The organism is Sphingomonas crocodyli, assembly GCF_004005865.1.
GTDB lineage: Bacteria > Pseudomonadota > Alphaproteobacteria > Sphingomonadales > Sphingomonadaceae > Rhizorhabdus > Rhizorhabdus crocodyli.
Genome location: NZ_SACN01000001.1, coordinates 501155 through 613845, shown reverse-complemented (window position 1 = coordinate 613845; position 112691 = coordinate 501155). Strand labels below are relative to the sequence as shown.

Below are 112691 nucleotides of genomic sequence, written 5' to 3'. Positions count from 1 at the left end.
AGCGGCGACGCTCGATATCGAAATCGATCAAGTAGGCCGACTGCGCGGGCAAGCACCTATCAAGCCGCTCCCCGTCGCGACCGAGGTGAAGGCCGGATGATCGCCACCCAAGCAGATGTCCTGATCATCGGTGGTGGCCTGATGGGGTCCGCTACTGCCTTCTTCCTTCGGCAGCGCGGCCTCTCGGTTATCGTTCTCGAACGGGGCCTGGTCGGCCAGCAGGCAAGCGGGGTCAATTTCGGAAATGTTCGGCGCCAGGGCCGGTTTCTTCCCCAATTGCCACTTGCGCATCGCTCTCGCGCCCTTTGGGGTCGGTTGCCTGAATTGATCGGTGAGGATGTCGAGTTCATCGTCACCGGTCACTTATGCCTCGGATATCGCGATGAAGATGGTGAGGCGCTCGAGGCATATCGAAGTGCGGCGCGCGATTATGATCTCGACCTCGAATTGCTGGGCCCCAACGCGCTACGCGAGCGCTTCCCCTATCTGAGCCGAGAAGCAATTATCGGTTCGATGTCGCCGGACGACGGCCACGCCAATCCACGCTTGGCGGCACCCGCTTTTGCGCGGGCCGCGATACGCGCTGGAGCAACCGTGGTTGAAAATTGCGAAGCGCTGACGATCGAAAAGGTCGGCGAGGACTTCGTGGTTCAAACCGCCGCCGGCATTTATCGGGCACCAATCCTTCAGATTTCAGCGGGCGCTTGGGGCGCGCAGATTGCCGAACGTTTTGGCGAACTCGTTCCGCTGAAGGCCTTTGGCCCTCAAATGGCGGTCACCGAGCCGGTCCGCTATGCGTTTAAACCTGTGCTCAGTGTCACGACCCGCGACCCGTTGGAGGGTATCTATTTCCGCCAGATCCCGCGCGGCAATGTGATTTTCGGTGGCTGCCTTCGCGAAAGCGCTGACATCGACACCGCCCGCGCCCAGGTAAATCCCGACAATACATTGCATCAGGTCGGACAATTGCGCCGGATTGTACCCGCCTTAGCTTCACTGCGCGTGATCCGAGTGTGGAGCGGTGTTGAGGGGTATCTCGACGACAATATCCCGGTGATGGGGGTAAGTTCCGCGGTCCCAGGGCTCTATTATGCGTTCGGATTTTGCGGGCATGGGTTCCAGTTAGGGCCTGGTGTCGGCGATGTGATGGCTGAGCTAATTGCGACGGGCCAGACCAGTACGCCCATCGCCCCCTTCGCAATCTCTCGATTTGCACGTCCCTCGCCGTCCGAAGAGACATTGCGGGTCGATGAGGCTTTCACCGAGCAGTAGTCATTAGCTAGCGCGTTCGCCGTGAGTGGCGGCTATCCGATCGTCACAGACTGACAGAGGCGGATCGAGAACGCGCATGTTGGGACCTCGTATTGCTCACACGCGTTGAAGCCACGCGCCCCGTCCGGCGCGGGAGAGATGCTATGAAAAACTTGCTCGGCGCAGCTGCCATCATGATCATTTTGGCGGGGTCACCCGCGGCTGCACAAACCGCAGCTGCGAGCAAATCAACGTCGAAGGTGACGACCAACAATGGCAAGGTCGTCAGTTCAACATCGACCACGCAAAAAGCAGCCTGCCGCAACGACAAAGGCCAGTTCATCAAATGTGCGCAGGTGACCACCACCAGCGCGATGGCGAAGGTCAGCAAAGACGCCAACGGCAAGTGCCGCTACTCGACAGGCCCAAAGAAGGGGCAATTCACCAAGTGCCCCTGATTTCGATCACCGGTCGGGGTCCTTTGATCCCGGCCGGTGAACGCCACACATCGAGGTCCGCGCTCAATTCAGCCTTTGCTCGGCTCTAACGTAGGAAGCGTGGTTGCCTCGCGTTAAAGACCAGCGGTCAAGCCAAGCGCATAATAGTCTTTCCCGGCATTGCCCTTCACGCGGATCGACGGGGCAAGGTTTATCGAAACCGTCCCGTACGGAACAACCTTGCTGGTGCTGAAGCGCGCGCCGCCGCCAACGGCGCCGAATGCGGGAATGTTGATCCCCGCTTCAAGGCGCGCATAAGGCTTGATCGCGGTGTTGTCGCACTTCTCTTTCTTTGCGAATTGACCGTTTGTGGAGTCACGGCAGACCGTGTTCCCGTTGGTGAATGTCTGCTCGTAATAGCGGTCATTGTCGCCTTGGTAGATGAAGGCGCCAACGGTCGGAGCGAGGTAAAAGCGCGAAACGCCGACGCGATACGTCACGCCAACTTCGGCACCCCAAACATCATTATAGCGAGCTCCGCCCGCTTCGAGGCCTAGGTCGGCAGCGTGCGCCGGAACAGCCGAGCACATGGCCGCAACTGCGGCTCCCATAACCATTAAACGCTTCATCAGATCCCCTTTACGCGCACCCCCGCGCGCGAAGCGGATAGAATCGGAGATTGATCACGGGTCAAGCCAAGTCTCAGAGGTGGCACCATTTTGGTGGCATTCTGATCGCTCTAAACACGGAGCCCAAAGATGTGGGTGGGTTTCTACCAAGCTCCACGCAAGCCTTCGATGGCGACAAGTATGACCAGTTGCACAGCGTTGGATGGCTGAGAGTGCGACTCACCGCAGTTGAAAGAGGAGTTTTCCCCGCACCACTGACTATCTGCGGCGAGCCACGCCCTGTGTATAGCTCAATGCGCAAATTTTGCAAAATGGGTCAGAATTATAAGCCGCGCATCTCTCCGAACTAGAATGCAGGTCCTTCGGCGAGACAATATGCTCGACCGGTAAACTTAGGGCCGCCTTCCACGAACCTTTCCCCGCAATGGTCGGAGAGCGTGGATGAAGATGGACCTGTATCAACGGATCACAGCGGACATTATCGCTGCGATTGAAGCGGGTGTGGGGACGTGCCGAATGCCTTGGCATTTGGGCGCCGGCATTGGAGCGCCCGCCAATGCGCTGACCAACCGGTCCTATCGCGGGATCAACACCTTGCTGCTGTGGGCCGAAGCCAGCCGTCGGGGTTTCACGTCGGGGCGCTGGGCGACCTATCGCCAATGGGCAGCGCTGGGCGCGCAGGTGCGCAAGGGCGAGCGCGCGACCAGTGTCGTGCTGTGGAAGCCCATCGATGCGAGGGAGACCGAAGACCAGGATGGAGAGGGCGAGAAGCAGCGCCTGCTGGCGCGTGCCTTCCACGTCTTCAATGCTGATCAGGTCGATGGCTACGCATCGCCTGATAGTGGGCTCTCATCCTCGGCTCGGATTGAGGCGGCTGAGACCTTCTTCCGTGCCCAACCTGCCGATATCTGGGAAGGCGGGGACGTCGCCTTCTACGATCCGCGCGCTGACCTCATCTCGATGCCATCCTTCGGGGCCTTCCGATCGGCTGAAGCCTATTATGCGGTGCTCTCCCACGAGCTGGTCCATTGGTCAGGCGCAAAGGCGCGGCTCGATCGGGATCTGACGGGGCGCTTTGGTTCTGAAGCTTATGCGATGGAAGAGCTGGTCGCCGAACTCGGTGCAGCCTTCACGGTCGGGCACCTCCAGCTTGGCTGTGAGCCGCGCACGGACCATGCGCCTTATGTCGCGTCCTGGCTCAGGATCCTGGCCGATGATCCGCGCGCAATCCTGACGGCGGCGAGCAAGGCGCAGGCGGCTGCTGACTATCTGATCGGGCTTGCCAGCGAGGGGTCTGGAGCTTGTGAAGGGGCAGTGCCCCAGAGGCTCGCAGCATGAGCGAGAGCCTCACCAAATATCGGCTGTCCAAGTCGAAGATCGCAGCCTTCGAACATTGTCCGCGGCGTCTATGGCTTCAGGTGCACCGCCGCCATGTCGGACAATTCGACCCTGAGACGCTCGCCCGCTTCCAGTTCGGGCATGAGGTCGGTCACAAGGCGCTCCTAGCGCATCCTGACGGGATCATGGTCGATGCTGTGCCCGATATGCAGGCAGCGATTGATCGGACGGCGCAGTTGCTCGCAATGGCGCAGCCCAAGCCAATCTTCGAGGCGACGTTCCTCCACGATAATGTGCTGTGCCGTGTCGACATCCTCGACCCCGATGGTGAAGGCGGCTGGCGTGCGATTGAGGTCAAGGCATCACCTCGCGTCAAACCCTATCAACTGGCTGACATCGCGACCCAGGTTTGGATCATGCGGAGCTGTGGCGTCACCATCTCACAGGCGGTCATCCGTCACCTTGAGAGCGCGCCCGACTGGCGGTGGCCCGACATCGCTGCGGTTCGCTTCCAGGATGCCGACGTAACGCGCTCGATGCGGCGGCAATTAGCGCGGCGTCCCAATGTGGCTACCGATGCCAGCGTTTCAATCCGCGGGGCGGAGGTGTTTCGCGACACAGGCGAGCATTGCCACAAGCCCTTCGCGTGCGAGTTCAGGCGATATTGTGCGCTCGCGCAGACGGCGCCGCTGCTAGCGAGAATCGCCTAGCGCCTCAGCCCACCCAATATGCCGCACAAGCGCCCATGCTTTTTTGGTGCCGTGATCGTTCGCGGACATCCGCGGAAAGCCAATTTCAAAATGGGCATCAAAATGGGCATAGCGCCCATATTTTTGTCTAAAACATTGCTTTATAAGGATTTTTGGCGGAGCGGGAGGGATTCGAACCCTCGATACGCTTTTGACGTATACTCACTTTCCAGGCGAGCGCCTTCGACCACTCGGCCACCGCTCCGCATTGCTCTGGAACGCGCGCTCCTATCGCCTCGGGGCCGCTTCCGCAAGGCGCGGCGGCGTGCCATGATCGGGGGATGACGATCGCGCCCCGCCACATCCTGTCCGCTTTGCCCCTGCTGTTCGCGGCGACGGCCTTCGCCCAGACGGCGCCGGCCAAGCCGAAGACGTCGGCGGAGATACTGGCGGCCGCCCCCGCTTCGGCATGGAAGGCGGTGCCCGACGAGGATCTGCTGCTGCTCGATCTCGACAGCGGCGCGCGCGTCGTGATCGCGCTCGCGCCCGATTTCGCACCGGTCCATGTCGCCAATATCCGCGCGCTGACCCGCGCCGGATGGTTTGCGGGGATCACCGTCAACCGCGTGCAGGACAATTATGTCGTCCAATGGGGCGACGCGACCGAGACAAAGCCGCTGCCCGCCGGGATGGTCACCCCGACACCCGCCGAATATGAGCGATCGCTGGCGGGCCTGACGCTGCGCCCGCTGGGCTATCGCGATGCCTATGCCGAAACGACCGGCCATGTCGGCGGCTGGCCGGTGGCGAGCGACGGCAAGGCAGCGTGGCTGACGCATTGTTACGGCATGGTCGGCGTCGGCCGCGGCATGGCGCCCGATACCGGGAGCGGCGCCGAACTCTACACCGTCACGGGCCATGCGCCGCGCCATCTGGAGCGCAATATCGCCGCGGTCGGCCGCGTGCTCGACGGGATCGAGGCGCTGACGGCCTTGCCGCGCGGGACCGAGGCGCTGGGCTTCTACAAGGAAGGCGCCCCCCGCCCCGCGATCGTGCGCGCGACGATCGCCGCCGATCTGCCCGCCGCGCAGCGCCCGCATTATCAGTTGTTCGACAGCGCCAGCCCGGCCTTCGGCGAATGGGTGACGGCGCGCGCGAACCGCAAGGACGATTTCTTCATCCGGCCCGCCGGCGCGGTCGATATCTGCAACGCGATGCCGCCAGTCCGGAAAATGCCTGCTTAAAGCTGCGGCACGTTGACCCAGAGCAGTTCGAACCGCTGATCGTCACGCTTGGCGATTTCGTCGAACTGGTCCCCGCCCACCGTCTGCGAGAGCACGCTTTCGACCGTGCCCGGCGCGATCGGCTTGTCCGATTCGACGAGGACGAGGCCCGACCAGCCCGAATGATCGGCGTTGAGCGGCACGGTGCGATTGCCGTCGGCGGTGGCGGCGCCCGCATTCACTGCGGCTTCGTCGCCCAGCTGCCCGGCGCTGCCGTCGGGCGAGATGCCGTAGATCTGGAAATGCGGCTTCAGGCGCTTCACCTCGACCGCCAATGACGCGCTGGTTCCCGCATCGGTGCGCTGCCATCCGCCGGCCACCGAAAGGCGCGGAATGCCCTGATAGCGGTAGGCCTTGATCTTCTCGATCCAGCCGCATTGCTGCGGGACGAGGGGGGCGACCCCGCTGGTTTCGATGCGCTGGATCTTCACGCCCTTGGCCGCCGCATCGTCGATGATCTGGCGCGCGAGCGCATCGGGCGCCGAGCGCGAGGCGCCGGCCAGCGCGAAGACCTGTTCGCCGTCCAGCGTCGAATGTTCGGCGACGCGCAGCCACGAACAGGGGATGCGATCGATCTCGGCCGCGATGAAGGCGTCGGGATCGGTGCTGTGCCGCTGCCAGGCGAACAGCCCGCCGGCGATCGCGACGATCGCGACGCCCGCCGCGATCGCGGCACGGATCGAATTACGGCGCGCGCGCTTCGACATGCCCAGCCGCCCGGTGCGCACCGCCTCCGCCGACAGGCTGTACACATGGACGGGCTGCGCGATGTTCTTCAGCCGCACTTCGCCATCGTCGTGGAAACGCACCTTGATCGAGCGCAGATCGTCGCGCGCGCGGCCGGAGATGCAGATGCCGCCGGCTTCGGCCTGCGCCTCCAGCCGGGCGGCGATATTGACGCCGTCGCCGAACACATCACCATCGCTGTCGATGATGATGTCGCCGACATTGATGCCCATGCGCAGCTGGATATGGCGATCGGCGGGCAGGCCGACATTGCCGCCATCGGCGCGCTGCTGGATCTCCACCGCACAGCGGAAGGCGTCGACCACGCTCTGAAACTCGGCCAGCACGCCGTCGCCCGTCGTCTTGACGACGCGGCCGCGATATTCGGCGACCTTCGGACGGACCAGCCCGTCAAAGTAGAGTTTCACCCTGGCGAGCGTCCCCTCCTCGTCCAGGCCCATCAGCCGGCTGTAGCCGACGACATCCGCCGCGAGAATCGCCGCGAGCTTGCGATCAACCGTAGTCATCTTCTTCCCCCGAAGGCGCCCAGTTTATGAGTAATGGGGCCGTCACGAAAAGCGTTAAGTTGATCGCCTGTCCCGATTTCGTCCCCTATTCGCGGGATGCATCGCCGTTCGACGAAAAATAGGGCGGATTTGGCCGCCTTTCGTCGCGCGGGCCGTTGCGCATCCTTGTTCGCTTGCGCACAATGAATTCAGGGCCGGAGACGGGCAGGGATCGCCGGCGGGGACGATCATGGGCAAGACGCACTATATCGTGGCAGGGCTTGGCGACGCCGACATGGTCTGGCTGTTGTCGATGGGCAAGTTGCGCACCTTGAAATCGGGCGAGCGGCTGGTGAAGGCCGGCACCGCGCTGGAGGATCTGTTCTTCGTGACGCGCGGCACCCTGTCGGTCGTGCAGGCGGATGGGACGCCGGTCGTCACCCTGGGCGAAGGCGCGGTGATCGGCGAAATGTCCTTCGTCGAGCGGCAGCCGCCCTCGACATCGGTGGTGGCGGTCGATCGGGTCGAGTTGCTCGCGATCCCGCGTGCCGCGATCCTCGAACGTTTCGAGCGGGAGCCGGAATTCGCCGCGCGCTTCTATCGTGCGCTGGCGGTGTTCCTGTCGGAGCGGTTGAGGGAAACGACCGCAGCCATGCGCGCGGCCGGACAGCATCCTGAAAATCTGGCGATGACGCCGGGCGGGGGCGATCGGTTCGGCCGCTTCGTCCGCATGCTCAAGGGCAGCGGCGCGCCGGCCTGACGCAGATACGGTGAAGGCCGCCGCCCCTTCCGGAGGACGACGGCCTTCTCCCCAGTACGCCACCCGGGGACCGTTAAACTTTAAACCTTAGCAGTTGCGATCGATCGCGCGGCCGGCGAGGGCGCCGACACCTGCGCCGACGATAGCGCCGGTGGTGCCGTCTCGATCGTTGTAGCGGCCATTGCCGATCTCGTTGCCGAGCAGACCGCCGGCGATCGCACCGATGATCGTGCCGCCGGTGCCCTTGTCGCGGCAGCGGCCACGGCCACCATAATAACGGCGATCATTGTAGCCCCGGCCATAATAGCCACGGTCATAGCCACGGCCACCATAATAGCGGCGATCATAATCGCGATAATGACGGACCTGCTCGTAACCGCCACGGCCATAATAAGGCTGGGCTTCGGCGACGACCGGGGCAACCGCGGTCAGCGCGACGGCGGAAGCGGCGAGGCCAGTCAGGAACTTACGCAACATAACCTTTCTCCTTCACTCGAGCGGGGAACGCCTTGGGGCTCTGCCCCGCTCTCCTCGCGGACTCGACGGCCTCATCGGCCTTTTCGATGAGACCCTTATTCCATGATTCGCGTGACCCCATGCTGAACGCGCTCGTTGGCCGGCGTTCAGCTTCGCGGACGCTTTCGGCCATCGCGACAAGCGGCTAGAAAGCCGCCATGCAAAGGGCTGCCCTCGCTGCGATCGCATGGCTTTTGACGGGTACGGCGTCGCTGCCCGATCCCACGATCGATCATGTGACGGCCGAAGCCGTGCCGCTCGATCCCAATGATCCCGCGCATGTTCAGGTGGGGTCGCTGCGCTATCTTTCGGGCTGGGTGCTCAACAGCCGCAATCCGCGCTTCGGCGGCTATTCGGCGCTCCACGTCAAAGGCAATGTCTTCGCGGCGCTCGCGGATACCGGGGAGTATCTGGGCTTCCACATGGCGGCGCTGGGCGCGATCGAGGATGTGCGCTTCGGCCGCCTGCCCGATTATCCGGGGCGCACCGGCGCGAAATCGGATCGCGATTCCGAATCGCTCGCGGTCGATCCCGCCACCGGGCGCATGTGGGTCGGCTTCGAACAATATAACGCCATTTACCGCTTCGCGCCGGGCTTCGCCAAAGCCGAGGCATCGGCCCGCCCCGCCGCAATGGCCGAATGGCCGTCGAACGAGGGGCCGGAAAGCCTGGCGCGCCTGAGCGACGGGCGCTTCATCACGATTCAGGAAGGCAAGCAGGACGCGCCAGAGCCGCATCCGGCGCTTTTATTCCCCAAGGATCCGACCGCCCCCGATTCGGCGCCGATCGCGTTCAGCTATCGCCCGCCCGAAAATTATGCGCCCACCGACGCCGCACAGCTGCCCGACGGTCGCCTGGTCGTCCTCAACCGGCATTTCCGCCTGTCGGACGGCATGTGGGCGGCGGTCACTGTGTTCGATCCGAAGGATATCAAGCCGGGCCAGACCGTCCCCAGCACGCTGCTAGCCGAGATTCGCCCGCCGCTGACCATCGACAATATGGAAGGCCTGTCTGTCACGCAGGAAGGCGGCCGCACGATTCTCTGGCTGATCTCGGACGACAATCAGAACGGGATTCAAAAGACGCTGCTGATGAAGTTCGCGCTCGAAGAGAAGTGATTCGGTTTGCTTGATCCGCTCACGCGGATGGTGCGGCACCGGGCCCCGCGGCCCCCCCCCCCCCGCCGCAGGTTCAGCTACGCTGAACCTGCCCAAAACAAACACGAAAAGGCCGGGCCACCCCATTGGGGCGACCCGGCCTTTTCATAAGCGGGCTTCGCAGAAAGCTTAGGCGGCTGCCTGAAGCTTCTTGGAGACTTCGCGCTTCAGACGACGTGCGCGCAGCGACAGGTCGGTGTCCGAAGTCTTGAGCAGCCAGTTGTCGAGGCCGCCGACATGCTCGACCGAACGCAGGCCGTGGGTCGAAACCTTCAGGCGGAAGCCCTTGCCCAGCGCGTCCGAAAGCAGCGTCACGTTCTGCAGGTTCGGCAGAAAGGTCCGCTTGGTCTTATTGTTGGCGTGGGAGACATTGTGTCCCACCTGACGGCCCTTGCCCGTAAGCTCGCAAATGCGCGACATTGTTCTTCGTCCCGAATGATCTGGTTAGCCCGGAAAGTGGCGGCGGATAATGGCCGCGCAGAGATTCGTCAACCCACGGCAAGGCGGGTCGATGAAACCGAACCGGCAATGACTCGTTCTTCCCGCCAGCTTCACTTTGGCAGCGAAGGAAACATCGTCATGGCTACCCGTGAACATTATAATGAATATCCGGCCCGGTCCAGCGGTGCGCGCGTCGGCCTGATCGTCGCCGTCATCGCCGTGCTGGCGGTGATCGCGGCCTTCGCCTTCGGCCTGGTCGACATCAACCAGACCAAGCAGGGCAGCATGCCCGAAGTCAGCGTCTCGGGCGGTCAGGCCCCGGCGTTCGACGTCGATACGGCCAAGGTTTCGGTCGGCACCAAGAATAGCGACGTCACGGTTCCGAAGATCGACGTCACCACGAAGGAAGAAACCGTCAAGGTTCCGACCGTCGACGTTCAGAAGGCCAATTAATCCGTGGCGCGGCAGTTCGATGTCGACGGCGGTCAGATTGGAAGTAATCGGGCCTCGCCGGGGATCGTCACGCTGATCGCGGCGATCCTGCTGCCGCCGCTCGGCATCTTCCTCGATCGCGGGATCACCCCGGCCTTCTGGCTGGGCGTGGTCCTGACGATCGTGGGATGGCTGCCGGGGGCGCTGTTTGCGGTGCTCCTGCTGCTCATCCCCGAACGAATTCCGATTCGCTAGAAATCTGCGGGTGGGGTAGGCGGCAGCGATGCCGTTTCCCCTGCCCGCCCCCATGCGCATGGCACTCGACCTCGCCGCCGAAGCTGCGAGCAAGGGTGAAGTGCCGGTCGGCGCGGTCATCATGCGCGACGATGTCGTGGTCGCCACTGCCGCCAACGCGATGCGCGCGGGCCTCGATCCCACCGCCCATGCCGAAATGGTCGCGATCCGCCGCGCCGCAGAGGTGCTGGGCGCCGAACGGCTGGGCGATTGCGACCTGTGGGTCACGCTGGAGCCGTGCGCGATGTGCGCGGGCGCCATCGCCCATGCCCGCATCGCCCGTGTCTATTTCGCGGCCGAAGACCCCAAGGGCGGCGCCGTCGTTCACGGCCCCCGCCTGTTCGGCCAGCCGACCTGCCATCACCATCCTGAAGTCTATGGCGGCATCGGCGAGGCAGAGGCGGCGGCCCAGTTGCGCGCTTTCTTTGCGGCACGACGCGACTGATCATTGCCGAAACGTCCGTTTCGCGGCATTAGGCATGCAGCGCCATGCCGCAAACACCCTCCCCCTCGCCATTTCCCTGGCTCGATCTCGCCATCATCATCGCGTTGATCGCCCTCAATGGCGTCTTCGCCATGTCCGAACTCGCCATCGTTTCGTCGCGCAAGCCGCGGCTGGAGGCGATGGCGCGCGCCGGCCGCACCGGCGCACGGCGCGCGGTCGAACTGGCGGCGGATCCGGGCAAATTCCTGTCGACCGTCCAGATCGGCATCACCCTGATCGGCATCCTTTCGGGCGCCTATTCGGGTGCCAGCCTGGGGCAGCCGATCGCGGAGCGGCTGGTCCTGATCGGCGTGCCGCCCTCGGTCGCGCCCGAATGGGGCTTTGGCCTGGTGATCGCGCTGACCACCTATCTGACGCTGATCATCGGCGAACTGGCGCCCAAACAATTCGCGCTGCGATCGCCTGAATTCATCGCGTCGACCGTCGCTTTGCCGATGTGGGGCCTGTCGCGTCTCTGCGCGCCTCTGGTCTGGCTGCTCGATCAATCGAGCGCGCTGGTGTTCAAGCTGCTCCGCCTCGATCGCGAATCCGCGAACCATGTCACGGCCGAGGAACTCCATCTGATCGTCGCCGAAGCATCGAGCGCGGGCGTGATCGAGGAGAATGAGCGCGCGATCATCTCGGGCGTCGTCCGCCTCGCCGATCGCCCGGTGCGCGAGGTGATGACGCCGCGCACCGCAGTCGAATGGATCGACATCAACGCCGACGAGGCGACGATCCGCGCGACGATCACCGATATGCCGCACAGCCGGATGCCGGTGGCCGAAGGATCGGTCGACGAGATTATCGGCGTCGTCCACTCGCGCGATCTTGTCCGCGCGCTGCTGGCGGGCGAACCGCTCGATCTGCGCGCCTTGCTGCGCAAGGCGATTTTCCTGCCCGATCATATGGACGCGATGGACGCGCTGAAGGCGCTGCGCGAGGCCGAAACCCCGGTTGCCTTCATCCACGACGAATATGGCCATTTCGAAGGGCTGGTGGTCCCCGCCAACCTGCTGGCCGCAATCGCGGGCGGGTTCGCCTCCGATCAGGACGAGGATACCGATCCGCCGCTGGTCGAGCGGCCCGACGGCGGCTGGCTCGTCTCCGGATCCTATGCCGCCGACAGCCTGGCCGACCGGCTCGGCCTCGAACTGCCCGAGGATCGCGACTTCGCGACCGTTGCCGGCTTCGCCCTGTGGCGGCTCAAGCACTTGCCGTCCACGGGCGAACGCTTCGATTATAAGGGCTGGCGATTCGAGATCGTCGACATGGACGGCCGTCGCATCGACAAACTGATCGCCAGCCCGACAGAAGATTGACCCGATCGATCGATTGCGCAGGTCATTGCAGGCACATTTCGTGTGTTTGACGATCGTTAATCAGTAATCGGCCCGGAAATGGGCTTTTTTGTCGGCATTTTGGTGCGCACTTGTCGCTTTTCGGATTGCCCCGCCTGAAAAGCCCGCGCACAAGGGGCGCCTTGCGCTGCCCACTGGCGCAAACCCTTCAAGAGTAAAAGCAGGAGCTGACATGAACACTGCCGACATCGCAGGCGCCGTCGCCGCGGACCAGGGCATCGAAAAGGCCGCCGCCAAGCGCGTGATCGACGCCGCCCTCAAGATCATCACCGACGCAGCGGTGAAGGGTGATGAAGTGTCGCTCCCCGGCTTCGGCAAGTTCAAGGTTACCGCCCGTCCGGCGCGCGAAGGCCGCAACCCGGCCACCGGCGCGACCCTGACCATCCCGGCGTCGAAGAAGGTCGGTTTCACCCCGGCCAAGGCGCTCAAGGATGCCGTCAACGGCTAATCCTTTCCCTTAGGGGCAAAGCATCGCGGGGGGCGGGAAACGGGTTGCCGTTTCCCGCCCCTTTCGTTTTGATGCGCCCCGAACGGCTTGGGAGAGCGTGAATGGCGGGCAAGGCTTATGTCGGGATCGGCGGCTGGACCTATGAGCCGTGGCGCGACAATTTCTATCCCAAGGGGCTGGCGCAGGCGCGTGAGCTGGAATTCGCGTCGCGCGCAGTGACCGCGATCGAGATCAACGGCACCTATTATGGCAGCCAGAAGCCCGAAAGCTTCGCCAAATGGGCCGAAACGGTGCCCGATGGCTTCATCTTCTCGGTCAAGGCGTCGCGCTTCGCCACCAACCGCAAGAAGCTGGGCGAGGGCGCGGAATCGGTCGCCAAATTCCTCAACCAGGGCATCACCCGCCTCGGCGATCGGCTCGGCCCGATTCTGTGGCAGTTCATGGCCACCAAGCAGTTCGACGCGGAGGATTTCGAAGCCTTCCTCAAGCTGCTTCCGCCCGAGCTGGACGGGCTGCGGCTCCGCCACGCGCTGGAGGTGCGGCACGAAAGCTTCGTCTGTCCGGAGTTCGTCGATCTCGCGCGGCGCTACGGCGCGGCGATCGTTTTCGCCGATCATGCCAAATATCCGATGGTCGCCGATCTGACCGCCGACTTCGTCTATGCGCGACTTCAGGACGCCGCCCCCGACGTGCCCACCGGCTACGACTCCGCCGCGCTCGATCGCTGGGCGGGCGTCGTGAAGGGCTGGCAGGCGGGCGAAGACCCCGCCGATCTGCCCCATGCGGCCCCCAAACCCGCCGAAAAGCGTGATCGCGACGTTTTTTTATTCATGATCAATGGCGCCAAGGAGCGCGCGCCTGCTGCAGCGAAAGCATTGATCGAACGTCTTTAAGTCGTTTCTGCGTTGCACCTGCGATGCTGCAACGCGCAATCGAATCAAACAGTTACGTCATTGTTTCGTCGTCGAGGTGATTCTATATCCCGCGTGCCGGCCGCCCCCAAATGACCGGCATGAACGTAAGGCCCAACCCAAACAAAGGGGCCGCGTTTGCAGGAGACTATTATGACCAAGACCATGTTTGCGTCGGCGCTGCTCGGCGCCGCTTTGCTTTCTACTTCCGCCTTCGCCGCCGAAAGCCAGATCGAGGTGGCCGGTTCGACCGGTGCCGCGCTCGTCCAGAGCAGCGAAGTCCGCACCAACGATCTCAACCTCGCCAACCGCGCCGATCAGACTGAGCTGCGCGCGCGTGTGAACCAGGCCGTCGCCAGCGCCTGCACCTTCAGCAACGGCGCGGTCGACACCGCCTGCGCCGGTGACGCCAAGGCCGCCGCCAGCGTCAAGACCGAAGCGATGATCGCCGCCGCCAACAGCGGCACGTCGGTCGCCCGCGGCGCCAACTAAGCTGCCTTTTGCCGGCGGATGGTCCTCCATCCGCCGGAATCGGCCTCAGCCCAATGCGGGCCGCAATTCATCCTTGAAGAAACGAATGAAGCCTTCCTGATCCGGCCCCGGCGACGTCAGCACGACATGATCGTAATTGGCCGCCGTATATTTGCGCACCTGATCGACATGCGGCCCGACATCCGGCCCCGCCGATAGCGAATCCGCCAGATCCTCTGGCCGGATATATTGCGTCGCCGCCTCGAACCCTTCGACGGTCGGCAATTCGCTGTTCACTGCCCAGCCGAGGCCCGAGAAGCGGAATCGCTCATGCGCGATTTCCAGCCCCTTCTCTTTGGTGGGCGCCCAGGCAAGCAAAGCCTCCGAATAAGCCGGCCCCTTCTTCGCCGATTGCGAACGGAAGCCGTCGACCAGTTCGGCGTTCGGCTCGGTCGTCATGATGCCGTCCGCCTTGTCGGCGGCGAGCGCCACCGAATGATCGCCGCTGACCCCGACGACGATCGGGATCGGTTTGGCCGGCACTTCGAATATCTGCGCATGGTCGATATCGTAATAACTGCCGGTCCAGCTACGCGCCCCGCCGTCCCAGAGCAGGCGGAAGATGTCGATCGCCTCGCCCAGCATCGCATGCCGCTCGATCGTCGCGGGCCAGTGTGCGCCGACGACATGTTCGTTGAGCCGCTCGCCCGCGCCGATCGCCAGCGTGAACCGGTCGTCGCTCATCACCGCGATCGTGGCGGCCGCCTGGGCGATGATCGCGGGATGGTAGCGGATGATCGGGCAGGTCAGCCCGGTCGCGATCCCGATCTTCGACGTCGCATGCGCGATCGCGCCGAGCACGCTCCATGCGAACGGGGAATGCCCCTGCGAGAACAGCCAGGGATGGAAGTGATCGGAGATCGACACGAAGTCGAACCCCGCCTCCTCCGCCAGCACGGCGTTGCGCACCAGCTCCTTCGGCCCATGCTCCTCGGTCATGAGCTTATATCCGTATTTCGTCATGGCTCGCCTCCTGATCGGGAAGCGGACTCAATGCGTTACGGGGTGGTTCGATCCGCCCCCGCGGGGCGTCGTGCGGTGATCAGGTGTCGAACAGCGCCGCGAGCTGTTCGACCATCGTGCCGCCCAATTGTTCGACATCCATGATCGTCACCGCCTTTTGATAATAGCGGGTCACGTCGTGGCCGATGCCGATCGCGACCAGTTCGACCGGCGACTTGTTCTCGATCCAGCCGATCACCTGGCGCAGGTGCCGCTCCAGATAGGAGCCGTTGTTCACCGACAGCGTCGAATCGTCGACCGGCGCACCGTCCGAGATCACCATCAGGATCTTGCGCTCCTCACGCCGCCCGATCAGCCGGTTGTGCGCCCACATCAGCGCCTCGCCGTCGATATTCTCCTTGAGCAGCCCTTCGCGCATCATCAGGCCCAGTGACTTGCGCGCACGCCGCCACGGCTCATCGGCCTTCTTGTAGAGGATGTGGCGCAGGTCGTTGAGGCGCCCCGGTGCGGGCGGACGCCCGGCCGCCAGCCACGCCTCGCGCGATTGCCCGCCCTTCCACGCGCGCGTCGTGAAGCCGAGGATCTCGGTCTTCACCGCGCAGCGTTCCAGCGTGCGCGCCATGATGTCGGCGCAGATCGCCGCAATCGAAATCGGCCGCCCGCGCATCGATCCCGAATTGTCGATCAGCAGGGTGACGACGGTGTCGCGGAAATCGGTGTCGCGCTCGATCTTGTAGCTGAGCGAATGGGTCGAGTTGATCACGACGCGCGCCAGCCGCGCGGCATCGAGCAGCCCTTCCTCCTGATCGAAATCCCAGCTGCGATTCTGCTGCGCCATCAGCCGGCGCTGGAGCCGGTTGGCGAGCTTCGTCACCGCGCCCTGCAGATGGACGAGCTGCTGGTCGAGGTAGGCGCGCAGGCGCGTCAGCTCCTCCTCGTCGCACAATTCGGTCGCCGCAATCTCCTCGTCGAAGCGCGTCGTATAGGGGTGATAGTCGAAGCCAGGGAAAAGGTCGGCCGGCGGACGGTTCGGGCGGACGGGCATCATGCCCTCCTCGCCATCATCCCCCATCTCGCCTTCCATCTCGGACATGTCGTCCTCGTCCATCTGGCGCTGCTCGCCTTCCTCCTCGCCCTGTTCGGACTTGTCGGAGCGCATCTCCATCTGGGAGTCGGACGATCCGCCCTCTTCGTCGCCTTCTTCCTGCTGCTCCTCGCCGTCCTGTTCCTGCTCCTCCTCACCCTGATCCTGATCGAACGGCTCGTTTTCAGGCAGGATCTCGCCTTCGATCAGGTCGAGATCTTCCAACAGCCGCCCCACCAGCTTGGCGAAGGCGCGCTGATCGTCGATCGCGAGGCTCAGCGCGTCGAGATCGGCGCCGCCCTTCTCCTCGATCCATTCGCGCACCATCGACAGGCCGTTTTCGGCGATCGCGGGCGGCGCCTCGCCGGTCAGCCGTTCGCGCACCAGCAGGCCGACGGCGGTCGACAGCGGCACTTCCTCGCGGCTGCGCGCGCGCACCAACGGATCGGACTTGATCCGGACGTCGAGCGCCGCGCCCAGATTGGCGCGCATCCCCACCATCGCCTTGGCGCCGATCGCCTCGACCCGCGCATTTTCGACCGCGTCATAGACGGCGCGCGCCACCGGCTCGGACGGTGCGCCCTTTTCGTGCAGCCCGGCGTCGTGGTGCCGCATCTTCAGCGCGAAGCCATCGGCAAAGCCGCGCGCCTCGGCCACCTGCTGCGCGGGCAGGTTGCGCGGCGGCATCGGCACGCGGATCTGCTTGTACGAAGCCGATGGCGCTTCGGCGGTAAAGCTCAGCTCCAGCTCGGGCTCGCGCGCCACGGCGCGCGCCGTGCCGCCCAGCACCTCGCGAAACGCCTCGATCGGGGAACGTTCGGCCATCAGTCGACCAGCAGTGCGATCAGGCGTTCGCGTTCCGACGGCCCGACGCCGATCACATCGGCCAGATAGGCGTCGACGCCCCCATGCTGCGCATCGAGATGATCATAGGCCGACGCCAGATAATCGGCATCGGCAGCCATCACCGGGGCGAGCATCGCGCGATCGAACTCGGCCATCCGCTTCACCGAAGCCGCGCCACCGTCGAACAGCCGCTGGAAATCGGCATGGGTGTTGGTGTCGAGATAATCCTCCAGGATCGTCTCGCGCGGCACGCCCAGCGCGTGGAGGATCAGCATCGCGCCGAAGCCGGTCCGGTCCTTGCCCGCCGAACAGTTGAACAGCAGAGGCGCCTCGCCCGCCAGCAGCCGGGCGAACATGTGGCGATAGGACGGGGCATGATCCTGCGGGATATCGCGATACAGGTTGATCATCGCCTGCCGCATCCCTTCGGCGCCGCCCTTCCCCTGCTTGAGCAGTTCGGAGAGCACGCCCGAAGCCTCGGCATAATCGCGCGCGAAATAGTGGATGCCGGCCGGCTCGCACCAGCGCGTCGGCTCGCGATCACGCTCGCCGGGGCGGCGCAGGTCGCACACGGTGCGGATACCCAGCGACACCAGATGCGCCTCGTCTTCCGACGTCAGCAAAGTCATCGTGCCCGATCGGAACAGCATGCCGCGCTTCACCCGGCGGCCGTCTGCGGTAGCATAGCCCCCCATGTCGCGCAGGTTGAACCCGCCCGTGAGCGGCAACAGGCGCGGCGCTTCGGCGACTTCAGACATGGGCAACCCCTCTAAGGCGTCAGGCTTTCCCGACGACGCTTTCCGGCAGATCCTTGCCGAACACGCGCTGATAATATTCGGAGACGAGCGCGCGCTCGCTCTCGTCGCACTTGTTCAGGAACGAGAGGCGGAAGGCGAAGCCGACATCGTTGAAGATGAGCGTGTTCTGCGCCCAGCTGATCACGGTGCGCGGGCTCATCACGGTCGAGATATCGCCGGCCATGAAGCCCTGGCGGGTCAGGTCGGCCACCTTGACCATGTTCTCGACCACCTTCTTGCCGTCCGGCTTGTCATATTCGCCCGATTTGGCGAGCACGATCTGCGCCTCGGTCGCCGCCGGCAGATAGTTGAGCGTGACGACGATGTTCCAGCGGTCCATCTGGCCCTGGTTGATCTGCTGCGTGCCGTGATAGAGGCCGGTCGTGTCGCCCAGGCCCACCGTATTGGCGGTCGCGAACAGGCGGAACCACGGGTTCGGCCGGATCACGCGATTCTGATCGAGCAGGGTCAGCTTACCCTCGGTTTCCAGCACGCGCTGGATCACAAACATCACGTCGGGGCGGCCCGCATCATATTCGTCGAACACGATCGCGGTCGGCGTCTGCAGCGCCCACGGGAGCAGACCCTCGCGGAACTCCGTCACCTGCTGCCCGTCCTTCAGGACGATCGCATCGCGACCGACCAGATCGATACGGCTGATATGCGCGTCCAGGTTGATGCGCACGCACGGCCATTTCAGGCGGGCGGCAACCTGCTCGATATGGCTCGACTTACCGGTGCCGTGATAGCCCTGGATCATCACGCGGCGGTTGAACGCGAAGCCTGCGGCGATCGCCAGCGTCGTATCCGGATCGAACACATAGGCGGGGTCGAGATCGGGCACGCGCTCATCGGCTTCGGAGAAGGCGGGCACCTCCATATCCGAATCGATCCCGAACAATTCGCGCACCTTGACCATCTTGTCGGGCGCCTCGAGCACCGTGGTGGTGCGGCTGTCGGGCTGGGTGTTCGGCAAGTCGGTCATCATGCTGCTCATGCGAAGGCGGGACGGGCTTTCAACTGCGTATAAGCGGAAATCACGTCCTGCAAAGCTTTCTCATGACTGCGATCGCCGCCATTCCGATCCGGATGAAAGCGGCGAACGAGTTCGGCGTAGCGGCTGCGCAGCGCGCGGCGATCGGCATCCTTGTCGAGGCCGAGCACCTTGAGCGCCTTGCGATCGCCCTCGCTCAGCTCGCGCCCGTCCTTCCGCTCGCGTTCGGCCGCGCGGGCGAATTTGGCGCCGATCGCGTCGAGCGGATCGATGAAATCGGCCCAGCGCGGCGTTTCCCCCGCGCGCGGCGAAAAGGCGCGCGTCTCGCGCTCCCACCCCGCATAGGGGGTCTGCTGCTGCTCGATCTGTTCGGGGCTCATGCCGGAAAAGAAGTTGTAGCCCGCGTTGAACGCGCGGACATGATCGAGGCACAGATAGCGATATTCGCCCGGCCCGTCGAAGCCGCCGCGCGATCCGCCGACGGCAGGCGCGCGAAACTCGCCCGGCTGTTCGCAGCCCGGCTCCGCGCACAGGCGGCTCGTTCCTTCGATTCGTCCGTGGAAGCGCGGCCCCGCGCGGCGCTTCACCCCTTCGTCGTCCAATCTCGCCTCTCTTCGCGGAAACGGCCTATATAGGGAGGATGACCCAGAATCCCACCGGCCCCGTCGCCACCGAAATCACGCGCCGCCTCACCGCGGCGCTCGCCCCGTCGCATCTGAACGTGATCGACGACAGCGATCATCATCGCGGCCATGCCGGCCATGATGCGCGCGGCGAAAGCCACTTCACCGTAGAGATCGTCGCCGACAGCTTCGCCGGCCAGAACCGCGTCGCCCGCCAGCGCGCCGTCAACGCGGCACTCGGCGATCTGATGAAGGAGCGTATCCACGCGCTTTCCATCAAGGCGCGCGCACCCGGCGAAATCTGAATCCCGCCGGAACCCTAAGCCATTCACGTCGTTTGAATTCCCGAACATCATTTCGGGAGACGCATGATGCTGAAATGGGCACTCATCTTTCTCGTCGTCGGGCTTGTGCTGGGTGCGCTGGGCTTCGGCGGCGTTGGCGGCGCGTTCGTCGGCCTCGCCAAGATTCTGTTCTTCATCGCGGTTGCGCTGTTCATCATCTTCGCGCTCCTCGCCTTGTTCGCGGGCAAGAAGATCAGCCAGTCGCTATAGCCCGATAAAGTTCTCGAGCATGAGCCGCGACGCCCCCGTGCGCCGCGGCTCTTTTGTGTCTAGGATAGGCCGATGAAGTTCGCCCCGCTCCTCGCCGCTTTCGCGGCCGCCGCCCTCACCGTTCCGGCCCAGGCAGTCCTGGTCGACGGTTACAGCGCGCAGCTCGCCAAGCTGCCCGAAATCCGCAAGCAGGCCGTCATCCGCCGCGCGATCCTCGACAACGAAGGCGCGTGCCAGAAGGTGACGATCGTCAAGCTGCAGGGCCGCTGGAAGAACCTGACCATGTGGTCGGCGCGCTGCACCAAAGGCGGCGACTATGGCGTCTTCATCGGCCCCGACGGCAGCGCCCAGGCGCGCTCCTGCGCCGACATCGCCAAGCTGAAGACCCTGCCCGCCTGCCAGCTGCCCAAGCCCTGACCTTTAATCCTCCCCCGGAGGGGGAGGGGGACCGCGAAGCGGTGGAGGGGTAGCTCTCCACAAGGTCATCGCTGCCGGCTAATACCCCTCCGTCAGTCCTACGGACTGCCACCTCCCCCGCCGGGGGAGGACCGACAAGATCAGTGGCTCAGCCCCATCGCCAGCAGCATCAGCACGAACAGGAAGGCTGATGTGTAGGCGAAGAAAATGAGGAAGGCGGTGCGCCAGATCGCGCCGCCCCGGCTGAGGCCGTACGCCCCCTTCAACTGCCGATACATGTGCCACGGCGGGAAGAAGACGAGCACCCAGCCGACCAGCGCCTGCCAGATCCCCGTCGCCGACCACAGGCTGAGCGCCACGACCATCAGCGTCATCGCCGACAGCGAATAGGTCGCGAAGATCGCGTGATCGTACAGCCCCACGTCGCGGCGGAAGGCGAACAGCAGCCAGATGAACGGGATCGAGATCGGGATCAGCGCCCAGCTATATTTATACGCGCTCGACTGGAGCTTGTAGAAGGTGAGGTCCGGGTTCTGCGTGGCATGTTCGACCGCGCGATCGATCCAGCCGAAACCGGTTTCCAGCTCGACCTTGTTGACCTTCATCGTGCCGCCGCTGAACACCGCCTGGGTCGATTGGGCGAGACGGATCGTGTTGAGCGTCTTTTCGGTCGCGACGATCTCGATATCGAGTTCCTTCGCCTCGCGCATATCGCCCTTCAGCGTCGCGCGCTTCTCCTTCAGGCCGACCAGCTTGGCCTCCTCCTTGCCCAGCGCATCGTCGGTCTTGCGCGCCTGTTCGTTCGCGACGGCGCGATTTTCGGCATTGCTCGATCCGGTCGGCCCACCGACCAGCGAAAAGGTCGCGACCATCAGGAAGACCGAGAACAGGAACAATGCCATCGGCGAGACGAACTTGACCCGTTCGCCGTCGATATAGCGGCGCGTCAGCTCGCCCGGCCGGGTGAACAGCATCGGCAGCGTGTGCCAGGTGCGCCCTTCGAAGTGGAACACGCCGTGCGCGATATCGTGGAACAGCGCGTGCGCGGTCTTGTGGATATGGCCCGATTGCCCGCACTGGTGGCAATGCGGCCCGACCAGATCGGTGCCGCAGTTCAGACACGCGCCGTCATGGTCGCCGTGGCCATGATCGCCGCCGTCGATCGCCCGCTTCGCAAGCGCCCCCGTCGCCATGTCGGCGACCGCTTCGAATTCCCCCGTCATGCGCCAAAGCTAGCATTGCCGAAGATCAAGCGCGAGTGGGGTTGGGCGGCCTTCGCGCCCATGATAGACGCGCCCGCATGACGGAAGCAGCCACCCTCGCCCGGCCCATCGACGCCGCCGATCTGATCGCCGACATGGGCGCCCGCGCCCGCGTGGCCAGCGGGCTGCTTTCGCGTACCCCAACCGCCGCGAAGGCCGAGGCTTTGCGTAAGGCCGCCGCCGCGATCCGCGATGCCGCACCGGCGATTCTGGCCGCCAACGCCGCCGATGTCGCGCAGGCGCAGGCCAATGGCCTGTCGTCCGCGATGATCGATCGGCTGACGCTCAATCCCGATCGGATCGAGGGCATGGCCGCCGGCCTCGAAGCCGTCGCCGGGCTCGACGATCCCGTCGGCCGGATCATCGACGAGGCCGAGCGCCCCAACGGCCTGATCCTGCAGCGCGTGCGCGTGCCGCTGGGCGTGATCGGCATCATCTACGAAAGCCGCCCGAACGTGACCGCCGATGCCGGCGCGCTGTCGCTGATGTCGGGCAATGCCTGCATCCTGCGCGGCGGATCCGAAGCGGCATCGAGCAACCGGGCGATCCACGCGGCGATGGTCGCGGGCGTGAGCGCGGCAGGCCTTCCCGCCGACACGATCCAGCTCGTCCCCACCACCGATCGCGCCGCCGTGGGCGCGATGCTGACGGCCGAAGGGCTGATCGACATCATCGTGCCGCGCGGGGGCAAGAGCCTGGTCGCGCGTGTGCAGGCCGAAGCCCGCGTGCCCGTGCTCGCCCATCTCGACGGCATCGTGCACCTCTATGTCGATCGCGCGGCCGATCCGGCCAAGGCGCTCCCCCTCGTCGTCAACGCCAAGATGCGGCGGACGGGTGTGTGCGGCGCCACCGAGACGCTTTTGATAGATCGTTCCTATCAGGAACCCCGCCCGATCATCGATGCGCTGATCAAGGCCGGGTGCGAGGTGCGCGGCGATGCCGCCGCCAAGGCGATCAGCCCGCTGGTGATGACGGCGGACGCCGCCGACTGGGATACCGAATATCTCGATTCGATCGTGTCGGTCGCGATCGTCGACGGGATCGACGGCGCGCTCGCGCACATCGCGGCTCACAGTTCGCATCATACCGACGCGATCCTGACCGAGGATCAGGCGACCGCCGATCGCTTCCTGGCCGAAGTCGACAGCGCGATCGTGATGCACAATGCCTCGACCCAGTTCGCCGATGGCGGCGAGTTCGGGCTGGGCGCGGAAATCGGCATCTCCACCGGCCGCCTCCACGCGCGCGGCCCCGTCGCGCTCGAAGGGCTCACCACCTACAAATGGCTGGTGCGCGGCAGCGGGCAGGTGCGGCCGTAATTCATCCTCCCCCGCCAGGGGGAGGTGTCAGCTTTAGCTGACGGAGGGGGAGGACGGCGGCCAACTCGTTGGATTCGCATCCTCCCCCTCCGTCGCCTTTGGCGCCACCTCCCCTTGGCGGGGGAGGATCAATTGTTCGGCTTCGGCCCCCGCCCCGCCGGGTCGGATCCGTGAATCGGCACGCCGACCTCGCGCAGGAACACCGCGGTCACGCCGTAACCCGCCTCTTCGGGCAGGATCGAATACATGCCGTCCTCGCGATCCTCGATCGTGGGCATCACGCGGACATGCGGGCGCGCCTCGGCCGCCGCAATCGCGCTGTCCGCGTCGGCGCTGTAGCTGAGCAGGCGCAGGTTGAGCCGGGTCGGCAGCATGAAGGAGATATCGGCCTCCGCGCGCGCCACCGCGTCGCCGACCGGCAGCCATTCGATCGCCACCGCCTCACGCCCGTCGCACGCCGCATCCTGTCCATCGGGAGCGCGGACGATGAAGAAATGCGTGTCGAACCGCTTCAGCCCGCGCTCGGGCGTCACCCAATGCGCGAAGCGCACGACGCGATCGAGCGCGAGCTTGCCCCCGCTCGCGCGCACGGCATCCTCGAACGACAGATCCGGCCCGCACGGCCCCAGCTGCTCCCCGACGATCAGCAGCCCGGTTTCCTCATAAGTCTCACGCAGCGCCGCGATCCTGAGCGCGCGTTCCTGCACGTCCAGATCGTCCGCCCCGCTGACCAGCGGCAGCCAGTCGTCATGATGATCCTCGGGATCGGCCAGCCCGCCCGGAAAGACCAGGGCATTGTTGAACACATTGCCCTTGCGCCGCCGCACCATCAGCACTTCGAACGGATCGTCGCGGACGATCAGGACGGTCGCGCTCAGCTTCGCCGGAACCGGGACATAGGGCTCGCCCATCAGACGTCGGCGCCCTGCAGCAGGCGCGGCAGCTTGCCCGTTTCGCCCCGCGCCTCGGCCATGAAGCGCGCCTTCAGCGGCGGAATGCGCTGGACGGCGCCCAGCCCGATCCGCCGCACGGTGCGCGCGGCGCGGCCGGGAATGCCGAACAGCCGGGTCAGCCCGTCGGTCGACGCCGCGACCATGAAGCTGTCAAGGCTGCGCCAGCGCTGATAGCGCGCAAGCAACTGCGCATCGCCCGGATCGAGGCCCAGCCGCATTCCTTCGACCAGAACCTCGGTCAGCGCCGCGACGTCGCGATAGCCCAGGTTCACGCCCTGCCCCGCAATCGGATGGATGCCGTGCGCGGCGTCCCCCACCAGCGCCAACCGCGTATCGGTGATCCGCGCGGCATGATGGAAACCCAGCGGATAGGCGGAGCGCGGCGAGATCATCTCGGTCTTGCCGAAGATACCGCCCATGCGCTTGTCCGCTTCGGCCAGATAAGCGCGATCGGACAGGCCGAGCATCGCGGGCGCATCCTTTTCCGCGACAGTCCAGACCAGAGCGGTGCGATGCCGCCCCTGTTCGTCGTCCACCAGCGGCAACAAGGCGAACGGGCCGCTCGAATAGAAGATTTCCCACGCGACATTGTCGTGCGGCTTTTGGTGCGCGAGCGACGCGATCATCGCGACGTGATTGTAGCTCCACCGCGCGACCGTAATCCCCGCCGCATCGCGCGTCGGCGACTTGCGCCCCTCCGCCCCAATCAGCAGCGAACCGGCCAGCACGCGCCCGTCGTCCAGCGTCACGCGCACCCCGTCCAGATCGCGCTCGCTGTCCACCGGGCGACGCTGCATGAACAGGGTCAGGCCGTCGACGCCCTGCGCGGTTTCGAACAAAGCGCGGCGAATATCGCGATTTTCGAACATATAGCCCAGCGCGCCATCGGCGGCGTCGGGCTCGAACATCAGGGCTTCGGGGCTGAGGCCATCCTGCACGCGTATCGTGTCGATCGGGCAGCCCTTGCCGGCCAGCCGATCGGCAACCCCGATCGCCTGCAGCATCCGCCACGGCGCGCTCGCCACCGCCGACGCCCGCCCGTCAAACCCCGCCGCGAGCGTCGCCGCCGGATCCGCCGGATCGACCACGGCCACCTTTACCCCGTGCCGCGCCAGCGCGATGCCGAGCGTCAGCCCGACCAGACCACCGCCAAGGATGATGACGTCATGCCGTTCCATGTCGACTCCCGTAAGCCCGGCGCGAGCGGGCGGCAACCTACCAAACACCCCTCCCTTGCACGGAGGGGAGGTTCAGGCTTTGATGCCGGTCATGCACCTGATCTTCCTCCACGGCCCCGCCGCTTCGGGCAAGCTGACGATCGCGCGCGAACTGGCGGCGATCAGCGGCTATGCGCTGTTCCATAACCATCTGATCGTCGATGCGGTGGGTGCGCTGTTCCCATTCGGCAGCCCGAATTTCGTGGCTCTGCGCGAACGCTTCTGGATGGACAGCTTTGCCGGTGCGATCGCGGAGGATCGCTCCTTCATCTTCACCTTCGCCCCCGAAGCCAGCGTCGCGCCCGATTTCCCCGACCGCGTTCGCGCGATGGTCGAGGCCGCCGGCGGGCGGATCGACTTCGTCGCGCTGACGATCAGCCGCGACGAGCAGGAACGCCGCATCGACGCCGCGAGCCGGGCCGAGTTCGGCAAGCTCCGCTCGCTCGACCTTCTGCGGCACCTGCGCGACCAGTTCGAGGCGTGCGAGGCCGCGATGCCCCCCTCCGCCGTCACGGTCGATACCAGCGCGACGCCGCCGACCAAAAATGCGCGCCATATCGCCGAAAAGCTGGGTCTGCCGCACGCGGCTTGACCGCGAGTCCCCACTATGCGCATTCTGGCCTGCGGAACATTTGGGGCACAGGCTCCGAAGGTGGGACAATGGCGACAGCAGCGGAACAGGCTCTCAAACCCGGCGGCACGCTGAAGGGTTTCGGTACACGCGCGGGCATGATCCTGGCGGCGATGGCGCTGATCGCGGCGACGATCGCGCTCGGCTTCGCGCTGATCAGCTATCACGTCACCGATCCCGCGCTGAACACGGCAGCGGGCGGCCCGCCCGCCAATGTGCTGGGCTATCCAGGCGCATGGATCGCCGATCTCGCGCTCACCCTGGTCGGCCCGCCCTTCGCGCTGACGCTGCCGCTCGGCCTCGTCTGGGGGATGCGGCTGTGGCGCGGCGCGCCCGTCGGCCGCTGGGGCCGATCGCTGTCGATCGCGCTCGCCGCCGCCATCGCGATGGGGATCGGCCTTGCGCTGTTCCGCGGGGGTTCGGTCGCCGGGCTTCCCGCCGGTCTGGGCGGCGTTCTGGGCTTTTCGGGCGGCGCGCTGGCGATGCTCGGCGTCGATCAGATCGGCGATCCGATGGCGCAGAATGCGGTGCGCCTCAGCATCGCCGCCCTCTTCGCCGTGCTCGGCCTGTCGCTGTGGATCTGGGGCCTGGGCCTGCTGGCCGACGAGCGCGACTGGCTGCTGCGCCGTGGCGCCTATGCCCGCCGCGCGCGGATCGACGACGATCTGGCGGAAGACCTCCCGTTCGACGAGGACGATATCGAGGCGCTCGAACGTATGCCCGTTCCCGCGCGCCCTCCCCGCCACGCGCCGATCGACGAGGATGAGGCCCCCGCCCCGCCCCCCGTCATCGCCGATCGCAAGAAGGCGCCCGCCCCCTCCGCCAAGGCGCAGGCGCGCGACCGGCAGAGCGCCTTGCCGCTGGGCGATACCTACAAGCTGCCCGGCCTCGATCTGCTCGCCCCGCCGCCGCCCAGCAACGGCAAGGCGGTCGACAAGGCCGCGCTGGAGCGCAATGCCCGCCTGCTCGAAAGTGTGCTCGACGATTTCAACGTCAAGGGCCGCATCGTCGAGATTCGCCCCGGCCCCGTCGTCACCATGTACGAACTGGAGCCGGCGAGCGGCATCAAGGCGAGCCGCGTCATCGCGCTGGCCGACGATATCGCGCGCAACATGTCCGCCATGTCGGCGCGCATCGCCGTCATCCCCGGCCGCACCGTGATCGGCATCGAACTGCCGAACCAGAAGCGCGAGGGCGTGGTCCTGTCCGAACTGATCGCGTCGGACGCGTTCGAGGATGTCGCCGGCCTCGCGCTCGTGCTGGGCAAAAATATCGGCGGCGATCCCGTCATCGCCGATCTGGCGCCCATGCCCCATTTGCTCGTCGCCGGCACCACCGGATCGGGCAAGTCGGTCGGGCTGAACTGCATGATCCTGTCGCTGCTCTATCGGCTTACCCCCGATCAGTGCCGCATGATCATGATCGATCCCAAGATGCTCGAACTCAGCATCTATGACGATATCCCCCACCTGCTCTCCCCCGTCGTCACCGAACCCCAAAAGGCGGTGCGCGCGCTCAAATGGGCGGTCGAGCAGATGGAGGATCGCTATCGCATGATGGCGTCGGTCGGCGTGCGCGGCCTCGCCAGCTTCAACGACAAGGTTCGCGCCGCCAAGGCGAAGGGCCAGCCGCTCGGCCGCAAGGTGCAGACCGGCTACGACGCCGACACCGGCCGCCCGATCTACGAGGAAGAAAAGCTCGAATATGATCCGCTGCCCCAGATCGTCGTGATCGTCGACGAGCTGGCCGATCTGATGATGACCGCGGGCAAGGAGGTCGAATTCCTGATCCAGCGGCTGGCGCAGAAGGCGCGCGCGGCGGGCATCCACCTGATCATGGCGACGCAGCGCCCCTCGGTCGACGTCATCACCGGCGTCATCAAGGCGAACCTGCCGACGCGCATCAGCTTTCAGGTCACGTCGAAGATCGATAGTCGCACGATCCTTGGCGAACAGGGCGCCGAACAGCTGCTGGGCAAGGGCGACATGCTCTACATGCCCGGCGGCAAGCAGATCGCCCGCGTCCACGGCCCCTTCGTCAGCGACGAGGAGGTCCGCGCCATCGCCGAGCATTGGAAGATGCAGGGCACCCCCGATTATATCAGCGCCGTCACCGAGGAGCCCGAGGATGGCGGCTTCGCACTCGAAGGCGCGCCGGCGGCCGACGATCCCGAAACCGCGACCTATCGCAAAGCGATCCAGCTCGTCGTCGAAAACCGCAAGGCATCGACCAGCTGGCTCCAGCGCCAATTGCGCATCGGCTACAACAGCGCCGCCCGCCTGATCGAGCGGATGGAGAAGGACGACATCATCTCCACGCCGGACCATGTCGGCCGCCGCGAAGTGATGATCGACGTCGCCGACCTCGGCCGCTTCCTGAGCTAAAAACCCTCTCCCTGCAGGGGAGAGGGAGGGGCCCATTGCGCAGCAATGGGAGGGTGAGGGCACGCCGCCCCACATGCTACCCGCCCGTCTAAATCATCCCAAACGAAGAAGGGGAGGATGGCACCCCATCCTCCCCTAACATCTTCTCAGCCCCTCCCCACGCCGCGGAAGGATCGGCCGATCAGCGGCTGGCGCTCGCCGGCGCGCCGGCGGCCGGGGCCGTCGTCACCTGCTGGGCGGGCTGCGCATCGGCCGGGAGCATCGGGCGCTCGCCGTCGCCCACGATCGCGAAGGCCGACCAGTAATAGGGATGCGAGGTGTCCGCATCGTCCATCAGGCCGATCTGCGCATCGCGCATCGCAGTCGCGATCGCCGTGCCCGGCGGTGCGGTGAACAGGCCGGAGATCAGCCGCTTCGTCGCGTTATAATCGTCCGGCACCGGCCAGTGGCTGGCGATCACGGTGCGCGCGCCCGCGCCCACGAAGGCGCGGACGAGGCCGTCGAGCGCGAAGTTGCCGCCCGTCGTCACGCCCGCCTCGCGGGTCGCGCCCACCGTCGCCATGCCGGCCGTGTCGCAGGCCGAAAGGACGACGACGTCGGCGTCGAGCTTGAGGTCGAAGATCTCCTTGAAGCTCAGCAGACCGTCCGACATGCCGCCACCGAACGAGGTCAGCAGCGCCGGGCGCGCCGGGCAGCTGGGCTTGGGCGCGGTGACCAGACCGTGCGTCGCAAAGTGGATGACGCGATAGTCGTTCAGGTCCGATTTGCCCTCGATCGTCGTGTCGCTGAACTGGCCTTCGGTGATCAGCGCCGATTTGTCGGTGCCGATGATGTTGGCGGCCAGATACAGTTCCGACGAGCTGATCGGGTTGTTCCAGTTGTCGACCGGCCAGGCGCAATCGTCGTTGAGCGCGGGCGGCGGCACGAAGAAGGGATTGTCGCCCGGCTTCGCATTCTCGCCCAGGCCCAGATAGGCCATCTTCGCATGGCTCGGCGCGGTCGTGCGGCCGTCGGCGAAGCTGCGCGGCGACACTACGGTCGACACGTCGTGATCGCGACCGAGCCAGGCGATGCCGCGGAAGTCGTATTCGTCCGCATTCTTGCCCTTCAGCCGCGCCGTATAGGCGTCGACCCCGGCTTGCTCGGTCGGGAGCAGGTTGGCCGGCAGCTGGAGCAGCGGGCCGTCCGGTTCGTAGATGAAGTTCTTCGTCGCGTGGATCTGCGCATCGACCGGGCCGAGCAGCGCCAGATAGAGGCGGCGCGCCAGGCGGATGTCGAACGGATAGGTCGCCATCTGGCCGTTTTCGATCTTCACGACCGAATCGCGGATCTTGGCGACCGCATCCTCGAGCTGCTTGGTCGTCGCCGGCACTTTGTACGCCTTCGCCGCATCCGGCGTGACGAACATGCCATAGACGTCCTGCTGGACCATCGTGACCTTGAAGTAAGCCTCGCCGGGGCGCAGCGACTTCTGCAGTTCGGCGACCGACATCGTCTCGGGCGCCAGCACGCGGTAGCGCGGATATTTGTTGAGCTGCGACTGGAGCGCGGTCTGATCGCGCTCGTAACGGGCAAGCCGCTTCTGCGCGGCGAGCAGCGCGTCCTTCTCGTCCGGGTTCGGGGTCGACGTCATCCGCGCGATGTCACCCGTGGTGCGGGCGATTTCGCGGGTGAGCGCGACCGTCTGACGGAACAGGCTCGCCGCCTCGTCATCGCCGCCCGAAAGTTCGCGGGCGAGCAGCGCCTGCGTCTGCGCGATGCCGGGGCGCAGCATCACCTGGCTCGCCTGGAACATCGCGTCGACCGCGGTCGGATCGTTCGGCGCGCGCTGGGCAAGCAACGCGAAATAGGGGCTGAGCAGGTTGCGGGTCGAGGTGAGAGCGCCGGGCACGTTCTGCCCGTCCTTCACCACTTCGGCGAACATCGTCAGTGCGCGATCGCCCTGACTGTGCCGCGCGAGGAAGCCCGCGAAGCGCGCCTTGGCGGCCAGTGCGATCGCCGTCTGCGGATGGCCGATCTCGACCGTCTTCAGCGCGTCTTCGAACATCGCCTGCGCTTCGCCGATCTTGCCTTCCTTTTCGGCCATCAGCGCCTGTTCGCTCTGGATGCTCGAACGCAGCCAGCCGGTCGAATTGAGCTTGCCCTCGCGGACCGAGGCCATAGCGGCGATCGAATCCTGGAACTTGGCGCGCGCCTTGGGGAAGTCGTTCTTTATGCGATAGGCGACACCCTGCAGCTGCAGCGCCTGCGCATCGAGGATCGCGGCGCGCTCGAACGGCTGCAGCGATGCGTCGACCGATCCGCCCATCTGCGACAGCGATTGATTGTCGCGGTTGATGCGATCGGCGACCGCCGGGGTGATCTGCCCACCCGCCAGCGCCGCATCGGCGGTGCCGACGGCCTTCACGCTGACGACCGGCTTGTCGAGTTCGGCGATCGCCTTGTCGACCTTGCCTTCGTTCAGCTGGTGGATCGCGTAGAAGTTGCGCAGCAGGCGGCCCGTGATCGGATCGCCCAGCGCCGCCGGGGTCGAGGCGCGCGCGAACAGGGTTTCGGCAGCCGCGAAATTCTTCTGGTTCGATTCCTGCAGCGCCTGGTTCGCCAGATATTCGGCGGTGCGCGCGTTCGTCTCGGTGCCCGAAGCATCGCGTTCGACCAGCGCCTGGAAGAACTCGGCCGCTTCGGCATAGCTGCCGTCATTGTTGCGCGAATAGGCTTCGGCGAGCGCGCTTTCGCTGTCGAGCGTGCCCGCCTGGGCGCGCGCGAAGGCGGCCGGATCACCTGCCGAGGTGGTCGCCACCTCGACATCGCCCTTCACCGGCGCATCGGCCGCGGCGGTGCGCAGCGCCAGCTTCAGCGCGCTTTCATAGCCCGCCAGACCATCGACGACATAGGTCGTCTTCGAATCCGACCAGGTCCAGCTCTGATAGGCCAGACCACTTTCCTTCTCGACGCAGGCGGCGACAGTCGCGCCCGGCAGGCCTTCGACCTGCGCAGGGGCCGGCGCTTCGCACGCGATACCGGCGTCGCGGTTCTTCGCGACGCGCGCGACCGGATCGTCGATCCCCTTGCGCATCACGTTGATCTGGCCAACCGGCGTCGCCGCGTCGCGGCAGACGATCGAATAGCCGCGATCGAACATGCTCTTCAGGTTCGGCGTCAGCGGCTTGGACTGCGCGGTGCACAGCACCCCGCCATTGCCGATGCGGAAGCTGTTGCGCAGGCTCAGGCTCGGCGCGCCCACCGACGGGGTCGTCGCCACCAGGCCGATGACCGCCAGCGCGGGCAGGATACGGATCATGGTCTTCATCAGTTGATCCCCCCGGTGGTGCCGCCCTGCGGCTTGTCGGTCTTTTCGTCCTTGTTGTTGCCGCCGCTGCTGCCGCCGGCACCGCCGGCCGCTCCGCCCGCAGCACCGCCAGCGGCGCCACCCGGCGTGGCGCCCGGTTCGGATGCGCCGGCCTCACCGCCGCCTCCGCCGCCACCGCCATTCGCAGCGCCCTCGGTCGCGGCGGTCGCTGCACCGGCGCCCGCATCACCCGACGGGGTCGCCGCCGCGCCGCTTTGGCCACCAGCACCCGCCTCGGTTCCGCCAGCCGCGCCACCGGTCGAGCCACCGCCCGACGCGCCGGCGTCACCGCTGCCGGCCGGGGCCGAAGCACCGCCGGCACCCGCTGCGCCGCCGCCTGCCGAACCGCCAGCCGCCGTCGAGCCGGAAGCCGATCCGCCCGTCGAGCCCGCGCCCCCGGCCGAGCCGGTCGTTCCGCCAGCCGAACCTGCTGCACCCGCCGCGCCGCCAGCGCCACCCGTCGGCGCACCGCCAGATGCGCCACCCAGGCTACCGCCAAAGCTCGCGCCACCGCCGCCGGCCGCGCCCGCAGCCCCACCGAAGCTGCCGCCGCCGCCAAGACCACCCGACGAACCGCCGCCGAGATCGCCCAGCGGACCGCTGGTGTCGCCCAGGCCGCCCGCGCCAGTCGATCCGACATCGCTGCCGCCACCGGCGTCGCCGCCCCACAGGCTGGAATTGCCCGAACTGGTGACAGGCGTGTCGATGTTCGGGCCGCTGCCGCCGATGCTGCTCGTGTCGATCAGCACGTTGACGCGCGTCGCGCTCTGCGCCGCCGCCGTCGTGCCGCCGTCATCCTCACCATCCGAACCTTCGTCGCTGGCTGCATTCTCGCTGGTGGTCGCGCCGCCGGCCGGGCCGTTGGTCGCATTGCCGCCCGTGCCCGTCACCGCCGACTGGATCGTCGCCGCGATCTGGGTCAGCTGGCTCTGGACCGTGTTGGTGACGACCGCACCCACGGTGCAGGTGCCGCCGCCAAAGCCGCAGCCGTTGACGCTGGAGGTCGTGCTGATCCGCGCCGTGCTGCCGGGCGCGATGACGACGGTCGAGACCGTACCCGCCGATGTGCTCGGATTACCGGCAGCGTCGAGCGAGCGGCCGTAGATCACGACGTCGATCGGTGCGTTGCTCTGGCTCTGCGCCGCCGCGACGGTGACGCCGCCGGTGCCGGCGGTGAAGCCTGCCGGCGCGGTCGCCGTGCCCGAATTGGCGATCAGCAGCGTATCGGCGACGGTGAAGGCCAGACGCCCGCCCTGGATATAGCCGCCGGCATTGACCGCATTGCCCGTATTGCCGAGGCCGAGCAGCGTGTCGCGCCCGTTGAAGCGCGGGTTGGTGGCCAGCTGGTTCAGCAGCGCCGCATTGCCCACCGCCACGTTGGTGGCGGTGATATTGGCGACGCCGTTCACCGCAGTGCCGGTGCCCAGCAGGCGCAGCTGCCCGGTCGGGGTCAGGATTTCGAACCGCTGCCCGGCGACGAAGTTCGCCGTGTTGGTCGCCGCCATGTTGGTGAAGTCGACATTGCCGGTGATCCGGATCGACCCCGGCGTCGCGACGGTGAAGCCGCCGGTCGCGCCGTTCAGCGCAGTCGCCGCGTTGATCGTCGCGGTGTCGAAGGTCACGTTGCCGGCCGAATTGAACGCGATCTGCGTCGCGCGCAGACGGCCGATCTCGGCCGCGTCGAGCGTATAGCCCGTCGCCTGCGCCGTGCCGCCCAGCGTGCTCGGCCCGGTGCCGCTGTTGCTCAGCGTCAGCGCCGTGGTCGTGGCGCCGCCCAGCGATCCGTTCGCGCCGATCGCGATGTCATTCGACGCGATCGTGATCGTCGGGGCCGCGACCGCGCCGTTGAAGCTGGCCGCACCACCCGTATTCACGCGCACCGTGCTGGCGGTGATCCCGGCAGCCGAGAAACCACCCGCCGACGCGACATCGAAGCGTCCGGTCGAAACCGGCCCGGCGAAGCTCACCGCGCCGCCGGTACGAACCGGCGCATTGGCCAGCAGCACGCTGGCGTCGATCCCGTCATCGGTGTCGACGTCGGGAAGCTGGCTCGAATTCCCGACATAGACATAGCCGCTGCCGGCGGTGGTGACCGCGCCGAAGCTGGCGCCGTTGCCCGCCAGGGCGACGACCGCATCCTGCGTGGTGATATTGCCCGTCGCAATCGCGCCGGTCAGCGCGGCGAGGCCGATGGTGCCGGGTGCCGAGATATTCCCGACGGTCACATTGCCGCCCGCGGCGATGCCGACTTCGTAAAACTCCTCGGGATCACGCTGGCTGGGCGGATTGACCGTGGCGCTGGCGACGGTGACATTGCCCGCGCCGGTGACTGCAATCTCCTCGGTCGCGACCAGCGCGCCGGTGGTGATGTCGGCCCCTGCTGCGAAGAAGAGGTCCTCGCTCTCGCTGGCCGGACCGGCTTCGAGATCGATCTCACCCGCCGTCGCGGTGATGTTGCCCGCGGTAATCGCGGTCTGCGCGGAGAGGCTCACCTGAGCCGCCTGGATGTTCCCGGTGGCGATGCTCGTTCCAGCAAACATGTCCACAAAGCCGCCGGCGGTGATGTTCCCGGCGGTAATGCTGTTGCGCTGACTGAAGATCGAGACGTCGCCGCCGGTGCTAACGACGTTGCCGACGCGCACGGTGCCAATCGGTGGCTGCGCCGTCTGGATCTGCGGGACGCCGCTGGAAATGAGAATGCCGTTCGGTGCGGTCAGATCGCCCATGACGATGTTGCCGCCCGATCCGGACAGGATGCTGCTAGCGGTCACAGCACCCGTCGTCGTGAACAGGCCCGAGTTCAGAAGCACCTGGCCCGGCGAAGTAATCGCCTGGGTATTGATCGACCCGACGGCATTCAGCGTCACCGAAGCCGCCGAAACATTGCCAAGCGTGATCCCGCCGGCCTGCAGGTTGAGCGCGCTGGTGAGGTTGACATCGCCAGTGCGGATCAGGCCACTCGCCGCGGTGACGAAGCGGTTCGCGGTGATCGCGCCGTTGACGATCAGCGCGCCGGGCACCACGCCGCCGGGCGTGGTGAGCGAATTGAGCGGTACCGGCTGCTGCTGGAAATAGACGGCCGGATCGAGGCTCTGGCCGCTGGCGTTGAACATGCTCGAATTGGCGGCGTAGATGCCCAGCGAGGTCGAACCCGCCGTCAACGCGCCAGTGGTAAGCGTACCCTTGCCCAGCAGGACGATCGACTGCTGCAGCGAGGCGATGTCGCCGGTGGTGATCGTGCTCGTCTCGCTGACGATGCCGACATTGCCGCGCGCGCTGATCGCGCCGCCGACCACGGTGCCCGCCGAGCGGATGCCGACGCCATAGCCCTGCGACACCTGCTGCGGCACCGGGTTGACGACACCGGCGCTCAGATTGCCGAAGGTCGTGCCCCCCACCGACGATCGCAACGCGATCGTATCGCCGGAGATGATATCGCCGGTGGCGACGGTCCCGCCCGCCACGACGACCGGACCGCCAGAGATGATATTGCCCGCCGTCACATTGATCGGGACGATCGGCTCGATCGGCTGGTTGCCCATCGAGTTGAGCAGGACAAAATCGCGAGCCGTGACATTGCCAACGTCGAGCGACGTGCCGCTGCCCGCGCTTACGCCACCTGCCAATGCCATGAGCCCACCGACGCGCAACATGCCTGAAGTGGAAAGGCTGAGATTGCCGCTGAACTGGTTCAGCGTCGCCGACGTGTCGATCGAATTGGCGAAGATGCTGAAGGCGTTGGCGCTGAACACGCCGCTGCCATTCGGTGCAGCGGTCTGGATGATTCGGCTCGTTGATGCGCCGCCGAGAACGACGTCGCCCGATGTGGAGATCGAGCTGAGCGCATCGACGTTCAAGGAGAGATCGCCCGGAGTGACAAGCGTCAATCCGCCAGAACCCAGCACGATCGATCCACCGCCGGTCGCAGACAATTCACTGAAGCTCGGCGGTGTCAGGATCTGCGTCAGATTGGCAAAGTCGATGAACTCGCGGGTACCCTTGACGCCGTCATTCGCGATCGAGATGCCAGCAGCGTTGATCGTGCCGCCATTGATGGCTGCGACGAGGAACTCGCCCGAAACCGCGACAGGATCGGACGTGACCGGCGCGGTGCCCGAGCCGGCATAGCCGCTGACATCGGCCGTGACGCCATTGGGAAGCTGGAGCACGCCAACGTCGGCAGATTGGAAGCGGGGCGACGCGATCATCGCGAAGTCACCACCCGATCCACGGCCAAACGTGCCCGCTGTGGTGCCCTCGCCACCATCGCCGCCGCGACCCGATACATCGACCGTCGCGCCCGATTCATTGATGTCGATGAAATTGATGAGGGCCGATCCGCCGCGCTGAAGGACGTTGGCGAAGCCACCCGAGCCACGACCACCTTCGCCGCCTGCCGCAAAAAACATGCCGTCGCCGTCATTCGCGCCCAGGCCGCCTTCGCCGCCTTCGCCCTGCGCATTGATGTCGAGGCCGCCGTTGAAGCTGGCCGACCCGGTCGTCGGCGTTCCGGTTACGCCGGAAAACAGGCCGACCTGTATCAGGCCGCCAAAGCCGTTGCCGCCCTTGCCGCCTGCCGTGAAGGTCGAGCCGTTGTCGGAGCCGCTTCCGCCTTCGCCGCCTTCGCCTTCGGCCCTGGCCTCCGCCGCGCCATTGATCGTGAGGATGCCGCCGGCGGCGGTGCCGCCGATCGCGACGCCCTTGAGCTGGTTGTTGTTCCCATCGACGAGATTGCCGCCGATGCCGTCGCCGCCCGCGCCGCCGTTCTGCAGAACGCCATCGTCGAAGCCCGAACCGCCGTCTCCGCCATATCCGCTGGCAGAGGCGTAAACATTGCCGCCCAACGTGATCGCATTGTTGGAAAGGCCTGGGCCACCATTGGCCTGGATCAACGCGAAGCCGCCAATGCCCCTGCCGCCATTGCCGACTTGACCTTCGATGTCCGCATCACCGCCGCGACCGTCGGCGCGCATTTCCAGCCCGAAGAACGACATTCCGGTGTCGTTGAGGGTGATCGTCGCGCCGCTTACGCCCGGCGTCCCGTTTGACAGAACACCATTGGCGACCGTGATGCTGGCCTCACCGCCGATGCCTTCGCCGCCATTAAAGCCGACGCCGCCAAAGCCGCTGGCGAGCAGCTGCGCCTCGTTGAAGATCGTAATGTCGGCGTCGTTGATCGCGCGGACGCGCGCGAAGCCGCCGATGCCGACGCCACCGTCACCAGATTGGTTGATGCCGGCATAGCCTTCGGCATAGGCGTAGAGGCCGTTGTTCAGCGTGATCCCGCCGCCGCTGGCGGAGACCGTCGCCTGCCCGCCGCGCGCCGATGCGCCGCTGAAATCGGGATAGGTGATGGTGGGTGCGAAGACTTCGCCGCCCGACGGATCGAGACCGTAAGCCGAGCCGTCGAGATAGAGCGAGCCGCCGATGATCGTGCCACCGGCGCCATTGCGCGACAGGAGCGCCGTGCCGCCGCGCAGCGAAACGGTATCATCGGCCAGGATGGCGGCAACCCCGCCAAAAGCCTCGCCGCCAACCGCGCGGGCATAGAGGTTTGCGCTGCTGGCGGTGATCACGCTGGCGCTTTCCGCGCCGATCTGCGCGAAGCCGCCGACCGCGCCACCCGAATTGAAGCCGTTACCGGCCTTGCCGTCGGCAACGATGTTGACCAGCCCGTTCAGGTTCATGGTCTGCGACGCATTGTTGAAAATGACGGCGCGGCCGCCATAGCCGAAACCGCCGTCATTATCGGAACTGTTGCCGCCGGTGCCGGTCGCGCTCATGCCCACCGGCCCGTTGACCGTCAGCGTGCCGCCATTGTTCGCGCCCAGCGAGGCGCCGGTGACGAAGGATCCGCCGAACGGATCGCCACCGCCATAGCCGGCGCCGCCCTTGACGCCGCTGGTGCCGCCAAAGCCGCCATAGCCGTCCGAATAGATTTCCAGCGCGCCGAGCGTGACCGAACCGCCATTGGCGTTGACCGAGACGAGGCCGCCGATGCCGGTGCCGCCAAACGCCTGCATCGCCGCGCTGCTGCCATAGCCGTTGGACGTCAGGCTGGCGATGCCGCCCACCGTGACCACACCGCCCGGCTGCGCAGCGAGCGTCAGGTTACCGCCCGTCGCGGAAACGCCGTCGCCAAGCGCCCGGTGCGACGTATTGAAAACGAGATTGCCCACGAAATCGAGGCGCTGGCCGCTAAACGCGTTGATCGAGGCATTGCCCGTCGCATAGCCGTTCACATTGCTCAGGAACTTGGGATTGCCTTCGGGCAGAGTGCTGCCGGTGATGTTGATATTGGCGAAGGTGGTATTGGGATCGCCGACTGTGGGCGCACGGCCGTTGATCAGATCGACGCTGCCATTCTGTGCCACGTTGTAGCCGCCCGACAGGATGATCGAGTTGCGCACCTGCTGCACGGCGTTGGCGACCTGGAAACCAAGCTGGCCATTGCCTTCGATCAACATGGTGATCGCGCTGTTTTTCGGCACCGCGACCAGCTTGATCTGCTGCTGGACGTTTTGCTCAAAATCGTTGGCGGGGCCGGTGGTGGTACCGCCATGCGTCAGCGCGCGCATCGAACCGTCCGGCAACAGTTCGCCATCGGTGCCGACGTTGACCTGAATGTCGAACAGGCCCTGGTTGAGCGTCAGCGTGGCGGCTTCGGCCGCGACATAGGTGGCGCTGACATTCTCGATGCCGTTCGGCACGCCCACGCTGACATTGCCGTTCTGCGTGACGACCGGGGCGACGATGCCGATATAATTGTTGACCGCGACGGTCGCGCCCGACTGGATCTCGACCTTGCCGCCGCGCGTCAGGCCGGTGTTCAGCGGATCGTTCGAGAAGCTGACCGTGCTATTGCCGAAGCCGGCCGGATCGAGCGAGGTCAGCAGCAGGCCGCCGACATTGATGTTCGCCGTCGCGCCGACCAGCACGCCGCCGGGGCTGTAGAACCAGACATTGCCGCCAATTCCACCGTTCACCTCGGTCGCGGGGCCGAAGAAATCTCGGAAGGCCCTGATCTGGCCATTAAGCGCAATCGGGCGGCTCGTGTCGCCCGGCAGGATGCGGTTGAGAACGGTGTAATCACTGACGCCGTCGGCCTGGAAATAGCCGCGATTGCCATTGGGCAGGAAATTGATCGGCACGCCATTGTTGGTGGCATTGTCGATCGGCGCCCAATCGATGACGGCCGTATTGCTACCGATGAAGATGCGGTCGGTGGGAATACCGCTGGTGACGGTCTCGCCCTGGAAATTGCTGTAGCGGCGGACAGTGCCGGTACCGCCCACGATTTCGCCCTGGAAGCCGCCTTGGCCCGGCGAAGAGAAGTTCCCGCCATCCACGATGCCGTTGATCGTGAAGTTACCCGAGATCGCGTTCGTCACCGGCGCCGCGAGCGCGGTGCCGAGGGCGAGGACGGAGGTCAGCGTGCGCGAGGTGAACAGCGGCTTGTAGCCGGGGCGATTCTTGCGCGCGAACGGATCGGTGATGTTACGCATTACCGGGCACTCCAGGGCCAAAGCTTGGTCGTCAGCGAAATCAGGAAGCGGGGATCGGGCTTCTCGGTCTGGAAGCCGGTCCGGCGCATCGGCACGGCAAGCGTCGCATCGATGCGGAAGCGGTTGTTGAGCGCGGCATGGACGCCGCCGCCCAGCGAGATCGACGTGTCGTGATAGCCCTGGATCGCGCCGACATCCTTGATCCAGGTCCGCGCGACATCGGCGAACAGGAAGGGCTGCACGACAAGGTTATAGCGCGGGAAGGGCGTGAAGCGGTTCCAGCGCACTTCGTAGCTGGCGCCGATGCCGTTATCACCGATCGTGGTGCCCGGATCATAGCCGCGGCCGATCGAGTAGTTGCCGGTCGAGAATTGTTCGAAGCTGAGCAGCGGATCGAACGCATATTGCGCGCGCGGCATAACCGCGAGCCACAGATTATAGCCGGTGTTCACCTCGAACTCGCCCGAGGCGCGGATCACCGTCGCGGTCGGATCGCCCAGCGGACGGCCGGTGAAGGTACGATCGGTGAACGATCCGAGCGGGCCATTTTCGCTGGCGTTCAGGATGCTGAGGCCACGCCGCAGCTCGATCGATCCCGAACCGCGCCAGCGCGACGGGCGACCTTCCTGAATATCGGCGAAATCGCCGTCGAGCCGCGCATAGAGCACGCGCAGCTGATCGCGCGAGAAGACGATGCCGTTCACGCGCACCGTCTGGTTGAGATAATCGAGGCCACCGGCCACCGCAATGCTCATCGCCTGGCTGCGCTTGATCGGATAGCTGACGCCCCCGGTCCAGAACAATGTACGCGCCTTGAGCGAGAGGCCGGGAACGTCGATCTCCGGCTTGGTCCACGCCTGGGTGAGGTTGCCCGACAGCACCAGACCTTCGGAACCCAGCCGCATGTCATAGCCGAGCTGCGCGATCTGCTGTTCCTTGAAGTCCGCGGTCGAGGAGACCGAGGCGCTCAGCCGATCGCCCGAGGTGAGCAGGCCATAACCCTGCCCGCGCAACAGGCCCGACCAGCGGCCCGTCTGCTTCGCGGCGAAATTCTGGACATTGGCGTCGAGATCGAACGGCGTGCGCACCACGCTGACTTCGCCGACCAGCTCGCCCGGCGTCGTGCCCGCGGGCTTGAGCGACAGGCGCACGTCCATGCCCGGCACATCGCGCGCGAGCAGCAGATAGCGTTCCGCATTGTAGCGGTTGAACACCGGATCCTGGGTCAGCTTCGACAAATACCGGGCGAGGATCGCCTCCTGCTTGCCGGCATCGCCGCGCACGCGGACCGCGACGATCTTGGCGAACAGCACCTCGAACTTGACGACGCCGTTCTCGATCGTCTGCACCGGCACCTGCACGGCGGCCAGATAGCCCTTCTGGCGCAGGATCGTGGCGGCGGCGTCGCGGATCGTGCAGATCGTGCTGATCGGCCGTTCCTGGCCCAGCACCGATTCATAGGCCGGGCGCAATTCTTCGGGCGTCACGCCCTGCAGATTGTTGAACTGGGCCGCAGTGATCGTGACCTTGATGTCGGCATAGGCCGGATCGTCGAGCGCGCAGGGCGCGCGTTCGATCCCGCCGTCGACCATCAGCTTGCTGCTGGCGGTCGGCACGTCGCCACCGCGCTGGTTGCGGGTGACTTCTTCGCGAGTCGGGGCGAGCTGCGGCGTGGCGACCTGTGCGGCGACTGGCGATGCAACGAGCGAAAGGCCGCCCACGCCAGCGATCAACGCGAATCGGTTACGCACCACGCACCCCCCTGCAACTAAATTACGGCCACCCAATTTGTGGCCGACTGTTAATTGCAAATGTCGCTCCTGTCATCCCGGTTGTAAGTAACCGAAAAAGACATGACCAATCGACACTTAGGTCGCCGGCCCCGCCCCTGTTCGCGGGAGCAACGGAAACCCCAATGCATCATGGCGCCTGCCGGCAAAACGCACATTTGCACTAATGCTACGGTATATGTCGTCCTAAGGTTGCAGACGCCTCCCCTAAAAAGAGGATGACGCGGTCGACGGGTTATCTTCCGTTAACCATCTTTTAGAGGCTGGCCGTCCAGAAGCCTTGTCCGTCTGACGGAAAAGGATTGCGACACCCATGAGCCCGGTCGAACAGCATAGCGACGTGGCGATCATCGGCGCGGGGCCGGCGGGCCTGACCGCCGGCTATCTGCTGGGAAAGCGCAGTTTTTCGGTGACTCTGGTCGAAAAAGACGCCGAACAGGTCGGCGGAATCAGCCGCACCGTCGAACATGACGGCTTCCGATTCGACATTGGCGGGCATCGTTTCTTTTCCAAGTCCCGTGAGGTGGTGGAACTGTGGGACGAGCTGTTGCCGAACGATTTCATCGAACGGCCGCGGATGAGCCGCATCTACTATCGCGGCAAGTTCTACGATTATCCGCTGCGCGCCTTCGATGCGCTGAAGAAGCTCGGCCTGATCGAATCCACCCTGTGCATGCTCTCCTTCTTCCGTGCCAAGCTGCGTCCCCACAAGGATGTGAAATCCTTCGACAAATGGGTGATCAACCAGTTTGGTGAGCGACTGTTCGGCATCTTCTTCAAGACCTATACGGAGAAGGTCTGGGGCATGCCGTGCGAGGATATGTCGGCCGATTGGGCGGCGCAGCGGATCAAGGGGCTGTCGCTGGGCAAGGCGGTGTTCGACGGGATCAAGCGCTCGCTGGGCCTCAATCGCCGCCCCAATGACGGGATGCAGGCCAAGACCCTGCTCGAAAGCTTCCGCTATCCGCGCAAGGGCCCCGGCATGATGTGGGATGCCGCGCGCGATCGCATCCTCAAACATGGCAACCGCTTCCTGATGGGCCATGCGCTGCACCAGGCGAGCTGGGACGAGCGCGCCGGCCACTGGCGCGTCACGATCAAGTCGGCCGAGGGCAAGACCCGCGTCATCACCGCAGATCATCTGATTTCGTCGGCCCCGGTGCGCGAACTGGTCGCGCGCATCCACCCGATGCCCAAGTCGATGCCGAACGCGATGGCGCTCAACTATCGCGACTTCCTGACCGTCGCCTTGATGATCCGGTCGGAAGATCTGTTCCCCGACAACTGGATCTACATCCACGAGGATAAGGTGAAGGTCGGCCGTATCCAGAATTTCCGCAGCTGGTCGCCCGAAATGGTGCCTGATGAGGCGCTGGCCTGCGTCGGCCTCGAATATTTCTGTTTCGAAGGCGATGGCCTGTGGAGCTCGACCGACGAGGGGCTGATCGCGCTCGCGACCGCCGAACTCGCCCGCCTCGGCCTGTGCGATCCCAACCAGGTGGTCGGCGGCGCGGTGGTGCGGCAGGAAAAGGCCTATCCGGTCTATGACGATCATTATGCGGGCCATGTCGAGGCGATCCGCACTGAACTGGAGGCGCGTTATCCCACGCTCCAGATGATCGGCCGCAACGGCATGCACCGCTATAACAATCAGGATCATGCGATGATGACCGCGATGCTCGCGGTGCGAAACATCGTCGAAGGCCGTCGCCGCCACGATCTGTGGTCGGTCAACGAAGATGCCGAATATCACGAGGCCGGCCGCGAGGGTGACGACGAAGGCGTCGCCGCAGCCCTGCGCTCCGAACGGCTGGTCCCGCGGCGGTTGAAGAAGGCCGCCTGAGCCTTTCCGTGACTGATCTCCCCACTTCCGTTCGTGTCGAGCGAAGTCGAGACACGGCCCCGCAAGACAACGTGTCTCGACTTCGCTCGACACGAACGGCGTGGGGAGAAGGCGCACTCGCCCTCCTCGCGCCCTGGGCGATCGCAGCCGCCGTCACGATGCTCCTCGCGTGGCAGCATGTCGTGCTGCTGCGGATGTGGGATCCCGACGATTATATGCGCCTGCTCGAAGTGCGCGACTGGCTGGCCGGGCAGAGCTGGTTCGACGTTACCCAATATCGGCTTGATCCGCCGCGCGGCTTCGCGATGCACTGGTCGCGGATCGTAGATCTGCCGATCGCGGCGCTCACCCTGCTGTTCCGTCCCTTGCTGGGCGATGTGCTGGGCGAGCGGGCCGCCCTGTGCGTCGTCCCGCTGCTGATCCTGCTCGGCATCATGGCCGCGCTGATGATCGCCACGCGCCGGGTCGGCGGGCCGGCGGCGTCATTCGCGGCGCCCCTGCTCGTCGCCTGCTGCCCGCCGATCCTGTTCCAGACGATGCCGATGCGGATCGATCATCATGGCTGGCAGACGATGATGGCGATGGCGACCGCCGCCGCCCTGCTCGACCCGCGTGCATTGCGCGGCGGCCTGCTCGCCGGGCTGGCGGCCGCGATCTGGCTGTCGGTGTCGATGGAGGGCGTGCCGATGGTCGCGGCGATATTCGGCCTCGTCATCCTGCGCTTCCTGATCGGTCGCGACGACGCCGGTCATGCCGCGCGGCTACAGGGTTTCGCCACCGCCTTTGCGGGGGGCGCCGCGCTCTGGTTCCTCGTCGCGCATCGCCTGTCGGCCTGGGGGCACACCGAATGCGACGCGATGGGGCCGGCCTGGCTGATGCTGATCGGCGGCGGCGCGCTGGGCGCGATCGTCGCCGCACGCCACCTTGCCACAGCCCCCCGCGCCGTGCGTGCCGTGCCGATCGTGATGGGCACCGCAATGGGCCTCACCGCCTTTCTCCACGTCGCGCCGCTTTGCGCCGCCGGACCGTTCGGCGCGCTCGATCCGGTGACGCGCGCCTTCTGGTACGATCATGTCGTCGAAGGGCTGCCGATCTGGCGCCAGTCGGCCGACATGCAGGGGATGATTCTCGCCTTCCCACTGATCGGGATCGCCGGCCTCGCGCTCGGCTGGTGCGCGGCGGAAACGCCCGCCGCCCGCCGCCAATGGGCAAGCCTGCTGCTGATCGCGGGCGCCGCCTTCGCGCTCTCGCTGCTGGTGCAGCGCACCTCGGCGGTCGCGCACGGCTTCGCGCTGCCGGGTGCGGCGTGGCTGCTCGCCCGCGCGCTCGATCGGGTCCGCAAATCGCATCGCCTGCTCGTCCGCGTGGTCGGATCGAGCGCGGCGATCCTCGCCGCCTCCCCGCTGACCGCCACCAGCATCGGCGGCGCGCTGATCGACGCGATCGATCCCGCTCCGGTGGCGCAGCAGGGCCAGCCGACGCCCCTCGCCTGCGCGCAGGGTTGCGACCGCTGGAGCGCGCTCGAAGCCCTGCCCGCAACCTACATCCTCTCCACGCTCGACGTCGCGCCGTCGCTGCTGGTCCACACGCATCACCGTTTCCCGGCGTCGGGCTATCATCGCAACGCCGTCCCCCTGCGCCGCACGATCACCGCCTTCACCGGCGATATCGACGCGACCCGCCGGATGATGACGGCGCAGGGCATGACCCACGTTCTGATCGACCCGGAAGCGGACGAGGCGCAGATTTACATCAAGGCCGCCCCCCACGGCCTGATGGCCCGCCTGATGGCCGGCCATCCGCCCGCCTGGCTACAGCCCGTCGCGCTGCCGGGAAGCCCGTTCCGCATGTGGCGGAAGATCGCGTAACCGCGCCGCTCCCCTTGCAGCCCGCCGCGCGCCGAAATAAGGCCGCCTGATGTTCCGATCCGCGCCGCATGCGACGCCCCCGAAGGGCTGGTGGACCAGCCCCTGGTATATCGCGGCGCTGTCGCTCGCCTGCCTGATCCCGATGATCCGGCCGCAGATCATCCCGCTCACCGACCTGCTGGGCCACATGGCCCGCTATGCGGTCGAGACGGCGTCGCCCGAATCGCCGCTTCTGTCGCGCTTCTACGGCTTCAAATGGGCGCTGATGGGCAATCTGGGCGTCGATCTGCTCATCATTCCGATGGCGAAGATCTTCGGGCTCGAACTGGGCGTGAAGCTGATCGTGATGAGCGTGCCGCCGCTCACCCTGCTCGGCTTCCTGCTGGTCGCACGCGAAGTCCACGGGCGCCTGCCCGCCACCGCCGCATTCGTCGCACCCTTCGCGTTCAGCTGGCCGTTCCAGTGGGGCTTCATCAACTACGTCTTCGCGATGGCGCTGACGCTCAACGCCTTCGCCCTGTGGCTGTGGCTGGCGCGGACGGGGCGGTTGCGGCTGCGCGCGATCCTGTTCGTGCCGATCGGCGCGATCATATGGCTCGCGCACGGCTTCGCCTGGGGCGTGCTCGGCCTGCTCGCCTTCGCGGCCGAGATCATTCGCGTGCGCGATACGGGCAAGAGCGTGTTCGCGTCACTGTGGCAGGGCAGCCTCCACTGCCTTCCGCTCGCGCCGCCGCTGCTGCTGATGGTCGCGTGGCGATCGGGCGCGGTGACGGGGGAGACGACCGACTGGTTCAACTGGGTCGCCAAATACGTCTATCTGGTCTCGTCGCTGCGCAACCACTGGATGACGCTCGACATGTACAATGTCGCGCTGCTGCTGGTGCTGATCGCCTTTGCGATGATCGGCATCGGCTTCCGCATGCGCCGCATGCTGGGCGTCGCGATGATCGTGCTGGCGATCGCTTATGTCCTGATGCCCCGCATCGTGATCGGTTCGGCTTATGCCGACATGCGCCTCGCGCCCTATCTGATCGCGATCGGGGTGATTGCGATCGTCCCGCGTTACACCGATCGGCGCGCGCTGGCCGCGACCGCTTTGATCGCGCTCGGCCTGTTCGGCTACCGCCTCTACCTCAGCACCGTCCGCTTCGACGATTTCTCGACCCGCTATGAGCAGCAGTTGAAGGCGCTCGATCATGTGAAGCAGGGGTCGCGCATCTTCGTGCTGATCGACCTGCCGTGCCTCAGCCGGTGGGAGGCGCCACGTCTGGAGCATCTCGGCGCGATCGCGGTCGTCCGCAAGGAAGCCTTCGTCAACGGGCTATGGACGATGCCGGGCGCGCAGCTCCTGTCGATCCGCTACGCCCCGGCCAAGGGCTATGCCGAGGATCCGACCCAGGTGATGCGCCCCAGGCGCTGCCGCGGCCGCACGACGCGCAGCATCGAAAGCTCGATCGCGCTCTTCCCGCACGCCGCCTTCGATTATCTGTGGCTGATCAACACCGCGCCCGAACACTGGCCCAAGGGCGATCCGAGCCTCAAGCAGATCTGGAACGGTGGCGAGCGCGGCGCGCTTTACGAGATCGAAGGCTCGGCGATCATGGCGATGGAAACGCCTAAGGGCACCCGCGCCTTCGCCACCCAGTGACGTTCGGCGCCGAAGATCGCCTTCAGCGCGGCGTTGACCGGCGCTGACGGCATCTTGTCGTCATTGCCCTCGCGCCCCAGCAATTTCCCCACGCCCCGCACCGCGACGATCAGCGGGAAGAGAAGCGTGTTGAAATGGCTGATGTGGCGCGGCTTCAACCCCGCCTCGGCGAACACTCGCTTCAGGCTCGCCTCGGTATAGCGGCGCTGGTGGTGGTGCGCGACGTCATGTGCGCTCCACAGCCACGGCGTGCCGGGCACGGTGACGAGGATGCGGCCACCGGGCGCCAGCTTGGTGCGCAGCGCCGTCAGCGCGGGCACGTCCTCCGGAATATGCTCCAGCACGTCAAAGAGGACGATCAGGTCGTAATATCCGTCCTCCAGCGGCACGCCGTGGGGCAAATAGCCGCCCTTGATCGCCAGACCGCTGCGTTCGGCGGCCAGCGCGCGGGCGCCATCGTCCGGCTCGATCGCGTCGACCGTGCCGTAACCCTGCAGCAGCGCGAGGTTCGATCCGGTGCCGCAGCCGACCTCGAGGATCTTCATCGGCTCCGCCTTCGGCCGGAACGTGTCGATCAGCGTCGCGATGATCTTGCGCCGTGCGACGAACCACCAGTGATCGGCATCGATTTCGGCCATGCGGTCATAGACGGCGCGATCCAACTCACTCTTCTCCTTCAGGCGCGCCGATGCGCTGGCGCACCACGTAAATCGGCCGATGCTTGGTCTCGACCAGGATGCGGCCGACATATTCGCCCAATATCCCCAGCGACAGCAGCTGCATGCCGCCCAGGAACAGGGTGGCGACCATCATCGATGCATAGCCCGGCGTATCGACGCCGTAGATCATCACGCGCACCAGCAGATAGAGCGCGTAGAACAGGCTGAACAAGGCGATCACCGCGCCCATATAGGACCAGACCCGCAAGGGGAGCGTCGAGGCCGAGGTGATGCCGTCGATCGCGAGCGTCCACAGCTTCCAGTAATTGAACTTGGTGGTGCCCACCGCGCGTTCGGCGCGATCATATTCGACCGCGGTCTGGCGGAAGCCGCTCCACGCGAACAGCCCCTTCATGAAGCGGTTCCGCTCGGGCATCTGGCGGATGACCTCCACCACGCGGCGATCGAGCAGGCGGAAATCGCCGGCATGTTCGGGGATCTTGTCCGCCGACAGATAATTGTGCGCGCGATAATAGAGATCGGCGGTCAGCCGCTTGGGGAAGCTGTCGGTCATCCGGTTGCGGCGGACGCCATAGACGACCTCATAACCGATGCGCCATTTGTCGAGCATCTCGCCGATCACCTCGGGCGGATCCTGCATGTCGACGTCGATCGGCACGACGGTGCGCCCGCGCGCATTGTCGAGGCCCGCCGACAGCGCAGCCTCCTTCCCGAAATTGCGCGACAGCGAGATGCCGACGACGCGCGGATCGACCTGATTGGCGGCGATCATCGCGGCCAGCGTCGCATCGGTCGAACCGTCGTCGACGAACAGGATTTCCCAATCGACCCGGCTGCCATCGGGCTCGCGCAGGCCATCGAGCACGCGGGTGACGCGCGTGACGAAGGGGACGATCGCGTCCTCTTCGTTCTTCACCGGCACGATAAGACTGATCAGGGGCAGTTTCACCCGAATACCCATATGCGATTGAGCCAGAAGACGAGCAGCGGGGTCACGAACAAGGCGAACGGATAGGGCGCCCAAATCGGCAGCCTGAAATGCTGGACGAGCAGGAACACCCAGAAGCTGTTGAGCGCGAAGCTGATCAGCGAGACGACGAAGAAGCGCGACGTCTGCCGCCACACATTGTCGCGCCGGCCATGCCCGCGAAAGCTCCACCGCGAATGGATCACATAGCCCGTCGCCGCCGCTGCCAGAAACCCGATCGTCCAGGCCAGGTTGGGATCGAGATGCGCAAGCTTCACCCCGGCGTGATACACACCGATGTTGACGAGGCTCGCGATCCCGCCGCTGATCCCATATCGGACGAGCTGACCAAGGAGTACGAGGCGTTCGGCTGAAAGGATGCCCGCGCTGCGCATGTGCTCCGCGCTCTTCCACAAAAGCGTCCGCGCCTCAAGCGGGCGCGAGGCGAATAGCTCCCACCGTCATCCCCGCGAAGGCGGGGACCCATCCAGTCTCTCCGCATGTAATGGCTCTGGATAGGCCCCCGCCTTCGCGGGGGTGACGATGGAGGGTCTTGGCTCTACGGTCGCGCCGTCACAGCATCAGGGGTATCGGTGGAAGATCGGATCATCGCGTTCGTCGAGCGGCATTGGCGGCGGACATTCTGGCTGATGTTCGCGGGCACGATCATCTACATGCTGATCTACAAATGGCCGGCCATCCGCGTGCTGGGGCTGGGCGACACCGATGACAATATGCGGCTGGCGCAGGTGCAGGCATGGCTCAACGGACAGGGCTGGTTCGATCTGCGCCAGCACAAGCTCGATCCGCCGGCCGGCGCCAGCATCCATTGGACCCGGATCGTCGATCTGCCGATCGCGGTGCTGCTGTTCCTGTCGCGGCAGGTGACCGACAATTTCACCTCGCTGCGCTTCGCGACCACGGTGGCGCCGATGCTTGCCTTCGGGGCGACCCTGTGGGCGCTGATCCTCGCGAGCCGCCGGCTGATCGCCCCGCTCGCTTACCCGCTCGCCTTCGCGATGCTGCTGTGCGCGCAGACCGCGATGTTCATGTGGTTCCCGCTGCGCGTCGATCATCATGGCTGGCAGCTGGCGATGCTGATGCTCGCGCTCGCAGGGCTTGCCGATCCGGTCGGCAAGCGCGGCGGCGTCACCGTCGCGGCGGCGACCGTGGTGTCGCTGGGCATCGGGCTGGAACTGCTGCCGTCGATGGCGATGGCGGGCGCGGCGACGGTGCTGCGCTGGATCTGGGACCGGGCCGAGGCCGATCGGATGCGCGGCTATGCGCTCGTGCTGGCGGGCGGCTCCGCGCTCATCTTCGCGGGCTTCGCCTCCACCGACAATCGCCTGGCCGTGTGCGACGCCTTCTCGCCCGTCTATCTCACCGCGATGCTGCTCGCGGGCGCTTTGCTGTTCGCCCTCTCCTACGCCCGCGTCGAAAGCCGCGTGCTGCGTCTGGCGCTTGCGGGCGTCGCGGCGGGCGCGGTGGCCGGCGTCTATGCCGGCGCCTTCCCGCAATGCCTGGGCCGCCCCGAACATCTCTCGCCCGAACTCGAAAAGCTGTGGTTCAGCCATGTGCGCGAGGTGCGCCCGCTCCATACCAAGGCGTGGCGCGACGCGATGAACATCGCCGCCCTCCCCGTCTTCGGCGCGCTGGGCGCGATCGTCGCCGCGTGGCGCGCGCGCGGGCAGGCGACCGCCCCCGCCTGGGCGACGATCGCCTTGCTCAGCGTCTTTTCCACCGCCTGCATGTTCTGGCAGTCGCGCTACGGCCCGCAGGCGCAGATGCTGGGCGTGTTCGGCGCGACCGCGCTCGCATGGCCGATCATGAGCCGGCTGTTGAATGCGAAGTCGAGCATCGTCCGCGTGCTGGGGCCGACGGCGGCCTTCCTCGCCGTCTCCGGCCTTGGCGTCGAATATGTCACGACGCACTGGCCCAAGTCCGAAAAGCCCGCGAAGAAGAAGGCCGTCGATCGCAGCGTCCGCTGCCCCCGCATCGCCTATCTGCGCGAACTGGGTGCGTTCAAGCCGACCGTGATCCTCACCCATGTCGATCTCGGCCCGCGCCTGATCGCGATGACCGGCCACAGCGCGATCGCCGGCCCCTATCACCGCAACCAGCAGGCGATCCTCGACGTCCACCACGCCTTCCGCGAAAAGTCGCCCGAAGTCGCGCACGACGTGATGAAGCGCCACGGCGCGACGATGCTGCTCGTCTGCCCCGGCATGGCCGAAACGACGCTCTACGACAAAGGCGGCTTCTACCGTCAGCTGATGAAGGATCAGGTGCCGAGCTGGCTGGAGCGGGTCGAACTTCCGGCCAACTCGCCCTACCGGCTGTGGAAACTGGTGAACTAAAAATCAGATCCTCCCCTGGAAGGGGAGGGGGACCATGCGCAGCATGGTGGAGGGGTAGTTAGCCGGCAGCGGACCGCTCGTGGCGAATACCCCTCCACCGCTTCGCGGTCCCCCTCCCCCTCCGGGGGAGGATTTAGGACAGGTGAAAGGCCTTCGTGATCCCGTCGATCACGAACTGCACCGCCAGCGCCGCCAGCAGCACGCCCAATATGCGGGTGATCATCGCCTCCAGCTTCGGCCCCAGCACGCGCATGATCGCGCCCGCGGCCAGCAGCGCCGCCAGCATCAGCGCCAGCACCGCCAGCAGCGCCACGATCACCACCACCGACTGTTCGACGCCATTGCTGCGCGACACCAGCAGCATCGTCGTCGCGATCGATCCCGGCCCCGCAATCATCGGGATCGCCATCGGGAAGACCGAGATATCTTCGATCTCGCGATGCTCCTCGGCCGCCTTCTTGCTGATCTCCTCGGCGCGGCCCTCGCGCCGCTCGGTGCGCTTTTCGAACACCATTTCGAGCGCGATCAGGAACAGCATCACGCCGCCCGCGATGCGGAAGGCATCGAGGCTGATGCCCAAAGTCGACAGCAATTTCTCGCCGATCAGCGCGAACAGCAGCAGGACGACGCCCGCGATCGTCGTGGCGCGGATCGCCATCGCGCGCCGCTGCCGATCGCTCGCGCCCGGCGTCAGGCTGGCGAAGATCGGCGCGCAGCCGGGCGGATCGATCACCACGAACAGGGTCACGAAGGCCGAGAGGAAGAGAGCGATCATCGTCAGATCGCGCCCTTCTCATAAGGCACGCCCGCCAGCCGGTGCGCGGCGACCAACGTGTTGCGCAGCAGGACCGCGATCGTCATCGGGCCGACCCCGCCCGGAACCGGCGTGATCGCGCCCGCGACCTCCACCGCTTCCGCAAAGTCGACATCGCCGACCAGCTTGGTCTTGCCCGGCCCTGCACCCGGCACGCGGTTGATGCCGACGTCGATCACGATCGCGCCCGGCTTGATCCAGTCGCCCTTCACCATTTCCGGCCGCCCCACCGCCGCCACGACGATATCGGCGCGGCGCACGACTTCAGGCAGATTCGCGGTGCGGCTGTGCGCGACGGTGACGGTGCAATTTTCGGCGAGCAGCAGCTGCGCCATCGGCTTGCCGACGATGTTCGATCGGCCGATCACCACCGCATCCTTGCCCGAAAGATCGCCCAGCCGATCCTTGAGCAGCATCACGCAGCCCAGCGGCGTGCACGGCACATAGCCCGCCATGCCGGTCGAAAGCCGCCCGACATTGACGACGTGGAAGCCATCGACATCCTTGTCGGGATCGATCGCGGCCAGCACCGCGCTCTCGTCGATCTGCCTGGGCAGCGGAAGCTGGACGAGGATGCCGTCCACGCTCGGATCGGCGTTCAACTGATGGACCAGCGCGATCAGCGCGTCCTGCGACGTATCTGCGGGCAGGCGATGTTCGAAGCTTTCCATGCCCGCTTCGATCGTCATCTTGTGCTTGTTGCGCACATAGACCTGGCTCGCCGGATCTTCGCCGACCAGCACGACCGCGAGGCCCGGCGCGCGGCCCGCCTTGGCGCGGAAGGCGGGCACCATCGCCGCCACCTTCGCGCGCAGGTCGCCTGCGAACGCCTTGCCGTCGATAATCTGCGCCGTCATGCCTTACCCCTGATGAGTTCGTCGATGGCGGCGCCCAATGCGGTCGCGTCGCCCCTGATATGCAGCCTCTTTAGCCGTGCTGTGGCCCCGGCCGCCAGTGTCACGTCGCTTTTTCGAAGGCCGAGCGCCTTGGCGAGCAGCGCGACCAGCGCCTCGTTCGCCGCGCCGTCGCTGGGGGCCGCGGCCAGCCGGACCGACAGCCAGTCGCGCCCGTCGGCATCGCTCGCAACCCCCTCGATCGTATCGCGCCCACCGCGCGGACGCGCACGGACGGCCAGGATCACGCCGTCCGCATGTGCGCTCCAGACCGTCAGATCAGCGGCGCGCCAGTGTGGATGCCGACAAGGATCTTTTCGAGGATGATGATCAGGATCAGCACCACCAGCGGCGACAGATCGAGCGCGCCGAAATCGGGCAAGATCTTGCGGATCGGCTTGTACAGCGGCTCGGTCAGCCGATCGAGCGCGTAGAGGAACTGGCGGACGAAATCGTTGTAGGTGTTGATGACGTTGAACGCCACCAGCCACGAAATGATTGCCTGAACGATGATGATCATCTTCAGGATGCCGAGCAGGAAAAGAACTATGCTGATAATCATGTGCGAAAGAACCTCTGCGACCGTCCTAGCCGATTGATACGGTGCGACGCAACGAGCGCCGCATGCGCTTCGTTCCGGCGCCGATCCGGGATAAGGTCGGCTGACAGATAGGAGCCCGCCGATGCTGCGCAAGGTCGCCTTCACGCTCTACATGGTTTCGGACATGGCCGCCGCACGCGGATTCTACGAAGGCGTGCTGGGTCTGGAAAGCGGTGCAGGGGCGGCGTCGCCCTGGGTCGAATATGATCTGCCGGGCGGCGGCTGCTTCGCGATCACCACGGTGATGCCGGTATCCCCGCATCCGGCGTCGGGCGCGATGATCGCGTTCGAAGTCAACGATCTCGACGCCACGATCGCCGACGTCCGCGCGAAGGGCGGCCGGATCGCCGAGGGCGAGATCGTCAAAGGCCCGCACTGCCGCATGATCAACGTGTTCGACCCCGACGGCAACACGATGATCCTGCACCAGCTGGACTAGGTACGCCCCCAAGCGACCGCTTCCGGCGCGTGGGCTGACCGGCTGACATGGGGTAGCTAGCTGCCGGCGCGTTTTCTTGCTCGGCTGCGTTGTCTAGCCTTCGTCGCACTTTCGGCCTGCGCGTATTCGGGCGGCAAGAATAGCTTTACTTGTTGGTCAAACCGCCTGTCACTTCGAATGCCAAACGCTCGAAAAAGACGATAACCACGCCAACAAGCGAAAGCCGTCCAGATTACCCCCGTGACAATTGCGACAATCCAACCTGCGGCGGCAGCGCCCTCGTTAAGTCGTGATTGAAGTAAGCCCATAACCGCTAAGGGTAGGATGCCGAAAAATGGCGTTGCAGGTCGAGCGCGTGTCGATTGATCATGGTCAACGAAGCGGCGTATTCTTAGATAAAGCTGACGGCTCATCGAACGAACGTGCCACGATCAGCTGATGGCAGCAATTGCGGCGAACGCAGCCACGCCGCACTTGATAAGCCGTTGACCTAAGCCACCGACTCCGCCTGCTCCCGCGCCGCGGCGTCCACGCTCACCGCGCGGTTGATCATCCCGCGCACCATCATGTCGAGCCGCTCGACCATCAAAGCGGCCAAACTCTCGTCGATGTCGGGCTGGCCGCCGATCGCGCGGGTCATCGCGTCGATCCACTGGCCGGCGGTCGCGGGATCGATCGCGAGACTGCGGTGGAGCGACATCACGCAGCTGCCGCCCGGCCGATCCTCGCGAAACCAGTCGCGCGGCCCGCCGCACCATCCGGTCAGGAAGCGGGCGAGCGAACGGCGCACCGGCCCCAGATCGGACGCGTGCATCGCGCGCAGCTCGGCAAAAGACGGGTCATGTTCGACCAGATCGTAGAAGCGATCGATGATCGCCTCGATCACCGCCGCCCCGCCCAGCGCCTGATAGGGCGTCGCAAAGGACGCGGCGGTGGCGGGGCGCGACGGTGTCGAGGCGATCCGGGCATTGGGAGGTGAAGCGGACCCCGGACGACCCGGCACTGGCACGCCGTGTGTGACGATAACGTCGGTCATGCGCCTGATCCTTCCAAGCTCCGCTTCTGGACCACAGCTTTGGCGCGCCGCCCGGTGATTCGCTTTGACCGACGTCAAACCCGGCCCGGCGCGATCGATTGATCTGGATCATTGCCACCGCGCCAAGGCGAACATAAAAAGAACAAATGGCGCAGCTCGATACACGGCAAAAACTCGAAATCCTCGCCGACGCGGCCAAATATGATGCGTCCTGCGCGTCTTCCGGCACGGCGAAGCGCGATTCGGCCGGCAAGGCGAAGGGGATCGGATCGACCGAGGGGATGGGCATCTGCCACGCTTATGCCCCCGACGGCCGCTGCATCTCGCTGCTCAAGATCCTGCTGACCAACAGCTGCATCTTCGACTGCCACTATTGCATCAACCGCAAGAGTTCGAACGTCCGCCGCGCGCGCTTCACCGCGAAGGAGGTGGTCGATCTCACCCTCGCTTTCTATCGGCGCAATTATATCGAGGGGCTGTTTCTCTCCTCGGGCATCATCCGCTCCTCCGACTACACGATGGAGCAGCTGGTCGAGGTCGCGCGGAGCCTGCGCGAGGATCATCAGTTTCGCGGCTATATCCACCTCAAGACGATCCCCGATGCCGATCCCCGGCTGATCGAGGCCGCCGGCCGCCACGCCGATCGCCTGTCGATCAATGTCGAGCTGCCGACCGACCCCGGCCTCGCCCGCCTCGCCCCCGAAAAGTCCGCGTCGGGCATCCGCGCCGCAATGGGCGGCATGAAGGCCGCGATCGAGGACGGGCATGATGCGAAGAAACGCTATCGCTCGGCCCCCGCCTTCGCCCCCGCCGGCCAGTCGACCCAGATGATCGTCGGCGCCGATGCGGCGAACGACAGCGACATCGTCCGCACCGCCGCCACGCTCTACGATCGCTATGCGCTGCGCCGGGTCTATTATTCGGCGTTCAGCCCGATCCCCGATGCCTCCGCCGTCCTGCCGCTCAGCCGCCCGCCCCTGATGCGCGAGCATCGGCTCTACCAGTCGGACTGGCTGATGCGATTCTACGGCTACAAGCCCGCCGAGGTCGCCGCCGCCACCGACGATGCCGGCATGCTCCCGCTCGATATCGACCCCAAGCTCGCCTGGGCGCTCAAATATCGCGACGCCTTCCCGCTGGACGTCAACCGCGCCCCGCGCGAGGCTTTGCTGCGCGTCCCCGGCCTTGGCGTGAAGGCGGTCGACGCGATCCTCGTCTCGCGCAAATGGCGCCGGCTGTCGCTCGCCGATGTAGGACGCCTCACCGTCTCGATCGCCAAGATCCGCCCCTTCATCGTCGCGTCCGACTGGCGCCCCACCGCCCTGATCGACCGCCTCGACCTCAAGCCCCGCATCAAGCGCGAGCAACTGGAGCTGTTCGCGGCCTGACCTATTCATCCTCCCCCGCCCCGACGACATCGACGCCTGGCGCGACGCCGCCCGCGCGCTCGCGATGGCCGATGTCGCGCCCGCCGACATCGTCTGGCGGGTCGAAGGCGAAGGCGGCGACCTGTTCGGCACCGCCGCCACCCCGCGCCCCACGCCGACCGCGCCCGCCTTCGCCGTCCCGCGCCGCTTCGTCGATCTCGCGCAGAGCGTGATCCTGCATCGCGATCCCGAACGCTTCGCCTTGCTCTACACGATGCTCTGCCGGCTGAAGGACGATCCCGCGCGCATCGACGACGAATCCGATCCGCTGCGCCGCCGGCTCGATCTGCTCGCCAAGGAGGTGCGCCGCGACATCCACAAGATGCGCGCCTTCGTCCGCTTCCGCGAAGTCGAGGATGCCGACGGCGAGCGTTTCGTCGCCTTTTTCGAGCCGGAGCATCACATCGTCCGCGCGAACGCCGGCTTCTTCCTGCACCGCTTCGCGACGATGCGCTGGTCGATCCTGACCCCCGAACTCTCGATCCACTGGGACGGCACGACGCTCACCGAAGCCCCCGGCGCCACCCGCGCCGATGCGCCGGGCGACGATCCGGTCGAGGCCTTATGGAAGGGCTATTACGCCTCGATCTTCAATCCCGCGCGGCTGAAGGTCGACATGATGGTGAAGGAAATGCCCCGCCGATACTGGGCCAACATGCCCGAAACCGCCTTGATCCCCGGCCTGATCGCCGGCGCCCGCGCCCGCGAGATCGCGATGGTCGAACATACCGCCCCCCGCGGCGACGGCGCGACGGCGTGGGAAAAACTGCGCGAGGAAGCGTCGCACTGCACCCGCTGCCCGCTACACAAATGCGCGACGCAGACCGTGTTCGGCGAAGGCCCGATCGATGCCGATCTGATGTTCGTCGGCGAACAGCCCGGCGATCAGGAAGACCTTGCCGGCAAGCCGTTCGTCGGCCCCGCCGGCCAATTGTTCGATCGCGCGATGGCCGACGCCGGGGTCGATCGCGCACGCGCCTACGTCACCAACGCGGTCAAGCATTTCAAATATGAGCAGCGTGGCAAGCGCCGCATCCATTCGAAGCCCAATGCGGGCGAGGTGAAGGCGTGCCGCTGGTGGATCGATCAGGAACGCCGGATCGTGCGGCCGAAGCGGATCATCCTGCTCGGCACCACCGCAGTCCATTCGCTGACCGGCAAGGCGCAGAGCCTCGTCTCGGTCCGCGACCGCGTGCTGGATGTCGGCGACGGCGCCACCGCCCGCGCGACCGTCCACCCCAGCTACCTCCTCCGCCTCCCCGACCGCGAACAGGCCGAAGTCGAATACGCGCGCTTTGTTGAGGATTTGGCGGCAGCCGCCCGCCTCTAGATCCTCCCCCGGAGGGGGAGGGGGACCGCTGAAAGCGGTGGAGGGGTATTCGCCGCAAGCAGATCGCTGCCGGCCAATACCCCTCCGTCAGGCTACGCCTGCCACCTCCCCCGCCGGGGGAGGACCAACTTCTAGGTTAAATCCCCACGCCCGCCAGCAGGCCGAATGCCTGGAGCAGATAGAGGATCACGACGATCACCACGACGGCATTCAGGATGCTTTTGATCTTGCCGTCCATCGGGATGTAGTTGTTCACGAGCCACAACAGCACGCCGACGATGATCAATACGATAATGATGTGAATCAGCATTAAGGGCCTCCTGCGAACCTGGGGTCTGGATGCCCCTGTTGTTGCGTTCGAACCCGTTACGCCCCGTTATTGTTCCGTAACCGTCTCTACCAAGGCAATTCCTGTCCCTCGACGTCGCTGATGAAGCGTCCCGTCGGTGGCGCGGGATCGAGCGCGAGGCGCACGATCGGGGCCGCACCCTCGGCGGTCGACTTGGTCCCCTGATACTGGCTGACCGCGCTGTTGACGTAGCCGGGGCTGATCACGTTGACCGCAATCCTGTCGGCCTTCAGCGCCTGCGCCAGCTGCACGCTGATCGAATGCATCACCGATTTCGACGTCGCATAGCCCAGCGGAATCCGCCCCTCGAAGCCCGGCGCCGGATTGCCGAGCCACGCCAGACTCCCCGCCCCGCTGCCCACCATGATGATCTGCGCCGTCTCCCCTTTGCGCAGCAGCGGCAGTGCGAGTTGCGACATGCGCAGCGGCCCGATCGCATTGTTCTCGATCGCCGCGCGCAGGGCATCGAGATCGGCGACATGCGCCGCACCGCCGCCGAAGGTCGCGCCCGCATTGTTGATCAGCAGGTCGAGCTTGCCGTGCGCCGCCTCGATCGCGGCGACGGCGGCCACCATGCTCGCCTCGTCGGTCACATCGATCCGCACCGGCCGGATATCGCCCTCACCGGCAAGGTCAGCCGCCGCCTTCTTGCCCTTATCGGCATCGCGGCTCGCCAGCCACACGACATGCCCCGCCTTGGCCAGAGCGCGCACCACCTCATGCCCGATCCCGACATTCCCGCCGGTCACTAGCGCCACCCGCTCCGCCATCATCGCTCTCCTGCTTTTCGTTACGGAGACTGTGCCCGGATTTGCGATCAAACGGGAGCGATAAAATTATAGCATGCTAAAGTAAATATGGGCGTGAGGAGGCTACTCTACCCGCCGTATGTGCCCCTGCGCCGCCAACGGCAATCCGCAGCTACGCTCGATATTTGTGTTAACTTGCACCATCAATGGCCGATACGCGTCTAGTTTGGATGCGGGCAATGGCGGCCCCATTTTCCCCATACCATTGGAATAGTGCCAGCTCTTTCCATCGTAAAAGATCTGCACCGAAGCTATCTGACCCTCTCCGTAGAACCACATGTAGGAAGTGGTCACGACCTTCCCTCGATAAGGCGCGATTTGAAAAGATTCGCTCCGATCCGTGCTGTAGGAGATCGCGCCTATGCCGGTCGTCGCCCTGAGTGCGGAGTCCACGCATTTCACATCGATGTGGGGAAAATCAGCATCCGTACGAATACCCGATATATGGTCGCAGCCTGATAGTATCAAAGCGGCTAACCCGGCAGATATCGAATAGAGTGTGCGCGTGCCCATCAGGGGAGATCACACATCTCCGTAGCCGGCCGCAAGTCGCCTCCGGACAAAAGAAAAGGGCGGCCGACCCGATGGTCGACCGCCCCTGTCTCTTCGCCGAAGCTATGTTCAGAGCTTGCCGGTCAGTTCCGGCACGACCTTGAACAGATCGCCGACCAGGCCGATGTCCGCGACCTGGAAGATCGGGGCTTCTTCGTCCTTGTTGATCGCGATGATCGTCTTGGAGTCCTTCATGCCGGCGAGGTGCTGGATCGCACCCGAAATGCCGACCGCGATATAGACTTCCGGGGCGACGATCTTGCCGGTCTGGCCGACCTGATAGTCGTTCGGGACATAGCCCGCGTCGACCGCGGCGCGCGACGCGCCGACCGCGGCGCCGAGCTTGTCGGCGAGCGGCTCGATGACCGTGTGGAAGTTTTCCGAGTTCTGCAGCGCGCGGCCGCCCGACACGATGATCTTCGCGCTGGTCAGTTCCGGGCGCTCCGACTTCGAGATTTCGGCGCCGACGAAGCTCGAAAGCCCCGCATCGCCCGGACCCGAAGCGGCTTCGACCGAACCCGAACCGCCCTCACGCGCCGCCTTTTCGAAGGCGGTGCCGCGCACCGTGATCACCTTCTTCGCGTCCGACGACTGGACGGTCGCGATCGCGTTGCCCGCATAGGTCGGGCGGGTGAAGGTGTCGGCGCTCTCGACCGAGAGGATGTCCGAAATCTGCATCACGTCGAGCAGGGCGGCGACGCGCGGCGCGATATTCTTGCCGTTGGCGGTCGCGGGTGCCACGAACGCGTCGTAACCGGCCATCAGGCCCGCGATCATCGGCGCGACGTTCTCGGGGAGAACGTGATCATAAGCCGCGTCGTCGGCGGCCAGCGCCTTCGAAACGCCGGCGATCTTCGCGGCGGCGGCGGCGACGTCGCCCACGCCCGAACCCGCGACGATCACATGGACGTCACCCAGCTTGGCGGCGGCGGTGACGGCGGACAGGGTGGCGTCCTTGATGGCGCCGGTGTCGTGTTCGACCCAAACGAGGCTCGTCATGCCGCAACTCCCATCGCCTTCAGCTTCGCGACGAGTTCGTCGACGTCAGCAACCTTGATACCGGCCGAGCGCTTCGGCGGCTCGGCGACCTTGAGCGTCTTGAGGCGCGGCGCAACGTCCACGCCGTAATCGGCGGGGGTCTTCTGCGCGAGCGGCTTCGACTTCGCCTTCATGATGTTCGGCAGCGACGCATAACGCGGCTCGTTCAGACGCAGGTCGGTGGTGACGATCGCGGGGGTCTTGAGCGAGACGGTCTCGAGACCGCCGTCGACTTCGCGGGTCACGGTCACGGTGTCGCCCGCAACTTCGACCTTCGACGCGAAGGTGCCCTGCGGACGGCCGATCAGCGCCGCGAGCATCTGGCCCGTCTGGTTGCTGTCGTCATCGATCGCCTGCTTGCCCAGGATGACGAGGCCGGGGGCCTCTTCCTCGACGATCTTCTGCAGGATCTTGGCGACGCCCAGCGGCTCGACCTCGGTTTCGCTGACGACCAGGATCGCGCGGTCCGCGCCCATCGCCAGCGCGGTGCGCAGCGTTTCCTGGGCCTTCTGCTCGCCGATCGAAACGGCGACGATCTCGGTGACCACGCCCTTTTCCTTCAGGCGGATCGCTTCTTCGACCGCGATCTCGTCGAACGGGTTCATCGACATCTTGACGTTGGTCAGGTCGACGCCGGTGCCGTCCATCTTGACGCGCGGCTTGACGTTATAATCGATCACCCGCTTGACGGGTACCAGGACCTTCATTTCCCACTTCTCCTATACGCATCGTCATGCCGTTCCCCGGCATTCCGGTCGGGCGCGGCTCCCACGCACCGTCCCGAAGCCGCGGCCCTGCGGGGGTTCCCATCAAAGTAGTACTTTGATGGGCGCCCGAGCCGCGGCGACGAGAGGATCACGCGGCCTTGCGAACCTCGGCCACGATCTTCTTGGCGGCGTCGCCCAGATCGTCTGCGGGGACGATGGCGAGGCCCGACTTGGCAAGGATGTCCTTGCCCTGCTGCACGTTGGTGCCTTCGAGGCGGACGACCAGCGGAACCGAAAGGTTCACTTCCTTGGCGGCCGCGACGATGCCCTCGGCGATGATGTCGCACTTCATGATGCCGCCGAAGATGTTGACCAGGATGCCCTTCACCGCCGGATCGGCGAGAATGATCTTGAAGGCCGAGGTCACCTTCTCCTTGCTCGCGCCGCCGCCGACGTCGAGGAAGTTGGCGGGGAATTCGCCGTTCAGCTTGATGATGTCCATCGTGGCCATCGCCAGGCCCGCGCCGTTCACCATGCAGCCGATGTTACCGTCGAGCTTGATGTAGGCGAGGTCGTACTTCGACGCTTCGATTTCGGCCGGATCCTCTTCGGTCTCGTCGCGCAGCGCGAAGACGTCGGGGTGGCGATACAGCGCGTTCGAATCGAAGCTGACCTTGGCGTCGAGCACGAACAGCTTGCCGTCCGTGGTCTCGACCAGCGGGTTGACCTCCAGCATCGACATGTCGGTCGCGACGAACGCCTTGTACAGTTGCTCGGCCATCTTGACGGCCTGCTTGTTCAGGTCGCCCTGCAGCTTCAGCGCGAACGCCACGGCGCGGCCGTGGTGCGGCATGAAGCCTTCGGCCGGATCGATCACGATCGTGGTGATCTTTTCGGGCGTGTCGTGCGCGACGGTTTCGATGTCCATGCCGCCCTCGGTCGACACGATCATCGCGATGCGGCCGGTCTTACGGTCGACCAGCATCGAGAAATAATATTCCTTCGCGATGTCCGCACCGTCGGTGATGTACAGGCGGTTCACCTGCTTGCCGGCTTCGCCCGTCTGGATGGTGACGAGGGTGTTGCCGAGCATGTCGGTGGCGTTCGCGCGGACTTCGTCCAGCGTCTTGGACAGGCGGACGCCGCCCTTGGCGTCGGGGCCGAGTTCCTTGAACTTGCCCTTACCGCGGCCGCCAGCGTGGATCTGCGCCTTCACCACATAAAGCGGCCCAGGCAGCTTCTTGGCGGCTTCGACCGCCTCTTCAACCGTCAGCGCCGCAAAGCCTGCGGGCACCGCCGCGCCGAATTTCGCGAGCAGTTCCTTGGCCTGATATTCATGGATGTTCATGTCGTGAGGATCCCCGAGTCCGAAGAAATCTGGGGCGCTAAAGCATAGTCGCGCGGCGAAGGAAACCCCTGGATGGCGAAGAGGTGCCGCAGCGCGTCAAAATAGAGTTAGCTCTTTGGCAAATTTTGACCCATAGGTCAGAAAGCAATCGAGCAGCCGATCCCCGCTTTCAGGACCACGGCGGTGATCTCCGGATCGTTCAGCCCGCGCAGGCGATGGGCGATTTCATCGATGCTCATCGCGTTGACATCCTTGCGCGCCAGCCCGCTCAGCGACTGGAGCCGCTTGAGCTGCGCCAGCGACAATCGATCGACCAGCCGCTCGGCCATGCAGCTTGCGACCGGCGGCTTCACCCCCGCCTCGATCAGTTTCGCGCGCACCTTGGCTTCGGGCGAAACGGTGGTGCACGCGGCGAGCGCGAGCAAAGCGAGCGGCACGAGGCGGGCGAAACGGGTCATTCCACGGCACTAGGCACGCACGCCTTGCCTCAAGCTGAACATTCCGCCCCACCCCATCCTCCCCCGCCAGGGGGAGGTGTCAGCGCAGCTGACGGAGGGGGAGGACACGATCGTCAGAAGTTGGCCGCAACCTCCCCCTCCGTCGCCTCCGGCGCCACCTCCCCCTGGCGGGGGAGGATGAAGACCGCGAACGCAATCAACCAAAAATGATTGTCACGATCCGGAAATGATTCCTTCGCTGCGGCGCAACACGCTCCCGTTAACCGCCGCGGCGAACCGCCGATCAGGGCGGGTGAATATCAGGGAAGCACAGCCATGATCCAGCAACGTCGCATCGTCGCGGCCGCCGCCTCGCGCCTCATCCTCGCCGCCATGATCGCCGCGCCCGCCGCTGCGATGGCGCAGGTGCCGTCCACCGCCCCGATCGCAGACGATGCCGCGGGCATGGACGCCGGCAGCGGCCTGGCCGACATCGTCGTGACCGCCGAAAAGCGCCCCACCAGCCTGCAGAAGACCCCGATCTCGATCTCGGTCTTCCGCAATGAGGATCTGGCCAACCGCCACGTCACTTCGCTGCTCGACATGGGCGACGGCGCGATCCCCTCGCTCAAGGTCGCGCCCTTCTATTCGCGCAATTCGGCGCTGATCGTGAACATCCGCGGCATCGGCGTCCTCTCCGACGGTAACCAGCCCGCGCGCGATCAGGGCGTCGGCGTCTATATCGACGGCGTCTATCTGGGCCGCGCGCAAGGGTTGGGCACCGCCCTGTTCGATATCGAGAATATCGAGGTGCTGAAGGGTCCGCAGGGCACGTTGTTCGGCCGCAACACCGAAGGCGGCGCGGTCAACATCACCACCAAGAAGCCGACCGGCGAGTTCCACGTCAACGCCACCGGCGGCTATGGCAATTTCGGCCATTACAAGGGCGAGGTTCACGTCGATCTGCCCGCCTTCGCCAATATCGCGGTCAAGCTCGACGGCGTCGTCGCGCATCGCGATCCGCTGGTGAAGAACCCGCTGTCGGGCGCCGAAGGCTTCAACCAGTATGACAAGCGCGGTCTGCACGCCGAAGCCCTGTGGAAGCCCACGCCGGAGTTCAGCGCCGATTATTCGTTCGACACGTCGAAGGACGAATCGACCCCGCTCTACCTGAACCTCATCTCGCCCGGCACGAATCGTCAGGCCGCAATCGCCACGATCCAGCCCGATCGCGTTCGCACCGCCAATGTCGGCGTTCCGCAGCAGATCAACGTCGGCAAGGTCCACGGCCATCGCCTGACGTTCGAATATCAGGTTGCGCCGCAGATCACGCTCAAGTCGATCAGTTCGTATCGCAAGCTCACCCAGGACCAGCTCGACAATGGTTCGGCCGCGTCGAGCATGTCGAACGCGACCGGCAACTTCCTCAACTTCGGCTTCGCGCGCTACAGCCTGGCCTATTTCGCGCAGAACCAGCGCAGCCAGGAATTCCAGGTGATCGGCTCGCTCGATCGCGTGAAGTTCGTCGCCGGCGCGCTCTATTATCGCGAGCATGTTCGCGACAACGCGCAGGCCTATAACACCGTCGCCTTCACCAATGCGGCCGGCTCGGCCACCACCGTCACCCCCCTCGTCCGCAGCGCCCAGCGGATCGACCGCGCCAGCCATGTGACGACCAAGAGCATCGGCGCCTTCGGTCAGGCGACCTGGACGCCGAACCTGATGGACGATCGCCTCCACCTGACCGGCGGCCTGCGCTGGACGAAGGACAGCAAGCATGGCGCGCTGGAAATCGTGAACGGCCTGCTGCCGGTCGATCGCAATGGCGTCTCGGCCGAAATCGGGCTGGACGCCAGCTGGTCGCGCGTCGATCCGATGGTCAACCTCGCCTTCGACGTGACCGACGATGTCCACGCCTACGGCAAATGGTCGACCGGCTATAAATCGGGCGGCGCGAACTCACGCTCGCAGGAATATGATCCGTTCAATCCCGAATCGGTGTCGATCTTCGAAATCGGGCTGAAGAGCGAGTTCTTCGATCGCCACGCCCGCTTCAACATCGCCGGCTATCTGGGCACCTACAAGGATATCCAGGTCGATTTCAGCCGCCCCTACGAAACCGGCGGCATCCGCCAGACGCGCACCACCACCTCGACGATCAACGCGCCGGGCAACGGCGATCTGCGCGGCGTCGAGGCCGAACTGACCGTCCTGCCCGTCGAAGGCCTCACCCTCTCGGCCTCCTACGCCTATCAATATGTGAAGATCCCGGCGACGGTGAACCCCTATCCGAACGCACAAGGCGTGGTCAGCACGATCGCGGTGCCGATCTACCAGACCTATACGCCGCGCCATTCGGCCAGCGGCTCGATCGACTACGAACTGCCGATGAACGGCTATGCGATCCGCGCGCATATCGACGGCAATTATGACGGCGGCTTCTATTCGAACGGCAATGACCCGGTCTATCTGGGGCCGAACAACCCCGCCAACGTCCGCCAGCCGAAGGGCGAGAAGGCGTTCATCGTCAACGGCCGCCTCGCGATCGCCGATATCGAAATGCCGGGCTCGGACGCGCTCGTCACGGTCGCGCTCTGGTCGCGCAACCTCTTCAACGAACAGCACCTCTTCTACAAATCGCTCAGCCCCCAATCGGGCGTCAGCGGCTTCTTCAACGAACCCCGCACCTTCGGCGGCGAAATCAACGTGAAGTTCTGAACTGTCCCGTCACCCCCGCGAAGGCGGGGGCCCATCCAGTCTCTCCGCATATGACGGCACTGGATGGGTCCCCGCCTGCGCGGGGAAGACGTCTTACCTGTTACCCCCGATAAAATCGCCGAGCCCGCCGAGCACCGAACCTTCACCCCGATTCTGCCCGCCGCCCATCGCCGCGGCCATCATCCGCCCGGCCAGCCGCGCGAAGGGCAGCGACTGGACCCACACCTTCCCCGGCCCGCGCAGCCGCGCGAAGAAGGCGCCTTCGCCGCCGAACAGCATCGATTTCACGCCGCCCGCCGCGATCAGATCGAAATCGACCGACGGCGTGAACGCCGCGATGCAGCCCGTGTCGACGTGCAGCTCCTCGCCCGGCGCCAGTTCGCGCTCGATCACCGTGCCGCCCATCTGCACGAACACCCATCCGTCGCCGTCCAGCTTCTGCATGATGAAGCCTTCGCCGCCGAACAGCCCGGTCATGATCCGCCGCTGGAACGCGATGCCGATCGACACGCCCTTGGCCGCGCACAGGAACGAATCCTTCTGGCAAATGAGCGTCCCGCCCACCTGATCGAGCCGGATCGGCAGGATCGACCCCGGCGTCGGCGACGCAAACGCCACCCGCGCCTTGCCCGATCCGTTGTGGGTGAAGACCGTCGTGAACAGGCTCTCGCCCGTCACCAGCCTTCTCCCCGCCCCCAGCAACTTGTCCATGAACCCGCCGCCGGCCCCGCCCGATCCATCGCCGAACACGGTCGTCATGCCCACGGCCGCATCCTTCCACACGAGCGCGCCTGCCTCCGCGACCGCGCTCTCGCCCGGATCCAGCTCGATCTCGACGAACTGCAGCTCCTGCCCCTTGATCTCGAAGTCGATATCATCGGCCATGCCGCTGCTGCGATGATGGCTCCACGGACCGTTCGTCATGGGAATCTCCTTGGGGATTTTGGGGTGAGCCTAACCTACTTCGCCGATCGCGCGACAACTTCTCGATGCTTGCCGTTTTGTTTTCGCTATGGTGCGCGGCAGGGCACATCCGAAGGGGGCGAGGATGGCGAAAGGGCTATGGCTTGCGGGGGCGTTGGCCCCGTTGTTGATCGCAGCGCAAAAGCCGGCGACTGATGCCGCGCCGGTCGCGCCGACGCAGCAGATTACAGTCGGCGATTGGGTGGTCACGCCCTCCAAGAAGTGGGCCGTTGCATCCACCAAGAATCCTTCGGGCTCAGCCTTTGGCGTCATGTGCGGGCCGGTCTGCTTTGCGTTCCTGAATCCGCAGAAAGCCTGCGACAAAGGCGCTTCCTATCCGGCGATGATGAACTCGAAAGCCGGGGCTGTTCTACTCGAATTGAAATGCGACATCGTCGATGGCGATCATTTTCTGACGATGCCGCTCAACGATGTGCTGATCGATACGTTCGAAATGGGCGGCGACGTGCGGTTCGCCATTCCTACATCGACGGGGACGTTCAACATCTCGAAATTCTCGCTGATCGGCGCGCTGACCGCTACGTCCAACATCGCGAAGCTGACGGAACAACCGGAAGACAACGGCCCCGATCCGAAGAAATTTTCGCTCTAAACCGCCCCCCCATTCATTAGGGGTAGGATATATACGAACGTCACCGCTCCAGCTTCTCGATCCACTTCCCCAGCGCCGGCGGCTCGTAAGCGCGCATCGCCGCGATCAGCGCGGTCGGTTCGTCGCCCGTCACCAGCATGCCGCGATGCTCGGGCTTGACAAAACCCGTCTCCACCAGCCGATCGAGGAACACCGCCAGCGGATCGTAAAAGCCGCCCACGTTCATCAGCGCGAACGGCTTGGCGTGATCGCCCAGCTGCCCCCAGGTCCAGATTTCGAACAATTCCTCCAGCGTGCCGATCCCGCCGGGCAGCGCCACGAAGCCATCCGACAGATCGGCCATCATCGCCTTGCGCGTGTGCATCGAATCCACCACGCGCAGCTCGGTCAGCCCCTTATGGCCGACCTCCTTGTCGAACAGGCCCTGCGGGATCACGCCGATCGCCTCGCCCCCGGCCGCCATCGCGCTGTCGGCGACGATCCCCATCAGCCCCACGCGCCCGCCGCCATAGACGAGGCCCATGCCCGCTTCCGCGATCGCGCGGCCCAGCGCCCGCGCAGCCTCCGCATAAGCCGGATCGTTGCCCGGGCTCGATCCGCAAAAAACGCACAACCGCTTCATCACTTTATCCCTTCAGCGCCGCCGACAGCGGCATCGGGCCGTCGCCCAAACTCAGCGCGATCCGGTCCATCATCGTCAGCCGCATATTGTGGAAGCGCGCGATCGTCCCCGGCTCCTTCGTATAGAGCACTTCGAGCGGCTTATATTGTTCGGCCAGCGCATTTTCATCGAGCAGCGAGCGGGCGAAGCGCCTGTAATAATCGCGCTTGCCCCAGATCCGCGCCGCATGCGCGTGCAGCGTTTGGTGCAGCGCATCGCCCGACCAGTCGCGCATCTCCGCGATCATCCGCGCCGTCCGCGCCGCATCGGGGAGCGACGCGCCGGTGACGGGGTGGAACAGGGCGGCGCGCACGCCCACCTTCGCCACCCCCGGACTGCCCGAATCCCAGTACGCCTCGAAATCGCCCCCGGTCGCGATCGGGATGACGCCCGCCTGCCCCCGCGCACTATCCAAAATCTTCCATCCGAAGCGCGCCGCCAGATTGAAGATGCGCTTGGCATAGCCCGGCACGTTCAGCGTCGGATCGCGCCCGTAGCGCACCTCTTCGATAAACAACGTGTCCTTCTCGATCGGCAGGAGCGTGCAATAGCTCAACCCCTCCTCCTGCACCTCGACGCCCGCGTCGATGATCCGCGCGTGGCGCACGCTGTGCGGCCCCGCGAGTTGCAACTCATATCCCACGAACTTGCGCCAGCCGGGATCGAGCAGGTTCAGGTCCGCCCCGCCGCGCGCGTCGATCACGCCCTTCGCCTCGATCCGCGTGCCGCTTTCCATCTCGACCCAGGTGGGGCCGGCGTCGATCACGGTCTTGCCGGTCATGATCGCATCGGGCGGAAGCGTCTCGCGCAGCACCGCGTCGAACCGGTCCGATCGCACCCCGTAAAGCTGCGATCCGATCGTGCGCTGATAGGCCGGGAAGATCACATGCGCCTGCCGCCAGCCATAGCTGATCAGCGGCTCCAGCAGCGGCCGATCGCCCGCGTCGATATCGCTGTCGAGGAAGGACCAGAGGTGGTTGCCGCCCAATGCAGGCCGCCCCTCGATCATCAAAATACGGCGTTCGGGATGCGCACGCTGGCAGGCGAGCGCGAGCAATCCGCCCGACAATCCGCCCCCGATGATGATCAGGTCGTAGGGAGGGTCGCTCGCCATTAACCAACTATGGCGAACGATTGTGCATCGCGCCACCCCGCTGCACCGCAACGGCGAACAATTACGCCAACGTCACAAGATTTTACACCGCCCCGCACCTGTGGACAACGCAGCGCCCGTCCCATAAGGTCCGCTGCATCCCCGGGGGGCCGCGCAGGCGGCTGAGAGGTGCGGCGTTCCGCACGACCCGTAGAACCTGATCCGGTTGAGACCGGCGGAGGAAGTGGACGGCGACGAGCGCGCGCAATCCGTCTTTCTTCGGCATGCGAAGGAATGATTGCGATGGCCGACGTCCCCACCCCCACCGAAATCGGCGTGACCACCGGCCCGATCCGCGGATCGCGCAAGATCCATGTCGAAGGGCCAGGCGGCATCCGCGTCGCGATGCGCGAAATCGCGCTGGAGCCGTCGGCCAACGAACGCCCCGTCCGCGTCTATGACTGTTCCGGCCCTTATACCGATCCCAAGGCCCGCATCGACATTTCGGCCGGCCTCGCCCCCCTGCGCCGCGACTGGATCCTTGGCCGTGGCGACGTGGAGGACTATCAGGGCCGCGCGATCAAGCCCGAGGATAATGGCCTGAAGGGCGTCGATCGTTCGGGCGGCGTCAAACCCTTCCCCAACGTCGTCACCCGTCCGCTGCGCGCCAAGGCGGGGCAGAACGTCAGCCAAATGCACTATGCCCGCCGCGGCATCATCACCCCCGAAATGGAATATGTCGCGATCCGCGAAAATGTCGGCCGCGCCGCGCTGAAGGAAAAGCTGGTCCGCGACGGGCAGGATTTCGGCGCCGCCATCCCCGATTATGTGACGCCGGAGTTCGTGCGCGATGAGGTCGCCCGCGGCCGCGCGATCATCCCGTCGAACATCAACCACCCCGAATCCGAACCGATGGCGATCGGCCGCAACTTCCTGGTCAAGATCAACGCCAATATCGGCAACAGCGCGGTCGCCAGCGACGTCGCGTCCGAAGTCGACAAGATGGTCTGGTCGATCCGCTGGGGCGCGGACACGGTGATGGACCTGTCGACCGGCCGCAACATCCATGACACCCGCGAATGGATCCTGCGCAACTCGCCCGTGCCGATCGGCACCGTGCCGATCTATCAGGCGCTCGAAAAGGTCGGCGGCATCGCCGAGGATCTGACGTGGGATATCTTCCGCGATACCCTGATCGAGCAGGCCGAACAGGGCGTCGATTATTTCACGATCCACGCGGGCGTCCGCCTGCCCTACATCCCGCTGTCGGCCAAGCGCGTCACCGGCATCGTTTCGCGCGGCGGATCGATCATGGCCAAATGGTGCCTGGCGCACCACCGCGAAAGCTTCCTCTACGAACGGTTCGAGGACATCTGCGAGATCATGAAGGCCTATGACGTCGCATTCTCACTGGGCGACGGCCTGCGCCCCGGTTCGATCGCCGACGCGAATGACGAAGCCCAGTTCGCCGAACTCGCCACCCTTGGCGAACTCACGCAGGTCGCGTGGAAGCATGACGTGCAGGTGATGATCGAAGGCCCCGGCCATGTGCCGATGCACAAGATCAAGGCGAATATGGACAAGCAGCTGGAGGCGTGCGGCGAAGCCCCCTTCTACACCCTCGGGCCGCTCACCACCGATATCGCGCCGGGTTACGATCACATCACCTCGGCGATCGGCGCGGCGATGATCGGATGGTTCGGCACGGCGATGCTCTGCTACGTCACGCCCAAGGAGCATCTGGGCCTGCCCGATCGCGATGACGTGAAGGTCGGCGTCGTCACCTACAAGCTCGCCGCCCACGCCGCCGATCTCGCCAAGGGCCACCCCGCCGCAAAGCTGCGCGACGACGCGCTCAGCCGCGCCCGCTTCGAATTCCGCTGGCGCGACCAGTTCAACCTCTCGCTCGATCCCGACACCGCCGAACAATATCACGACCAGACCCTGCCGGCGGAGGGCGCCAAGACCGCCCACTTCTGCTCGATGTGCGGCCCCAAATTCTGCTCGATGAAGATCACCCAGGAAGTCCGCGACTTCGCAGCCAAGCAGAACCAGCCCGCCGACGGATTTTTGGCGGCCGAAGCGGGCATGGCCGAAATGAGCGAGAAATTCCGCGAGAAGGGCGGCGAGATTTACCTGCCGGCGGCGGAGTGAAATTAGTCGTTAGCAACTAACAGGAGTTTATCGCGAATTGTGCTGCGGTTTGCTGCGAAATGCGCTCGCTTGTGATCATTTGGGCAAACCGCTGCCACGTTCCGGATGTCGTCCGATCCGCCTTCGCAAAGCGGAATTATATGGTGCGTTTCTAGATAGATAGCACCGCTTTCCATCACAAAGCCCGCTTCGCCACAAAGTTCGCAATGCCCCGCTGCACGAGACAAAGCAGCTTGACGCACCTCAGCTTTTCGAACGAAACGATTGACCGTTGCGGAGACACGGTCGGCTTGATCGGGCAGGCCGACATCAAATTGATCAACAAACTGATTTTTCGGCTTTCCACGGGCGAGAATAAAATCGCCATTGGTCCGGTCATATTTCAGCACATGCCAGGGTTCGGGATCGAGTTCGCGAAACCTCACCTTCGAAGACTCAGAGTTTGGATCCTCGGTATTCCGCCGATCGCCGTCGAGAACGATAACCCTTACAGGTAGTCCGCCATTCGCAGCGACAGAGACGTCTCTATCAAGCTTTTCGCCGCGCGTGATCCACTGCTGTTTTCCGCCGTTGGCCCGGTGATGCTCCGCATTTGCTCGAAAATTCTCCTGATAGACGATATATCCATCATGCGGTTTCATTATATCATGCCATAGATTGAAGATTACGACCGTCTCCGGCTGTACAAACGACCACTCATAGCAATATTTCGGATTTGCCTTAGCTTTACTTGGTTGAGAGGCTGACTTCAGCCAGTCGGTGACATCAAAGCCAGCTTCCGACACCAAGTCGAAAACCAAACCTTTTGTGCGGGGTTTCATTTGAGAAAGCTGCAAATCCAAATCCATGATCGCCCCCTTCAATAATGATACCGGCACTGCGCCACTTCCAGCGCCTGCGCCTCGGCCTTCCCGCTTACCCGATAGACCAGCCGATGCTCGCGGCTGATCCGGCGCGACCACCAGCCTGACAGGTTGCCGCCCAGCGGCTCGGGCTTGCCCGTCCCGCGAAAGGGATCGCGCAGACACTCCTTGATCAGCGCGTTGATCCGTTCGAGCGTCTTGGCGTCCTCGGCCTGCCAGTGGAGATAATCTTCCCAGGCCGTCTCCGCGAAGACCAGCTTCACGGTTCGATCAGCTCGCGCTCCACGCCTTCACCGGCTTCGAGGCCACGAATGCCCTCCAGCAGCCGTTCGGCATTTTTCGGCGAACTCAGCAGATGCAGCGTCTCTTCGATCGACGCCCATTCGCTTTCGGAGATCAGCACGACATTCTCGGCCTTCTGCCGCGTGATCGTGATCGGCGCGCGATCGGCCGCAGCGCGATCCATCACCGATTTCAGGTTCGCGCGCGCTTCCGAAAAGCTGACCGACTTCATGGCTGATCTCCTTCAGCATAATATGTGCTAAAATCTGTACAATCACAACCCGTCGCTCCAGCGAAGGCTGGAGCCTATTTCTCCCGCCCCGAACGGCACCTTTTGCCCGAATAGCGATAGGCCCCAGCCTTCGCTGGGGCGACGGACACGGTTATGGTCGAGGAATGCCCCATCTCGCCCACATCGCCCTGATCGTCCGCGACTATGACGAGGCGCTTGCCTTCTATGTCGGCACCCTCGGCTTCACCCTGGTCGAGGACACCTATCAGCCTGAGCAGGACAAACGGTGGGTCACGATCCGCCCGCCGGGCGCGCCCGAACACGCGACCACCATCCTCCTCGCCCGCGCCGCCACGCCCGAGCAGGCGGCGTTCGTCGGCGATCAGGCGGGCGGGCGGCTCGGTGCTCGCCATCACCCCGTGATGGCTGCGCGCCTGCGCTCCTGTTCCTGAGCACCGACGATTTCGCCCGCGATCATGCCGCCTTCTTGGCCAAAGGCGTCCGCTTCGTCCGCGAACCCGCCACCCACGATTACGGCACGGTCGCGGTGTTCGCCGATCTCTACGGCAATCTGTGGGATCTGATCGAGTTCGCCCGCTGAGGCGGCGTCACACCAGCCGATCGGCGTTCATCGACTGGTGCAGAATGCGGATGATCAACGCCCGATCCGCATCGGCCGTATAGAAGATGCGGTGTCGTTGGCATGTCAGCGAACGGACGACCGGCTCCAACGCACTATGCACCAGCCCGACACCCGGAAAACTCAATATCCGCCGGAATGCGGCTTCGATGCCGTCGAGATAAGCGATCGCGCCATCCACACCGTGATGCTCGACGCTGAAATCGCGAATGTCGTCGAGATCGGCCTGAGCCTTACGGCTCAGTTCAAGCCGCATTGCGATTACGCAACCCCTGACGCAGTTCCTCTAGATATTCGAACGGATCTTGGTCGCTCTCGCCGGACGCCAGCCCCTCATCGATCGCGGCCTGCAGGCGATCGATCTTCGCCTGCAGTTCCTGATCGCGGCGCACCAGATCGCGCACATAGTCGCTCGTGCTGCTGTATCGCCCTTCGGCGACGCGCCGCTCGCACCAGCTCTTGAGGGCTTCGGGGATCGAGACGTTCATCTGTGCCATGCGGCGATTATAGGAAATTGCGCTAAGATTGTCATCCCAAGGGCCGCGCAGCCTTCAAGCCCGCCTCAAAGCCCCGCCGCCCGCGCCCCCACGAACAGGGCCACGCCGATGCCGATCGCGATGATCAGCAGGCGCATGCCCCCCACCCCGCCGCCGCGCGGCGGATCGGCCACGGGAAGGCTCGCCAGAGGGCGATCGGATGCTGGCTGATCGCGGTTCGGGGCGTGATCGTCGCGCACGACGTAGGTGTCGGCCCATTCGTCGCGCCGCGCCTGTTCGATGATCGCGCGGATGCGGGCCTCGGCGCTCAACGGCGGTTCAGCCATCGGCCCCAATCCAGATCGCGCAACCCGTGTCCGAACCCATGACGTCTCCGCCCGTCCGCGCGAAGATCAGGGCAAAAGCTGCGGCGCGAACAGGGCGAAGTGGCTCCAATATCGCGCGTCCGTATAGGACAGTATCGCCAGCAATCGACTGCGTAGCGCCCGCAATTTCGGCGATTTCATGCCATCATGCCGCAGCGCAAATGCGGCCCCGCCTCAAAAGCCCGCCGCCCGGGCCCCCACGAACAGCAGCGCGCCGATCGCGATCACGGCGATGATCAGGCGGATCACCCCCGCCCAGCCCGTCTCCGGCGCATGGGCCGGCAGATCGCGGATCGCGGCGATATCGTCGGGCACGACATAGGTGTCGGCCCATTCGTCGCGCCGCGCCTCCTCTATGATCGCGCGGATGCGCGCCTCCTGTTCGGCGGTGAACGGCGCTTCAGCCATAAGCCGCCGCCCCGATCCCGCGCTGCATAACCAAGCCCATGACGCCCCCGTCCGTTCGCGCGACGTTCGGCCAGGTCAGTCGCGCAAACAATCCGAAGTGGCTCCGTTATGGAGCGATCGGCATCGCCCGAAATCGCTGTCCTACACGACGCATTTCTGATCCACCCTGGTCCATGAAGAAGCGACGCAACCCTCCGCGCCGGGCCAAGGCGCACAAGCATCCCCCCGCGCCCGCAAAGCCCGCGCGGCCGGGATTCCGATCCTTCACGCCCGTTGCCACGCGCAAGCATGTCAGCGGCTTCACGCCCGAACGGCAGCTGGGCTTTATCGAAGCGCTGGCCGAATGCGGCTGCGTGGAGGAGGCGTGCGGGCGCGTCGGCATATCCGCCACCGCGGCCTATGCGCTGCGCCGGCGGATCGACGCGGTCAGCTTTCGGCAAGCGTGGGAGGCCGCGCTCGATTATGCGGTGCGCCGCCTGTCCGACGCGGTGTTCAGCCGCGCGATCAAGGGCGTCGCCCGCCCGATCTTCTACAAGGGCGAACAGGTGGGCGAGCGGCGCTATTATGACGAGCGCCTGGCCCAGTTCATCCTGCGCTATCGCGATCCCACCCGTTACGGTCGCTTCATCGACAAATTGACCGCGCAGCGCCCGCCCGACGCCGCCGCGATCATGCTCAACATCGCCACCGATCGCGCGATGGAGGCCGCCTATGCGATGGCCGATGGCGAGCCGCCCGAGGATCTGCGCCCGCTCGCCGGCATCGAACCCAGCTTCCCCACCGAGGCGGAGTGGGACGAACAGAGCCGCGCCGCCGAGGAAGCCCGCTACGATTTCGCCGAACGCTTCGCTCCCGGAGAACCGGAGTACGGCGATCGCGATGAGGATTATGCGTGGCTCGATGAATATTCCGACGCCGAGCCAACCCCGCCCGAACCAATAGCGCCCGAACCGGTCCCGCCGCCGCCTTACGAGCCGTGGGTGCCGCCACGGTCCATGCCCGGAACCGGCCCGCGCGTCCGCCTCCTCGGCGGGGACTCACCCTGATTCTGCGGGAAGCGTCTCCGACGCAGACGTAGTGACAACTTTGACAAGTTTCGGCCCGATGACCTGATCAGCGAACCGCCATTTTCACTCCAGCGAGCGCCGGCACCGCCACCGGCGACGGCCCCATCGCGTCCACCCGCTTCCACGCCTGTTCGTGGAAGTAGAAAGCGACCGCGTTGATACACGGTTCGATCAACGCGATCCCGCCCGCCAGCGCCACCGATCCGGTCAGCACGTAGGCCACCGTGAAACCCACGGTCAGGTGGATCGACAAATAGGTGAAGGTCTTGATCAGATCGCGGTTCATCGTCGGCGTCCTGTGGAGGAGACGCCCATTTATTGCGAATGGCTCGCAATTACGAACGAACAATCTCGCTCACTCTGATCGCCCTACTCAATCCTCCCCCGCCAGGGGGAGGTGGCGCCAAAGGCGACGGAGGGGGAGGACACGAAGAACAAGAGCTGGCCGCCGCCCTCCCCCTCCGTCAGCTGCGCTGCCACCTCCCCCTGGCGGGGGAGGATCAGGAGCCAAACGCCGAACGCCGCCGCCTCCGGTTGGGGAGACGACGGCGCCGGTACGACCCTCTCGGGTCAGGGGTTGATAGGTTTAGCCCTGATAGACCGGGCGGAAGCCGGTGCGCGGGCGGGCGGCGGGCTTGCGGACCGTGATGTGATCCGTGGTCCGGCGTTCGGCCGCAGCAGCCGGGATCGGCGCCGAGGGTTCGAACGTCTCGACCGGCTTGCCCTCGCGGGCCATCCGCTCGCGGCCGTCATAGAAGCTGGCGACCTTGAGCCGCTTCTTGAGCGACAGCGACGGGTTCTCCGGCGTCGGCCCGCGATAGGCGGCCTGCGTGTGGCGGCCGAAGCGCGAGATGTCGAAGCCGTTCGGCAGTGTCGTCACCGGGCCATCGATGGCGGCGCCGGTAGGTGCGGTCGCCACGGCATGCGCACCCGACTGGGTATCGCCCGCCATCAGCGGCGCGGTGAAGCCCGGCGTCGCGGCGGCAGCGGTCACGTTACCGGCCATCGGCGCGGCAGCGGGGGCCGGGGCGGCGAGGGTCTCGTCGGCATAGACGACATCCTCGTCATCGCGGCGGCGACGGGCAAAGGCATAGGCGCCACCGCCGATCAGGATCAGGCCCAGGGCCACGCCACCGGCGATCGGCAGAGCCTCATCCATGTCGACCGTCGTGGTCGACTGGACCGGGGCAGGCGCCGGGTTCGGATTGGCGCGCACCACAGGGGCGGGCGCCGGCGGCGCCGCAACCGGGGCGGCGGCGACCGGTGCGGGAGCAGCCTCAGCCGGCGCGGCGGTCCGCGTCGTGCGGGTCTCGGTCCGCGTGGTCGTCGTGGTGCGGCGTGTCGGGGCGGGGGCGGCCGCAGCCGGCTCCTCCTCAACGGTCGTCGCGGCGACGGCCGGGGCGGGTGCGGGGGTCGGGGCAGCAGCCGGCGGGGCGGCCGCGGCGGCCTGGCTCGGCGTGCCGATGATCGGCGCGGTCACGACACCGCCGGCGGGTGCCGGGCTGGTGGCGGGAGCCGCCGATTGAACGGCCGGAGCCGGCGTCGGCGCAGCGGCCGGGGCGGGCGCCGGGGTTGCGGTCGCGGCGCTTACGGGCGGCGGACTCACCATCGGTGCGTCGGCGCTCTGGGCCAGCGACGGGGTTGCGGACAGGGCCAGGACAGCGGCAATCGCGGTCAGGCCGGGGCGAAGCGAAAGCTGATCGTACCTCATGTCCCAACCAACCCTGTCGCCCACGAAACGGGTTCGCCCATTGGGACGAGATGACATGAGTCAAAGACGAGACGAGCCGAAACGTGACCTACTGAACGCTCAAGGCCCGATTCGCGGCCTTGGCGCAATCGGCGTCGGCGGCCACCGGCTCCTGCTTGTCGGCGATCGCATCGCCGATCATCGACAGGATCCCGCCGACCGATTTGGCCTTTTCAGGCAGCTCGATCTGCGGCCGCTTGATCGTGCCCGCAGCACCAATCGTCCCCTGCAGGCGCAGCAGGCTGTCGCCCTTGGGCGCGCCGTTGACCGCGAAGGACATCCGTTCGGTCTTGAGATCGATCGTCCCCTTCGCCTCGGTCAGCGCACGGTGACTGTCGATCAGCACCGGGTTCGCCCGCGCGATCCCGCCTTTGATGTCCAGCCGCGCGACCAGACAGCGCAGCTCGGTGCGCTTGTCCTTGTCGGTGGTCAGCCCGCGGCCGACATCCTGCCCCAGAAGCGACGCCGTCCGCGCCCCGATCGTCCCGCCGCGCGCCACCAGCGACACTGCGCCGTCGCCCCGCCCGATCGCTTCGCGCACCGTCAGCCCGCGCCCGGATACGCGCGCGCGGCCGGTCAGCGGCCCTTCAATCGTCTCGGGCAGGAAATCGGCGAAGCTGGCGCGGTCGATATCCAGCGCCACTGTCAGCCTGGGCGGCCGCCCGCCCCGCTGGTCGACGATGATGCGCCCCGCCATGACGCCGTGGGTCAGCCCCAGCCGCAGCGGCGCGATCTCCAGCCGGCTGCGATCGACCATGATCACCGCGTCCAGGCTGCGGATCGGCGACGGCCCCGGCCACATCAGCCGGTCGACCTTCACCGCCAGCCGCCCGTCGGTGCGCCGCACATTGTCCAGATCGATCGCGGTATCGGGGATCAGCCGCAGCCCGAAGCGCGCCCGCTTCGCCGCCGCCCTGGCCAGCCCCGCGTCGGACGCAATATCGTCGAAGGCGAAGCGGCGCGCATGGATCCGCCCGTCGATCCGCGTACGCCCGTCACGCTTCACGATGGTCGCCTCCCCCGCAATGTCCGATCGGCCGATCGTGCCTTTAAGGTTGCTCACCTTCCAGTCGGGCCGGTCGCGCCGCACATCGGCGGTCAGGCGCACCGGCTGCGTGCCCATCAGTCCCGCCTCGATGATCGCATCTATCAGCCGCAGATCGTCCGCCCGCGCGGTCGCCCTGGCGTTCAGGTGATTGATGTCGAGGGGACGATCCATGCGCCCTGCAAAGGTCATCGCAATCGCCGGCCCGTCGATCGCCGCGCGGAACGGCCAGGCCCGCCCCGCCACGATCGGCGCGCCCGTCGCGGTCAGGGTGACAGGGTTGCGCTTCACATGGCCGGTGCCCGCGATCCGCACGCCCTGCGCGCCTGCGCTCAGCAGCACGTCGAAATCGCGATCCCGCTTCGCATCATCATAGGTCACGCGCAGATTGCGGACCTCCAGCCTGCCCAGATCGGGGCGCCCGCTCGATCGCTCGGGCGGCGGCTTCGGCCCGTCGCGCCAGTTCTCGCGCCCGTCGGGCATCCGCACGAAGCGCAGCCGGCCGCCGTCCACCGTCACCTCGCTCGGCGCGAATCGGCCGGTCAGCAGCGCCCACACCGAAAGGCGCACCCGCGCCCGATCAATCCGCGCCAGCTCCCCCGCCCCTGCCCAGCGCGCCTGCGGCAGCCGCACGCCGCGCGCCTCGACGATGGGATGGAAGGAGAAGCCGTCGACCCTCTCGAGCGCCGCGATTCGCGCCGGCTGCCCGTAATGATGCGACAAGGCCCGCTCTGCCGGGCCGCGCAGCAGCCCCCACGGAAAAGCAGCCAATATGAGGAGGAACAGCGCCACCGCCGCTCCCAGACTACCCGCCACGATCCACGCCCGCCGCGCGGGCACATCTGTTTTATGGTTCACGGTGGCTCATACGCGCAAAGCGTCGGAGCGTTCCTGAATCAGCGTCGGGAAAATGGCGCCCGATTGGGACGCGATTCGGTCCATCCGGCCAAACCCCGTCGGGGAAGTCCGGTGAACCATATTATCGCTATAAGGATGGTGCCCAGGAGAGGACAGAGCGCCCATCTCCCCAAAACCCTTTAATTCCGGGCCTGGACCGGCGCGGCACAGTGTCAACTTTGTACGGCCGCTTGTACCGCGTTACCGCTCCCGATCAAGGGCGCATAGGGGCCTTTTCCGTGCCATATCCTCTTCCTGAAAATAAATATCGCCCCTCAATAATATTCTGCACTTGCGGACAAACTGCTGCACACCCGTCCGCCCGAATGAGAGCAATTGGCGTTTAAGGTCATCTGCAAGAGTGGAATGTCCGCAGATGCAGAACATTAGAAGCGTGCATGCACTATTGACGTCAAATCAAAGCCAATGCTGGATACGCGGACTCCCGTAGCGGAGGGGCACAAGCACAAAGGTCTAGACATGGGGAAGCTCGACAAGCGGGACTACACGCCGCTTAATGAAGGACGTGTGTATTACATGGGGGACGGGCTCTTTCTGGTGGCAAAGGAGGGCGATGGCAGAGGCCAAAGCGTCGTCGTGGCCTATGAAGACGTACAGGCCCTCAGGGACAGCAAGGCCACCGCGCTGAAGCTCACAGACGGCACCGCGCAGAGCATGGGCGACGGAATGTGGCTGATTACGCAATTCGACGAACTGTCTCGGGATACGCAAGATGTCACGCTGACGGGGCAGGACTGCGAGACCATTTTGACCACATACGCCTATGCGGCGCCCGCCGCTGACCGTTTGGCGGCCTGACGAGGTTAGGGACCGATGTTCCTCGCTTGGTCGATCGCGGAAGCATGGGACTGGTTCGTAAACCTCCCGTACCTCGGCGGCATCATCCTCGGCGCTCCTCTCCTGCTCGGTGTCCTCGTCATAATCGAAGAGGACAAGAGGAAACGCAGGTGAAAAAAGAACCCCTCCAAGCCGGACCGGGTAGGGTCTAGCTGGAGGGGTTCAGTTTTGGGGCTCTTAGTAGCCGGACGGGTCGGCGGGTTCGATCATGTTGGTCCCGAGGATACCCCCGAGCACCCTACCGCCTTGCTGGACGGCACGGGCGGCGTTCTGATCCACGAGAGTCCTGCGGGCACGTTCGCGGCCAACGTCGCGCATTGCGGCCTGCAAGAGGTCGGGGTGCCTAATCCCGAGGACGTCGGCGATGAAGGCATCAGCCTCCGTTCCGGTCCTGTCGCCCTTTAGAAGGGCGCGGCCAGCCGAAAGCAACCCGCCGGGATGACCCGACACGATTTGGACAAGACTACCCGCCGCATCGGCAATGGCCCGTTCCTGTTCCTCGATATTGGGCGCAACGTCGCCGTTCACGCCCCGGATCGCCTGATAGGTCCGTGAGGCGTCCTGCTCCGCGTCCAGGCGCTCTAGGAGCCGTCCGGAAGCCTCTGGGCCGTGAGCCGCCGTGAGAGCCTCTCGCCGCTCCAGAGTGCCTCCCAGACGCCGTGCGGGATCGCCATAGTCGGGCACTGCCCTGACATCCGCTGCAAGCCCTGAACGGTGCCCCAGCCGGAAGTGCCCCACCTGTTCAGGCGTCATAGCCGCCATGCGGTTGCCAATTTCCGCAGCGTCCGAGGTGGCAAGCTCCTGCCCCAACTCCAGCGCCTTGCGGGACTGAACCGGGCCACCGTAGGCATCCCGTGCCGGCTTCCAGTGCGGGTTGAGACCCTCGGGCGGAATGGACGTTCCCGTCCCAAAGTCCTCACCACCGTCCATGATCGACAGAAGACGAGCACGGATTGAGGCAGCCCCTCGGGCATGCCGCTGGACATCGGGCGTAGCGAAGGGTGATCGTCCCGCAAACACTTCCTCGTCAAGGGACGACTTGGCCCTGTCGTAGAACTTCATCCCCGGTACGGGACCCAGCGAGAATGATCCGTCCGCCGCTTCCACTAGCCCCTGCCGGAGAGGCTCTAGGCCTTCATCTTGGAGACTGGTTGCAGCGTGACGCATGGCGCGATTGCCACCCGGACGGGAGAACAACTCCTGAAGTTCTCGGGTGAGCGGGATCGGCTGAGCGTCGCTCAGGTCAAAGAGGGGCCCCGCAACCCGTTTGGCCTCTTCCGTGAGCGCCCGTGCTTGCGCTTCAACGTTCCCGACAGGGCCCAACGTCGCGCCGATGTGCCCCGTGGCCCTTTCAGCCGCCTGGGCCTGCCGCTGATCGATCGCGCGGCGGACCGCAGAGACGGCGGGTCCGGGGGACCGGACGGCAGTGCGGAAGCCGCTCCGGACCGGCTCGCTGATATCAGCCGCCACTGCAGGAACGCCCATCTGTTGCCGGCGGGCGACCTCAGGGGCGACTTGCGCCGGCCTCATGGGCCCGCCGGTAACCGGGTGGGGAGCCTCACGGATCATGCGGTCCAGCCGCTGATTTCCTGCGGCCTGCCCACGGTCCCGGGCGAGTTGCTGGCCCTCGCGGTTGATGACGGTTCCCGCACGGCCCGGAAGGGAAGCGCCGACACGCTGGAGGCCCCTGCCCGCAGCACTGACAACGGGCTGGATGATCGGACGCAAGGGGGCGGCCGTAGCACTGGCGATCCTGCCGGCCACCGGGAAGGCCCCACCGGTCATGGCTCCGATAGCTCCCGACGAGACCGCATCTGCCACCCGGTCCGACACGTTGTCAGCCTTGGACGACATCAGCCCCGAGGCCACCCCGTAGGCCCCGGCGGTCTTCACGCCTGCATACGCCTTCTGGCCGAGCGAAGCCCCACGAGCGATGTTGGCCCCCGGCAGAAGCACGCCAGCCGCCATGCCGCCAAACTGGGCCGCGCCGGACAGATAGGGATGCTCCTGCGTCGTGGCCTTATTCTGGGCCTCTTGGTCCCGCTGGCCCGCCGAGTAGCTCGCCATCGGCTCGAAATCGACCTCGTCCGAGAAGGGAGCTTCGGCGGCGTTCACTAGGGCCTTGCCGGCACCCGAGAGGAACCCCGAGGAACCGGGAAGGACACCCTCCGCGAAGTTGCCTGCGAGGCCCCGCGCAGTCCGGAGGGCGGAGCTTGGCGGAGCCTTGGGGAGCCCCTTAGGATTGCCTCGGCTCCAGCCGTGGGCGATCTTGGCGGCCTTCTGCGGGTCGTTGGTCCGCACGTCGACCTTGCGACCGTCTGCGAGGGTGACGGTGATCATTTCGCCACCCCCTTCGCGAACGGTTTCCAGCCGAGACCGCCTGCGAGGGCCGCGCCCCCAGCAAGGGTGCTCAGAAGGCCCGCCCCGCCACTGGTCGTTTGAGTGCCCGTCGTGGTCCCGGATTGCCCCCAAGGATTGCCACCGATTATCTGGTAATACCGATCTAGGAGGTCCGCTTCTCGGGTGTCCTCGCCCTGCCACTTCTTGTAGTCGGCATCGGCCTGACCTTGACGGTCCGCCTGCTCGGCCAGATTGGCTCGGTTGAGGACGTCATAGGCGCCGTAGCCAGCCTGTGCGCCAGCCCCGAGGGCGCTGATGCCCATGCCTGCTAGGCCCGTGTAGGCGTTCGCGGCCGTGCCGAGCGCCGAGAGCTTCGTCGAGCGGTCCGAGGAGGCCAGCGAGAGGCCGCGGTCGTATGCCTGCCCGCGAACGGTGGCTGCATTGTCGGCCATGCGATCCGCAGCGCCGCGCTCGGCGATACCGGACGCGACACCTGCTCGGGAGCTGTTGATGTTGCCGGTCGCCGAGGCCACGCGGTTGATCGTCGGAAGCGTCTGCTCGTTGAGCTGGCGGGACACGTCACGGTTGACAGCGTCGATCTGGCCCGAGAGGTACGGGTTGTCCGCGTACTTGCTCGCCGCAGCGATGTTCTCCGCCGTCGCGTCGCCATTGGCGAGCTTCAGGAAGTCGTCGATCGACGTGCCGGCCTTCGATGCGTGGCCGGAGAGGTCCGCACCGAGGGCGGAGAGGCGGCCGGCGGTATCGAGGCCCGTGCCAGACGCGAAGGCCTTCATGGACGAGAGGTCGCTCTTCGCGGCGTCACTCATGCCTGCGTACAGGTCGCCCTGATAGAACGGGGTGCCCGTCTTGCTATCGTATAGGCTTTGCGCACCGTCGAATGCCGACTGGAGATAGGGTTCCTGGAACTTCGAGGGCCCGGTGTCCGTGGTGCTGGTCGATTTGGTCTTCTGAGAACCGCCGAAAAGGCCGCCCATTAACGGTTATCCTTGAGGGCATAGGAACCGCAGACGCCAATTGAGGGGGACGTGGGAAGATTTTCGAAGGGTGGGCGTAGTGCGCCGGGGGCGAACAGTGCGCCGTTAATCATGTCGTGGGTCCTGATTGGTAAGGTAGAAAGCTGGGCCTGCCCGGCTCACGCCCATGCGGTCGAAGTCTCGCGGGGACTTCTTTCCGCCTTCAGTGCGAACGAGGGCGGTGATGGGGAACGGGATCGCCATTGGGCTAACCGCGAATATCGCTGCACGGCAGCCGTCCTGGTCCCAAATCGGGGCCGTGGGATCGAAGGTGGGCCGGATGTCGACGAGGTCATTGCCGGCACCACGGCGGGCAGTCCCATCCGCGCGGAAGGTCATTGGGTTCTGGCCGCCGCCTTTGCGGGCAATGTAGCCGTGCAGCGGGAAGCCCGCAGGGGAACCCTTAGTGCCCGGCAGCGGGCAGAGGGTGACAGACCGGCCGGAGAGGGTCCGGGCGGCCTTTTGAGGATCGAAGGTCAAAGGTATTCAGCTGGAGGGTTGATGGGACCACACGCGGCGTCTGTGATTGGAGGACCCAGCAAGGAGGACGGCGTGCGCGTGGTGCTGCATATGTCAGCATTAAGGCTGCAGCTGACTTCAACGGCTGTGCGTATGCCTACACTAATCAGCCCAGATGGGACCCGGAGGGACCCTGGCCGAAAACTGTGGGCACCCTTCGGACACGGCAGGAAATCGCTCCGCCAAGGGAACCTTAGAGGCCGGCATGGGACCCAATGGGACCCTAAAATAATCGGGTAGCCGGCTGCGCAGAAAACTCAGGGAATGCGGCGTTTCATTTGGGGTCCGACGCTCGCGTTAGCGGTCGAGCGAAGCCGCCAATTACGAACCGTGTTTGTGTTTGGCCGGCTGGGGGAACCCGCAGCGGCTGAAGGGGACCCATAGGGACCCAATCGGCGACAGGGACCTTAGGCCCAGGAAGCGGCGGAAATGCTGGAGGCGTAGTTGTCGGACCGGGCCAATGCCCCACCGAAGAGTGGGGGCCTCCCCCCTGCGCCACATTGCGGGATTGCGGCGGTTCCGGGCGGCCAGACATTCGGCTTCATTGCGGTGTCTTATTTAGGCAATACAGTGTTGAGGTCAGTGCGGTGATCAGCGTCGTGGGCGTCTTGTACTCGGAGCTTGACAACACTTTACAAATCCATCTAACGCTCGTCAGACAGATTTGCACGAGGCGAAATATGACGGACAGAGCAGTAGCCTACTACCGTGTCTCGACGGCCCGCCAGGGTGCCTCGGGGCTCGGCCTTGAGGCCCAGCGGGCCGCCGTCGAGACCTTGTGTGCCCAACGGGGGTGGGACCTGATCGCTCCACCCTTTCAGGAAGTCGAGAGCGGCAAGCGGGCGGACCGGCCCGAACTGGTCAAGGCTCTTGAGCGGGCACGGCTGACGGGAGCGCGACTGGTGATTGCAAAGCTGGACCGCCTTTCCCGCGATGCTGCCTTCCTCCTGACCCTCCAGAACAGCGGCGTCCGCTTCGTAGCTGCGGACATGCCGGACGCTAATGACCTCACCGTGGGCATCATGGCCCTCGTGGCCCAGCAGGAGCGCCGGTTCATCTCAGAGCGGACCAAGGACGCCCTTGCAGCCGCCAAGGCCCGTGGGGTCCGGCTGGGCAATCCCAACGGTGCCGCTGCATTTCGCAGGGCCGGCAAGGGGACCACCGCAGCCCTAGAGGCGGTAGCGTCTTACGCCGGTGATCGCGCAGAGAGCCTGCGAGGCACCGTGGAGGCCCTGCGGGCCCAAGGGACCACTTCTCTCGCAGGGATCGCAGAGGCCCTTAATGCCGATGGCATCGTGACTGCCCGAGGGGGGCGTTGGCATGCTTCATCCGTCCGCAATCTTATGGCCCGGCTGGGCGCTCAGGAGACCGCCAAGTGACCGCGAAGGGTAAACAGTGGGCGACCCGCACCCTTCTCATTGACGAGGTCCGGGAGCATGCGAACTTTCAGCTACGGGCGAAGGGGATTGACCGCCGCCACGCCACGAAGCTCGCGAGAGAGCTGGCGGCAGGCAAGACCCTACCGGCCCTCAAGGTCGCCCATGTCGGCAAGGTGCTGTATCTCGTTGACGGCTTCCACCGCTTAGAGGCCCATCGGAGCCACGGGTCCCGCACTGTGACCGCGGAGGTTGCCCGCATGAGCCTTCAGGAGGCCCGAGAGGAGGCTGAGAAAGCCAACACCAAGCACGGGCTCAATCTCAGCCGGAAAGACCGGCAGGTCCTTTGGGACGCCTACATCGCGGATGGGCGCCAAGTGGACCCGATGGGGGAAACTAAGTCCTCCCGCGTGATCGAGGCGGAGCTTGATGGCATCTACAGCCGGGAAACGATCCGCATGCGCCTAAAGGCAATGGGGCTCACGTTGAACGAGGGTGAGGGCTTCAAGACTTGGGAGCCGGAGGGCCACGCAACCGAGGAGGAGTTGGCAGAGGAAGCCGCCGACGAGGCGACATCCTGTCTTCACAAGTTTGGCGCAATCTTCAGCCAACTTGAGGACGGTGATCAAGCAAGGCTCTTAGGGGCCGCCAGGACACTCGTGGAAACGCTAGAGCGCGGGGAGGACCCCCATGCCGTTCTGGATAAACTGGCGAACCCTTTGGGGATTTGAGGGCCGATAGGGGCGTTATCGGTTCCAGCCGGCACAACCCCCGTTCTACAAGGATTTTAAGGTCTTGCAGTGACAAGTTTGCCATGCAGGGGAGAGTATCAATTCCCGCTGTAAGTGTGGGGGCTCTACAGTTATCCTACCGTCCGCTGCGGGTGTGATTAAGCCCCCTCGCTCCGGCGGGGGAGAGGGTAGCGGCCAAACGCCCCTGCCACCCGCAGCGAACCAACGGCTTTGCAACGCCCTCCGCGATCATGCTTGGCTTATCTCGCATCAGGCCGTTAGCGCCGATCGGGTGCGGGCTTTCTTTGCGGCTCTTGAGGACGCTGTGGGGGCCGCTCTGGCCCGGCGGTAGGCTGATGGGGCGAAGGAGCTTCTGGCGCTTCGGAAGGGGCTGAAAGCGGACACAGCGGTCCACTAGGCGGCTGGCGGTACCAAGTGTTTCAGGTCGAGCCCAGGATGCGTAATCGTCTCTAGAGCAGCCTGAAGCTGGAATATCGTGAAGCCGTTGCCATAGGACGCTTCCGATCCCGTCACCCGCCTCCCCGCCAAGGCCTGACCTTCTGCACGTCCATGCAATCCAGCGGCCTTCAGGCGGTCCTCAAAACCATGACGGAAGCTGTGCATCCCGAGCTTAGTTCCCGCGAAACCCTTCTCTGCCACGAGGGCCGCGAACCATTGGCCGAGTCTCGCCCCCCATTGGCTCCGGCTGTTCGCCTTTGCGTCTGGGAAAATCAAATCACCCGGCCGAGCAACCTTGCGTCGTGCTGCGATGAAGTCGGGCAGCCCCAGCCGGATCAGCTCAGAATGGACAGGCAAGTCCCGCCGGCTTTCCGCGTTCTTGAGCCTTCGTCCCTCGTAAGGCCGCACGCGCAGCGCCGGGACGCCCTCAAGCGCCTCATAGTCCATGAGCCGCAAGCCGGCGATTTCCCCCAGCCTCATCCCCGTAAAAAGAGCGATAAGGGGTACCCAATACCGTCCGGGCTTCGCCATGCCCCACGAGGGTCGGCGATCCCACGGCGAGGCCGCAAAGAGCTTTTGGAGCTGCTCTAAGGTAAAGGGGTCGCGCCGGTCCCTTGCCGCCACGGGATCAACCGCCGCGAGCTTGGCAAACGGGTTCTTGTCTGCCCAATCCTCAGCAACCGCCCAACCGAACATGGACGCGATGTGCACCATGTAGCCCCGATTTACCGTGTTCGGGTTCAGCAACGGCAGGCCCAACCGCTTCGCCTTTTCGATCGCGGCGGGGACCGAAAGGCCCCGCAGCTCCTTCCGCTTCCCAATGCCGGCGGGAAGGGACTTTACGGTCTCAAAGACCTGTCGGGCATCCTCACGGAGGATTGAGCGAACATCACGATCGCCGACCGCAGCTACCAAGACGCGAATGACCGGCACGATTGCTGAGCGCGTCGACTCACTCCAGCCGTCCCATTTTGCCTTCTGGTAGGCGTCAGCTAGGTCCTGAACGGTCTTTGCGTCCTGGACTGAGGGAACCGCGTTAATCTGCGGCTTCGGCAACGCGACGGGCGTGGGGACCAGCTCGCCGCCTATGCGCCGCAGGATGGCCTGCCAGCTCTCGATTTGGGCATCGTGAAGCGCCACAACATACTCGGGGAAACCAGCCGTCTCCAAATCCACATTGTAGCCGTGTGTGGCGGCATGTTCTGCTGCGGTCGCTCCCCAACCTTCCAAAATGCCTTCAAGGTCGCCAAGCCCGCGCAGCTCCATCGCTTCCGCCAGTTCATCGGTGACGTGCGCCCGCAGATCGGCTTGAGCTTGGAGTTTGCGATCACGAGAGCGAGGGGCCCACCGGACCTCTTCGTCGAGCGCAAGGTCATCCACCTGCCAGTTGACGATGAGGTATTGCACTAGCTCGGGCGTCAATCGGTCGACGCGGCCTGAGGCTTCCTGCATGGCGACTCGGCGTGCAGCGGTAGCTTGCCGGACCTCGCGCTCGTACTGCTGCTCAGCCTCCAGCCGCTTCCGCTCTGCCTTTGGGTCTCGGAGGTTGGTCGAGCCAAGTGACACCTTCAGCTCGCGACGCGGCTTCGCCAAAAATGGCCGCAAGGACGGTTCAAAGGCCCGCCGATAGGAGAGCCTACCGGTCGCAGGGTCTTTCTGAATGTGTCGGTTATTCACGATCAAACCCATGCCTTCGCGTCCCGGATTTTGTACCGGCCAAAGAGGCGTAAGTCACGGAAAACAGGGTTTTTGTCACGCGATCAACGACTTAGAAAGCCGTTGGTGCCCAGGAGAGGACTCGAACCTCCACGGCCTTGCGGCCACTGGCACCTGAAGCCAGCGCGTCTACCAATTCCACCACCTGGGCATCCGGAGCGGAGCGCGGCTGATAGTGGCGGCGGTTGCGCCTTGTCAACAGCTTCTGTCGCGGGCAATGCGTGCGGCGACAATATCCATGAGGTTTGCGACAATGAGCCGGTTGGTCACGCTGTTCGGCGGAGGCGGTTTTCTGGGCCGCTATGTGGCGCAGGAGCTGCTGAAGGCAGGCGCGCGGGTGCGCGTGGTGGAACGGGATCCGCGCAAGGCGCTGGCGATCAAGCCGCTGGGCGGGCTGGGCCAGACCCAGTTCGTTTCGGCGGACATCACCAAGCCGGCGAGCGTCGCCCGCGCGATTGCGGGCAGCGATTCGGTGGTGAACCTGGTCGGCATCCTTTCGGGCGACTTCAAGCGCATCCATGTCGAGGGTGCGGCGAACGTGGCCAAGGCCGCCGCCGATGCGGGCGCGACCGCGCTGGTCCACATTTCCGCGATCGGCGCCGATCCGGAGAGCGCGTCGGCCTATGGCCGCACCAAGGGCGAGGGCGAAGCGGCGGTGAAGGCCGCTTATCCCGCCGCCACGATCATCCGCCCGTCGATCCTGTTCGGGCAGGAAGACGATTTCGTGAACCGCTTCGCCGCGATGCAGGCGATGCCGATCGTGCCGGTGATGCGCCCGACCGTGAAGTTCCAGCCGGCCTGGGTGGCCGACGTCGCCCGCGCGATCGCGGCCGCGGCGCTCGATCCCGCGACCTATGGCGGCCAGACCTACGAACTGGGCGGGCCGGAACAGATCACGATGCAGGGCCTGCAGGACTTCATCGCGCGCGAGACCGGGCGCGAGCCGACCTTCGCCCCCATCCCCGACGCGATCGGCGGCATGGTGGCGACCGTGGCCGGCCTGCTGCCCGGCGCGCCGATCACGCGCGACCAGTGGGCGATGCTGCAGACCGACAATGTCGCGACCGGCAACGGCTTTGCCGCGTTCGGGATCGATCCGACCCCGATGGACGCGGTGGCCCCCGCCTGGCTGGTGCAGTTCAAGCCCCGCGGCCGCTTCGCCCCGGCGCGCGCCAAGCCGGCCGCCTAAGGCGTGCCGTTCCTCGTCATCCTGTTCCTCGGCATCGTCGAGGGACTGACCGAGTTCATCCCCGTCTCCTCGACCGGGCACCTGATTCTGGCCGGTGAGCTGGTGAAGGTGCCCGAGGGCAGCGAGACGTTCGACATCGTGATCCAGCTGGGCGCGATCCTGTCGGTGCTCGTGGTCTATCGCGCGCGCTTCGCCGCGGTGCTGGCGGGGCTGGGGCGGCGCGATCCGGCGTCGATCCATTTCACCCGCAACGTCCTGCTCGGCTTCCTGCCGTCCGCGGTGATCGGCGCGGTCGCCTATTCGGCGATCAAGGCGCTGCTCAATCAGCCGATCGTGGTCGCGATCGCGCTGCTGGTCGGCGGCGTCGCGATGCTGGCGATCGAACGGATGGCGAAGCGGATCACGACCGAGAGCGTCGAGGGGATGGGCTGGCGCACCGCATTGGGCATCGGCTTTGTCCAGTGCATATCGATGATCCCCGGCGTCAGCCGATCGGGTGCCACGATCATGGGCGCGCTGCTGCTGGGCGTCGAGCGCAAGACGGCGGCCGAATATAGCTTCTTCCTGGCGATCCCGACGATGCTGGGCGCGACCACGCTGGCGCTGTGGAAGGCGCGGCATGAGCTGGGCGGCGATCAGATCACCGATATCGCGCTGGGCTTCGTTATTTCGTTCGTCGTCGCGATCGTGGTGATCCGCTGGTTCCTGGCCGTGGTGACGAAGCGCGGATTTGGGCCATTCGCCTGGTATCGAATCGTGGTGGGCGCGGCGGCTTTGATCTGGCTCTTGGCACGATAAGGTCCACATCGGACCCATTGGGAGAGCGACTTGTCGCGAATGATTCACAATAAGTCGCTTTTCCCCAGATATTAGGTAAGCAAAGCTTACTCATTGCGCGGATTGCGCGTGACTCCGGCGGTTTCCTGTGAGAATGGGCGCGCCATGAGGGAGCGCATTCATGGCCAATGAACCGATGCTGAAGTTCGTCGTGCGGGGGCAGGATTATCCTGTCAAACGCGACGCATCCGATCGCACCGCCGATTTTGGCGAGATCAGCGCACGTTATAATGACGAAGCGGCAGGCGAGCAGGCTTCGCGCTGTTCGCAGTGCGGCGTGCCTTACTGCGCGACGCATTGCCCGCTGCACAACCATATTCCGGACTGGCTGCGCCTGACGACCGAAGGGCGTCTGCGCGAGGCCTATGAACTGTCGAACGCGACGTCGACCATGCCCGAAATCTGCGGCCGCATCTGCCCGCAGGACCGGCTGTGCGAAGGCAATTGCGTGATCGAATTCTCCGGCCACGGCGCGGTGACGATCGGGTCGGTCGAAAAGTACATCACCGACACGGCCTGGGAAAATGGCTGGGTCGAGCCGGTGCGCGTCGGCCCCGCAAAGGGCCAGTCGATCGGTGTGATCGGCGCCGGCCCCGCGGGCCTGACCACCGCCGAACTGATGCGCGCGCGCGGTTACGAGGTGCACGTCTATGACCGTCACGATCGCGCCGGCGGCCTGCTGACCTACGGCATTCCCGGCTTCAAGCTGGAAAAGGACGTGGTGATGCGCCGCGTGAAGCGGCTGGCCGATGCGGGCATCGTCTTCCACAACAGCTTCGAAGTCGGCCGCGACGCGACCCTCGACGAGCTGCGCGGGCGGCACGACGCGCTGCTGATCGCCACCGGCGTTTACAAGCCGCGCGCGATCAAGGCGCCGGGCGTCGGCGCGCCGGGCGTGGTCGATGCGCTCGACTATCTGATCGCGTCGAACCGCAAGGGCTTTGGTGACGCGGTCGAAGCCTATGACAATGGTGGGCTCAACGCGGCGGACAAGAATGTCGTCGTGATCGGCGGCGGCGATACCGCGATGGACTGTGTCCGCACCGCGATCCGCCAGGGCGCCAAGTCGGTCAAGTGCCTCTACCGCCGCGACAAGGCCAATATGCCGGGTTCGCAGCGCGAGACGAAGAATGCCGAGGAAGAAGGCGTCGAGTTCGTGTGGCTCTCCGCCCCCGAAGCCTTCGACGGCACCGATGCGGTCAGCGGCGTGCGCGCGATCAAGATGCGTCTGGGCGCGCCCGACGCTTCGGGCCGCCGCGCGCCCGAGCCCGATCCGGGCAGCGAGTTCCGCCTCGACGCCGATCTGGTGATCAAGGCGCTGGGCTTCGACCCCGAGGAACTGCCGCACATGTTCGGCGCGCCCGATCTGTCGGTAACCCGCTGGGGCACTTTGCGCGTCGACCACAAGACGATGCAGACCAGCGTCGAGGGCGTGTTCGCCGCGGGCGACATCGTGCGCGGTGCCTCGCTGGTCGTCTGGGCGATCCGCGACGGCCGCGATGTGGCGGAACGCATGCACGCCTTCCTGAAGGCGAAGAAGGCCGCTTCCCCTGCGAAGGTGGCGGCATGACGATGGATTTTGGAAGGGATGGCGCGATGAGCCACACCGAGAACGAATGGATGGCCGGCGAGCGTGAGCGTCTCGCCCGCGAAGGCATGTATCGCCCCGAATATGAAGGCGACGCCTGCGGCGTGGGCCTGGTCGCGGCAACCGACGGGAAGCCGTCGCGGCGCGTGGTGGCGGCGGCGATCGACGCGCTGAAGGCGGTGTGGCATCGCGGCGCGGTCGACGCCGATGGCAAGACCGGCGACGGCGCGGGCATCCATGTCGACCTGCCCGTCCGCTTCTTCGACGATGCGATCGAATATGCGGGGCACAAGCCGCGCCCGAACCGGCTGGCTGTCGGCATGATCTTCCTGCCGCGCACCGATCTGGGCGCGCAGGAGACGTGCCGCACGATCGTCGAGGCCGAGATCATCGATTTCGGCTACACCATCTATGGCTGGCGCCAGGTGCCCGTCGACGTTTCCGTGATCGGCGAGAAGGCGCAGAGCACGCGCCCCGAAATCGAGCAGATCATGATCGCCGGGCCGATGCCCGACGAAATGTCCGAAGCCGAGTTCGAAAAGAACCTGTACCTGATCCGCCGCCGGATCGAGCGCAAGGTGATCGAGGCCCAGATCCAGGGCTTCTACATCTGCTCGCTCAGCGCGCGTTCGATCATCTATAAGGGGCTGTTCCTAGCCGAGGAGCTGTCGGTCTTCTATCCCGACCTGAAGGATCAGCGGTTCGTCAGCCGCGTCGCGATCTTCCACCAGCGTTATTCGACCAACACCTTCCCGCAATGGTGGCTGGCGCAGCCGTTCCGGACCTTGGCGCACAATGGCGAGATCAACACGATCCGCGGCAACAAGAACTGGATGAAGAGCCACGAGATCAAGATGGCGTCGCTCGCCTTTGGCGAGCACTCCGACGAGATCAAGCCGCTCATCCCGTCGGGCGCGTCCGACACCGCGGCGCTTGACGCGGTGTTCGAGGCGATCTGCCGGTCGGGCCGCGACGCACCGACCGCCAAGCTGATGCTCGTCCCCGAGGCGTGGCAGGGCAGCACCGATCTGCCGAAGCCCGTCATGGACATGTACAGCTATTTCGGTTCGGTCATGGAGCCTTGGGACGGCCCGGCCGCGCTGGCGATGACCGACGGCCGCTGGGTCGTGGCGGGCGTCGACCGCAATGCGCTGCGCCCGCTGCGCACCACGCGCACCGCCGACAATCTGCTGATCGTGGGTTCGGAAACCGGCATGGTCGTCGTTCCGGAATCGACGATCGTGTCGAAGGGCCGGATGGGCCCCGGCCAGATGATCGCGATCGATCTGGAAGAGGGCAAGCTGTACGGCGACGCCGAGATCAAGGCGCAGATCGCGGGCGAAGCGCCCTATGGTGAATGGGTGAAGGGTTTCCGCACCCTGGCCGACCTGCCGACCCCGGACGAGGACATGATCCCGCGCTGGGAGCGCGCCGAACTGCTGCGTCGCCAGGTTTCCGCCGGCCAGACGATGGAGGACATGGAGCTGATCCTGTCCCCGCAGGTCGAGGATGCGAAGGAAGCGATCGGTTCGATGGGCGACGACGCGCCTCTGGCCGTCATCAGCGACAAGCCGCGCCTGATCAGCCACTTCTTCCGCCAGAATTTCAGCCAGGTGACCAACCCGCCGATCGACAGCTTGCGCGAAACGCGCGTGATGTCGCTCAAGACGCGGTTCGGCAACCTCGCCAACATCCTGGACAGCGAAGCGGCGCAGAGCGACGTGCTGGTGCTGGAAAGCCCGGTTCTCCACTGCCGCGACTGGCACACGCTGAAGAACCATTTCGGCGCGCAGGCGGCCGAGATCGACTGCACCTATGATTCCGATGGCGGGCCGGATGGGCTGCGCAACGCGATCGCCCGCGTGCGGACCGAGGCCGAAATCGCGGTGCGCGAGGGCAAGACCGAAATCTTCCTGACCGACGAACATGTCGGGCCGAACCGGGTCGCGATCGCGATGGTGCTGGCGGCGGCGGCCGTCCACACCCACCTGGTCCGCAAGGGGCTGCGTTCCTATGCGTCGGTCAACGTGCGGTCGGCCGAATGCCTCGACACGCATTATTATGCGGTGCTGATCGGCGTCGGCGCGACCACGGTGAACGCCTATCTGAGCGAGGCGGCGATCGCCGATCGCCATGCGCGCGGCCTGTTCGGCGACATCAGCATCGCCGACGCGCTCAAGCGCCATCGCAAGGCGATCGACGACGGTCTGCTCAAGATCATGTCGAAGATGGGGATCGCGGTGATCTCCAGCTATCGCGGCGGCTATAATTTCGAAGCGGTGGGCCTGAGCCGTGCGCTGGTGAACGATCTGTTCCCCGGCATGCCCACCAAGATTTCGGGCGAAGGCTATAACTCGCTCCAGCTGTCCGCGATGCTGCGGCACGAAGCGGCGCATGACGATGTCGTCGTCAACCTGCCGGTTGGCGGTTTCTATCGCCAGCGCAACGGCGGCGAGGCGCATGCCTATTCGGCGCAGCTGATGCACCTGCTGCAAAGCTCGGTGTCGACCGACAGCTATTCGACCTATCTGCAATTCTCGCGCGGCGTGCGCGATATGCCGCCGGTCTATCTGCGCGATCTTCTGGAGTTCAACTGGGCGCGCGAGGGGATTCCGATCGACTCGGTCGAGGCGATCACCGAAATCCGCAAGCGTTTCGTGACGCCGGGCATGTCGCTGGGCGCGCTCAGCCCCGAAGCGCATGAGACGCTGGCGATCGCGATGAACCGGATCGGCGCGAAGGCCGTGTCGGGCGAAGGCGGCGAGGACAAGTCGCGCTACACGCCCTACGACAATGGCGACAATGCGAACTCGGTGATCAAGCAGATCGCGTCGGGCCGCTTCGGCGTGACCGCCGAATATCTGGGCGCCGCCGAGGAACTGGAGATCAAGGTCGCACAGGGCGCCAAGCCCGGCGAAGGCGGGCAGCTGCCCGGCTTCAAGGTGACCGAGATGATCGCCAAGCTGCGCCATTCGACGCCGGGCGTGATGCTGATTTCGCCCCCGCCGCACCACGACATCTATTCGATCGAGGATCTGGCGCAGCTGATCTACGACCTGAAGCAGATCAATCCGCGCGCGCGGGTCTGCGTCAAGCTCGTCAGCTCGGCCGGCATCGGCACGGTCGCGGCCGGCGTCGCAAAAGCCCACGCGGACGTGATCCTGGTGTCGGGCCACAATGGCGGCACCGGCGCTTCGCCGCAGACGTCGATCAAGTACGCCGGCACCCCGTGGGAAATGGGGCTGACCGAGACGAACCAGGTGCTGACGCTCAACGGGCTGCGGCATCGCATCAAGCTGCGCACCGACGGCGGCCTCAAGACCGGCCGCGACATCGTGATCGCGGCGATCCTGGGCGCCGAGGAATTCGGCATCGGCACGCTGTCGCTGGTGGCGATGGGCTGCATCATGGTGCGCCAGTGCCATTCGAACACCTGCCCGGTCGGCGTCTGCACGCAGGATGACAAGCTGCGCCAGAAGTTCGTCGGCACGCCGGAAAAGGTCATCAACCTGATGACCTTCATCGCCGAGGAAGTGCGCGAGATCCTGGCCAAGCTGGGCGTCCGCTCGCTCGACGAGATCATCGGCCGCACCGAGCTGCTCCGTCAGGTGAGCCGTGGCGCCGAGCATCTCGACGACTTGGATCTCAACCCGATCCTGGCGAAGGTCGACGCGCCCGAATCCAAGCGGCGCTTCAACATCGAGGGCTTCCGCAACGAAGTGCCCGACAGCCTCGACGCGCAGATGATCGACGACGCCAAGGCGGTGTTCGAACGGCGCGAGAAGATGCAGCTGACCTATACGGTGCGCAACACGCACCGCGCCGTCGGCACCCGCTTCTCGGCCGAGATCACGCAGCGCTTCGGCATGTCGACGCTGGCGGACGGGCACGTCCACATCCGCCTGCGCGGTTCGGCGGGCCAGTCGCTCGGCGCGTTCGGCGTGAAGGGCATGACGCTCGAAGTGTTCGGCGACGCCAACGATTATGTCGGCAAGGGCCTGTCGGGCGCGATCATCACGGTGCGCCCGATGGTGTCGAGCCCGCTGGAGACCAAGCACAACACGATCATCGGCAACACCGTCCTGTACGGTGCGACCAGCGGCAAGCTGTTCGCGGCGGGCCAGGCGGGCGAACGCTTCGCGGTGCGCAATTCGGGCGCGACCGTGGTGGTCGAAGGCTGCGGCGCGAACGGATGCGAATATATGACCGGGGGCACCGCGGTGATCCTGGGCAAGGTTGGCGAGAATTTCGGCGCGGGCATGACCGGCGGCATGGCCTTCGTCCTGGACGAGGACGGCAGCTTCGCGACGCACGCCAACCCCGAAAGCATCCTGTGGCAGCGCTTCGAATCGCATTATTGGGAACAGCGCGCCAAGGCGCTGATCGCCGAACATGCGGTGATGACCGACAGCAAGTGGGCGCATTCGGTGCTCGATGACTGGGATCGCTGGCGCGGCAAGATCTGGCAGGTCTGCCCCAAGGAAATGGTCAGCCGGCTCGAATATCCGCTGAACGACAACGACGCCGAGGTCGTGGCGGCGGAGTGATCCACGCCTGATCCTCCCCGGGACGGGGAGGGGGACCGCGAAGCGGTGGAGGGGGTTCGCCACAGGCGATGGACCTGGCCTCCAGCCCCCTCCACCATCCTGCGGATGGTCCCCCTCCCCGTTCCGGGGAGGATTATGGCTGACAGCAACAAAGCTGTGGGTCTTTTGCGTTCAGACTGCTGACAGCGCGTCCTGCGGTCGATAGGCTGGGGCGCGATGTTCCAGCTGTATCAGTTTCCCCTCTGCCCCTATTCGCGCAAAGTGCGGCTCCAGATGGAGGAGAAGGGCATCGCGTATCAGCTGGTGCGCGAATCCCCGTGGGAGCGGCGCGACGAGTTCCTCGACATGAACCCGAGCGGCCAGACCCCGGTTCTGGCCGACGCCACCCTCGGCCTGACGCTGATCGATTCGAAGGCGATCGGCGAATATCTGGAAGAGACGGTCGAACGCGCGCCGATGATCCCCGGCAATGTCGCCGCGCGCGCCGAGGTGCGCCGGCTGGTCGCCTATTTCGACGAGAAGTTTCACGGCGACGTGGTCGGCCCGCTGCTGCACGAGCGCGCGATCAAGCGGATCGTCCACCGCCTGTCGCCCGACGCGGGCGTGCTGCGCCATGCGATGAAGGCCGCGAACGACCATCTCGATTATATCGATTATCTGGTGGCCAGCCGCCGCTGGATCGCCGGGCCGCTGCTGAGCCTCGCCGACCTGGCCTGCGCGGCGCATCTGTCGGTCGCCGACTATCTGGGCGGGATCGACTGGCGCGGGCATGACGAGACGCGCCAATGGTATTCGGGAATGAAGTCGCGCCGGTCGCTGCGCACCGTGCTGGCCGATCGGATGGAGCTGGTTTCGCCCCCCGATCATTATGAGAAGCCCGACTTCTAGGGCTTAGTTAGAGCGCCACCACCAGCGCCGCGATGCCGAGCCACAGCATCGTGCTGACACCGAAGATGAAGGTCATCCGCTGGATCCGCGACGGCCGCGCCTCCGCCGGTCGCAGCGCAGGCTTCGCCTGTACCGGCTGCCCCGGAGGAAGATAGATCCGCGATCCGCGACGAGGTTCATCGCGATGGGGAAGTGTAGCCATGAGCCTCTCCGCTCGTCTTTATTATGCAACAAACGAACGGATGACATGAAGGTTGCCTGAACGGCAATCCGCGATTCGACTATTTTACAATGATTTAGGATCGCGTCCGCAACGACTTGTCGCATTTTTACAAGACTGCGAGGCCGTGGAGCGGGCGAAGCCGATCAGCCAGAAACATACTCGGCTAAAAACCCGCATGTGACGCTTAAATTAAGCTCAAAATGGAAATCGCAGATCGATCGGTTTTGGTTGCCTCGAAAGGGTCTCGGCGCCCAGCGCCAGATCGGCCAACTTTTCGGCGCAATGACGCTTTACGAAAACCCTTACGAAGCCGAACACGAACGTGTTGAGAATCCGGATGACCACGAAAGGCCAGAGGCCGATACCAACCCAGCCTTATCGACGACGCATCCGGCCATGAAAGCTCAGGCCATTACTGGGCACGATGCGCGATGGATGCTCGACGAAGAAGCGGCGGGAGTTCCAACCCCAACCCTCTGGCTGATCCCTTCCTACAGGAAGATATGTCCTTTACGGATGGGAATGGACGCAGGAGTTCAGACATGACCGAGATGAAAAGCTGGTAACTTTGGTTCAAAAAAGCGCCGGAAAGTGCGCGAGGGCATTGAGGCCGCGCACAACGGTCAACTGGCGGCGCTCACTGAGACTATGAAGCGGTCATACTGCGGTCTCCGCCGGATGTAGTACAGGTACTGGCTGCAGCAAGGCTATCCGCATTGGGCAGCCGCCCAGATGGCTGAGCAGATGTACCAGAGCGTGTCGATCGAGGACGTCGCCCGATGACCGGCAAATCCCGCATCCTCCACCGCGCAAAGCTGGCTCAGCAGAGGGGTAAGCAGGACAGTCTATCCTGCTCTTTATACTTGCTAGTGAAGACGGTGAGGTTTGGGGAGCAGATCGGGCGGGAGGGATAACTGCTGCTGCGGCTGTTCGACACCATGACGGGAATCGAACCCGTACTCCTACTGGGAACCCCCTGAAGTGCGCACTACCAACTGCGCTGCATGATGCACCGCCGCAGCCCGATGAATCTACCACATCACCAATGCCTTAAAAGGCCAAGCCCCTTGCACCAGCAAATTTCCTTCGTACATTAGAACGCCATGAGGGGAACTGACTGGCTACCATTCAGCATTGCACCAACATGGCGTTCGCTTACTGAACGCCGGCAGGAAACGGCGGCGGCTTCTGGACGGTCATCGGGACCAGCGGTGCTTCTCTCGACCCGGCACATTGGACGCCGATGCCATTAGGGCCGAGCACCGCAAGCAACTAACAGCACACGGGGGTTTCGGAAGTGATCGATCAACTATTGGATGGCAATGTAATCAACGTTGAGCATCTTGAGGGATGCCCGGTACATGAACATCACTTTCCGCAGGGCTGGACGAACCTCACCGAAGTGAATCTGCTCTATACCCTCGCCAAGAACGTCGAAGGGCCTGTTCTGGAAATCGGGCCGTGGCTTGGCCGCTCTACCCTCGCTATCGCCGCAGCTATTAGGGATTCTGGCAAAGAAACACCGTTCGACACGATCGACTATGGCCCGACCTCGATCGCCGAGTGGAACGAAATGTTTGGCGATACCTTCTCGGCGTTCCTCGACAACGATGCGGTCGTTCGCAGCATTCATACCAAGGGCGGCAGCACTGCGGTACTGATTGACACGATTCGCAATGCCGGCCTGCTCCAATACGTGACCACGTTCGTCCGCGGTGACTTCTTGAAGGTGCCGAAGCGCTCAAGCTATTCGATGATCTTCTGCGATACGCTGCACGACGAGCGCGAGATCCACGCTTACGGTGCAGCGATCAATGAGCTGCTTGAGCCCGGTGGCTGGTTACTGTGCGACGACATCTACGACGAACGCCTGGGAACAATCCTGCAGAAGTATATTGCCTGCGATCTCGTGGGCTACTCGAAGGACGTGGACGAGTATTCCAAGTTCATGGTCGCGCGGAAGGCGGGCGGGACGACGCAGACCCCACCGACCTATGAGGAAGCTACGGTCTAGTATAATGCTCTCGGGCTGCTCTACATGGTGGGGCAGCCCGGGTCCAAAGCCCCATTGCGGACAACCCAGCGGCAGATGCGAACAACCTGCTGCCATCCCCTGCGCCCCCACAAAAGCACTTCGTCGTTCCAGTCATCCTCAGCGGCAGGATCGGCCAGCGCCGCGATAGGCTAGGCCGGCTCTCGCTCAGAGACCAAGTCTTGCGCAGGCGGGGATAGCGCCCGTATCGGCCCCTTGCTAGCGCAGGATGACACAGCCACGGCGGATGCGGCAATCATGCTCAGTCGCGCAAGCCTTGCTCGCATGGGTCAATTCCCCTTGCTGCTTGGTGTTCTGGGCAAGGTCTCCAGCGCGTTCGCTCGCCGCGGCTTCGGCGGCCGAACTGGCGGTTGCGAGCGCCTTGTTATTCGCGAGCTCAAGCTCGAGATCGGCCGCAAGGCGGTCGGGGAGGTCAACTGGCGGCAAGGCGCGAAGATGCCTGGCCATGTGAAGGCGAGCATTTCGACATCTATGCAATCCCGGACCCGGCCAATCTGGGCCTGATTCTGGCCGCTACCGAGGTGGTCATTGATGACATCAAAAAGCGTGTTCCGGAGCCTTTACCGCAGGTTACCGCACGAAGGTTCTTTCAAGGCCGTGCTTAAACTGGTAAAAAATTAGTTGATTTTCGGGGTTTCAGGTTTGGAGCGGGCGAAGGGAATCGAACCCTCCTAGCTAGCTTGGAAGGCTAGAGCATTACCACTATGCTACGCCCGCGCTCAGGAGCCGTCCCGATAGCGGAAAGACGGCCTGCCGGACAAGTCTGTTTAAAGCTGGAAGTTGGCCCAGGCCGCGCTGCCGATCAGGAGCGCCGCGCCGGTGGCCGATGCCGCCATCAGCCCGCGACCCGCGAAGATGAGCGCAGGCGCATGTTCGCGCTGCTCGCGCCGGTTGCGCTGGATGCTCGACACCACGAACATCGCCACAAAGCCATAGATCAACGCAAACGCAGGAAGCATACCCAAACCCCCGATGTGGCGGACGCGCACGCACGGCGCGACGGGCGTCCCCCCGGATCGCCCTTCCTTCGCGGACTATGGTTAATTTCCGCTTTAGCGAAAGGGGATTCGGCCGGCTTTGGCGCGCTTTGCGACGAATGGTTGACGCCTTCATTCGCGCGGCGCAGCATCCGATCATGTCCAGTGCACCCCCGATCACCCAGAACCCCGACATCCGCTTCCTTGGCCGCCTGCTTGGCGACGTGATCAAGGCCTATGGGGGCGAAACCTTGTTCCGGCGGATCGAATATATCCGTTCCGCGTCGGTCGATCGCGCACGCGGGATCGTCGACGCGCACAGCATCGACAGCGGGCTGGATGCGCTGACGCTCGACGACACGCTCTCCTTCGTGCGCGGCTTCATGCTGTTCTCGATGCTCGCCAACCTGGCCGAGGATCGGCAGGGCGTGGCGGCCGAACCGGGGGCCGATGTCGCCTCCGCACTCGCAAGGCTCGAGCAGGAGGGGATTTCGCGATCCGAAGTGCTCGATCTGCTCAACCGATCGCTGATCGCCCCCGTGCTCACCGCGCACCCGACCGAGGTGCGGCGCAAGAGCATGATCGATCATCGCAACCATATCGCCGAACTGATGGCGCTGAAGGATATCGGCCGGACCGAGACGGTCGACGGCGACCTGATCGATCAGGCGATCTACCGTCAGATCGCCTTGCTGTGGCAGACGCGCCCGCTGCGCCGCGAGCGGCTCTATGTCGCCGACGAGGTCGAGACCGCGCTCGCCTATCTGCGCGACGTGTTCCTGCCCACTTTGCCCGCGCTCTATTCGCGCTGGCAGCGCGCGCTGGGGCATCGCCCGGCGAGCTTCCTGCGCCCCGGCACCTGGATCGGCGGCGATCGCGACGGCAATCCGTTCGTGACCGCGGATTCGCTGCGCCTGGCGCTGTCGCGCGGGGCGGAGGCGGTGCTGGGCCATTATCTGCGCCAGTTGCACGCGCTGGGCGCCGAACTGTCGATCTCGACCGAACTGGCCGAGGTGACGTGGGAGGTCGAAAAGCTGGCCGAGGCATCGGGCGACAAGAGCTCGACCCGCAGCGACGAGCCCTATCGCCGCGCGATCAGCGGCATCTATTCGCGCCTCGCCAAGACCTATCAGGCGCTGGCCGGGCGCCCGCCCGAGCGGCTGCCGCGCTATGAGGCCGATGGCGATGCCTATGCGACGCCCGGCGAACTCAAGGCCGATCTGGTCGAGCTGAGCCATGCGCTCAACCGCACCGGCGCGGGTTCGCTGTCGAGTGGCGGTGCACTCGGCCGGCTGATCCGTGCGGTCGAGACCTTCGGCTTCCACCTCGCCACGCTCGACCTGCGCCAGAATTCGGACGTGCACGAACGCGTCGTCGCCGATCTGCTCAAGGTCGCGGGGGTCGAGGCCGATTATATGGCGCTCGACGAAAAAGCGCGCGTCGCGCTGCTGCGATCCGAATTGCAGAGCAAGCGGCTGCTGCGCACGCCCTTCGGCGGCTATGACGAGGAGACCCTGTCCGAACTCGCGATCGTCGAGGCGGCGGCCGAGGCGCATCGGCTTTACGGGCCAGAGGCGATCACCACCTACATCATCTCCAAGGCATCGACCGTGTCGGACATGCTGGAGGTCAACATCCTTTTGAAGGAAGCCGGCCTCTACGTTCCCGGCGAGCCGCCGCAGGCCGCGGTGATGGTGGTGCCTTTGTTCGAAACGATCGGCGATCTGGAGAACGCGCCCGAGGTGATGACCGACTGGTTCGGCCTGCCCGAAGTCGCGGCCGTCACGACTGCGCGCGGCCATCAGGAGGTGATGGTCGGCTATTCGGACTCGAACAAGGACGGCGGCTATCTGACGTCGGTGTGGAGCCTGCACGAGGCGTCGAGCGCGCTCAAATCGGTGTTCGCCGATGCGGGCGCGGCGATGCAGCTGTTCCACGGCCGGGGCGGTTCGGTGGGTCGCGGCGGCGGATCGAGCTTTGCCGCGATCCGCGCGCAGCCGCCGGGCACGGTGCAGGGCCGCATCCGCATCACCGAACAGGGCGAGGTGATCGCCGCCAAATATGGCACGCGCGAGAGCGCGATGGTCAATCTGGAGGCGGTGACATCGGCCACCCTGCTCGCCAGCCTCGAAAAGCCTTTGCTCAAGCCCGACGAGGCGACGAAGTTCGGCGCGGCGATGGCGGATCTTTCGGGCGCCGCGTTCAAGGCGTTTCGCGGCCTCGTCTATGAGACCGAGGGTTTCCGCACCTTCTTCCGCCAGATGACCCCGATCGCCGAGATCGCCGACCTGAAGATCGGTTCGCGCCCAGCCAGCCGCACGAAGAGCGACCGGATCGAGGATCTGCGCGCGATCCCGTGGGTGTTCAGCTGGGCGCAGGCGCGCGTGATGCTGCCGGGCTGGTATGGCGTGGGGCAGGCGCTGAAGAACCACGAGGATATGGGCCTGCTGCGCGAGATGCTGGAGGCGTGGCCCTTCTTCCAATCGACGCTGGCCAATCTGGAGATGGTGCTGGCCAAGTCCGACATGGACCTGGCCGAACGCTATGCCGAGCTGGTCGAGGACAAGGCGCTGGGCAAGGCGATCTTCGGCCGCATCCGCGACGGATGGCAGATGACGCATGACAGCCTGTTGTCGGTGACGCGCCAGACCCGGCTGTTGCAGAAGAATCCCGCGCTCGATCAGTCGATCCGGCTGCGCCTGCCCTATATCGAGCCGCTGAACCTGTTGCAGATCGAATTGTTGAAGCGCCATCGCGCGGGCGAGGACGATCCGCGCGTGCGCGAGGGCATCCAGCTGTCGATCAACGCGATCGCGACCGCGCTGCGCAACAGCGGCTGAGGAGAGGACAATGAAGTTTCTGATCGGGGCGACCGCCCTTCTGCTGGCCGTGCCCGCCGCCGCACAGACCGCCGAGACGCCCGATTGCCGCGTGACGACGCCGGCCTATCCGGGGCCGCTCGCGACCTGGCCCAAGCCGACGGTGTCCGACGGCAAGCTGATCGCGGTCGGGCAGGCGACCAAGCTGGTCCTCGTGCCGCAGGCGAAGCTCACTTATGCCGTGAAGCCGCAGAAGGATGGGCTGGGCGCCGTCCTGACCGTGCAGGTGATGGAAAAGGGCCGCTATCAGATCGCGTCGAGCGGGCGGGTGTGGATCGACGTGGTTCATGCAGGCGGCGCGCTGGCGTCGGTCGAACATGGGCACGGTGCGGCCTGTTCGGGCATCGCCAAGATCGTCCAGTTCGATCTGGAACCCGGCCCCTATACGATCGCCTTGTCGGGCGGGACGAGCCCGGACCTGACGCTGCTGATCGCGCCGGCTTCCTAATACCGCCCCCTTTTCTCGTCATTGCGAGCGTCCTTCGACGGACGGGCTTCGACAGGCTCAGCCCTGCTCAGGATGAGCGGGATAAGAACAACCGCTCATCCTGAGTAGCCACTGAGCGAAGTCGAAGTGGCGTATCGAAGGACGCTCGCAATGACGAGGTGGGGAGGTTCAGCGCGTCCCGAAGCCGTAGCGGACGAAAATCGCGCGGCCGGACTGCGACAGCAGGAAGCGTCGAAAACCCTCCGCCTCCGGATTTTGCGAGGCGGCGATCGCGGCGATCGGATAGGTGATCGGCGGGTGGCTGTTCGCCGGAAACACATCCACCACGCGCACGCCGGGGGCCGCCTTCGCATCGGTCGCATAGACGATGCCGAAGGGCGCCGCGCCGCGATCGACGAGGAGCAGGGCGGCGCGCACATTGTCCGCACGCGCGACATGCGGGGCCACCGCAGTCCAGACGCCGAGCGCGGTCAACGCCGCCTTGCCATATTTGCCCGCCGGAACCGCCTCCGTATCCGCCATCGCCAGCTTGCCGTCGCCCAGCGCGCGCAGCAGCGGGAAGTTGCGCGCAATACGCAGCGCCTGCTTCGATCCCGCCGGCGCGATCAGGACGATACGGTTGGTCAGGAAGCTGCGGCGCGTGGCGGGGCGGATCAGTCCCTTCTTCGCGACATCGTCCATCCATTCCTCATCCGCCGAGACGAAGATGTCGGCGGGCGCCCCCGCCGCGATCTGCCGCGCCAGCGTGGAGGAACCGGCAAAGGAGATGACCGGGCGTTCATGTCCCTTGGCGGCCCAGGCATCGGCGGCCGCATTCATCGATTCCTGCAGGCTCGCCGCCGCGAAGATCAAGGGCGGCTTGGCAAAAACGGGCGCGCCCAGCAGCGCGAGCAGGATCGTCAGCAGGGTTTTCATGCGCGTCACTCCCCAGCGCGGAAGAAGGCGAAGGCGATATGATAGCTGACGGTCGCACCATCCGCATCGAAACGATCGAGCGCGGCGCGCAGCGCGGCGGGGCCGAGCGGGCGATAGCCCTCCGACGCGACCCCCGCGCCGATCGCCTTCAGGCTGGCCAGGAAGGCCCGCCCGCTGCCCGGACACCATTGCCAGCTGCCATCCGCCACCTCCGCCGTGACGTCCGCAGGCGCCATTGCGCGGATCGTGGCAGCGTCGGGATAATGCGGCACGCCGGTGTCGCCGCCGACCGCGACGCGCCATTCGTCGAAGCTGCCCGCCGCCATCGTCGCAAAGGCGAGCAGGCCGCCGGGGCGCAGCAGCGCGATGTTGCGCGCGATCGCGTCGCGCAGATCGCCGACCCATTGGAAGGCCAAGCTGGAGCAGATCAGATCGAAGCGCGCGCCGTCCTCCAGCCCGGCGGCGGGATCGGCGCCGTCGACCACGCGATAATCGGCGGCAAGGCCGAGCCGCGCGCGGGCGCGATCGAGCATTGCGGGCGCAAGGTCGCTGACCGTCCAGCGCGCATCGGGCAGGCGCGGCGCAAGCGCACTGGTGAGGAAACCGGTGCCGCATCCGATTTCGAGGATGTCGGGCGCGGCCGGCAAGGGGCGCGAAGTGATTCGTTCGGCGAGCGCAGCGGCGACGGCTCGCTGCACCGAAGCGGCGGCATCATAGTCCTGGGCGGCCCCGAAAGCGCGGGCGATACGGTCTGTACGGGTGGAATTCATCCCTTTGGCCGATAGGCGCGGTATCATTTTGCGACAAGTCGCATCGGAAAATGCAGATTCAGTATTGATAGTCAGTCGCAGTAGCGCATAATCACTCCCGATAAGATGGAGTGGACTGAATGGTCGTTTGCATTTGCAACGCGATTCGCGAAACCGAAGTGCGCGACGCCGTGCGAAAAGGGGCTACGTGCCCCCGCTCCGCTTATGAGACGCTCGGGCGTCGTCCGCGCTGCGGCCAATGCCTCCCCTTCGCGCGCGAAATCATCGAGGATGAAGCGACCGTCGCCTGATAGTCATTTGCAGTAACGACTGAGACTTGCGAACGCCTCTCAGTCAAAGCAAATAAAACAATGACTTAGCTGAACTTTTATTCGGCTGATGCTTTTCTTTGCGTCGATGTTGGCATATTAGGCCCGCATCAATGCATCGGAGGCAGTAATGAAGGGCGACCCCAAGGTCATCGAAATCTTGAACGAAACGCTCAAGAATGAGCTGACCGCGATCAACCAGTATTTCCTGCATTATCGCATGCTCGATCACTGGGGCATCGGCCGTCTCGCCAAGTTCGAATATGGCGAATCCATCGACGAGATGAAGCATGCCGACCGCATCGCGGAGCGCATCTTCTTCCTCGACGGGCTTCCCAATTTCCAGATGCTGGGCCGTCTGCGCATCGGTGAATCGGTCGAGGAACTGATCAAGGCCGATCTGGCGCTCGAGAATGACGCCATCCCGCAGCTGCGCGACGGCATCGCCTATTGCGAGCAGGTGCGTGACTACATCACGCGCGATCTTCTCCAGTCGATCCTCGATTCGGAAGAAGAGCATGTCGACATGCTCGAAAAGCAGCTCGACATGATCGAGCGCATGGGCATCCAGAACTATATCCAGCTCCAGTCGCGCCCGGCCGACGAGCAGGAAGCGAGCCACTAAAACTCGCTATCATGAATGCAGCGAAGCCACCCGCTCCGACCGGAGCGGGTGGCTTCGTCATTTTCAGCACCTCGCCATGACGAGGAAGAGGGATGTTAGGCGCCCTTGCGGCCGAAGCCGCGCGCAGCGACGGCGCCGGGTGCGCCCGGACGACGCGCCAGACGCGCCGCATCGGCGGCAACCTCGCGCTCAAACAGCCGCAGCGTTTCGATCAGCAGCGGACGTAGGCGGGGCACATCGGCGCCCAGATCGTCGGGCGCGGACCGATCCTCGACGCACTGGCGCGCGGCATGTTCGATCTTTTCGGACAATTTGCCGATCGCCTCGGCCCCGAATTGCAGCGAATCGCCCTTCAGCGTGTGCGCCGGACGCACCATCGCCACGGCATCGCGCGCGATGAACGCCTGTTCGACGGCGACGATGCTTTTGGCGGCATCATCGCGATAATAGCTCAGCAGGCGGCCGAATTCGGCGCCGATAATCGCGCGGGTCTGGGCAAAGGCGGCCCAGTTCACGACATCATCCTTGGGTTGCAGCATGTGTCTTCTCCAGACCGAGCGGTTTAGACAAACGCCGTAAAGAAGCGGTTTACGCGGGTGATTGACGCGCGTTTACCGTGACGCGGTGCGCATCGCCGCTCTGTTCGACCACCCAGCCATTGGCGGCGGCCAGCGCCGCAATCTCCGCCGGGGCGATCGGATCGTCGGCCAATATCTCCACCTGTGCCGCGCCATCGCGCACCGCGCGCGCGAGCCGGACGACCGGCCAGGGGCATTTCAGCCCCCGCGCGTCGATGCGGACCATATCAGTCGAACGGATTTTTCGGCGCGCGCACCGTCAGCCGCACCGGGACCGCGCCGAAGCCGAGTTCCTTGCGGATGCCGTTGACCAGATAGCGGCGATAGCTTTCGGGCAGCTGATCGACGCGGGTGCCGAACAGGACGAAGCTGGGCGGGCGGGTGCGCGCCTGCGTGAGATAACGCAGCTTGATGCGCCTGCCGCCGGGCGCGGGGGGCGGATTCGCCTCGATCGCGCGTTCGAACCAGCGGTTGAGCTGGCCGGTCGAGACGCGCTTCGACCAGGCTTCGCGGGTTTCGTGCGCGGCGATCAGCAGCTGATCGATGCCCCGGCCGGTTTCGGCCGAGACGGTGAGCAGCGGCAGCCCGCGCACCTGCGCCAGACCTTCGTCGAGCGCGGCGCGCACGCCCTGGAACAGCTTGGGCGGATCGGCCGCGACATCCCATTTGTTGAGCGCGATGATCAGCGCGCGGCCTTCCTGCAGCACCTTGTCGGCAATGCGCAGATCCTGCGCCTCCAGCCCCAGGGTCGCATCGAGCAGCAGCACGACGACCTCGGCGAAATCGACCGCGCGCAGGCCATCGGCGACCGACAGCTTTTCCAGCTTGTCCTGCACCTTGGCGCGCTTGCGCATGCCGGCCGTATCGATCAGGCGGATCGGATAGGCATTCCCGTCGGGCGCGTTCCACGTCCAGTCGACCGCGATCGAATCGCGCGTGATGCCGGCTTCGGGGCCGGTAATCAGCCGCTGTTCGCCCAAAATCTTGTTGATCAGGGTCGATTTGCCCGCATTCGGGCGGCCGACGATCGCGAGCTTGAGCGGACCGGAGGCTTCCTCATCCTCCTCGCCTTCCTCGACCTCTTCCTCGTCGCGCTCGACATAGGGGCGGATAGCTTCGAACAGGTCGACCAGACCCTCGCCATGTTCGGCGCTGAGCGGCACGGGATCGCCGAGGCCCAGTGAATAGGCCTCCATCACCGCGCTCTCGGTCGACTTGCCTTCGGCCTTGTTGGCGATGAGGACGATCGGCGTATCCTCCCCGCGCAGCCAGTTGGCGACCTGTTCGTCGAGCGGCATCACGCCCGCGCGCGCATCGACCATGAACAAGGCGACGTCGGCGTCGCGCACCGCCGCCTGCGTCTGCGCGCGCATTCGGCCTGGCAGGGTTTCGGCATCGTCGGTTTCGAAACCGGCGGTATCGATGATGCGGAATTCGAGGCCGATCAGGGTCGCATCGCCCTCCCGCCGGTCGCGCGTGACGCCGGGCCGGTCGTCGACCAGCGCCAGCTTCTTGCCGACAAGACGGTTGAACAGGGTCGATTTGCCGACATTGGGTCGGCCGACGATCGCGACGACGGGAAGATTGGACATCGCCGCCCCATATAGGGGAATGCCCGTTTCGTCACCCCAGCGAAAGCCGGGGTGACGCGATGAGGTTTAACGGTAAGCGATCAGCTTGCCGTCATCGAGCAGGAGAACGGCGGTGCCTTCAGCCACGACCGGCGCGAAATAGGCCGAACCGCCGGTCTTCGTGGTCGACACGACACGGCCTTCGTCGACCGAGACGGTCAGCATCTCGCCGCGCGTATTGGTGACGAGCAGGCGCCCGCCCGCGAGGACCGGACCGGCCCAGTTGATCAGGCCGCGGCGCTTCTTTTCTTTCTTCCAGCGCGGAAGCTGGGTCAGCCAGCGGACCTTGCCGCTGTTGCGCGCGATGCAGACGAGCTTGGCGTCGTCGGTGAGGACGAACAGCCATTCGCCCGCGATCCACGGCGTTTCGATGCCCGCGACGTTGAGTTCCCACAGCCGCTGGCCGGTGTTGAGATCCATCGAGACCATGCGACCGCCCTGCCCGATCGCATAGACATGGCCCTGATCGACCACTGGCGCCGCATCGATATCGACGAGGCTGGCGACCGACGTGGTGATGCTGGTGCGCGACAGCGCGTCCTGCCACACGGCGCGGCCATTTTCGTAGCGGAAGGCCGAAAGTTCGCCCGACGAGAAGCCGGCGACGACGGTGCCCTGCGCGATCGCGGGCGCCGCGACGCCGAACACGGCCGAATTTTCGAGGCTGCCGCTGGCGGTCCACATCGTGCTGCCGTCGGACGCCTTGAGCGCGAACAGCTGATTGTCCTGGCTCATCACATAGACGGTGTCGAAGGCGAGCGACGGCGCGCCGCGCAGCGGGCCGCCGGGGCGCTTCGTCCAGAGCGGGCTGCCGGTGGTCGCGTCGAACGCGCCGACATCGCCGACGCCGTTGGTCGCATAGACCTTGCCGCCGTCGAAGCTGACGCCGCCGCCGAACAGGGCCGATTTGTTGCCGTCCTTCGCCGCCAGCGCCTGACGCCACACTTCGGCGCCGGTCTTGAGATCGATCGCGTGCACGACCGCCTCGATATCGATCACATAGACGCGGCCGTTGGCGATCACCGGCGCCGCGCCGAGGCGCGCCTTCTTCGACGATCCGGCGATCTTCTTCGTCCAGGCGACCGAGAGCGATTGGCCGAGGGCCGGATTGCCCATCGAGTGCGCGCCATTGCCGCCGGGCTGCGCCCAGGCATCGTTCGGCGCCTCGGGCGGAACGACGACCGGCACTTCGGCGAGCGCGGGATCGGTCTCGGCACCGCTTTCGGCGGTCAGGATGGCGACGCGCTGCCCCATGACGGGGGTGCGCGACTTCTTGCCGTCGCCCTTGAAGATGCCGCAGCTGGACAGAGCGGGCACGATCATCAACGCACAGACGAGGGGCAAAATCCTACGCATCACGGGGATCCTTGGCATCTTATTCGGCTTCGGCGGTCTGTGCGGGTGCGGCGGTATCGACGCCCAGCGAATTGGCGAGGCGCGAAGCCCGCGCGCGCAGCGTTTCGGGCTGCTTGGTGTCGGCGGCGATCGCGGCGAACAGGCGGCCCGCATCCTTGCGGTTGTTCATCGCCAGATAGGCCATCGCCGTCATCTCACCCGCCGAACCGAACCAGGCATTGCCTTCGACGGCGAGGGGCTTGAGCCGTTCGATTACCGTCGCGGGCGGCAGCGTATCGAAATCGAGCGAGGTCTGCCGCAGCAGCGCCAGATCGCGATAGGGCTTCGGAGCCTTGGCGTCGGCGACGATTTCGCCATAGATCTTCGACGCGCGCTTCAGATCGTTCTTCTGCGCGGCAAGCGTCGCCAGATCGAAGCGGGCGACTGCGACATAAGCGGGGTTGCCGCCGTCGATCAGTTCCTTGAGCTTCACGCCGGCGGGATCGTTGCGCTGCGCCTGCAGATCGGCGATCGCGGCGCTGAGCTGTTCGCCCTCCGCCTCGCGGCCCTTCTGCTGCTGGTGCTGCCAGAACAGGAAGCCCGCGAACAGCACGAGAGCGACGCCGATCGCGATCAGGCCGATACGGCCATAGCGTTTCCAGAGCGACAGGAGTTCGTCACGACGAAGCTCCTCATCCACCTCGCGCAGAAAGGCTTCATCATTGTTGGGCGAGACGGCCAATCACATCCTCCGGAAACAAAGGTCCGCCCTCTTAGCGGGCGTAAGGCTCAAGCGGAAGGGGCGGCCTTCTTGGGCTGATAAGTCTGGTCAGGCGTCGGGAAAGCGCGCGACCGGACATCATCCGCATAAATCTTCACAGCCGCTTCAATATCGTCGCTGAGCGCGGCGAACTTCTTCACGAAACGGGGCACGCGTTCGAACATGCCGAGCATGTCGTCGATCACCAGCACCTGACCATCGCACTGCGCCGAGGCGCCGATGCCGATCGTGGGAATATCGATCATCCGCGTCATTTCGATCGCGATCGGCTCGATCACGCCTTCGACCACGACAGCGAAGGCGCCCGCATCGCTGACCGCCCTGGTATCGTCGAGCAGCTTCGCCTGTTCGGCCTGGCTGCGCCCGCGCGCGCCATAGCCGCCCAGCGCGTTCACCGCCTGCGGGGTAAGGCCGACATGGCCCATCACCGGAATGCCGCGTTCGCTCAGAAAACGGATCGTCGGCGCCATCGCCTGCCCGCCTTCGAGCTTCACGGCCGCGCAGCCCGTTTCCTTCAGGATGCGCGCGGCCGAACGGAAAGCCTGTTCGGGGCTTTCCTCATAGGATCCGAACGGCATGTCGACGACGACGAGGCTGTGATAGCTGCCGCGCACGACGGCGGCGCCATGCAGGCACATCATTTCCAGGCTGACCGGCACCGTCGATGGCAGGCCGTAAATCACCTGTGCCAGACTGTCGCCGACCAGCAGGACGTCGCAATGCTGATCGAGGATCTGCGCCATGCGCACCGTATAAGCGGTGAGCATCACGATCGGCGTCTTACCCTTGGCCTCGCGGATCGCGGGAACGGTGAGCCGCCGCATCGGCTGCGGCGTCGGGGTCGCGCGGCTCGTGGCCGTGTCTATCTGAAAAGTCGACATATTTGTTCAGCCCTCAGGCGCCGGGCGGGCGGCATCCGCCGCCCTTGGCTTTCCGCGCAATAAGCGCGGGCGGCCGTTCGGCCTTGCGGACCCTCAGGGGTCCGTTGCCCCTCCTACCAGTTGGCGGGAGGGGCGTGAACATCAGATCATCCCAAGCGCAGCCATGTAGGTTTCGAGGACCATCTGTTCCTCGTCATGCTCGCCCTTCTTCTTCTTGCGGATCGAGATGAGCTTGCGGACGATCTTCGTGTCGTAACCGCGGCCCTTCATTTCCGACATCACATCCTTGATGTCGTCCGCGATACCCTTCTTCTCTTCCTCGAGACGCTCGACGCGTTCGATGAAAAGGCGGAGCTCCTGCGCCGCGATGCTGCCCTTGTCTTCGGCGATGTCGGCATCGGCCATGATTCGGTTCCCCGCTTGTGATTCTGTGGAAGGCGGCGGGTCTAGTGCCGCGCACGAGACCGCTCAACGGCAAAGTTTCCTATAGGAAACTTTCGGCGCTTCAGCGTGTCGGAAGCGCGTCGAGAATCTCATGGAGCGCGCCCAGGCACTCGGCGCCGAGCCGCTTGGAGCGCTGATCGGACCAACCGAAATCGGCGTCGGGCAGGTCGTCATTGTCCTTGAATGGCATTTCCAGCGTCGCCGCGACGCAGCCGAAGCGGTTGGCGAGCTGGTTGGTCGACATCGACAGGTTCGCCTTGCCTGGTGCCGCGACATGATAGCCGTGCTTGGTCTGGAAATCCGGCGTGCGACGCGCGAGCGTGTCGCGGAACAGGTGGAACGCCTTGCCCTGCGCGTCGGTCCAGTTCGGAATGCCTTCGAAGCCCGCGATGAAGACATAGGGGATCGTCTCGTCGCCGTGGACGTCCATCGCGAAATCGACGCCGGTTTCGTCCATCCGCCGGAGGACATGGAAGACTTCCGGGCTCTGTTCGATGCTCGGCGCATTCCATTCGCGGTTCAGGTTCACGCCTGCCGCATTGGTGCGCAGATGGCCGCGGCGCGACCCGTCCGGATTCATGTTCGGCACGATGTGGAAGGTCGCGCGCTGGCGCAGCGATCGCGCGACCGGATCATGCGCGTCGATCAGCTTTTCGAGCGCACCCTCCATCCACCATTCGGCCATCGATTCGCCGGGATGCTGGCGCGCATAGAGCCACACCTGTTTCGGCCCCTCGCCCAGCGTGAGCAGATCGATATCCTGCCCGTCGAGCGTGCTGCCGAGACGTTCGTGGGTGACGCCGGGGGCGCTGGCGATCCGCGCGACCAGATCGTGATGCCGCTCCATCGCATAAGGCGCGAAATAGGCGATCCACACCGAATCGGCGGCCGGCGTGAAGGCCAAAGTCAGCGTGCCGTTCGCGTAAGATGTCGGCACGCGATGCCATGCCTGCCGATCGGATGAGACGGCGGCGGCATAATTCTCCCACCCGCCGACATAGGCCGATCCGCCCGCATTGGTGATGCGCAGGCTGACGGCTTCGCCCTTCGCGCCGGTCAGGCGGAAGTGGAACCACTGGTAGAAATCGGACTGGTGATCCTTGCGGATTTCCAGATCGAAGCTGGCGCCGTCCTGCGAAAGGACGACGATGTTGCCGCTGTCGAAGTCGGCCGAAATATGGGCTGTCATTTCACCGTGATAGTCTCGCCCGACTTACCGGGGAAGTCCCGGAACAATGCGGTGGCGAGCGTGCGGACCTGCGCCTCGGGCGCCGCTGCTGCCGTGCCCGAGCGCGCGCCGGTCTGCGCGCGGCCTTCCCAGATCACCGTCCCTTCGGAGCGGCGCTTGAGCTGGATCGACAGTTCGGTGATGTCTTCATAATTCTGCTTGGGCTTGCCGACGGGGAAGCTGACCCCGCCGCCCAGACCGACCCCGCCGCCGAAGCTGCCGCCGCCCAGCCCGATCGAAATCGGCGAACGCGCCTGGCC

The 112691-nt window shown here is 65.3% G+C and carries 105 protein-coding genes, 3 tRNA genes, 2 pseudogenes and 1 riboswitch (2 of these 111 running past the window's edge); of the genes and pseudogenes, 47 read left to right on the top strand and 63 right to left on the bottom strand.

Features of this window, described 5'->3' with window-relative positions; genetic code table 11:
- The 3 genes from EOD43_RS03105 to EOD43_RS03095 all read left to right on the top strand — a co-directional run.
- Positions 1-100 carry the 3' end of an FAD/NAD(P)-dependent oxidoreductase gene (locus EOD43_RS03105; RefSeq protein ID WP_127740997.1) on the top strand. Its footprint begins 1289 nt before the window's first position, so only the last 100 of its 1389 coding nucleotides appear in the window; the start codon falls outside the window, past its left edge; it ends in the stop codon at positions 98-100.
- Positions 97-1272 carry an NAD(P)/FAD-dependent oxidoreductase gene (locus EOD43_RS03100; protein WP_127740995.1) on the top strand — a complete coding sequence of 392 codons (1176 nt, stop codon included), beginning with the start codon at positions 97-99 and terminating at the stop codon, positions 1270-1272. The genes EOD43_RS03105 and EOD43_RS03100 overlap by 4 nt, the downstream gene beginning before the upstream one ends.
- A 143-nt stretch (positions 1273-1415) precedes the next feature.
- Positions 1416-1709, top strand: coding sequence for a hypothetical protein (locus EOD43_RS03095; RefSeq protein ID WP_127740993.1), 294 nt, complete (start codon positions 1416-1418; stop codon positions 1707-1709).
- Positions 1710-1822: 113 nt separating this feature from the next.
- Here EOD43_RS03095 and EOD43_RS03090 read toward each other — a convergent pair whose 3' ends face one another.
- On the bottom strand, positions 1823-2317 hold the full coding sequence (locus EOD43_RS03090) for a hypothetical protein (protein ID WP_240653058.1): 495 nt from the start codon (positions 2315-2317) through the stop codon (positions 1823-1825).
- 441 nt (positions 2318-2758) lie between these two features.
- Here EOD43_RS03090 and EOD43_RS03085 point away from each other — a divergent pair, with 441 nt between their 5' ends.
- Together EOD43_RS03085 and EOD43_RS03080 are read left to right on the top strand one after the other, a co-directional pair.
- Positions 2759-3655 (top strand): ArdC family protein, encoded by an 897-nt coding sequence (locus tag EOD43_RS03085; RefSeq protein ID WP_127740991.1) that lies wholly within the window; start codon positions 2759-2761, stop codon positions 3653-3655.
- Positions 3652-4365 carry a hypothetical protein gene (locus EOD43_RS03080; protein ID WP_127740989.1) on the top strand — a complete coding sequence of 238 codons (714 nt, stop codon included), beginning with the start codon at positions 3652-3654 and terminating at the stop codon, positions 4363-4365. The genes EOD43_RS03085 and EOD43_RS03080 overlap by 4 nt, the downstream gene beginning before the upstream one ends.
- Before the next feature lie 153 nt (positions 4366-4518).
- Here EOD43_RS03080 and EOD43_RS03075 read toward each other — a convergent pair.
- Positions 4519-4609 (bottom strand) — tRNA-Ser (locus EOD43_RS03075).
- A gap of 76 nt (positions 4610-4685) precedes the next feature.
- On the opposite strand from EOD43_RS03075, the gene EOD43_RS03070 reads away from it, so the two are divergent.
- Positions 4686-5588, top strand: a complete 903-nt coding sequence (locus tag EOD43_RS03070; protein ID WP_127740987.1) for a peptidylprolyl isomerase — start codon at positions 4686-4688, stop codon at positions 5586-5588.
- Here the strand turns inward: EOD43_RS03070 and EOD43_RS03065 are convergent.
- The gene (locus EOD43_RS03065) at positions 5585-6880 is read right to left on the bottom strand and encodes an adenylate/guanylate cyclase domain-containing protein (protein ID WP_127740985.1); all 1296 of its coding nucleotides are present in this window, start codon (positions 6878-6880) and stop codon (positions 5585-5587) included. The two genes, EOD43_RS03070 and EOD43_RS03065, sit on opposite strands and share 4 nt — an antisense overlap.
- Before the next feature lie 229 nt (positions 6881-7109).
- Here EOD43_RS03065 and EOD43_RS03060 point away from each other — a divergent pair, with 229 nt between their 5' ends.
- Positions 7110-7619: a Crp/Fnr family transcriptional regulator gene (locus tag EOD43_RS03060; protein WP_127740983.1), complete on the top strand. Its 510-nt coding sequence runs from the start codon at positions 7110-7112 to the stop codon at positions 7617-7619.
- A gap of 87 nt (positions 7620-7706) precedes the next feature.
- Here the strand turns inward: EOD43_RS03060 and EOD43_RS03055 are convergent, their stop codons facing one another.
- Complete coding sequence (locus tag EOD43_RS03055; RefSeq protein ID WP_127740981.1) at positions 7707-8096, bottom strand: YMGG-like glycine zipper-containing protein; 390 nt, start codon at positions 8094-8096, stop codon at positions 7707-7709.
- A 197-nt stretch (positions 8097-8293) separates the two neighbouring features.
- Between EOD43_RS03055 and EOD43_RS03050 the strand changes: the two genes are divergently transcribed.
- Complete coding sequence (locus tag EOD43_RS03050; RefSeq protein ID WP_127740979.1) at positions 8294-9253, top strand: esterase-like activity of phytase family protein; 960 nt, start codon at positions 8294-8296, stop codon at positions 9251-9253.
- Positions 9254-9421: 168 nt separating this feature from the next.
- Here the strand turns inward: EOD43_RS03050 and rpmB are convergent, their stop codons facing one another.
- Positions 9422-9712, bottom strand: coding sequence for a 50S ribosomal protein L28 (gene rpmB / locus EOD43_RS03045; protein ID WP_127740977.1), 291 nt, complete (start codon positions 9710-9712; stop codon positions 9422-9424).
- Positions 9713-9871: 159 nt separating this feature from the next.
- Between rpmB and EOD43_RS03040 the strand changes: the two genes are divergently transcribed.
- From EOD43_RS03040 to EOD43_RS03010, 7 genes are all read left to right on the top strand, one after another.
- The gene (locus EOD43_RS03040) at positions 9872-10186 is read left to right on the top strand and encodes a hypothetical protein (protein WP_206363480.1); all 315 of its coding nucleotides are present in this window, start codon (positions 9872-9874) and stop codon (positions 10184-10186) included.
- 3 nt (positions 10187-10189) lie between these two features.
- Complete coding sequence (locus EOD43_RS03035) at positions 10190-10420, top strand: YqaE/Pmp3 family membrane protein (RefSeq protein WP_240653057.1); 231 nt, start codon at positions 10190-10192, stop codon at positions 10418-10420.
- 28 nt (positions 10421-10448) lie between these two features.
- On the top strand, positions 10449-10904 hold the full coding sequence (locus EOD43_RS03030) for a nucleoside deaminase (RefSeq protein WP_127740975.1): 456 nt from the start codon (positions 10449-10451) through the stop codon (positions 10902-10904).
- Between the two features lie 44 nt (positions 10905-10948).
- On the top strand, positions 10949-12265 hold the full coding sequence (locus tag EOD43_RS03025) for a hemolysin family protein (RefSeq protein WP_127740973.1): 1317 nt from the start codon (positions 10949-10951) through the stop codon (positions 12263-12265).
- Positions 12266-12431: 166 nt separating this feature from the next.
- On the top strand, positions 12432-12752 hold the full coding sequence (locus tag EOD43_RS03020; RefSeq protein ID WP_276318196.1) for an HU family DNA-binding protein: 321 nt from the start codon (positions 12432-12434) through the stop codon (positions 12750-12752).
- 101 nt (positions 12753-12853) lie between these two features.
- Entirely contained in the window at positions 12854-13645 is a 792-nt protein-coding gene (locus EOD43_RS03015) for a DUF72 domain-containing protein (protein ID WP_127740969.1), read from the top strand.
- A gap of 171 nt (positions 13646-13816) precedes the next feature.
- Complete coding sequence (locus EOD43_RS03010) at positions 13817-14155, top strand: UrcA family protein (protein ID WP_127740967.1); 339 nt, start codon at positions 13817-13819, stop codon at positions 14153-14155.
- Between the two features lie 45 nt (positions 14156-14200).
- Here EOD43_RS03010 and EOD43_RS03005 read toward each other — a convergent pair whose 3' ends face one another.
- The 5 genes from EOD43_RS03005 to EOD43_RS02985 all read right to left on the bottom strand — a co-directional run bounded on the left by EOD43_RS03005 (position 14201) and on the right by EOD43_RS02985 (position 19480).
- On the bottom strand, positions 14201-15157 hold the full coding sequence (locus EOD43_RS03005; protein WP_127740965.1) for a TIGR03557 family F420-dependent LLM class oxidoreductase: 957 nt from the start codon (positions 15155-15157) through the stop codon (positions 14201-14203).
- A gap of 79 nt (positions 15158-15236) precedes the next feature.
- Positions 15237-17066, bottom strand: coding sequence for a cobaltochelatase subunit CobT (gene cobT, locus EOD43_RS03000; RefSeq protein ID WP_127740963.1), 1830 nt, complete (start codon positions 17064-17066; stop codon positions 15237-15239).
- A complete protein-coding gene (locus tag EOD43_RS02995; protein ID WP_127740961.1) occupies positions 17066-17845 on the bottom strand; it encodes a tyrosine-protein phosphatase in 780 nt (259 codons plus the stop codon). The genes cobT and EOD43_RS02995 overlap by 1 nt, the downstream gene beginning before the upstream one ends.
- Before the next feature lie 19 nt (positions 17846-17864).
- The gene (gene cobS, locus EOD43_RS02990) at positions 17865-18869 is read right to left on the bottom strand and encodes a cobaltochelatase subunit CobS (protein WP_127740958.1); all 1005 of its coding nucleotides are present in this window, start codon (positions 18867-18869) and stop codon (positions 17865-17867) included.
- Positions 18870-18877: 8 nt separating this feature from the next.
- The gene (locus tag EOD43_RS02985) at positions 18878-19480 is read right to left on the bottom strand and encodes a J domain-containing protein (RefSeq protein ID WP_127740956.1); all 603 of its coding nucleotides are present in this window, start codon (positions 19478-19480) and stop codon (positions 18878-18880) included.
- A 38-nt stretch (positions 19481-19518) separates the two neighbouring features.
- Between EOD43_RS02985 and EOD43_RS02980 the strand changes: the two genes are divergently transcribed.
- The 3 genes from EOD43_RS02980 (at position 19519) to EOD43_RS02970 (ending at position 20472) form a co-directional block, all read left to right on the top strand.
- The gene (locus tag EOD43_RS02980; protein WP_127740954.1) at positions 19519-19806 is read left to right on the top strand and encodes a BolA family protein; all 288 of its coding nucleotides are present in this window, start codon (positions 19519-19521) and stop codon (positions 19804-19806) included.
- Positions 19807-19872: 66 nt separating this feature from the next.
- On the top strand, positions 19873-20055 hold the full coding sequence (locus EOD43_RS02975) for a DUF1328 domain-containing protein (protein WP_127744591.1): 183 nt from the start codon (positions 19873-19875) through the stop codon (positions 20053-20055).
- A gap of 72 nt (positions 20056-20127) precedes the next feature.
- Positions 20128-20472, top strand: a complete 345-nt coding sequence (locus EOD43_RS02970) for a hypothetical protein (RefSeq protein ID WP_127740952.1) — start codon at positions 20128-20130, stop codon at positions 20470-20472.
- 140 nt (positions 20473-20612) lie between these two features.
- On the opposite strand, the gene EOD43_RS02965 is transcribed toward EOD43_RS02970, so the two are convergent.
- Positions 20613-21695 carry a DUF3667 domain-containing protein gene (locus EOD43_RS02965; RefSeq protein WP_127740950.1) on the bottom strand — a complete coding sequence of 361 codons (1083 nt, stop codon included), beginning with the start codon at positions 21693-21695 and terminating at the stop codon, positions 20613-20615.
- Between the two features lie 77 nt (positions 21696-21772).
- Between EOD43_RS02965 and EOD43_RS02960 the strand changes: the two genes are divergently transcribed.
- Complete coding sequence (locus EOD43_RS02960) at positions 21773-23053, top strand: glutamate-5-semialdehyde dehydrogenase (RefSeq protein WP_127740948.1); 1281 nt, start codon at positions 21773-21775, stop codon at positions 23051-23053.
- A 128-nt stretch (positions 23054-23181) separates the two neighbouring features.
- On the opposite strand, the gene EOD43_RS02955 is transcribed toward EOD43_RS02960, so the two are convergent.
- Positions 23182-23964 carry an NUDIX hydrolase gene (locus EOD43_RS02955; RefSeq protein ID WP_127740946.1) on the bottom strand — a complete coding sequence of 261 codons (783 nt, stop codon included), beginning with the start codon at positions 23962-23964 and terminating at the stop codon, positions 23182-23184.
- On the bottom strand, positions 23964-25184 hold the full coding sequence (locus EOD43_RS02950) for a UbiH/UbiF/VisC/COQ6 family ubiquinone biosynthesis hydroxylase (protein ID WP_127740944.1): 1221 nt from the start codon (positions 25182-25184) through the stop codon (positions 23964-23966). Before EOD43_RS02950 ends, EOD43_RS02955 begins: the two co-directional genes overlap by 1 nt.
- A gap of 82 nt (positions 25185-25266) precedes the next feature.
- On the opposite strand from EOD43_RS02950, the gene EOD43_RS02945 reads away from it, so the two are divergent.
- Both EOD43_RS02945 and EOD43_RS02940 read left to right on the top strand, forming a co-directional pair.
- The gene (locus EOD43_RS02945; protein WP_240653056.1) at positions 25267-25815 is read left to right on the top strand and encodes a P-loop nucleotide/nucleoside kinase family protein; all 549 of its coding nucleotides are present in this window, start codon (positions 25267-25269) and stop codon (positions 25813-25815) included.
- A 68-nt stretch (positions 25816-25883) separates the two neighbouring features.
- Positions 25884-28238, top strand: coding sequence for an FtsK/SpoIIIE family DNA translocase (locus EOD43_RS02940; protein ID WP_127740940.1), 2355 nt, complete (start codon positions 25884-25886; stop codon positions 28236-28238).
- 181 nt (positions 28239-28419) lie between these two features.
- On the opposite strand, the gene EOD43_RS02935 is transcribed toward EOD43_RS02940, so the two are convergent.
- Genes EOD43_RS02935 through EOD43_RS02925 form a run of 3 tightly spaced genes read right to left on the bottom strand, consistent with a single transcriptional unit; the run spans position 28420 to position 40843 of the window.
- The gene (locus EOD43_RS02935; protein ID WP_240653055.1) at positions 28420-31548 is read right to left on the bottom strand and encodes a CHAT domain-containing protein; all 3129 of its coding nucleotides are present in this window, start codon (positions 31546-31548) and stop codon (positions 28420-28422) included.
- A complete protein-coding gene (locus tag EOD43_RS02930) occupies positions 31548-39092 on the bottom strand; it encodes a hypothetical protein (RefSeq protein ID WP_127740938.1) in 7545 nt (2514 codons plus the stop codon). Before EOD43_RS02930 ends, EOD43_RS02935 begins: the two co-directional genes overlap by 1 nt.
- A complete protein-coding gene (locus EOD43_RS02925; RefSeq protein WP_127740936.1) occupies positions 39092-40843 on the bottom strand; it encodes a ShlB/FhaC/HecB family hemolysin secretion/activation protein in 1752 nt (583 codons plus the stop codon). Before EOD43_RS02925 ends, EOD43_RS02930 begins: the two co-directional genes overlap by 1 nt.
- A gap of 352 nt (positions 40844-41195) precedes the next feature.
- Here EOD43_RS02925 and EOD43_RS02920 point away from each other — a divergent pair, with 352 nt between their 5' ends.
- The 3 genes from EOD43_RS02920 (at position 41196) to EOD43_RS02910 (ending at position 46241) form a co-directional block, all read left to right on the top strand.
- Positions 41196-42725 (top strand): NAD(P)/FAD-dependent oxidoreductase, encoded by a 1530-nt coding sequence (locus EOD43_RS02920; protein ID WP_127740934.1) that lies wholly within the window; start codon positions 41196-41198, stop codon positions 42723-42725.
- Positions 42726-42796: 71 nt separating this feature from the next.
- Entirely contained in the window at positions 42797-44593 is a 1797-nt protein-coding gene (locus EOD43_RS02915; RefSeq protein ID WP_127740932.1) for a hypothetical protein, read from the top strand.
- A 49-nt stretch (positions 44594-44642) separates the two neighbouring features.
- Positions 44643-46241 (top strand): hypothetical protein, encoded by a 1599-nt coding sequence (locus EOD43_RS02910; protein ID WP_127740930.1) that lies wholly within the window; start codon positions 44643-44645, stop codon positions 46239-46241.
- Here EOD43_RS02910 and EOD43_RS02905 read toward each other — a convergent pair.
- Genes EOD43_RS02905 through EOD43_RS02895 form a run of 3 tightly spaced genes read right to left on the bottom strand, consistent with a single transcriptional unit; the run spans position 46169 to position 48283 of the window.
- Positions 46169-46903 carry a class I SAM-dependent methyltransferase gene (locus tag EOD43_RS02905; protein WP_127740928.1) on the bottom strand — a complete coding sequence of 245 codons (735 nt, stop codon included), beginning with the start codon at positions 46901-46903 and terminating at the stop codon, positions 46169-46171. The genes EOD43_RS02910 and EOD43_RS02905 overlap by 73 nt on opposite strands.
- Before the next feature lies 1 nt (position 46904).
- The gene (locus tag EOD43_RS02900; RefSeq protein WP_240653054.1) at positions 46905-47870 is read right to left on the bottom strand and encodes a glycosyltransferase family 2 protein; all 966 of its coding nucleotides are present in this window, start codon (positions 47868-47870) and stop codon (positions 46905-46907) included.
- A complete protein-coding gene (locus EOD43_RS02895; RefSeq protein WP_127740924.1) occupies positions 47867-48283 on the bottom strand; it encodes a GtrA family protein in 417 nt (138 codons plus the stop codon). Before EOD43_RS02895 ends, EOD43_RS02900 begins: the two co-directional genes overlap by 4 nt.
- A gap of 198 nt (positions 48284-48481) precedes the next feature.
- Between EOD43_RS02895 and EOD43_RS02890 the strand changes: the two genes are divergently transcribed.
- A complete protein-coding gene (locus EOD43_RS02890) occupies positions 48482-50245 on the top strand; it encodes an AcrB/AcrD/AcrF family protein (RefSeq protein ID WP_127740922.1) in 1764 nt (587 codons plus the stop codon).
- A gap of 133 nt (positions 50246-50378) precedes the next feature.
- Here EOD43_RS02890 and EOD43_RS02885 read toward each other — a convergent pair whose 3' ends face one another.
- From EOD43_RS02885 to EOD43_RS02870, 4 genes are read right to left on the bottom strand one after another with little or no spacing between them, the layout of a single operon-like run.
- Positions 50379-51020 (bottom strand): MarC family protein, encoded by a 642-nt coding sequence (locus tag EOD43_RS02885; protein WP_127740920.1) that lies wholly within the window; start codon positions 51018-51020, stop codon positions 50379-50381.
- A gap of 2 nt (positions 51021-51022) precedes the next feature.
- Positions 51023-51916 (bottom strand): bifunctional methylenetetrahydrofolate dehydrogenase/methenyltetrahydrofolate cyclohydrolase FolD, encoded by an 894-nt coding sequence (gene folD, locus EOD43_RS02880; RefSeq protein ID WP_127740918.1) that lies wholly within the window; start codon positions 51914-51916, stop codon positions 51023-51025.
- Entirely contained in the window at positions 51913-52200 is a 288-nt protein-coding gene (locus EOD43_RS02875; RefSeq protein WP_206363479.1) for a DUF167 family protein, read from the bottom strand. Before EOD43_RS02875 ends, folD begins: the two co-directional genes overlap by 4 nt.
- A gap of 26 nt (positions 52201-52226) precedes the next feature.
- Positions 52227-52514: a YggT family protein gene (locus EOD43_RS02870; protein ID WP_127740916.1), complete on the bottom strand. Its 288-nt coding sequence runs from the start codon at positions 52512-52514 to the stop codon at positions 52227-52229.
- Between the two features lie 121 nt (positions 52515-52635).
- Here EOD43_RS02870 and EOD43_RS02865 point away from each other — a divergent pair, with 121 nt between their 5' ends.
- Positions 52636-52992, top strand: coding sequence for a VOC family protein (locus EOD43_RS02865; protein WP_127740914.1), 357 nt, complete (start codon positions 52636-52638; stop codon positions 52990-52992).
- Positions 52993-53482: 490 nt separating this feature from the next.
- Here the strand turns inward: EOD43_RS02865 and EOD43_RS02860 are convergent, their stop codons facing one another.
- A complete protein-coding gene (locus tag EOD43_RS02860) occupies positions 53483-54028 on the bottom strand; it encodes a group II truncated hemoglobin (RefSeq protein WP_127740912.1) in 546 nt (181 codons plus the stop codon).
- 146 nt (positions 54029-54174) lie between these two features.
- On the opposite strand from EOD43_RS02860, the gene EOD43_RS02855 reads away from it, so the two are divergent.
- Both EOD43_RS02855 and EOD43_RS02850 read left to right on the top strand, forming a co-directional pair.
- Positions 54175-55416, top strand: a complete 1242-nt coding sequence (locus EOD43_RS02855; protein ID WP_127740910.1) for a putative DNA modification/repair radical SAM protein — start codon at positions 54175-54177, stop codon at positions 55414-55416.
- Between the two features lie 7 nt (positions 55417-55423).
- Positions 55424-56785, top strand: coding sequence for a UdgX family uracil-DNA binding protein (locus tag EOD43_RS02850; protein WP_276318195.1), 1362 nt, complete (start codon positions 55424-55426; stop codon positions 56783-56785).
- A gap of 136 nt (positions 56786-56921) precedes the next feature.
- On the opposite strand, the gene EOD43_RS23510 is transcribed toward EOD43_RS02850, so the two are convergent.
- The 6 genes from EOD43_RS23510 to EOD43_RS02820 all read right to left on the bottom strand — a co-directional run bounded on the left by EOD43_RS23510 (position 56922) and on the right by EOD43_RS02820 (position 62046).
- Positions 56922-57095 carry a Thivi_2564 family membrane protein gene (locus EOD43_RS23510; RefSeq protein ID WP_164857061.1) on the bottom strand — a complete coding sequence of 58 codons (174 nt, stop codon included), beginning with the start codon at positions 57093-57095 and terminating at the stop codon, positions 56922-56924.
- An 86-nt stretch (positions 57096-57181) separates the two neighbouring features.
- A complete protein-coding gene (locus tag EOD43_RS02845; RefSeq protein ID WP_164857060.1) occupies positions 57182-57904 on the bottom strand; it encodes an SDR family NAD(P)-dependent oxidoreductase in 723 nt (240 codons plus the stop codon).
- A gap of 660 nt (positions 57905-58564) precedes the next feature.
- On the bottom strand, positions 58565-59494 hold the full coding sequence (locus EOD43_RS02835; protein WP_127740902.1) for an electron transfer flavoprotein subunit alpha/FixB family protein: 930 nt from the start codon (positions 59492-59494) through the stop codon (positions 58565-58567).
- A complete protein-coding gene (locus EOD43_RS02830) occupies positions 59491-60240 on the bottom strand; it encodes an electron transfer flavoprotein subunit beta/FixA family protein (protein WP_127740900.1) in 750 nt (249 codons plus the stop codon). The genes EOD43_RS02835 and EOD43_RS02830 overlap by 4 nt, the downstream gene beginning before the upstream one ends.
- A gap of 148 nt (positions 60241-60388) precedes the next feature.
- Positions 60389-61588, bottom strand: coding sequence for an ADP-forming succinate--CoA ligase subunit beta (gene sucC / locus EOD43_RS02825; protein WP_127740898.1), 1200 nt, complete (start codon positions 61586-61588; stop codon positions 60389-60391).
- Between the two features lie 137 nt (positions 61589-61725).
- Positions 61726-62046, bottom strand: a complete 321-nt coding sequence (locus EOD43_RS02820) for a hypothetical protein (protein ID WP_127740896.1) — start codon at positions 62044-62046, stop codon at positions 61726-61728.
- 315 nt (positions 62047-62361) lie between these two features.
- Between EOD43_RS02820 and EOD43_RS02815 the strand changes: the two genes are divergently transcribed.
- Positions 62362-64743 carry a TonB-dependent receptor gene (locus EOD43_RS02815; protein WP_127740894.1) on the top strand — a complete coding sequence of 794 codons (2382 nt, stop codon included), beginning with the start codon at positions 62362-62364 and terminating at the stop codon, positions 64741-64743.
- A 93-nt stretch (positions 64744-64836) separates the two neighbouring features.
- Here the strand turns inward: EOD43_RS02815 and EOD43_RS02810 are convergent, their stop codons facing one another.
- A complete protein-coding gene (locus EOD43_RS02810) occupies positions 64837-65667 on the bottom strand; it encodes a TIGR00266 family protein (protein WP_127740892.1) in 831 nt (276 codons plus the stop codon).
- 124 nt (positions 65668-65791) lie between these two features.
- Between EOD43_RS02810 and EOD43_RS02805 the strand changes: the two genes are divergently transcribed.
- Positions 65792-66319, top strand: a complete 528-nt coding sequence (locus EOD43_RS02805) for a hypothetical protein (RefSeq protein ID WP_127740890.1) — start codon at positions 65792-65794, stop codon at positions 66317-66319.
- A 40-nt stretch (positions 66320-66359) separates the two neighbouring features.
- On the opposite strand, the gene EOD43_RS02800 is transcribed toward EOD43_RS02805, so the two are convergent.
- Entirely contained in the window at positions 66360-66941 is a 582-nt protein-coding gene (locus EOD43_RS02800) for an LOG family protein (RefSeq protein ID WP_127740888.1), read from the bottom strand.
- 4 nt (positions 66942-66945) lie between these two features.
- The gene (gene crtY, locus EOD43_RS02795) at positions 66946-68094 is read right to left on the bottom strand and encodes a lycopene beta-cyclase CrtY (RefSeq protein WP_127740886.1); all 1149 of its coding nucleotides are present in this window, start codon (positions 68092-68094) and stop codon (positions 66946-66948) included.
- Between the two features lie 132 nt (positions 68095-68226).
- Positions 68227-68334, top strand: a riboswitch (TPP riboswitch).
- Positions 68335-68376: 42 nt separating this feature from the next.
- On the opposite strand from crtY, the gene thiC reads away from it, so the two are divergent.
- Positions 68377-70227 (top strand): phosphomethylpyrimidine synthase ThiC, encoded by a 1851-nt coding sequence (thiC, locus tag EOD43_RS02790; RefSeq protein WP_127740884.1) that lies wholly within the window; start codon positions 68377-68379, stop codon positions 70225-70227.
- A 2-nt stretch (positions 70228-70229) separates the two neighbouring features.
- On the opposite strand, the gene EOD43_RS02785 is transcribed toward thiC, so the two are convergent.
- Genes EOD43_RS02785 through EOD43_RS02775 form a run of 3 tightly spaced genes read right to left on the bottom strand, consistent with a single transcriptional unit; the run spans position 70230 to position 71604 of the window.
- The gene (locus tag EOD43_RS02785) at positions 70230-71075 is read right to left on the bottom strand and encodes an HNH endonuclease (RefSeq protein ID WP_127740882.1); all 846 of its coding nucleotides are present in this window, start codon (positions 71073-71075) and stop codon (positions 70230-70232) included.
- Positions 71076-71086: 11 nt separating this feature from the next.
- On the bottom strand, positions 71087-71353 hold the full coding sequence (locus EOD43_RS02780; RefSeq protein WP_127740880.1) for a Txe/YoeB family addiction module toxin: 267 nt from the start codon (positions 71351-71353) through the stop codon (positions 71087-71089).
- Positions 71350-71604, bottom strand: a complete 255-nt coding sequence (locus EOD43_RS02775) for a type II toxin-antitoxin system Phd/YefM family antitoxin (protein WP_127740878.1) — start codon at positions 71602-71604, stop codon at positions 71350-71352. Before EOD43_RS02775 ends, EOD43_RS02780 begins: the two co-directional genes overlap by 4 nt.
- Before the next feature lie 164 nt (positions 71605-71768).
- Between EOD43_RS02775 and EOD43_RS24120 the strand changes: the two are divergent.
- Positions 71769-72205: pseudogene (locus tag EOD43_RS24120) on the top strand (VOC family protein).
- Between the two features lie 7 nt (positions 72206-72212).
- On the opposite strand, the gene EOD43_RS02760 reads toward EOD43_RS24120, so the two are convergent.
- The 4 genes from EOD43_RS02760 to EOD43_RS02745 form a co-directional block, all read right to left on the bottom strand.
- Positions 72213-72500 carry a type II toxin-antitoxin system RelE/ParE family toxin gene (locus EOD43_RS02760; RefSeq protein WP_127740874.1) on the bottom strand — a complete coding sequence of 96 codons (288 nt, stop codon included), beginning with the start codon at positions 72498-72500 and terminating at the stop codon, positions 72213-72215.
- Positions 72490-72741 carry a type II toxin-antitoxin system ParD family antitoxin gene (locus EOD43_RS02755; RefSeq protein ID WP_127740872.1) on the bottom strand — a complete coding sequence of 84 codons (252 nt, stop codon included), beginning with the start codon at positions 72739-72741 and terminating at the stop codon, positions 72490-72492. The genes EOD43_RS02760 and EOD43_RS02755 overlap by 11 nt, the downstream gene beginning before the upstream one ends.
- 65 nt (positions 72742-72806) lie before the next feature.
- Complete coding sequence (locus tag EOD43_RS02750) at positions 72807-73067, bottom strand: hypothetical protein (protein WP_127740870.1); 261 nt, start codon at positions 73065-73067, stop codon at positions 72807-72809.
- A gap of 213 nt (positions 73068-73280) precedes the next feature.
- Positions 73281-73514, bottom strand: coding sequence for a hypothetical protein (locus tag EOD43_RS02745; RefSeq protein WP_127740868.1), 234 nt, complete (start codon positions 73512-73514; stop codon positions 73281-73283).
- Between the two features lie 173 nt (positions 73515-73687).
- Between EOD43_RS02745 and EOD43_RS02740 the strand changes: the two genes are divergently transcribed.
- The gene (locus EOD43_RS02740) at positions 73688-74560 is read left to right on the top strand and encodes a hypothetical protein (protein ID WP_127740866.1); all 873 of its coding nucleotides are present in this window, start codon (positions 73688-73690) and stop codon (positions 74558-74560) included.
- Between the two features lie 67 nt (positions 74561-74627).
- Here EOD43_RS02740 and EOD43_RS02735 read toward each other — a convergent pair whose 3' ends face one another.
- The 3 genes from EOD43_RS02735 to EOD43_RS02720 all read right to left on the bottom strand — a co-directional run bounded on the left by EOD43_RS02735 (position 74628) and on the right by EOD43_RS02720 (position 78234).
- Positions 74628-74867 (bottom strand): DUF2061 domain-containing protein, encoded by a 240-nt coding sequence (locus EOD43_RS02735; protein ID WP_127740864.1) that lies wholly within the window; start codon positions 74865-74867, stop codon positions 74628-74630.
- Between the two features lie 300 nt (positions 74868-75167).
- Entirely contained in the window at positions 75168-76292 is a 1125-nt protein-coding gene (locus EOD43_RS02725) for a hypothetical protein (protein ID WP_127740859.1), read from the bottom strand.
- A gap of 88 nt (positions 76293-76380) precedes the next feature.
- Positions 76381-78234 carry an AsmA family protein gene (locus tag EOD43_RS02720; protein WP_240653053.1) on the bottom strand — a complete coding sequence of 618 codons (1854 nt, stop codon included), beginning with the start codon at positions 78232-78234 and terminating at the stop codon, positions 76381-76383.
- A gap of 519 nt (positions 78235-78753) precedes the next feature.
- Between EOD43_RS02720 and EOD43_RS02715 the strand changes: the two genes are divergently transcribed.
- On the top strand, positions 78754-79092 hold the full coding sequence (locus EOD43_RS02715; RefSeq protein WP_127740857.1) for a hypothetical protein: 339 nt from the start codon (positions 78754-78756) through the stop codon (positions 79090-79092).
- A 216-nt stretch (positions 79093-79308) separates the two neighbouring features.
- Here EOD43_RS02715 and EOD43_RS02710 read toward each other — a convergent pair whose 3' ends face one another.
- A complete protein-coding gene (locus EOD43_RS02710) occupies positions 79309-81471 on the bottom strand; it encodes a hypothetical protein (protein WP_127740855.1) in 2163 nt (720 codons plus the stop codon).
- On the bottom strand, positions 81468-82466 hold the full coding sequence (locus tag EOD43_RS02705) for a hypothetical protein (RefSeq protein WP_127740853.1): 999 nt from the start codon (positions 82464-82466) through the stop codon (positions 81468-81470). The genes EOD43_RS02710 and EOD43_RS02705 overlap by 4 nt, the downstream gene beginning before the upstream one ends.
- Positions 82467-83704: 1238 nt before the next feature.
- On the opposite strand from EOD43_RS02705, the gene EOD43_RS02700 reads away from it, so the two are divergent.
- Both EOD43_RS02700 and EOD43_RS02695 read left to right on the top strand, forming a co-directional pair.
- Positions 83705-84403: a recombinase family protein gene (locus EOD43_RS02700; protein WP_127740851.1), complete on the top strand. Its 699-nt coding sequence runs from the start codon at positions 83705-83707 to the stop codon at positions 84401-84403.
- Positions 84400-85131 (top strand): hypothetical protein, encoded by a 732-nt coding sequence (locus EOD43_RS02695; protein ID WP_127740849.1) that lies wholly within the window; start codon positions 84400-84402, stop codon positions 85129-85131. Before EOD43_RS02700 ends, EOD43_RS02695 begins: the two co-directional genes overlap by 4 nt.
- Before the next feature lie 414 nt (positions 85132-85545).
- On the opposite strand, the gene EOD43_RS02690 is transcribed toward EOD43_RS02695, so the two are convergent.
- A complete protein-coding gene (locus EOD43_RS02690) occupies positions 85546-87279 on the bottom strand; it encodes a site-specific integrase (protein ID WP_127740847.1) in 1734 nt (577 codons plus the stop codon).
- A 91-nt stretch (positions 87280-87370) separates the two neighbouring features.
- Positions 87371-87457: transfer RNA gene (locus tag EOD43_RS02685), tRNA-Leu, on the bottom strand.
- A gap of 102 nt (positions 87458-87559) precedes the next feature.
- On the opposite strand from EOD43_RS02685, the gene EOD43_RS02680 reads away from it, so the two are divergent.
- The 5 genes from EOD43_RS02680 (at position 87560) to EOD43_RS02655 (ending at position 96355) form a co-directional block, all read left to right on the top strand.
- Positions 87560-88495, top strand: coding sequence for a complex I NDUFA9 subunit family protein (locus EOD43_RS02680; protein WP_127740845.1), 936 nt, complete (start codon positions 87560-87562; stop codon positions 88493-88495).
- 3 nt (positions 88496-88498) lie between these two features.
- On the top strand, positions 88499-89293 hold the full coding sequence (locus EOD43_RS02675) for an undecaprenyl-diphosphate phosphatase (protein WP_127740843.1): 795 nt from the start codon (positions 88499-88501) through the stop codon (positions 89291-89293).
- A gap of 160 nt (positions 89294-89453) precedes the next feature.
- On the top strand, positions 89454-90902 hold the full coding sequence (locus EOD43_RS02670) for an NAD(P)-dependent oxidoreductase (protein ID WP_127740841.1): 1449 nt from the start codon (positions 89454-89456) through the stop codon (positions 90900-90902).
- Positions 90903-90928: 26 nt separating this feature from the next.
- Complete coding sequence (gene gltB, locus EOD43_RS02665) at positions 90929-95467, top strand: glutamate synthase large subunit (protein WP_127740839.1); 4539 nt, start codon at positions 90929-90931, stop codon at positions 95465-95467.
- Positions 95468-95683: 216 nt separating this feature from the next.
- Entirely contained in the window at positions 95684-96355 is a 672-nt protein-coding gene (locus EOD43_RS02655; RefSeq protein ID WP_127740837.1) for a glutathione S-transferase family protein, read from the top strand.
- Between the two features lie 7 nt (positions 96356-96362).
- Here the strand turns inward: EOD43_RS02655 and EOD43_RS02650 are convergent, their stop codons facing one another.
- On the bottom strand, positions 96363-96557 hold the full coding sequence (locus EOD43_RS02650) for a hypothetical protein (protein WP_127740835.1): 195 nt from the start codon (positions 96555-96557) through the stop codon (positions 96363-96365).
- Between the two features lie 198 nt (positions 96558-96755).
- On the opposite strand from EOD43_RS02650, the gene EOD43_RS02645 reads away from it, so the two are divergent.
- A complete protein-coding gene (locus EOD43_RS02645) occupies positions 96756-97124 on the top strand; it encodes a hypothetical protein (protein ID WP_127740833.1) in 369 nt (122 codons plus the stop codon).
- A gap of 387 nt (positions 97125-97511) precedes the next feature.
- Here EOD43_RS02645 and EOD43_RS23505 read toward each other — a convergent pair.
- Positions 97512-97588: pseudogene (locus tag EOD43_RS23505) on the bottom strand.
- 287 nt (positions 97589-97875) lie between these two features.
- On the opposite strand from EOD43_RS23505, the gene EOD43_RS02640 reads away from it, so the two are divergent.
- Positions 97876-98592: a class I SAM-dependent methyltransferase gene (locus tag EOD43_RS02640; protein ID WP_127740831.1), complete on the top strand. Its 717-nt coding sequence runs from the start codon at positions 97876-97878 to the stop codon at positions 98590-98592.
- A 237-nt stretch (positions 98593-98829) separates the two neighbouring features.
- On the opposite strand, the gene EOD43_RS02635 is transcribed toward EOD43_RS02640, so the two are convergent.
- From EOD43_RS02635 to EOD43_RS02625, 3 genes are all read right to left on the bottom strand, one after another.
- Entirely contained in the window at positions 98830-99078 is a 249-nt protein-coding gene (locus tag EOD43_RS02635) for a hypothetical protein (RefSeq protein ID WP_127740829.1), read from the bottom strand.
- 196 nt (positions 99079-99274) lie between these two features.
- Positions 99275-99348, bottom strand: a tRNA-Gly gene (locus EOD43_RS02630).
- A 50-nt stretch (positions 99349-99398) separates the two neighbouring features.
- Positions 99399-99590: a hypothetical protein gene (locus EOD43_RS02625; RefSeq protein ID WP_127740827.1), complete on the bottom strand. Its 192-nt coding sequence runs from the start codon at positions 99588-99590 to the stop codon at positions 99399-99401.
- Positions 99591-99766: 176 nt separating this feature from the next.
- Here EOD43_RS02625 and ppc point away from each other — a divergent pair, with 176 nt between their 5' ends.
- Positions 99767-102448, top strand: a complete 2682-nt coding sequence (ppc, locus tag EOD43_RS02620; protein WP_127740825.1) for a phosphoenolpyruvate carboxylase — start codon at positions 99767-99769, stop codon at positions 102446-102448.
- 10 nt (positions 102449-102458) lie between these two features.
- The gene (locus EOD43_RS02615) at positions 102459-102935 is read left to right on the top strand and encodes a hypothetical protein (RefSeq protein ID WP_127740823.1); all 477 of its coding nucleotides are present in this window, start codon (positions 102459-102461) and stop codon (positions 102933-102935) included.
- Positions 102936-103103: 168 nt separating this feature from the next.
- Here the strand turns inward: EOD43_RS02615 and modA are convergent, their stop codons facing one another.
- A complete protein-coding gene (gene modA, locus EOD43_RS02610; protein ID WP_127740821.1) occupies positions 103104-103850 on the bottom strand; it encodes a molybdate ABC transporter substrate-binding protein in 747 nt (248 codons plus the stop codon).
- A 5-nt stretch (positions 103851-103855) separates the two neighbouring features.
- Entirely contained in the window at positions 103856-104620 is a 765-nt protein-coding gene (locus EOD43_RS02605) for a methyltransferase (protein ID WP_127740819.1), read from the bottom strand.
- 119 nt (positions 104621-104739) lie between these two features.
- Here EOD43_RS02605 and EOD43_RS02600 point away from each other — a divergent pair, with 119 nt between their 5' ends.
- Complete coding sequence (locus EOD43_RS02600; RefSeq protein ID WP_127740817.1) at positions 104740-104910, top strand: (2Fe-2S)-binding protein; 171 nt, start codon at positions 104740-104742, stop codon at positions 104908-104910.
- A gap of 148 nt (positions 104911-105058) precedes the next feature.
- Complete coding sequence (gene bfr, locus EOD43_RS02595; protein ID WP_127740815.1) at positions 105059-105553, top strand: bacterioferritin; 495 nt, start codon at positions 105059-105061, stop codon at positions 105551-105553.
- Positions 105554-105648: 95 nt separating this feature from the next.
- On the opposite strand, the gene EOD43_RS02590 is transcribed toward bfr, so the two are convergent.
- The 9 genes from EOD43_RS02590 to EOD43_RS02550 form a co-directional block, all read right to left on the bottom strand.
- Positions 105649-106092, bottom strand: a complete 444-nt coding sequence (locus EOD43_RS02590; RefSeq protein ID WP_127740813.1) for an Hpt domain-containing protein — start codon at positions 106090-106092, stop codon at positions 105649-105651.
- Positions 106093-106141: 49 nt separating this feature from the next.
- The gene (locus EOD43_RS02585; RefSeq protein ID WP_127740811.1) at positions 106142-106357 is read right to left on the bottom strand and encodes a sulfurtransferase TusA family protein; all 216 of its coding nucleotides are present in this window, start codon (positions 106355-106357) and stop codon (positions 106142-106144) included.
- A gap of 1 nt (position 106358) precedes the next feature.
- Positions 106359-107723 (bottom strand): ribosome biogenesis GTPase Der, encoded by a 1365-nt coding sequence (gene der / locus EOD43_RS02580; RefSeq protein ID WP_127740809.1) that lies wholly within the window; start codon positions 107721-107723, stop codon positions 106359-106361.
- A gap of 66 nt (positions 107724-107789) precedes the next feature.
- Complete coding sequence (locus tag EOD43_RS02575; RefSeq protein WP_127740807.1) at positions 107790-109118, bottom strand: PQQ-like beta-propeller repeat protein; 1329 nt, start codon at positions 109116-109118, stop codon at positions 107790-107792.
- Between the two features lie 19 nt (positions 109119-109137).
- Positions 109138-109839, bottom strand: coding sequence for a tetratricopeptide repeat protein (locus tag EOD43_RS02570; protein WP_127740805.1), 702 nt, complete (start codon positions 109837-109839; stop codon positions 109138-109140).
- Positions 109840-109886: 47 nt separating this feature from the next.
- Positions 109887-110759 (bottom strand): 3-methyl-2-oxobutanoate hydroxymethyltransferase, encoded by an 873-nt coding sequence (gene panB, locus EOD43_RS02565; protein ID WP_127740803.1) that lies wholly within the window; start codon positions 110757-110759, stop codon positions 109887-109889.
- Positions 110760-110900: 141 nt separating this feature from the next.
- Entirely contained in the window at positions 110901-111164 is a 264-nt protein-coding gene (locus EOD43_RS02560) for a DUF2312 domain-containing protein (protein WP_127740801.1), read from the bottom strand.
- A 100-nt stretch (positions 111165-111264) separates the two neighbouring features.
- On the bottom strand, positions 111265-112392 hold the full coding sequence (locus EOD43_RS02555) for a M14 family metallopeptidase (protein ID WP_127740799.1): 1128 nt from the start codon (positions 112390-112392) through the stop codon (positions 111265-111267).
- On the bottom strand, positions 112389-112691 hold the 3' portion of the coding sequence (locus tag EOD43_RS02550) for a DUF4136 domain-containing protein (RefSeq protein WP_240653052.1). Its footprint extends 294 nt past the window's final position; 303 of the gene's 597 nt are visible here — the last part of the coding sequence; its start codon lies beyond the right edge, outside the window; the stop codon is at positions 112389-112391. The genes EOD43_RS02555 and EOD43_RS02550 overlap by 4 nt, the downstream gene beginning before the upstream one ends.

What these genes read in the sequence shown, in the direction of transcription:
- EOD43_RS03100 (WP_127740995.1), top strand. Translation starts at nt 97, where the DNA reads ATGATCGCCACCCAAGCAGATGTCCTGATCATCGGTGGTGGCCTGATG.
- EOD43_RS03095 (WP_127740993.1), top strand. Translation starts at nt 1,416, where the DNA reads ATGAAAAACTTGCTCGGCGCAGCTGCCATCATGATCATTTTGGCGGGG.
- EOD43_RS03090 (WP_240653058.1), bottom strand. Translation starts at nt 2,317, where the DNA reads ATGAAGCGTTTAATGGTTATGGGAGCCGCAGTTGCGGCCATGTGCTCG.
- EOD43_RS03085 (WP_127740991.1), top strand. Translation starts at nt 2,759, where the DNA reads ATGAAGATGGACCTGTATCAACGGATCACAGCGGACATTATCGCTGCG.
- EOD43_RS03080 (WP_127740989.1), top strand. Translation starts at nt 3,652, where the DNA reads ATGAGCGAGAGCCTCACCAAATATCGGCTGTCCAAGTCGAAGATCGCA.
- EOD43_RS03070 (WP_127740987.1), top strand. Translation starts at nt 4,686, where the DNA reads ATGACGATCGCGCCCCGCCACATCCTGTCCGCTTTGCCCCTGCTGTTC.
- EOD43_RS03065 (WP_127740985.1), bottom strand. Translation starts at nt 6,880, where the DNA reads ATGACTACGGTTGATCGCAAGCTCGCGGCGATTCTCGCGGCGGATGTC.
- EOD43_RS03060 (WP_127740983.1), top strand. Translation starts at nt 7,110, where the DNA reads ATGGGCAAGACGCACTATATCGTGGCAGGGCTTGGCGACGCCGACATG.
- EOD43_RS03055 (WP_127740981.1), bottom strand. Translation starts at nt 8,096, where the DNA reads ATGTTGCGTAAGTTCCTGACTGGCCTCGCCGCTTCCGCCGTCGCGCTG.
- EOD43_RS03050 (WP_127740979.1), top strand. Translation starts at nt 8,294, where the DNA reads ATGCAAAGGGCTGCCCTCGCTGCGATCGCATGGCTTTTGACGGGTACG.
- rpmB (WP_127740977.1), bottom strand. Translation starts at nt 9,712, where the DNA reads ATGTCGCGCATTTGCGAGCTTACGGGCAAGGGCCGTCAGGTGGGACAC.
- EOD43_RS03040 (WP_206363480.1), top strand. Translation starts at nt 9,872, where the DNA reads ATGGCTACCCGTGAACATTATAATGAATATCCGGCCCGGTCCAGCGGT.
- EOD43_RS03030 (WP_127740975.1), top strand. Translation starts at nt 10,449, where the DNA reads ATGCCGTTTCCCCTGCCCGCCCCCATGCGCATGGCACTCGACCTCGCC.
- EOD43_RS03025 (WP_127740973.1), top strand. Translation starts at nt 10,949, where the DNA reads ATGCCGCAAACACCCTCCCCCTCGCCATTTCCCTGGCTCGATCTCGCC.
- EOD43_RS03015 (WP_127740969.1), top strand. Translation starts at nt 12,854, where the DNA reads ATGGCGGGCAAGGCTTATGTCGGGATCGGCGGCTGGACCTATGAGCCG.
- EOD43_RS03010 (WP_127740967.1), top strand. Translation starts at nt 13,817, where the DNA reads ATGACCAAGACCATGTTTGCGTCGGCGCTGCTCGGCGCCGCTTTGCTT.
- EOD43_RS03005 (WP_127740965.1), bottom strand. Translation starts at nt 15,157, where the DNA reads ATGACGAAATACGGATATAAGCTCATGACCGAGGAGCATGGGCCGAAG.
- cobT (WP_127740963.1), bottom strand. Translation starts at nt 17,066, where the DNA reads ATGGCCGAACGTTCCCCGATCGAGGCGTTTCGCGAGGTGCTGGGCGGC.
- EOD43_RS02995 (WP_127740961.1), bottom strand. Translation starts at nt 17,845, where the DNA reads ATGTCTGAAGTCGCCGAAGCGCCGCGCCTGTTGCCGCTCACGGGCGGG.
- cobS (WP_127740958.1), bottom strand. Translation starts at nt 18,869, where the DNA reads ATGACCGACTTGCCGAACACCCAGCCCGACAGCCGCACCACCACGGTG.
- EOD43_RS02980 (WP_127740954.1), top strand. Translation starts at nt 19,519, where the DNA reads ATGACCCAGAATCCCACCGGCCCCGTCGCCACCGAAATCACGCGCCGC.
- EOD43_RS02975 (WP_127744591.1), top strand. Translation starts at nt 19,873, where the DNA reads ATGCTGAAATGGGCACTCATCTTTCTCGTCGTCGGGCTTGTGCTGGGT.
- EOD43_RS02970 (WP_127740952.1), top strand. Translation starts at nt 20,128, where the DNA reads ATGAAGTTCGCCCCGCTCCTCGCCGCTTTCGCGGCCGCCGCCCTCACC.
- EOD43_RS02965 (WP_127740950.1), bottom strand. Translation starts at nt 21,695, where the DNA reads ATGACGGGGGAATTCGAAGCGGTCGCCGACATGGCGACGGGGGCGCTT.
- EOD43_RS02960 (WP_127740948.1), top strand. Translation starts at nt 21,773, where the DNA reads ATGACGGAAGCAGCCACCCTCGCCCGGCCCATCGACGCCGCCGATCTG.
- EOD43_RS02955 (WP_127740946.1), bottom strand. Translation starts at nt 23,964, where the DNA reads ATGGGCGAGCCCTATGTCCCGGTTCCGGCGAAGCTGAGCGCGACCGTC.
- EOD43_RS02950 (WP_127740944.1), bottom strand. Translation starts at nt 25,184, where the DNA reads ATGGAACGGCATGACGTCATCATCCTTGGCGGTGGTCTGGTCGGGCTG.
- EOD43_RS02945 (WP_240653056.1), top strand. Translation starts at nt 25,267, where the DNA reads ATGCCGGTCATGCACCTGATCTTCCTCCACGGCCCCGCCGCTTCGGGC.
- EOD43_RS02940 (WP_127740940.1), top strand. Translation starts at nt 25,884, where the DNA reads ATGGCGACAGCAGCGGAACAGGCTCTCAAACCCGGCGGCACGCTGAAG.
- EOD43_RS02935 (WP_240653055.1), bottom strand. Translation starts at nt 31,548, where the DNA reads ATGAAGACCATGATCCGTATCCTGCCCGCGCTGGCGGTCATCGGCCTG.
- EOD43_RS02930 (WP_127740938.1), bottom strand. Translation starts at nt 39,092, where the DNA reads ATGCGTAACATCACCGATCCGTTCGCGCGCAAGAATCGCCCCGGCTAC.
- EOD43_RS02920 (WP_127740934.1), top strand. Translation starts at nt 41,196, where the DNA reads ATGAGCCCGGTCGAACAGCATAGCGACGTGGCGATCATCGGCGCGGGG.
- EOD43_RS02910 (WP_127740930.1), top strand. Translation starts at nt 44,643, where the DNA reads ATGTTCCGATCCGCGCCGCATGCGACGCCCCCGAAGGGCTGGTGGACC.
- EOD43_RS02895 (WP_127740924.1), bottom strand. Translation starts at nt 48,283, where the DNA reads ATGCGCAGCGCGGGCATCCTTTCAGCCGAACGCCTCGTACTCCTTGGT.
- EOD43_RS02885 (WP_127740920.1), bottom strand. Translation starts at nt 51,020, where the DNA reads ATGATCGCTCTCTTCCTCTCGGCCTTCGTGACCCTGTTCGTGGTGATC.
- folD (WP_127740918.1), bottom strand. Translation starts at nt 51,916, where the DNA reads ATGACGGCGCAGATTATCGACGGCAAGGCGTTCGCAGGCGACCTGCGC.
- EOD43_RS02870 (WP_127740916.1), bottom strand. Translation starts at nt 52,514, where the DNA reads ATGATTATCAGCATAGTTCTTTTCCTGCTCGGCATCCTGAAGATGATC.
- EOD43_RS02865 (WP_127740914.1), top strand. Translation starts at nt 52,636, where the DNA reads ATGCTGCGCAAGGTCGCCTTCACGCTCTACATGGTTTCGGACATGGCC.
- EOD43_RS02860 (WP_127740912.1), bottom strand. Translation starts at nt 54,028, where the DNA reads ATGACCGACGTTATCGTCACACACGGCGTGCCAGTGCCGGGTCGTCCG.
- EOD43_RS02855 (WP_127740910.1), top strand. Translation starts at nt 54,175, where the DNA reads ATGGCGCAGCTCGATACACGGCAAAAACTCGAAATCCTCGCCGACGCG.
- EOD43_RS23510 (WP_164857061.1), bottom strand. Translation starts at nt 57,095, where the DNA reads ATGCTGATTCACATCATTATCGTATTGATCATCGTCGGCGTGCTGTTG.
- EOD43_RS02845 (WP_164857060.1), bottom strand. Translation starts at nt 57,904, where the DNA reads ATGGCGGAGCGGGTGGCGCTAGTGACCGGCGGGAATGTCGGGATCGGG.
- EOD43_RS02835 (WP_127740902.1), bottom strand. Translation starts at nt 59,494, where the DNA reads ATGACGAGCCTCGTTTGGGTCGAACACGACACCGGCGCCATCAAGGAC.
- EOD43_RS02830 (WP_127740900.1), bottom strand. Translation starts at nt 60,240, where the DNA reads ATGAAGGTCCTGGTACCCGTCAAGCGGGTGATCGATTATAACGTCAAG.
- sucC (WP_127740898.1), bottom strand. Translation starts at nt 61,588, where the DNA reads ATGAACATCCATGAATATCAGGCCAAGGAACTGCTCGCGAAATTCGGC.
- EOD43_RS02820 (WP_127740896.1), bottom strand. Translation starts at nt 62,046, where the DNA reads ATGACCCGTTTCGCCCGCCTCGTGCCGCTCGCTTTGCTCGCGCTCGCC.
- EOD43_RS02815 (WP_127740894.1), top strand. Translation starts at nt 62,362, where the DNA reads ATGATCCAGCAACGTCGCATCGTCGCGGCCGCCGCCTCGCGCCTCATC.
- EOD43_RS02810 (WP_127740892.1), bottom strand. Translation starts at nt 65,667, where the DNA reads ATGACGAACGGTCCGTGGAGCCATCATCGCAGCAGCGGCATGGCCGAT.
- EOD43_RS02805 (WP_127740890.1), top strand. Translation starts at nt 65,792, where the DNA reads ATGGCGAAAGGGCTATGGCTTGCGGGGGCGTTGGCCCCGTTGTTGATC.
- EOD43_RS02800 (WP_127740888.1), bottom strand. Translation starts at nt 66,941, where the DNA reads ATGAAGCGGTTGTGCGTTTTTTGCGGATCGAGCCCGGGCAACGATCCG.
- crtY (WP_127740886.1), bottom strand. Translation starts at nt 68,094, where the DNA reads ATGGCGAGCGACCCTCCCTACGACCTGATCATCATCGGGGGCGGATTG.
- thiC (WP_127740884.1), top strand. Translation starts at nt 68,377, where the DNA reads ATGGCCGACGTCCCCACCCCCACCGAAATCGGCGTGACCACCGGCCCG.
- EOD43_RS02785 (WP_127740882.1), bottom strand. Translation starts at nt 71,075, where the DNA reads ATGGATTTGGATTTGCAGCTTTCTCAAATGAAACCCCGCACAAAAGGT.
- EOD43_RS02775 (WP_127740878.1), bottom strand. Translation starts at nt 71,604, where the DNA reads ATGAAGTCGGTCAGCTTTTCGGAAGCGCGCGCGAACCTGAAATCGGTG.
- EOD43_RS02760 (WP_127740874.1), bottom strand. Translation starts at nt 72,500, where the DNA reads ATGCGGCTTGAACTGAGCCGTAAGGCTCAGGCCGATCTCGACGACATT.
- EOD43_RS02755 (WP_127740872.1), bottom strand. Translation starts at nt 72,741, where the DNA reads ATGGCACAGATGAACGTCTCGATCCCCGAAGCCCTCAAGAGCTGGTGC.
- EOD43_RS02750 (WP_127740870.1), bottom strand. Translation starts at nt 73,067, where the DNA reads ATGGCTGAACCGCCGTTGAGCGCCGAGGCCCGCATCCGCGCGATCATC.
- EOD43_RS02745 (WP_127740868.1), bottom strand. Translation starts at nt 73,514, where the DNA reads ATGGCTGAAGCGCCGTTCACCGCCGAACAGGAGGCGCGCATCCGCGCG.
- EOD43_RS02740 (WP_127740866.1), top strand. Translation starts at nt 73,688, where the DNA reads ATGAAGAAGCGACGCAACCCTCCGCGCCGGGCCAAGGCGCACAAGCAT.
- EOD43_RS02735 (WP_127740864.1), bottom strand. Translation starts at nt 74,867, where the DNA reads ATGAACCGCGATCTGATCAAGACCTTCACCTATTTGTCGATCCACCTG.
- EOD43_RS02725 (WP_127740859.1), bottom strand. Translation starts at nt 76,292, where the DNA reads ATGAGGTACGATCAGCTTTCGCTTCGCCCCGGCCTGACCGCGATTGCC.
- EOD43_RS02715 (WP_127740857.1), top strand. Translation starts at nt 78,754, where the DNA reads ATGGGGAAGCTCGACAAGCGGGACTACACGCCGCTTAATGAAGGACGT.
- EOD43_RS02710 (WP_127740855.1), bottom strand. Translation starts at nt 81,471, where the DNA reads ATGATCACCGTCACCCTCGCAGACGGTCGCAAGGTCGACGTGCGGACC.
- EOD43_RS02705 (WP_127740853.1), bottom strand. Translation starts at nt 82,466, where the DNA reads ATGGGCGGCCTTTTCGGCGGTTCTCAGAAGACCAAATCGACCAGCACC.
- EOD43_RS02700 (WP_127740851.1), top strand. Translation starts at nt 83,705, where the DNA reads ATGACGGACAGAGCAGTAGCCTACTACCGTGTCTCGACGGCCCGCCAG.
- EOD43_RS02690 (WP_127740847.1), bottom strand. Translation starts at nt 87,279, where the DNA reads ATGGGTTTGATCGTGAATAACCGACACATTCAGAAAGACCCTGCGACC.
- EOD43_RS02680 (WP_127740845.1), top strand. Translation starts at nt 87,560, where the DNA reads ATGAGCCGGTTGGTCACGCTGTTCGGCGGAGGCGGTTTTCTGGGCCGC.
- EOD43_RS02670 (WP_127740841.1), top strand. Translation starts at nt 89,454, where the DNA reads ATGGCCAATGAACCGATGCTGAAGTTCGTCGTGCGGGGGCAGGATTAT.
- gltB (WP_127740839.1), top strand. Translation starts at nt 90,929, where the DNA reads ATGAGCCACACCGAGAACGAATGGATGGCCGGCGAGCGTGAGCGTCTC.
- EOD43_RS02655 (WP_127740837.1), top strand. Translation starts at nt 95,684, where the DNA reads ATGTTCCAGCTGTATCAGTTTCCCCTCTGCCCCTATTCGCGCAAAGTG.
- EOD43_RS02650 (WP_127740835.1), bottom strand. Translation starts at nt 96,557, where the DNA reads ATGGCTACACTTCCCCATCGCGATGAACCTCGTCGCGGATCGCGGATC.
- EOD43_RS02635 (WP_127740829.1), bottom strand. Translation starts at nt 99,078, where the DNA reads ATGGCCAGGCATCTTCGCGCCTTGCCGCCAGTTGACCTCCCCGACCGC.
- EOD43_RS02625 (WP_127740827.1), bottom strand. Translation starts at nt 99,590, where the DNA reads ATGCTTCCTGCGTTTGCGTTGATCTATGGCTTTGTGGCGATGTTCGTG.
- ppc (WP_127740825.1), top strand. Translation starts at nt 99,767, where the DNA reads ATGTCCAGTGCACCCCCGATCACCCAGAACCCCGACATCCGCTTCCTT.
- EOD43_RS02615 (WP_127740823.1), top strand. Translation starts at nt 102,459, where the DNA reads ATGAAGTTTCTGATCGGGGCGACCGCCCTTCTGCTGGCCGTGCCCGCC.
- modA (WP_127740821.1), bottom strand. Translation starts at nt 103,850, where the DNA reads ATGAAAACCCTGCTGACGATCCTGCTCGCGCTGCTGGGCGCGCCCGTT.
- EOD43_RS02605 (WP_127740819.1), bottom strand. Translation starts at nt 104,620, where the DNA reads ATGAATTCCACCCGTACAGACCGTATCGCCCGCGCTTTCGGGGCCGCC.
- EOD43_RS02600 (WP_127740817.1), top strand. Translation starts at nt 104,740, where the DNA reads ATGGTCGTTTGCATTTGCAACGCGATTCGCGAAACCGAAGTGCGCGAC.
- bfr (WP_127740815.1), top strand. Translation starts at nt 105,059, where the DNA reads ATGAAGGGCGACCCCAAGGTCATCGAAATCTTGAACGAAACGCTCAAG.
- EOD43_RS02590 (WP_127740813.1), bottom strand. Translation starts at nt 106,092, where the DNA reads ATGCTGCAACCCAAGGATGATGTCGTGAACTGGGCCGCCTTTGCCCAG.
- EOD43_RS02585 (WP_127740811.1), bottom strand. Translation starts at nt 106,357, where the DNA reads ATGGTCCGCATCGACGCGCGGGGGCTGAAATGCCCCTGGCCGGTCGTC.
- der (WP_127740809.1), bottom strand. Translation starts at nt 107,723, where the DNA reads ATGTCCAATCTTCCCGTCGTCGCGATCGTCGGCCGACCCAATGTCGGC.
- EOD43_RS02575 (WP_127740807.1), bottom strand. Translation starts at nt 109,118, where the DNA reads ATGCGTAGGATTTTGCCCCTCGTCTGTGCGTTGATGATCGTGCCCGCT.
- panB (WP_127740803.1), bottom strand. Translation starts at nt 110,759, where the DNA reads ATGTCGACTTTTCAGATAGACACGGCCACGAGCCGCGCGACCCCGACG.
- EOD43_RS02560 (WP_127740801.1), bottom strand. Translation starts at nt 111,164, where the DNA reads ATGGCCGATGCCGACATCGCCGAAGACAAGGGCAGCATCGCGGCGCAG.
- EOD43_RS02555 (WP_127740799.1), bottom strand. Translation starts at nt 112,392, where the DNA reads ATGACAGCCCATATTTCGGCCGACTTCGACAGCGGCAACATCGTCGTC.